The organism is Nitrospirillum amazonense, assembly GCF_007828045.1.
Lineage (GTDB): Bacteria > Pseudomonadota > Alphaproteobacteria > Azospirillales > Azospirillaceae > Nitrospirillum > Nitrospirillum amazonense_C.
The window spans coordinates 1-115,343 of record NZ_VITN01000001.1 but is presented as its reverse complement, the minus strand read 5'-3'; the positions used below and the strand labels follow the sequence as shown (position 1 = coordinate 115,343).

Sequence of the window (115,343 nt, the reverse complement as noted above, 5' to 3'; positions counted from 1 at the left end):
TGACGGCGGCCCAGGTGGCGGCGGTGGGGCCCACGGGCGTCGCCATCATCGCCGTCAGCCTGGTGGCCACCTTCGTTTTCACCAAGACGGTGGGCCGCTGGCTGGGCGTGCCGGCGCCGCTGGCCGAACTGATCGCCGCCGGCACCTCGATCTGTGGCGCCTCGGCCGTGGTCGCGGCCAACACCGTCACCCAGGCCGATGATGAGGATGCGGCCTACGCCGTCGCCTGCGTCACCGTCTTCGGCAGCATCGCCATGCTCAGCTATCCGGCCCTGGGTGCCGCCTTGCATCTGGCGCCCCGCGCCGTGGGCCTGTGGGCCGGCGCATCCATCCATGAGATCGCCCAGGTGGTGGCCGCCGCTTTCCAGTCGGGCCAGCAGGCCGGGGAATTCGGCACGGTGGCCAAGCTCACCCGCGTGGCCATGCTGGCCCCCCTGGTCCTGTCGCTGGGCGCCCTGCGCCGCCGGCGGGAAGGCACGGGCGGCAAGCCCATGCCCATGCCGTGGTTCATCCTGGGCTTCGTGGCGCTGGTCGCCCTGAACAGCCTGCACGCCGTTCCCGCCGTGGTGAAGGACTGGGCCCCCGGCGTGACCACCAGCCTGCTGACCCTGGCCCTGGCCGCCATGGGCCTGCACACCCACGTCGGCCGCATGGCCGCCAAGGGCATCGCCCCCCTGGCCCTGGGCGCCCTGGCCAGCCTGTTCATCGCCGGCCTGAGCCTGGTGCTAATCGTGACGGTGTGGGCGTGACGCCTTACTCGTAACGCAGGGCCCGTATCGGCTTGGCTTTGGCCACCCGCATCGATTGGCCCGCCACCGTCAGCCCGGCGATCGCCAGGGCCAGGGCGGTGGGGGCCAGCAGGGTGAAGGGCCCAACATCGACGTGGGTGGCAAAGCTGTCCAGCCACTGGCGCAGGCCCCAGTAGGTCGGGATCCAGACCAGCACGCCGGCCAGCAGCACGGGCTTGGCGAACTGCCACAACAGCAGGCGGACGATGTCGGCGACGGAAGCGCCATAAACCTTGCGCACCCCGATCTCCTTGGTGCGCCGCTCGGCCGTGAAGGCGGACAGGCCATAGATGCCGGCGCAGGCCATCAGCACGTTGACGGCGCTGAACAGGATGAAGATTTGCGCCTCAAGCCGGATGATCAGGGTCAGCATGGCAACGTGGTCGTCGAAGAAGAAGCGCTGCACCGGCACGCCGGGGTTGAGCGCCCGCCAGGCGGCATCGACGGCGGCCAGGGTGGTGGCACCGCTGTCCTTCAGCTTCACATAGATCAAGCCGTCATTGGTGGTGTCGTTTTCCCGCCCCCGCACCCGGAACAGCAGGGGTGGGATTTTCCCTTCCAGGTCGCCCAGGGAAAAATCGGGGACCACGCCCACCACCTCCAGCCGGCTCTCATAGCCATACAGGGACAGGTTCAGGGTCTGGCCGACGATCTCTTCCGCCCGGCCCCAGCCCAGCGTGTGGGCCGCCGTCTCGTTCACGATCACGGTGTTGCCGGGCTGGGGCGTGCCCGCCTCCTGGGCGCGGGCGGGATCGAACAGCCGGCCGGCCAAGGGTTCGATATGGAACAGGGACAGGAAGGCCGCGTCGGCATTCACGCCGCCCAAGGCCACCGTGCTGCCGTCCGGCAGGGTGGCCTTGTAGGACGCACCACCCTGGGGCGACAAGGATTCCCTGTCGGCGCAAGCCATGCTCCGCACGCCGTCCGCCGCCGCCAGGCGGTCGCGCAGCGCGGCCGGACAAGTGCCCTGCAAGACCACGATATTGGACGGGTCGTAGGGCAGGCGGGCGTGGGTCAGCATGACCTCCTGCCGATGCACCACCAGCGTGACGCTCAGCAGGGCGATCAGCAGCATGAACTGCCCCACCACCAGGGCCTGGCGGATGCGGCTCGACCGATCGCCGCCCCCGCCGGCCCCCCTCAGGATGGCGCCTGGCCGGTATGACGACAGGACGAAGGCGGGATACGCCCCGGCCAGCATGCCCACCGCCAGCACCAGGCCCAGGATGATGGCGATGACGTCGGGCGCCGCCAGTTCCAACGCCATCTCGGTATGCAAAATGCGGTTGGCCGGGCCCAGGGCCAGTTCGGTGAACGACATGGCCACCACCATGGCGACGGCCACCAACAGCGTCGTCTCCAGCAGGAATTGGGTAATCAAGTGGCGGCGGCGGGCGCCGCTCAGCTTGGCGATGCCGATCTCCATGGCCCGCTGGCCCGCCCGTGCCGTGGCCAGCGCCACGAAATTGATGCAGGGGACGATCAAGGTCATGGTGGTGATGACCAGCATCATGGCCATCAGGGCCCGTGACCGGGGGCTCAATTCCGGATCCAGCGGGATGTCGTTCAACGCCACGCCGCGCAGCTTCATCTGCCCCACGTCGTCAGCCTGCCGGTGCCGGGCCAGCAGTTCGTTCAGGGCCCGGTCGGCCGCCGCGGCGCTGGCGCCGGCCTTCAGGCGGAAATGGGTGAAGACGGGGTTGAAGCCGGCCGGATTCATGCGGGTGTCACCGGCGGCGGCGGTCAGGCTGGATTTGGCGTTTAGGCCCGAGGCGAAGGCGCTGCCATCATGCAGCGCCCCGCGCGCCGGCGAATCCTCGACCACGGCCATGACGAGGAAGGACTGTCCGCCCATGTCCACCGTCTGGTCCAGCGGCGCGTCCTGGCTGAACAGCTTGCGCGCCAGGGACCGCGTCAGCACCACGCCATCGGTGGTGGCCAGCGCCGTGGCGGGATCCCCGGCCACCACGGGCAGCGGCAGAACCTGGAACAGGGTGGGGTCGGCCCAGATGACGACCTCGCGAAAGGCGATGTCACCCCGCCGGATGATTTGTGGGTTGCCGATGAAACGGGTGACCACCTCGACATCGGGCATGCCCGCCGCCATCAGCCCGGCCAGGGGGGCGGGTGTCATCCACATCTGGGCGGGGGCCTGCCCAGGCGTGATCACCGTGCCCGTCACCATGTATGTCCGGCCATGGAGGGGGATGTCGCGGCTGTAGGTCATGATGTCGCGGGTCAGCAGCGCCATCATCAGTGCCGCCGTCAGGCCGATGGCCATGCCGACGAAGGTGATCAGCACGTCGGCCCGGGTGCGCCGGATACCACGCAGGGCCAGGCGCAGGATGGTAGCCAGCATGGGCAGTCCCCTTATTCGTACCGCAGCGCCAGCACCGGCCGGGCGCGGGCGACCAGGATGGTCTGGCCGGCCACGGTGGCGGCGGCGATGGCCAGGGCCAGGGCGGTGGGGCCCAGGAAGGTCCAGGGGCCGATGTCCACGTGATAGGCGAAGCCGGCCAGCCAGCGGCGCAGGAACAGGTAGGCCGGCAGCCAGGCCAGCGCGCTGGCCAGCAGCACCGGCTTGGCGAACTGCCATAGCAGCAGGCGCAGGATGTCGGCCAGCGAGGCGCCGTAGACCTTGCGCACCCCGATCTCCTTGGTCCGCCGCTCCGCCGTCACGGCCGACAGGCCGTAGATGCCGGCGCAGGCCATGCCCAGGTTGATCAGGCTGAACAGGGTGATCATCTGCGTCTCATGCCGGATCAGGCTGGTCAGCGAGTTCAGGTGATCGTCGAAGAAATAGCGGTCGCTGGGCGCCAACTCCCCCATGCGGCGCCACAGGGCGTCGATGGCGGCCAGCGTGCGGGTGCGGTCGCCCGGCGCCAGCTTCACGTACATCAGCTCATACCCGCCGGGATCGCTGACGAAGAAGGTCGGGGCGATCTTGTCCTGCAGCGACCCCATGGGGAAGTCGGGCACCACCGCCGCCACCTGTACGTCGCCGTCCACGCCCGGCAGGTGCAGCGTCTGGCCAATGGCGTCTTCCGGCATGTCGTTGCCCAGGGCCCGCGCGGCCGTCTCGTTGATCACCACCTTGTGGCGCACGGTGCTGGGCCGCTTCGGGTCCGGCAGTTGCCCGGCCAGGGCGGGCAGGTGGAATACGGGCAGGAAGCCCGGGTCGGCCGCCACGCGGTTCAGGCGGACGGCGTGGCCATCGTTCAGCGTGGCCGTCACCAGGGGGCGGCTGCGCTCCAGGCTTTCCATGCCGGTGCAGCCCACGCCCTTCACCCCGTCGATGTGCTGCAGGCCGACGCGGATGGATTCCGGGCAGCTGGCGTCCAGGATCAGGATGTCGGCGGTGTCATAGGACACGCGGTCGCGGGTCAGCAGCTGTTGCTGGCGATAGGTGACCGAGGCCCCCACCAGCAGCATGACCAGCAGCATGAACTGCCCCATCATCAGGACCTGGCGCACCCGGGCCGTCCGGTCCACCACCGGGGCCGCCGTCCCCGGGCCGCTGCCCTTCAGGATGGCCACCGGCCGGTGCGCCGCCAGCACCAGGGCGGGGTAGAACCCGGCCAGCAGCGTGACGCCCACGCCCAGGCCGGCCACGATGGCCCCCACCTCGGGCGAGGCGGCGTCCAGCGACAGCCGCGCGTCGAGGAAGCGGTTGACCGGGGGGATGGCCAGTTCGGTCAGCGACAGGGCGATGACCATGGCGATGCCCACCAGGATCAGCGTTTCCAGCATGAATTGCGTCACCAGGTCGCGCCGCCGCGCGCCGCCCATCTTGCGCACCCCCACCTCCACGGCGCGGCGGGTGGCCCGGGCCGTGGCCATGTTGATGAAGTTGATGCAGGGGATCAGCAGGGTCAGCAGGGCGATGCCGCCGATCATGTACATGCGGTTCAGCCGGTCGGGGTTCAGGCCGGCGTGCAGCTGCAGGCCGGTCATCGGCACCAGCTGCGGCGACTGCCCGCCCGCATGCCCCGCCCCCCAATGCCGGGCGGCCAGCTCGTCCAGCGTCCGTTGCGCCGCCGCCGGGTCGGCGCCGTCCCGAAGGCGGACATAGGTGTAGACGTCGCCCGGCGCCCGCGCCGCCGTCTGGTCGCCATCCGCCCGTGGCCCGTCGACACGGGGCTGGGGGGTGCTGAAGGGCGAATAGGGCGAGGCGGAGGACGCCAGGATCATCACCTCCCGCATATGGCTGCGGAAGGGCAGGTCCCTCAGCACGGCGCGCACGCGCAGCGTGGTGCGCTCATCCAGGTCGATGCGCTTGCCCAGGGGGGATTCCGGCCCGAACAGCTTGCGCGCCATGGTCTGCGTCAGGGCCACGGCACCCGGGTCGGCCAGGCTTTCCTTCAGGTCGCCCTCCACCGCCGGCAGGTGCATGATGGCGGCGAAGGAGGGGTCGACCCAGGTGACGAACTCGCGGAAGGCGGCACCTCCCCGCCGGATCTTGCGGGCGTCGTCCAGCAGGCGGGCGGCGGCCTCCACCTCCGGCGCCTCCGCCACCAGCGTGGCGGCCAGGTCGGGCGGGGTGCGCCAGCGCACCAGGGGGCCCGGCTCCTGGTCCTCGTCCACCGGCGCCAGCACGCTGTCCACCAGGTACAGCTGGGCATGGTCGGGCAGGAAGGTGTCGTAGGCCATCTGGTCGCGGATCAGCAAGGCCATCAACAGGCTGGCCGTCAGCCCGACCACCAGCCCCGCCAGGCTGATGACGATGTCGGCCTTCACCTGCCGCAAGGACCGGATGGCCTGGCTTGCCGCGATGTACAGCATGGTCGCTTCCCTATTCCCCACCCGTTTTCGGGATCGCCGCGCCCGCAAGCAAAGGGCGGACCACCGCTTAAGCCCTTGGGATCGCTTAGCGCCAAGGCCTCGGGGCGCTGTCCGGAACCGCGCCTTGTCCGTTTCCGGACAGCCTGGTTGCCCGCTTCCGGACAATGATGCCGTGCTGCCCGCGCCTGCGCTACAGTGGCGGCGACGCCGCCGCTTCCGGCGGCACCCTGACGGCGGGCCCATCCCTTGACCCTGGAACAGTTGCGCATCTTCGTGGCGGTGGCGGAACGCCAGCACGTGACCCAGGCGGCGCGCGCCCTGAACCTGGCGCAGTCGGCGGCCAGCGCCGCTGTCGCGGCGCTGGAGGATCGCTATCAGACGGCCCTGTTCAACCGCGTGGGCCGCGGCATCACCCTGACGGAGGCCGGCCGCCTGTTCCTGGCGGAGGCCAAGGCCGTGCTGGCCCGGGCCGACATGGCCGAACGGGCGCTGGCCGAACTGTCGGGCCTGCAGCGGGGGCAGTTGCGGGTGCAGGCCAGCCAGACCATCGCCAGCTATTGGCTGCCGCGCCACCTGGTGGCCTTCCGCGACCGGCACCCGGGCGTGGACCTGGACCTCACCATCGGCAATACGGCGCAGGTGGCGGCCGCCGTGCTGGACGGCACGGCCGACCTGGGCTTCGTCGAGGGGGCGGTGGACAGCCCCGACCTGTCCGCCCACCAGGTGGCGCTGGACCAGCTGGTGGTGGTGGTGGCCCCGCATCATCCCTGGGCCTTCCGCGAGACGGTGGCGCCGGCCGACCTGCATGAGACGCCCTGGATCATGCGGGAACAGGGCTCCGGCACCCGTTCCGCCTTCCTGGCGGCGCTGGCGGATCTGGGCGTGGATACCGCCCGGTTGCGCATCGCGCTGGAACTGCCCTCGAATGAGGCGGTGCGGGCGGCGGTGGAGGCGGGCGGCGGCGCGGCGGCGCTGTCGGCCTCCGTCGCCAGCGGCAGCATCGAAGTGGGGTTGCTGCATCCCGTGCCGCTGACCCTGGCCCCGCGCGCCTTCACTTTGGTGCGTCATCCTGATCGCGGGCTAAGCCGCGCGGCTAGCGCTTTTCTAGACGAAATGGGCCGCCGGGACTTGGCTTAAGCGATAGAAGCCGCCGGTTGAAACCCTGTTCCCTCAAATGAACTTCTTTTGACTGTCCTGGCCGGGTCTTGACCTGGCGCAGGGCCTGTTCGATTGAAGGCTGACAAGGATAAGCGCGCCTTTTGGTTGCCACGGCGGCCGGCGCTCGGTTGAGGAGGAAACCCGTGATCATATCGCCGCAACGGCCCGCATCGGGCGCCTGCCGGGGCCATGATGGCATCTGCACAATTTATGGGCGATGAACGGCGGGCCATTGCCTGCGCATTGGGCGCCCATGCTTTTGCGTCCTTGGCGGAACGCATATTTCCTGGGCAGTTCCTAGGCTAGGCCGAGTTGGCGTGGCTCTTGCTCAACCAATCAGTCGGGCCTATCGATGGGGAAGGGGTTTATGGCGAAAGCAGACGGTCCATTCAATGAAATGGGCATGTCGGATGAGGTGCGCGGCCCGTATGCGGACATCGAACGATGGCTGCGCGAAATGCCGTCCGACAAACTGGAACTGAAGCGCCGCGAGGCGGAGACGCTGTTCCGGCGTGTGGGCATCACCTTCGCGGTGTACACGGAAGGCGGAGATCCGGAACGGTTGATCCCCTTCGACATCATTCCCCGCGTGCTGGCGCGGGCCGAATGGGACAGGCTGTCGCTGGGCCTGCACCAGCGGGTGAAGGCGCTGAACGCCTTCCTGGCCGATGTCTACGGTGAACGCCACATCCTGCGCGCGGGCAAGGTGCCGGAACGCATGGTGCTGGGGAACGAAAGCTTCCGGCCCGAGATGCAGGGCTTCCTGCCCCCGGCTGGCGCCTACACCCATGTGGCGGGCATCGACATCGTCCGACTGGATGCGGACAATTTCTATGTGCTGGAAGACAATTGCCGCACGCCGTCCGGCGTCTCCTACATGCTGGAGAACCGCGAGGCCATGCTGCGCCTGCTGCCCGACCTCTGCGGCATGCACAAGCTGGCGCCCGTCTCCCACTACCCGGAAGACCTGCTGGACACGCTGAAGTCGGTGGCGCCGCCCGCCTGCCGCGACGCGCCCACCGTGGCGGTGCTGACGCCCGGGTCCTACAACAGCGCCTATTACGAACACTCGTTCCTGGCCGATGAGATGGGCGTGGAACTGGTGGAGGGTGGCGACCTGTTCGTGGACGAGGGTTTCGTCTACATGCGCACCACCCAGGGGCCGAAACGGGTGGACGTGCTGTACCGCCGTATCGACGATGATTATCTGGACCCGCTGACCTTCCGTCCCGACAGCGCCCTGGGCGTGCCCGGCCTGTTCGCGGCCTACCGCGCCGGCCGGGTCACCCTGGCCAACGCCGTCGGCACCGGCATCGCGGACGACAAGGCGATCTATCCTTTCGTCCCCGAAATGATCCGCTTCTACCTTGGGGAAGAGCCCATCCTGTTGAACGTCCCCACCTATCTCTGCGAACGGGACGACGACCGCAAGTACGTGCTGGAGCACCTGCACGAACTGGTGGTGAAGGAGACGCGCGGGTCCGGCGGCTACGGCATGCTGATCGGGCCGCAGTCCACCGCCGCCGACCGGGCGGTGTTCGCCGACCGCATCAAGGCGCGGCCGGCCGACTATATCGCCCAGCCGACGCTGGCGCTGTCCACCTGCCCGACCTTTGTCGAGCAGGGCATCGCGCCCCGCCATGTCGACCTGCGGCCTTTCGTGCTGAACGGGCGGGAGATCCGGGTGGTGCCCGGCGGCCTCACCCGCGTGGCCCTGCGCGAGGGCTCCCTGGTGGTGAACTCCAGCCAGGGCGGCGGCACCAAAGACACCTGGGTACTGGAGCGCTGACCAATGCTGAGCCGTACCGCAGACGGACTGTTCTGGCTGGCCCGCTATATGGAGCGGGCAGCCAGCGTCGCGCGCCTGGTGCAGGTGGGCAACCGCATGTCCAACATGTCGCTGTCCCTGGACAATCCGGGCAACGAATGGCGTTCCACCCTGATCGCCACAGGCACGGAGCCGGGCTACCTCGCCAAGCATGGGGAGATCGTGCCCTCCCTGGTGCTGGATTACCTGGTGCTGGACCCGGAAAACCCGTCCAGCATCGTGTCCTGCATCGAAACCGCCCGCCGCAACGGCCGGGCGGTGCGCACCGCCCTGACCGTGGACACGTGGGAGGCGCTGAACGAGACCTGGCAGCAGACCCGGGCCTTGAAGGCCGACCGCCTGGCGGCGGACAGCTTGCCCGGCCTGATGGACTGGGTGGTCCAGCGGTCCCTGCTGTTCTGCGGCAGCTATGCCAACACCATGCTGCGCAACGACGGCTATCTGTTCACCCATCTGGGCACGCTGCTGGAACGGGCGGACAACACCGCCCGCATCCTGGACGTCAAGTATCACGTCCTGCTGCCCGACCATGAGGGCGTGGGCGGGGTGCTGGATTATTATCAGTGGCAGAGCATCCTGCGGGCCGTCTCCGCCCTGCGCAGCTATCACTGGGTCTATCATGACCGGCTGAAGCCCTGGCTGATCGCCGAGCTGCTGATCCTGCGGCCGGAAATGCCCCGGTCCCTGGTGGCCTGCCTAGCCCATGTGGTGGACCTGCTTGAGGCCCTGGCCGTGCGCTATGGCGGCCAGCGGGGCGAGTGCCACCGCCTGGCGGGCGAAATCCACGCCCGGCTGCGCTATGGCCGGGTGGAGGACATCTTCCAGTTCGGCTTGCACGAATACGTGACGCAGTTCATCGACGACATGCTGCGCCTGGGCCAGGAGATCAGCGGCTTCTACCTCAACGTCCGCTGAGCCGCCGCGAGGGGATCCGGACCCGGGCTTTCCCTGGGTCCGGATCCATTCATTGCGTTTCCGGGCCGTCGCCAATACTTAACGTGCGCACCCCCTGGTGGCAGTCGCCGGTTTCGGGGTATGACGGGGCATGGGGATAGGGGCCCTGTCCGTCGGGGCGCCCATCCCTCACTTGAGGAAGAAAGCCGCCCGTCGAGGATGGCGTCCCGCATGTCGAGGCCTGAAGATGACCTATTGCGTCGCCCTGTTTCTGAAAGCCGGGCTGGTGATGCTCTCCGATACCCGCACCAACGCCGGGGTCGACAACATCTCCACCTTCTGCAAGATGCACCGGTTCGAAACCCCGGGTGAGCGCTGCATGGTCCTGCTGACGGCGGGGAACCTGTCCATCAGCCAGTCGGTGGTGAACCGCCTGCACGAAGGCGTTTCCATCGGCGATGCCGATCCGGAAACGCTGGCCACCGTCCCGTCCATGTTCCGCGCCGCGCAGCTGGTGGGCGCCGCCATCCGCGATGTCTACAACAGCGACGGCCTGGCCATGAAGGCGCAGGGTGTGGGCTTCGACGCGTCGTTCCTGCTGGGGGGACAGATCCGGGGCCGGGGCATGCGCCTGTTCCAGATTTATTCGCCCGGCAACTTCATCGAAGCGACGCCCGAAACGCCCTACCTGCAGATCGGGGAGCACAAGTACGGCAAGCCCATCCTGGATCGTGTCGTCTCTTACGATACGCCGGTGCAGGACGGGGTGAAGCTGGTGCTGGTCTCCATGGACAGCACCCTGCGCAGCAACCTGTCTGTCGGCATGCCCATCGACCTTGCGGTCTACCACCGCGACGATATGCAATTGCGCATTCACCGCCGCATCACCGAGACCGACAGCTATTTCCAGCATGTGCGCGACCATTGGTCCAACGCTCTGCGCCAAAGCTACGGCACGCTGCCCACGGCGGACGAATGGTGGGCGGGTGAGCGCCAGGGCTAGCCCACCGTAGCGTTATCCCTCGGTCTTCTTCAGCAGCGGTTTCAGTACGGCGGCCACGGCGGCCAGCCCGGCTGGCAGGGTCGCCGCCAACGCGGCGATCTGGGGCCGGCAGTCATCAGCCTTGCCGGCGCGCGCGTGCGTCTGGATGCGGGTCGCCAGGGCCTGCATCTGGCGCAGGCCGATGTCGCCCGCCGTGGCGATAAGGGTATGGGCAGCTCTGGCCATGGCGTCGGTGTCGCTGGTGTTCGCCAGGGCCTCCAGCGCCGCCACCCGCGCTTCGCATTCGTTCACCGATGACATGACCAGGTCGGCCAGGGTGTCGGTGTCCAACAGCTCCGCCAACTGGCGCAGGGGGGCCGGGTCCAGCACCGGCGGGCCGGACGAGGGTGCCGACGGAACCGATGCCGGGGGGGCCGATACGGGGGGCGATACTGGGGCCGACACTGGGGTTGAAGCGGCGGGGGTGGCGGGAACGGCTGCTTCCACACTGTCCTCGATCGGCCCGCCCGCCGCGACCCAGCGCGCCACGGTGGTGGCCAGGGTGGGCAGGGCGAAGGGTTTGGCGATGTAGTCGTCCATGCCGGCGGCCAGATATTCCTCGCGCATGCCGGCCATGGCGTTGGCCGTCATGGCGATGACGGGGGTGCGCGGCCGGCCCGTCCTTTCCTGGATGTCACGGATGCGCTGGGTGGCCTGCACGCCGTCCATCTCCGGCATCTGGATGTCCATCAGCACGGCGTGGAAGGTCTCGCGCTCATAAAGGTCCAGCGCCGTACGCGCGTCGCCGGCCAGGGTGACACGATAGCCCAGCTTCTCCAGCATGGTCCGGGCGACCGTCTGGTTGATGAAGTTGTCGTCCACCACCAGCAGCCGGGCGCCGTTGCCGGCGGGCAGGCCGGGCCGTATGGGCTTGGGCGGTCGGCTGGGGCGCGGTGGCGATCCCTGTATCGGGGGCAGGGCCTGCGTCTTGGGCATATCCTTGGCGCGCACCGCCGGTAGACGCACGGTGAAGGCGAAGGTGCTGCCCTGGTTCAGCGTGCTATCCAGGGTGATGGCGCCGCCCATGAGCGCCACCAGCCGCTGGGAAATGGCCAAGCCCAGGCCCGACCCGCCGAAGCGGCGGGAGATCGAGGTGTCGGCCTGCCCGAACTTGCGGAACAGCTGCGCCTGGGCCGGCGCGCTGATGCCGATGCCGGTGTCGCGCACGGCGAAGTGCAGCGGCACCAGGCCGTCCTTGGCGATGCCCACCTCCACCTCCAGCGTGACCGATCCGCTTTCCGTGAACTTCACGGCGTTGCCCACCAGGTTCAGCAGGACCTGGCGAAGGCGGAACGGGTCGCCCCGGTAATGGCCGGGGGTGGCCCCCACCACCATCGTTTCCAGCCGGATGCCCTTGTCGCGGGCGCGTGGCTCCAGGATGGCCAGCACGCCGGCGGTGACGTCGGCCAGGGTGAAGGGCACCTCCTCCAGCTCCACCCGCCCCGCTTCCAGCTTCGAGATGTCCAGGATGTCGTTGATGATGGACAGCAGGGCGTCGGCGCTGTCGCGGATGATGGCGGCGTAGGTCGCCTGGTCGGCGGTCAGCGAGCTTTCCAGCAACAGCTGCACCATGCCCATGACCCCGTTCATGGGCGTGCGGATCTCATGGCTCATGTTGGCCAGGAAGTCCGACTTGGCGGCGTTGGCCGCCTCGGCGGAACGGCGGGCGGCGTCCAGCTCCTCTGCCAGGGTGCGCAGTTCACGCGCCTGCGCCGCCAGGCGGTCGCGCGCGTCGATCAGGTCGCTGACCTGACGCCGCTGCAGGGTCATGTCCATATAGCTGACGACGAAGCCGCCGCCCGGCATGGGGATGGCCCGCGCCTCCAGCGTGCTGCCGTCGGCCCGTGTCAGCTCATAAGTCATGGGTTCCGGTGAGCGCACCCCCGCCAGCGGGTCGGCGGCGCCATCCTTCAGCAGGGGCTCGACCTCGCCCAGGGGCAGGCCGGGCGTGCAATCCCCCGCCTTCAGCCCCATCAGGTCCAGGAAATGGCGGTTCCGGATGGACAGGCGCAGCTGGGCGTCGAACGCGACGATGCCCTGGTCGATGGATTCCAGGATGGTGGTCAGCAGCCTGTCTCGTTCCTGCAGATGCTGGCGCGCCTCCACCAAGGGCGTGATATCGCGTCCCACCCCACGAAAACCGCGAAAGCGGCCATCGGTCGCGTAATAGGGCCGGCCGGAGATTTCCACGTGCCGGATCTGGCCGTTCGGTCCGGGGACGGAATAGGTGAAGTCGCGGAAGGGGGTGCGTGTGTTGAGGAAACCCTCATAGATCACCCAGTGGGCGGCGTCGGCATCGGTCGACAGCTCGCGCCGGGTGCGGCCCAGCAGCTGGGTCATGTCGATGCCCACGAACTGCACCCCGTCGGAGATGTAGGTCAGGCGGTGGGTTTCGTCCGTTTCCCAGTACCAGTCGGTCGATACCTCCGTCAGGTCGCGGAAACGCTCCTCGCGCGCCACCAGTTCCTGCTCCTGCCGGGCGACGGCGTCGGCCATGGCGTTGAAGGCCTGGGCCACGGCCTCCAGCTCCGGCCCGCTGCCGGGGCTGTCGATGTGGATGGCGCGGTCGCCGGCGGCGATGCGCTGCGCCGCGTCGCCCAGGGCGCGCAGCCAGCGCAGGACCGACAGCTCCAACCCCGCCACACCCAGGGCGAAGGCCAGCAGGGTCACGGCCAGAACCACCACTAGGTTGCGACGGAAATCGATGTTGGCGGCGGCCAGCACATCGGCCTTGGACAGGCCGACGGCCACGCGGGCACCGGTATCCCCTACGCTGGCGATGCCGAACAGCCGGCCCACGCCATGCAAGTCGACCGTGTCGGCGTTGCCGTCCGGCGTGGCCAGCATGGCGCCGATCAAGGGCGCCCGAGGTTCGCCATCCCCCACCTCGGCACCGGACTCCGGGTATCGCGCCAGGATGTGGCCATGGCGGTCCACCGCCAGGAACACGGCATGCCGCGTCTCCACCAGCTGCCGCCCCATGTCCTCCAGCCATTGCAGGCTGATGGCGGTGCTGGCCACCCGGGCGACGCCGCCATTGGGGGTGGCCTGCATCTGCGCCACCACCATCACCGGCTGGCCCGAGGTGCGGCCGATCAGGAAATCGCTGATGGTCGGCTGGCCGGTCTTGATCAGGGTCTGGAAATAGTCGCGGTCGCCAAAGCTCTGGAAGGGCGGCGCGGAGGAAGAGCAGAAGGCCTGGCCGTCCGGCCTCATCAGATTGACGTTGGTGATCCAGGGATGGGCCGCCTTTATCAGCCGCGCGTCCTGCACACACTCTTCCAGCGGCAGGCGCGCGCTTTCGCTGATCAGCGTGTCCGCGATATGCCGGGCCTGGGCGATCAGCATCGCCTGCTGCCCGGCCACCGCGTGCGCCAGGCCCAGCGCCTGGGCCTGGGCGCCGGCGACGGCCTCCGACCGCCGGGCGCCGTAGTCGGCGATGGACAGGGCCGTGAGGGGCGCCACCACCACCAGCAGCAGGATTTGCAGCCGGGCCCGCAGGCCTTTGCCGTGCAGCTTCAGGTAGTGGGATGGCAAGCCGTTGTGCCTTTCCGGCTAAACGTCAGGGTCGCGCCATCATAGCGAAAGCCACCGGGAAATACAGGCACAGCCGCAAGACAGGATCGTTGCAGATCCGATTTTTCAATAAATTAGACGGCGCGCGCGGTCAGCCTTCAGGCCGCCTGCACCTTGCGCGCCCGGGGCACGGTGACGGAAATGTAGAACTGCGTGCCGGCCTTGTCGAAGGCCATCTCCGCGCCGATCTGGCGGCACAGCGCCTGGACCACGGTCATGCCGATGCCGGCCAGGCGGGCGGCCCCCATGTCGGTGGGCAACTGACCGCTGGGGTCGTCGATGATGCAGGACAGGCGGTTGTCCACCACCGCCAGGGTCAGCTGCACGGGGCTGTACAACTCGTCCGACCGGCGCAGGGTGGGGGTCAGCATCTCGTTCAGGATCAGCGCCAGCGCGACGCCCGTCTCCACCGGCAGCAGCACGGGCGTGCTGGTTACCTGCACCCGGTCCAGCGCACCGTATTCCGCCGCCACCTCGCGGCAGAAGGCCGGCAGCAGGGCGCCGAACTCCACCTCGTCCACCGTTTCGGCCTGCAGCATGCGCTTGTGGACTTCGTTGATGGCCAGCACACGGGTGCGGGCCTCCGCCAGGGCGCGTTCGGCCTGCGGGTCCTTGGTGTCATGGGTCTGCAACTGCAGCAGGGTGCCGATCATGGCCAGGCCGTTGCCCACGCGGTGGTTGATCTCGCGCAGCAGGCGGCCCTTTTCGTCCAGCATGTCCTGCAACTGCTGGCGCATGCGGCTTTCGCGGTCCGCCTCCGTCATGGCGCCGCTGGACAGGCGCCACACCAGGCCGCCCGCCACCAAGCAGATGACGACGCTGCCGGCCACGAACAGCAGGCGCAGGGTGTTGACCCGGCCTTGCCGCTGCACCAGCAGCGCCTGCTCGGTGCCATCGATGATGGCCACCTGCTCCCGCACCTCGGCCATCAGGGACTCGCCCCGTTCCAGGGTTATGGTGTCCGGGGGCGATCCGGCGGGGGCCTGCATCAGCACCTGCAGCGCATCCAGCCGCGCATTGGCCAAGGCCGTCAGGGTGGATGCGCGCCGCACCTGGTCCGGGTTGTCGCTCAACAGGGTGGTCAGCGCCAGCAACTGGTTGGTGGTGTCGTCGCGATAGCCCTGGAAGCGGTCGCGCGCCTCTGGCGCGTGGACCAGCAGGTACAGGCGCTGGGCTGATTCCGCCGACAGGATGTGGCTCAGCACCAGGGTCGCCGTGGTGCGGACCTGATAGCTGTGGTTCACCCACCTTTCGCTGCTCACCACCTCCGCGAAGATGGATTGCATGATCAACAGCAGGGCGACGATGCCACCCAGGGCCGCCAGCCCCGCCAGTCGCACCCGCTGTCGCAGCAGCATGTCCACGGCTTACGCCCTCATCAAACCCGGCACCCTCACGAAACCGCGACGCGCCAACCGCCCATAAAAAAAACCCACCGCGTTTCGCAACACGGATGGGGCAAACCAGAAGCGGAACATGACGCAGTTTTCCCCGGCTGGCGATCTTGCCTTTGGCGTATGCCCCTTTAGGGACGCGGCAAGGGGGCTGGCAACGGGCCTGGCAGGGGGATCGCCGTGGTGGATTTGATCCGTTCCATGGCGAAGCTGGAACTGACGTCGGTCAGCTTGGTCACCTTGATCAGGCGCTTGTACACCCGGTCGTAATGGGGAATGTCGGCCACCAGCACCTTCAGCAGATAATCGACGTCGCCGCTCATGCGGTAGAACTCCACGATTTCGGGAATGTCCGCCACGCCCCGGGCGAACGTCTCCAGCCAATCCTCGTCATGCTGGTTGGTCCGGATGGCGACGAACACGGTGATGCCGCAGCCCAGCAGGTCGGCGTCCAGCAGGGCGACGCGGCGGCGGATGATGCCGGCCTCCTCCAACTGCTTGACCCGGCGCCAGCAGGCGTTCGTCGACAGGGCGACGGTGTCGGCCAGCTGGGCGATTGATTGCGTGGCGTCCTCCTGCAGCAGCTGCAGCAGTCTGATGTCCGTCTTGTCAAGGTGTTCCATGGAATTGCCGCTTCGTGGGATAAAATCATCCTATCGCGGCACAATGGTGGGACAGTTTGGGATTTTTCTCAAGGCTGTCCGGGTTATGCTGATGTCATCGGCACCGAATGACAGGGGAGACGCGGATCATGTTGGGCAAGCTGTTTATAGACCACCCGCGGGCGGTCCAGGAAAGCTATGGCGAGCATGCCGTGGTGGCGGCGTCCTTCGGCGGCCGCATGGTGCTGGCGGGCCTGGCCTGTCTGGTGCACGCCGTCGTGCCGGGGCTCTTCGTGCGCACCGGCAGCCGCACCATCACCGCCCTGTATGACGAGATGGTGGTGAACCGCAACCGCAAGGCCGCCCGGGCGGAAGGCACCGTTGGCGCCGGCTACCGCTCGATATCCGGGTAACGCGTCCGGCTTTCCATCAGCGCCGGCGCCAACGCCAGGATGGCGTCCACCACGGTGGGGTCGAAATGGCGGCCCCGCTCCTTGACCATATGCTCCAGGATGCGTTCCAGGGGCCAGGGCGCCTTGTAGGGCCGGTGGCTGCCCAGGGCGTCGAACACGTCGGCGGCGGCGACGATGCGGGCCAGCGGGTCGATCTCATCCCCACGCAGGCCGCGGGGATAGCCCGTCCCATCCCATTTCTCATGATGCTGCAGGGAGATGATGGCACCGGCGCGCAGGATGTCCTGGCGCGCGTCCTTCAGCATGCGCCAGCCGATGTCGGCATGCGTCTGCATCACCTTCCATTCCTCCGCATCCAGCTGGCCGCGCTTGTTCAGGATGTGGTCGGGGATGCCGATCTTGCCGATGTCGTGCAGGGGGGCCGCATAGCGCACCCGCGACACCATGGTCTCATCATAACCCAGGTAGGCGGCGATCATGCCCGCCGCCTCCGACACCCGCTTCAAATGGTTGCCGGTTTCCTGGCTGCGGGTCTCCACCGCCTCGCCCAGGCGGAAGACGATCTCGCGCTGGGTCTCCTCGATCTCCTCCTTCAGGCGCAGGTTGTCGAAGGCCACGGCCAGGTTGCGGACGAACAGGGCCAGCAGGTCGCGGCCCAGGGGTGTGGCGGCGGCGACACCATCCAGATACAGCAGGCGGCGCCCACCGCCACCGGTGGGCAGCCATTCGCTCCAGCGGTCGTGTTCCCGCAGGTTGCCGTCCAGCGCCAGGGCAGCCTGCACATCTGGGGGCGGGGGGCCGTCCTCCGCCCACCCCGCGAACCGGCCGCAGGCGGCGAGGGCGCGGGCCGGGCCGTCGGACCGGTCCTGCTCCAGCACCACGCCGTTCAGCCCCACCCCGCCCGTCAGGCCCGCCAGCTGCTCCAGGCAGGTGCGGGCCAGGCGGTCGGCGGCGGTCAGGTGGAAGATGCGGGGCAAGGCGTCGACCAGCCTGCGCAGGCCCTGGCGGCTTTGCTCCACCGCCGCGATGTCGCGGTACCCGCGCAGACAGGAATACATCAGGGTGAACAGCTGCCGCTCCGTCAGTTCCCCCTTCTCACGATAGTTGTCGATGTCGTAGCGGGCGATGATCTCGGCCTCGGGCGCCGAGCCCGGCTGACCGGTGTTCAGCACAATGCGCACCTGGCGGTTGCCCAGCCGTTCCCGCACTGCCTTGGCGGCGTCCAGGCCGGCGCTGTCGCTTTCCATCACCACGTCCAGCAACAGCACGGCGATGTCCGGATGTTCCTCCATGCGCTGCAAGGTCTCCGCCCCGGAATGGGCATGCAGGAAGGCCAGCGGCCGGCCGTCCATGCGAAACCCCTCCAGCGCCAGCTCGGTGACGGCGTGGATGGCCGCGTCGTCGTCGGCGATCAGCACCTTCCAGGGCGCCACGGGGGGCGCCACGGGGCACTCCGGCGGAACCGGGTCGGCGGGCGGCCGGGCGAACAGGTCGTCGAAGGTCATCATGGCGATGTCCGGGTGAGGGCTTCAGGCGCGGTCTCCGCCGACATGGCGGGAGGCAGGATCAGGGGCATTTCGATGCGGAAGGTGGTGCCGGCGCCGGGCGCGCTGTCCACGGTGATGCGGCCGTTGAGGCCGCTGGTGACCAGGGTATGGGCGATGGACAGACCCAGGCCGCTGCCGCCCTGGCCCCGCTTGGTGGTGTAGAAGGGCTCGAAACAGCGATGGCGCACCTCCGCGGTCATGCCGATGCCGTCGTCGCGCACCTCCAGGATGGCGCGGGGGCCTGACCGGGCCAGGGTGACGCGCACGGTGCCGCCCTCCTGGTCGGGGAAGGCGTGCATTACGGCGTTCAGCACCAGGTTGCTGACCACCTGCCACAGCTGGGCGGGCACGGCCCGCACGATGATCTCGCCGTCCCCCTCAATGGCCAGGGTGTGCCGGCCGCGCCGCAGTTCCGGCCGCAGGTTGACCAGCGCGTCCTCCAAGTACTGCTTCAGCCGCACCTCATGCTCGGCGTCGCCGTGCTGGTCGATGGCCACCTGCTTGAAGCTGCGCACCAGCCGGGTGGCGCGATCCAGATTCTCCTGGATCAGCGACGTCAGGGTGGCCGCCCGCTTCAGGTAGTCGTCCAACATCTCCTTGGTCATGGTGCGCTCGGCGAAGGCGCCGGCCAGCAGGCGGGTGCGCTCCGCCAGGGTGCTGGCGGCGGTGACACCCACGCCGATGGGGGTGTTCACCTCATGCGCCACACCGGCCACCAGGCCACCCGACGCGGCCATCTTCTCGCTTTCCACCAGCTGGTCCTGCGTCTCCTGCAGCTGGGCCAGGGTCGTCACCGCGCGTTCCTTGGCGGCGGTGAGCGCCAGCTCGTCGCGCTTGCGGGCGGTGATGTCGGTGGCCAGGCCCACGATCATGTCGCCGCCGGGGACCAGCCGGAAGCGGGCCTCATACCAGCGCCGGCCACCGGGCAGGGGCGCGTCGAAGCTGTACTGCCCGCCACCCTCCGCCAGGCGGGCCAGCAGGGTGGGCATGGTCAACAACCGCATGCCGGCGGGGTAGAGGGTGGCCAAGTGGGCGTTGACCTCGGCCAGGGTGGCGCCGGGCCGGGTCAGATGCTCAGGCAGGTCCAGCACGGCGGCCAGGCGGGCGTTGGCCGCCCTCACCCGGCCCTCGCGGTCCAGCAGGCACAAGCCTTCCGTCATGTTGTCGAAGGTCAGCCGCAACTCGCTCACCGCCTTGTGGAGGCGCTGCTCCAGCAGGATGGCCGGGGCCAGCAGCCGGCGCGACGCGGCGCCGTAGGCCAGCCAGATGCCGGCCAGCAGCAGGACCGCGCTGCCGAGGGGCCACAGGCTGCCGCGGAGCAGCGCCGACAGGAAATCCCCCCAGGGCATGCGTACCACCAGCGACCAGCCGAGGTTGGTCAGGGGCAGGGCGGCCGTCAGCCAGGCGCCGTCGCGCACCGGCTGGCCCGCGCCCGCCAGGGCCTTTCGCATCTCGGCCAGGGGCAGGCTGGGACGGTCGCCGGTCTTGGGGTCCGGCAGCACGGCCTCCGCCGGGGCGCCGCCACGCGACACGATGGTGCCTTTGGTGTCGACGATCAGCAGTTCGTTGCCGGGAAGATTCGGCAGGGGTCCGATCGCCCGCCACAATCCCTCCAGGGACAAGCTGACGGTGACGGCCAAGAAGTCGGGCCGGTCGCTGGATCGGGTGAGATAGGCGGCGGTGACGCCCCGGCCCGCCACCATGCTGCGATAGGGCGGGCTCATCATGCCTTGGCCGGTCTTCAGCGCACGTTGCGCCAGGCCACGGATGCTGGCGATCAAGCGGTCGCCGGTCATGTCGTCGCGCAGGCCCCGGGGCATATCGGGGTAGGTCAGCGCCCAGTCCGGCCCAATCACGGTGACCGAACTGATGGGCGTGCCGCTGGCCAGCAGGCTGATGCTCTGCAGCAGGGACAGAAGGCAGGCGGTGGGGCCGGCGGGCGGGCGCTGGTCAGGCGCCGCCAGGATCAGGTGGGCGTTCAGCGCCGCGGGATCGGGCCGCAGGCGCTCGTCACAGCGCACGGCGTCGTTGGCGGGCAGGCCTTGGATGCTGCCGGGTTCCGCCCGCGTCCCCGACAGGCGCGTGGCCACGCCGTCACCGATGGTGCGCGCCTGTTCCAGCGCCGGGGTTAGGGTCAGGGCCCGGGCCAGCAGCTGGCGTTGCAGGTCGGCAACCAGCGCGTCGGCGTCGTGGTGCAGCTGCGCGCCCGCCACCGCCAGCACGGCCAGGGTCAGCAGCACGGCGGCACCCAGCAGGCCCCGGCGGCCGAATTGGCCCAGACGCGGAATGCCGCCGCCATCCAGGGCACCCCCCAGAGCGCGGTCCGGGTCTAGCATTCCGTCCCGTGGCACCGCCGTCAGCGCGGGGGTTGGGGTGGGATTTGGGGTCGAGGAGGAATAGAAGGTCATAAGGGTCCGCGTGCCACCTGCCCCGGTCCGAAAGGGGGGGAAGGGGGACGCGTTCCGGACGCGCCCGCTGGGACCGGTCACCGCCCAGTCATATGGACGGAGGCGCGGCCGTGCTCACTGTATGCTTCGGCATAGCTTGGCCAAGCCGACGCCTGCCTAAAGGCCGCTTCCCTCATCGGTCTGGGCGGGCCCGTCGCCATTGAAACGGTCGATGCCGGTCATGACCCGGGTGATCATCTCGCGCTCGGCCGCGCTCAGGTGCGGGTGCCAGATGTCGAACAGCAGGATGACGCGGGTCTGGTCACTGTCGTTCCATGCCTCATGCTCGATGGTGTCGTCGAACGCCCAGGCCTCGCCCACCTTCCACTCCCGCACCTCGTTGCCGACCCGGAAGCCGCAGCCGGGTGGGACCACCAGGGGCAGATGCACCACCAGCCGGGTGTTGGATACGCCGGTGTGGGCGGGAATGCGGGTGCGCGGCTTCAGCACCGAATACATGGCGGCGGGCGACTTGCCCGGCACCTGGGGCTGGGGCATGGCGTCCAGCAGGGCGGCGGTCCTAGGGCAGCGGGCGCGATTCTCCGCGTGCGGCCGGCCGTAATGCATGAAGTGAAAGGCGCTCCACCGCGGGGAATGGTTCAGCTCCGCCCACTGGTCCAGGGGCAGGCCCTCGGGATAGGCGATGTAGGGCACGAACCGCTGGGGATCGTCCCCGTCCCGCAGGACGGCGGCCAGTTCCGCGCGCACGGCGTCGGTCCCGGCCTCCAGTTCCGCCAGCCAGGGGAATTCCTCGCGGTCGAAAAATTCGATGGCCGGTAGGCCCGGGTAGAAGAACTGCGCCGGCTGCTGGTGATAGGGTTTGGTGCGCCCTAGCGCCATGTCGACGAAACGGGCCATGCGCCGCGCCTCCCCGCTGGCGCAGCGGCGCAGATCGCCGTCGATCTCCCCTTTCAGGAAGCCGTCGAGGTCGGCGAGGTACTCCGCATGGCGTTCCCGCGCGCGGGCCACGGCCCGGGCCGTGGCGACGTCCAGCACCGCGTCCGGCGGCGCCAACTGCAGGGCGGTGCCGTAGGCCGCCCCCGCCTGGCGCGGCTGGCCCATACTGTCCAGCAGCGAGGCGCGCATCAGCAGGGCCATGAAGTTCCGGGCGTCCAGCGCCAGCGCCCGGTCCAGTGCCGACAAGGCGACCTGGGGCTGGCCCAGCGCGCGCTGGGCGCCGGCCAGGTTCAGCCACAGCGGCACTTGGCTGGGAAGGAAGGACAGCGCCTCCTCCAGCAGCGCCACAGCCCGCGCCGGTTGGCCCGCCGCCATGGCCCGGACCGCCGCCGCGTTCAGGCCGCGCGCCTGATCCTCCGCCTCCGGTCGGCTGCCGCCGGCCTCCGCCTCGTCACCCATAACGCCCCCGCGTTTTCCGGGTGGTGCCGATCCTATCGGGGACATGGCCAGGCCTTGCGGCCCCGATCCCCCGCCAGCACCCTCCCGGTTTCATTACCGGCCCGGCCGCACCCGGCCTGCCTTTATGCCTACTACTATAGGCGGGGCGGAAGAGGCCCCACAAGGGGCGCGTCAGGATTTGTTACGCAGATTAAAATTTAGGCGAACTGCAAAAAATTAAGCCCCAGCAGAGGGTTCCGCTGGGGCTTTGCTCATCTGTGGCGGGGTGGACCTTACTTCTCGCCCACCACGCCGCAGGCGATGCGGCCGCCGCCGCCGCCCAGCGGCTCCGGCGTGTCGGAGAAGTTGTCGCCGCCGGCATGGATCACGAAGGCGTGGCCGGCCAGGTCGGACAGCGTCAGGTGCGGCACCGTCAGCGGTTCGGGGGCGCTGCTGCCATCGGCCGCGATCGTCAGCGGCGGCAGGTCGCCCTTGTGGCCGTCGGCCGTGGGCCCCAGGTGCTTGCCGGTGCCGGCGGGGTCGAAGTGGCCGCCGGCGCCGAGGCCGGCGCCGGGCTTGCCATCCTTTTCCCCCGGCTGGCACGAGGCGTTCGCGTGCAGGTGGAAGCCGTGCACACCCGGCGGCAGGCCGGTCAGCTTGGGCGTCAGCACCAGGCCGCCGCTGCCCTCGGTTGCGGTGATGGTGCCGATGGCGGCCCCCACGCCGGTGGCGGTGATCAGGTGGACGGTGGTGACGACCGGGGCGCCGGCGGCCAGGGCCGGGGCGGTGGTGGCGACCGCCATCGCGGCCGACAGCAGGGCGGCGCGCAGAATGGACTTCGTCATGCTTTCCCTCCAGATGGGCCCGGCGTTCCCCGGCGAAGCGGGCGCGGGCTTATGGGCAGGTTTGGTTAACACGCTGAATGATAGGGGAGAAGGCCGGGGCCTGCCAGCAGGCAGGCTGCTTAGGCCGTAAGATTGCGACTATGTCGCGGGGCCGACGTTTCACGCTATCGTCGGGCGTGCAGACATCGCATTCAAGGGTGCCGCCCTCATGATCCCGCCCCCGCCCGACGGCGCCCGCATCCTGCTGGTGGAAGACGACGACCGGTTGGCGCCCCTTGTGGTGCGCCATTTGGCCGACAGCGGATTCCAGGTCGCCTGGGCCGCGGACGCGGCGGCGGCTGACGCGCATTTGCGGGCGCATGCCGTGGACCTGGCGGTGCTGGACATCATGCTGCCAGGGGAGGATGGCTTGTCCCTCTGCCGTCGCATCCGCCGCGACCACGACATCGGCATCATCATGGTCACCGCCCGGGGGCAGGAGGCCGACCGAATCCGCGGCCTGGACCTGGGCGCCGACGACTACCTGCCCAAGCCCTACAGCCTGTGGGAGCTGGAGGCGCGGGCCAAGGCGGTGCTGCGGCGCTGCGTCCGCGCCGGCCCGGCGGCGGCCCCGCCCGCCATCCACCACGCCGGTCCCTTCCGCATCGACGCCGGCAGCCGCACCGCCAGCCTGCACGGCCAGGCCCTGGATCTGACGCGCACGGAATTCGACCTGCTGGCCCGACTGGCGGCGGAGCCGGGGCGGGTGTTCAGCCGCGACATGCTGCTGGAATGCGTGCGGGGTGGGGAGACGGACGCCTTCGACCGCGCGGTCGACACCCACATCAGCAACCTGCGCCGCAAGATCGGTGACGACCCCAAGACCCCCACCTTCATCCGCACGGTGTGGGGCGTGGGCTACCGGTTCCACCTGTCATGAGGGGGCCGGGCCTGTTCCGCCTGATGTTCTGGCGGGCGCTGCTGCTGGTCGCCGTCTGCCTGGGCATCCTGGTGACGCTGTCCTTCCATTTCCAGGCGCGCTTCCTCTATGGCGACTGGCAGCGCGATCTGCAGGAAGAGGCGCGCTGGCAGGCCAGCCACTGGCCCGAGGGCCAGGATCCGGCGACCGTCGTCCAGGCCTGGGGGGCGGCGCACCGCCGGCTGCGCCTGACCTGGCTGGCGGCCGATGGCCATGTTGTGGGTGACAGCCGACCTGACCGCCCGCCCTTGGATACCGGGTTGGTCGGCGCGGGGCACCAGGATCTGGAGGTGCTGGTGGGCGCCGCGCCGCTGCCCGGCGGCGGCACCCTGGTGCTGAGCCGCGCCGGCCAGCCGGCGATCCCCTTCCATGTGGAGTTCGTGCCCGTCGTGCTGGTGTTCGTCGGGTTGGCCGCCTTGCTGGTCTGGCCGCCGGTGCGCGACCTGACGGGGGCCTTCCGCCGTCTCTCCACCCTGGCCGCGCGCGTGGCCGGCGGGCACTTCGGGGAGACGCTGGCCCCGCCGCGCCAGCGCGAACTGGCGGGCCTGGTCCAATCCTTCAACGACATGTCGCTCGCCTTGCGCGATGCCGAAACGCGGCAGCGCCGGCTGCTGGCCGACGTGTCGCACGAACTGCGCTCCCCCCTGGGCCGGCTGCGGGCGCTGGAGGAGACCATCGCCCGCCGGCCGGAACAGGCGGCCCCGCACCTGGCGCAGATGGATGCGGAGATCGCGCTGATGGATCGCCTGATCGGCGACATCCTGGAGGCGGCACGGGTGGAGGAAGGGCCTGTTCCCTTGGTACGGGAAGCGGTGGCGCTGGCCGACTGGGGGCGCCAAGCCTTCGCCCGGCTCTCATCCCGTATCGAGGGCGCCGGCATCGGGGTGTCGGTGAGCGTGGACGCGGACCGCGCCGTTCACATCGACGCCGAACGCCTGTTCCAGGCCCTGGGCAACCTCGTGGACAACGCGGTGGCGGCCACCCAGGGCCGGCCGGACGCGCGCATCACCCTCAGCCTGCGCGCTGATGACGTGGACTGGCGCGTGACGGTGGCCGACAACGGCCGGGGCATCCCGGCGGCCGACCTGCCCCACGTCTTCGACCGCTTCTTTCGTGTTGATCGCCACCGGAGCTGGCGCACCGGCGGTGCTGGCTTGGGCCTCGGCATCGCCCGCAGCCTGGTGGTGGCGCAGGGCGGCCGGCTGACGCTGGACAGCACGGTGGATGTGGGCACCACCGCCACGCTGGTTTTCCCCACACTTTCCTGACAATCGCGGCAAAGGCGCCCGACACGGCCCCGCCATGCTGTCCCCTCTTCAACCAGAAAGGGGGGCGCTAGTGTCGCCTGTCATTCAATTGCTGGCCGCCGGGCGGACGTTCCGCCAGGGACCTGACGCGTACGCCGCGCTGCGGCCCGCCACCGTCACCATCGACCGGGGGCAGTATGTGGCGGTGACGGGGGCGTCCGGCTCCGGCAAGTCCACGCTGCTGAACCTCATCACCGGGGTGGATCGGGCCAGCCAGGGCTCCGTCCGCGTCAACGGCACGGCGCTGGAGACGTTGGGTGAGGGGGCGCTGGCCCGCTTCCGCGGGGCCAGCATCGGCATCGTCTTCCAGTTCTTCGAACTGATCCCCACCCTGACCGCGCTGGACAATGTCATGCTGGCCATGGATTTGGTGGGCACGGTGCCGGCCAAGGCGCGTCGGGCGCGGGCCCTGTCCCTGCTGGGCGACATGGGCCTGGCCGACCAGGCCTTCCGTCCGCCCGGCCGCCTTTCGGGTGGCGAGCAGCAGCGCGTGGCCATCGCCCGCGCCCTGGCCAATGACCCGCCCATCCTGGTCGCGGACGAACCCACCGGCAACCTGGACCGAGCCAATGGGGAACGCGTGGCCGCCCTGTTCGACCGCTGCGTGGCCGATGGGCGCACCGTCATCGTCGCCACCCACGAACGCGTCGGTCTGGATCGCTATCGCCGGGTGCTTCGGGTCGAGGACGGCCAGGTGACGGAGAGTAATCCGGCGGGGGGTGCGCCATGATCTCCGTTCGGCTGAAGAAGGTGGCGCGCGACTTCGGCGTGCGCTGGGGCCGCACCCTGATGGCTTTCGTCGGCCTCACCATCGGCCTGTTCGTCGCCGGCGCGGTGGTGGCCGCCTATTCCCTACTGCGCACGGACCTGGACGCCGGCTATCGCCGCACCAACCCGCCCAACCTGGTGCTGCGCACCGATGCCGTGCCGCCGGAGGCGCTGCGCCGGCTGGCGGCCCTGCCCGGCGTCGCGGCGGTGGAGGAACGCCCATTGGTGATGGCCCGGGTGCAAACCCGGCCGGGCCGCTGGTGGCCCCTGGAACTGTCGGTGGTGGACGACTTCCGCGACCTGCGCGTGGCCACCTTCGCCCCCGATACCGGCCTGCCCCAGGAGGCCTGGCCGCCCCCCACCGGCAGCCTGCTGCTGGAACGCGATGGACGTTATTTCATGGAGGGCGGGCCGGGTGCCGCGCTGCCGCTGCGTTTCGCCAATGGCGCAACCGCCAGCGCGACCTTCAGCGGCTATGTCTTCGATCCCGGCCAGCATCCCTCGCGCATGGAAATGGTGCTTTACGGCTATGTCACCCGTGCCACCCTGGCCGCCTGGGGCCAGACGCTGGATGGCACCCGCCTGCTGCTGACCACGCGCGCGTCCAACGGCCCGGAAAGCGCCGGCGCGCTGGCCCCGGCGGTGGAGTCCACGCTGGCGGCGGCGGGCGTGGCCGTGCGGCGCCTGGATATCCAGGACGTTCCGGTCTACGGCCACCAGAACCAGCTGGACGCGCTGCTGGTGCTGATGGCCGGCTTGGCCCTGACCACCCTGGTCATGGGCATGGTGCTGGTGGTCAACCTGATCGATGGGATGATGACGCGGGAACGGCGGGTGGTGGGGGTGATGCGGGCCCTGGGGGCCCGGCCTGGGCAGGTGCTGCGCGACTATCTGCTGGCCACGGGCGCCTTGGGCCTGGCGGCGGCCCTGGCCAGCCTCTGGCCCGCCATGGCCATGGGCACGGTCATGGCACGCTTCCTGGCCGCCGGCAATAATTTCGACCTGTTGACGCCCCGGCCACCCCTATGGGTGGCGGCTGTCATCCTGGCTTTCGGTGCGGGCACGCCCCTGGCGGTTGCCACCTGGCGGGTCGGGCGGACGGTGCGCTTGCCCGTGCGCTTGGCCCTGATGCGGGCCGATGGGCAGGGCGGCGGCGCGGGCGTGGGCATGCTTGGCCGTGCCGTGATCCTGCCCCTGCTGCCCCGCCTGGCGTTGGGGGCCGTGCTGCGACGGCCCCGCCCGGCCGTGCTCAGCGCCCTGGTGTTGGCCATCGGCCTGGCCTTTTTCCTGACGGCCCTGAACGTCCGCGCCTCCATGCAAGGCACGGCGGCGGCGGTGGCGCGGACCAAGCCCTATGATGTGCAATTGGCGTTGCGCCAGCCTTATCCGGTGGACCGCCTGCGACCCCTGCTGGCCGGCCGGGCGGAGGTCCGCCTGGCGGAGTACTGGCGGGCGGCGGCCGCTATACCGCTGGGCGCCGACGGGATGCGCCTGGGCAACGCCATTCCGGTGGTGGCGCCGCCGGCGGACACCCGTCTGCTGCGCCCCGACCTGCTGGCCGGGCGGTGGCTGGCCGGGAACTCTCTGGCTGGCACACCCAATGGTGTGGTCGTGACGCAGAAGCTGCTCGCCGACGTCCCGGCCCTCCGGTTGGGCGGCGCTTATCGATTGAGTGCCGGGGACCGGGTCGCACCGGTCACCATCGTCGGCGTGGTGCGGGAATTCGGACCGGGCCGCGTCTACGCCCCCGCGGCGGTGATGGACGCCCTGCGCCCCTCTCCCGCGGACGCCGACCTGGTCTACCTGGCCCTGGCCCCGGGCGCGGACCAGCGCCGGGTCGCCCAGGAGTTGCAGGACGGCCTGACCGCCGCCGGCATCCAGGTGGGGGAGGCGGAGACGGCCGGTATGCTGAGGGCGATCATCGACGGTCATCTGGACTTCATCACCCTCATCCTCATGGCGATCTCCGTCCTGGCCTTGGCTACCGGCGTGCTGGGCCTGGCGGCCTGCGTCGGCGTCAGCGTGGCGGAGCGGACGCGCGAGGTCGGGGTGATGAAGGCCATGGGCGGTGGTGGCGCCACCCTGGTGCGCCTGTTCATCTATGAGGCGGTGGTGATCGCCGTCCTGGGCTGGGGCGTCGCCTCGGCATTGGCGCCGCTCATCAGCCGCCCGGTGGTGGCCCGCTTCGGCCAGAGCATCATCCGCTACCCCTTCGACTACCAGGCCTGCCTCTGGGGGGGCGCCGCCGGCCTGGGGGTGGCCCTCCTGGTCGCGGTACTGGCGGCGTTGGCCCCCGCGCTGTCGGCGGCGCGCGCCGCCGTGGCCACCGCCCTGCGGGTTGAATGAGGGCAGGCCATTTGATCACGATCTTGTAGGCGACCGGTCGGATCCGCAAGGGTCCGGCCTTTTTCATTGTGCGCGTGCACACATGATTATTTGGGTGAGAGAAGCAGAATTGGTTAACTATCGCGCCGCCGTCTGAATACGTATGTGACTGTTACTGGATCGTTGCACATACGTATGCGGACTATGTTACAAAAATCCGCCCCACACTATGATCGTCACAAATTCGGGAGGATACGGGGGCCAGGGTGCCCAAGCACCCAAATCCAGGTTGATGACCTTCAGGTGGAAACGATACGGCCAGGCGCCCTGAAACGCTTGGTACAGTCGTACCTGAGGTATCTCTGATCCACACCGTGACAGTCATGACGTCGTGCAAGGTGCCCCGCCGACCCGGGGCGGCCACAGCCTTCGTTCACGCCGGGGCGACCCGGGGGCTATCCGTCCGCAGGGGCGGACACTTTGAAGAACAGCAGCAACTGGGCCGGGTAACGGCCCGCGTAAGGCAAGACTTAAGGGGAGGGTGCCATGAGGAACACGAAGATCAGTTTGGCCGCCAGGCTGGCCCTGGGTGTCAGCGCCGCCGTGCTGATGATGCAGGGGTCCGCCCTGGCGCAGAGCGCGCCGGCCGATGCCGCCGCCGCCAACGACGACATGCAGGAAATCGTCGTCAGCGGCTTCCGCCACTCGCTGGAATCGGCGATCGAGGCGAAGCGCGACGCCAGCCAGATCGTGGAAGCGATCTCGGCCGAGGACATCGGCAAGCTGCCGGACAACTCCATCGCTGAATCGCTGGCCCGCCTGCCCGGCCTGGCCGCCCAGCGCGTTGACGGCCGCGCCCAGGTCATCAGCCTGCGCGGTCTGGGTCCGGACTTCACCCTGACCACCCTGAATGGGCGCGAGCAGGTGTCGACCGGCAACAACCGCAGCGTCGAATATGACCTGTACCCCTCGGAAATCATCAGCAGCGCCGTGGTCTACAAGACCCCGCAGGCCGGCTTCACGGCCCAGGGCCTGGCCGGCACCGTGGACCTGCAGACCGTGCGCCCGCTGGATTACGGCAAGCAGGTGCTGTCCGCCTCCGCCCGGTATGAGCAGACCTCCATCGGCAAGCTGAACTCCGACAGCGAGGACAAGGGTTACCGCGCCAGCGCCACCTACATCGACCAGTTCGCCCACGATACCCTGGGCGTGTCGCTGTCCATCGCCCACCTGAACTCGCCGACGCAGCAGGAAACCTCGCGCGTCTGGGGCTATCCGCAGCTGTCCAACGGCAGCTACGTCATCGGCGGTGACGAGGTGCGCGCGAACTCCGAAGAGTTCAACCGCACCGGCATCATGAGCACGGTGCAGTATAAGCCCACCGACAACTTCACCACGTCGCTGGACTTCTTCTACACCCACTACCAGGACTACCAGTGGCAGCGCGGCATCGAGATGCCGCTGCAATGGGGCAACGGCTCGGCCATCGGCGCGCAGCCGCCCGTGGCGCTGCTGCCTGGCTACACCACCGCCGGCAACATGATCACCAGCGGCGCGTTCAGCGGCGTGAAGGGCGTGGGCCGCAGCGACGAGGGCGCCACCCAGTCCGACCTGTACTCCATCGGCTGGAACGGCCGGTACACCAAGGGCGACTGGACTGGCACCCTGGACGCCGGCTACAGCCAGGCCGACCGCACCACCACCCGCTTCGAATCCTACTTCGGCACCGGTTCCAGCGGGTCGTCGGGCGCCACCGACACCATCGGGTTCACCAATGTCGGTACCAATGTGGCCGGGTACCAGTACACCCACAATTTAAACTACGCCGACCCCAACCTGATCAAGCTGACCGATCCCAACAACTGGAACGGCGGCACCACCCCCTATGCCCAGAACGGCTACCTGAACAAGCCGCGGGTGCACGACGACCTGTATTCGCTGAAGGGCGACCTGAAGAAGGACTTCCACGAGGTCGCCTTCCTCAAGGACATTGATATCGGTGTGAACTACACCGAGCGCAACAAGGAATACTACCAGCCGGAATGGTACGTCACCCTGACGTCCAACCTGACCGCGCCGGTCGATCCCCTGACCGGCGTGCGGGGCGCCAGCGCCGCCATTCCGTCCTGGGCCATGGTGGGCACCGCCGATCTCAGCTGGATCGGCCTGGGCAACACCGTCGCCTACAACCCGGTGGAACTACTGTCCCGCGGCGTCTACAGCCTGGTGCCCTGCGGCCAGTACCGCGCCAACTGCACGGGCGACAGCCACTACACCGTGGATGAAAAAGTCACCACCGCCTTCGTCAAGGCGGACGTGGACGGAAACCTGGGGAGCGTGAAGGTCACCGGCAACGTCGGTCTGCAACTGGTCCATACCGACCAGTCGTCCACCGGCATCGCCGTCAGCACCGCCAATTCCGCCGCTGGCGTCTATGCCCCGCGCACCGAGGGCGTCGCCTACAACGATCTGCTGCCCAGCCTGAACCTGTCCTTCGTTCTGCCCAACCCGGACCACCAGATCCGCCTGGGCGCCGCCCGCGAGATGATGCGGGCCCGCATGGACCAGATGCAGGCCAACCTGGCCTACAGCTTCGACAGCTCCAAGGCCGGCTACACCGGCGGCAACCTGAACAACAGCCCGTGGAGCGGCAACGGCGGCAACCCCTACCTGAAGCCCTGGTACGCCGACGCGGTTGACCTGTCCTACGAATACTATTTCAACAAGGCTGGCTACCTGTCGCTGGCGGCGTTCTACAAGCACCTGGAAAACAACATCTACAATAAGAGCACGGTCACGGACTTTACCGGGGTCACCAGCAATTCCACCACCGGATCCAGCACCACCCTGGGTTACGTCACCGTGCCCGTGAACGGTGCCGGCGGCATGATCGAGGGCGTGGAGGCCGCGTTTGCCGTGCCGCTGGACATGGTGTGGTCGAAGCTGGATGGCTTCGGCATCAACGGCGCCGCCGGCTGGACGCAGACCGACCTGCAGGCGGGTTCCCAGGGTGTGGGCAGCGGCAACAGCACGTTGCCGGTGGCCGGTTATTCCAAATGGACGGAGCAGGGCACGCTGTACTACGAGAACGGCGGCTTCGGTGCCCGCGTCTCGGTCACCCACCGCTCCGGCTACCTGTCGGAACAGACCGGCTTCGGCCAGGGCCGCGAGTTCGACCTGGCGGTGCCGGAGACCCTGGTGGATGCCCAGGTCAGCTACGACTTCGGCGAAGGCGCCCTGAAGGGCCTCTCCATCGTCCTCCAGGCCCAGAACCTGACCGACGAGCCTGTCATCACCTATTACAACGGCGATACCACGCAGAATTGGCGGTACGAAAAGTACGGCGTCCGTTATCTGCTCGGCGCTTCCTACAAGTACTGAGCCGATAGGGTGGGGTCTCCCGCCGGCATCCCGGCCGGCGGGTGCCTCTCGCCTTTCTCCCCGAGCCCTCGTGAGGCGGGCCCTGACCCAAGTGAACCAGGGGCCGCCTCACCCTTTTCCCCGCTCCGGCGGGGACGTACCGTCAACAGCGACCTGGAAGACAGGCCATGACGTTCGCCCCCCTCCGCGACATCGTCATCGTCGGCGGCGGCACCGCCGGATGGATGACGGCCGCCCTTTTCAGCCATATCCTGGGCCCCGGCGACCACCGCATCCACCTGGTGGAATCCGAAGAGATCGGAACCGTGGGCGTGGGCGAGGCGACCATCCCCCCCATCGCCATCTTCAACCGCGCCTTGGGCCTGGACGAAAACGACTTCCTGCGCCAGACCCAGGGCACCATCAAGCTGGCCATCGAGTTCGTGGACTGGTTGCGGCCGGGTCACCGTTACCTGCACAGCTTTGGCGCTTTCAGCCGGTCGCTGGGGTTGGGCCATTTCCAGGATTTCTGGCTGCGCGCCCACCGCCTGGGCATGACCGACGACTGGGAGTCCTACATCCTCAATAGCGTGGCGGCGCGGCGCGGGCGCTTCCTGCGGCCCGACCCGCGCCGGCAAAGCCCGCTTGAGCCGCTGGCCCACGCCTTTCACATCGATGCCGGGCTGTACGCCCGCTATCTGCGGCGCTTCGCGGAACAGCGGGGCGTGCGCCGGACGGAGGGCAAGATCGTCCGCACCGTGCTGCGCGCCCATGACGGCTTCGTCGACGCGGTGGAGATGGCCGACGGCACCCGCGTCGCCGGGGACCTGTTCATCGATTGCTCCGGCTTTCGCGGCCTGTTGATCGAGCAGGCGCTGAACACGGGGTTCGAGGACTGGACGCATTGGCTGCCCTGTGACCGGGCCTGGGCCGTGCCCAGCGCGCACGACGGGTCCGCCGCCGCCTTGACGCCCTACACCCGCTCGACCGCGCGGCCCGCCGGCTGGCAGTGGCGCATTCCGCTGCAGCACCGCACCGGCAACGGCTACGTCTATTCCAGCCGCCATGTCAGCGATGACGAGGCGGCCGCCACGTTCATGGCCAACCTGGATGGCGAGGCGTTGGCCGAGCCGCGCCAGTTGCGTTTCACCGCCGGCCGCCGCCGCCGCTTCTGGAACCGCAACGTCGTGGCCGTGGGCCTGGCCGGTGGATTCATGGAGCCCTTGGAATCCACCAGCATCCACCTGGTGCAGTCGGCCCTGTCCCGGCTCATCACCCTGCTGCCCAACCGGGAATTCGATCCCGCCGTGGCGGAGGAGTTCAACCGCGCGTCGGCCATCGAGTATGAGCGCATCCGCGACTTCATCATCCTGCACTACGCGGCCACGGAACGCGCCGACAGTCCTTTCTGGCGGGAGTGCCGGGACCGGCCCGTGCCCGAGGAACTGGCCCGCCGCATGCGCATCTTCCGGGCGCTGGGCCGCGTCGCCCGCGACCACGACGAACTGTTCAGCGAGGTTAGCTGGCTGCATGTCTTCCTGGGGCAGGGGGTCTGGCCACGCGATCACCATCCCCTGGCCGACCAGTTGTCGGAAGAGGATTTGCGCCGTTTCCTGGCCGACATCAAGTCGGCCGTGGCGCGCGAGGTGGACGCCATGCCCACCCACGCCGACTTCGTCGCCCGCCACTGCTCCGCCCCCCCATGGCCCCGCCACCACCAGGCCGACAGCCTGACGAGGACCGCATGACGCCCTTCAGCCGTCGCCTGGCGCTGCTCGCCACGACCATGATCATCGCCGCCGGGACCCTGCCGCTGACGGGCGCCGCTCCGGCGCGGGCCGCCGACTATCGCGACCGCCTGGCGGAGGATGAGGTGGTCTATTTCCTGCTGCCCGACCGCTTTGACAATGCCGACACCGCCAACGACACGGGTGGCCTGGGCGGCGACCGGTCGGTCACCGGCTATGACCCGACCGACAGCGGTTATTATCACGGCGGCGATCTCAAGGGCCTGATGCGGCGGCTGGACTACATCCAGGGCTTGGGCGCCACGGCCCTGTGGGTCGGCCCGGTGTTCAGGAACAAGGCGGTGCAGGGGGCGCCCGGCCACCAGTCCGCCGGCTATCACGGCTACTGGATCACCGACTTCACCCATGTCGATCCGCATCTGGGCACCGACGACGACTTCAAGGCCCTGGTGGACGCGGCGCACGTGCGCGGCATGAAGGTCTATCTGGACATCGTCATCAACCACACGGCCGACGTCATCCAGTACAAGGAATGCGCCTCGGAAAACGGCAAGGGCAAGCCATGCCCCTACCGCTCCAAGGCCGACTATCCCTATACCCGCAAGGGCGGCCCCGCCGGCCCCGCCATCAATGCCGGCTTCCAGGGCGACCAGGTCCGGACCGAGGGGAACTTCGCCCGGCTGACGGACCCGGCCTATGCCTACACCCCCTTCGTGCCCGAGGCGGAACGGCATGTTAAGGCGCCGGACTGGCTGAATGACCTCCGCTACTACCACAATCGCGGTGAATCGACCTTCAAGGGCGAAAGCTCCCTGTACGGCGACTTCGGCGGCCTGGACGACGTGATGACGGAGCATCCGGCCGTGGTGCGGGGCTTCATCGACATCTATGGCGGCTGGATCGACCGCTACGGCATCGACGGCTACCGCATCGATACCACCCGCCATGTGAACCCGGAATTCTGGCAGGCCTTCGTGCCCGCCATGCTGGAACGCGCCAAGGCCAAGGGCATCCCCCATTTCCACATCTTTGGCGAGGTGGCGGACACCGACGGCCGGGTGGCCATCCTGGCCCGCCACACCCGGGTGGACAAGTTGCCGGCCGTGCTGGATTTCGCCTTCCGCCGCGCCGTGGTCGATACGGTGGCGGGCACCAAGGGCACCGACAGGCTGGCCCTGATGCTGGATGGCGATGCGCTGTACGAGGGCGGAGAGGACGCGGCGCGCCAACTGCCCACCTTCGTCAGCAACCATGACCACGGCCGCTTCGCCTATTTCGCCCGCAAGGCCTTCCCCCAGGCCGGGGAGGATGAGATCCTTCGCCGACTCATCCTGGCCAACGCCCTGATGTTCACCCAGCGCGGCGTGCCCGTCGTTTATTCCGGGGATGAGCAGGGCTTCAGCGGCGGGGAGGATCGCGCCGGCCGCGAGGACATGTTCGGCAGCCGGGTCGCGTCCTACAACGCGGAACGCCTGGTGGGGACGACCGCCACCACCGCCACGCCCAGCTTCAACCCCGACCACCCGCTCTACAAGGCCCTGGCCGAGATGGCGCGCCTGCGCGCGGCGGAGCCGGCGCTGCGCCACGGCCGCAGCGTCGTGCGCTACGCCAGTGAAAAGCCGGGTTTGTTCGCCGTCTCGCGTATCGACCCCGCCACGGGGCGCGAGGTGCTGGTGGCCGTCAACACCGGGACCCAACCGGTGAGCGCCCAGGTTGAGGTCGGCAGCCGGTGGACCACTTTCACCGCCCTGCACGGCCGATGCGGCGCTGCCCCCACCGCCCCTGGCAGCTATGCTGTCCAGCTGGCCCCGCTTGATTACGTTGTCTGCGCATCTGGAGAGGCTTCATGACCATGGAACACCCCACCCATACCGGACCGGGCGGCCCCCGACCCTGGTGGCGCGGGGCGGCGATCTACCAGATCTATCCGCGCAGTTTCGCCGACGCCAACAACGACGGCGTGGGTGACCTGCCCGGCATCACCCGGCACCTGGACCATGTCGCCAGCCTGGGCGTGGACGCCATCTGGCTGTCGCCCTTCTTCACCTCCCCCATGCGGGACTTCGGCTATGACGTGTCCGATTTCCGCGATGTCGATCCGCTGTTCGGCACCCTGGCCGATTTCGACGCCCTGGTGGCACGCGCGCATGCGCTGAACCTCAAGGTGATCATCGACCAGGTTTATTCCCACACGTCGGACCAGCACGCCTGGTTCCAGGAAAGCCGCCAGGACCGCACCAACCCCAAGGCCGACTGGTATGTCTGGGCCGATGCCAAGCCCGACGGCAGCCCGCCCTGCAACTGGCAATCCGTCTTCGGCGGCCCGGCCTGGACCTGGGACGCGCGGCGGCGGCAGTACTACCTGCACAACTTCCTGACCGAACAGCCGGACCTGAACGTGCACAATCCGGTGGTGCAGGACGCCCTGCTGGACGTGGCGCGCTTCTGGCTGGACCGGGGGGTGGATGGCTTCCGCCTGGATGCCATCAACTTCTCCATGCACGACCCGGCCTTCACCGACAATCCGGTGAACCCCGACCCGCACGCGCTGCGCACCCGGCCCTTCGATTTCCAGCTGCATTCCAAGAACATGTCCCACCCGGACATCCCGAAATTCCTGGAACGCATCCGCGGCGTACTGGATAGCTATGGCGGCGACCGCTTCACGGTGGCCGAGGTGGGCGGCCCCGATGCCGATCGCGAGATGAAGGCCTTCACCGCCGGCGACACGCGGCTGAACAGCGCCTATGACTTCAGCTTCCTCTATGCCGACACCCTGACCCCCGCCCTGGTGCGCAAGGCGCTGGAGCTGTGGCCGGATGAGCCGGGCCTGGGCTGGCCCAGCTGGGCCTTTTCCAACCATGACGCGCCGCGCTGCGTCTCGCGCTGGGCGAAGCCGCAGGACCGCGCGGCCTTCGCCCGCATGGCGGCGCTGCTGCTGGTCACCCTGCGCGGCAATATCTTCCTCTACCAGGGGGAGGAGCTGGCGCTGACCCAGGTGCCCATCCCGTTCGAGCAGCTGCAGGACCCCGAGGCCATCGCCAACTGGCCCCTGACCCTGGGCCGCGACGGCGCCCGCACGCCCATGCCCTGGACGTCGGGCGCCCCCAACGCCGGCTTCAGCACGGCCCAGCCCTGGCTGCCCGTGGGCGCCGACCATGACGCGATGGCGGTGGACCGGCAGCAGGCCGACCCCCACTCCCACCTTGCGCTGACACGCCGGGTGCTGGGCCTGCGCAAGACGCACGAGGCGCTGGCCGTGGGCGACATGCGCTTCATCGAGACGGGCGAGCATGTGCTGGCCTTCGAGCGCAGCCACGGCGACGAAACCCTGCTGTGCCTGTTCAACTTCGGCCCCGGGACATGGACGACGCCAGAGGGGGCGAACTGGCCGGTGGTGGACAGCGTGGGGGAGCCGCGGTCCGGCATCCAGGGCTGGACCTTGCCGCCCTTCGGCGGCCTGGTACTGTCGCGGCCGAAATAGGCGCGACGGTGGCGGGCGGCATGAGACTTCCCTGATGAGGCGGCTATGGGTGCTGCTCGCGGCGATGATGCTGGCCCCGCTGCCGGCCCTGGCGGAGACGCCGGTCAAGGTCGTGCCTACCGCCATGAGCCCATCAAGGACACTGGCCTGCGCCGCACCTATCCCAACTGGGTGGCGCGGGGCCTAGCCTTCACCCGCATGCTGTCCGGCCCCTTCGACTTCACGCCCGGCGTGGTCAGCCTGACGGGCAAAGACAACAGCCGCATTCCTTCCATCCTGGCCAAGCAGCTGGCGCTGTAGGTGGTGCTGTACAGCCCGGTGCAGATGCTGGCCGATGGCGGGGTGGGGGTAAAGGGGACGATCCCCTCCCGGATGTCCTTCAGCATCGGCCCGCAGGGTCGGGCCGGATAGTTGGGTTTCGATAGTACTGGTGAGGGGCTCAAGGCGCGGATGGCTGGGGAACGATGTCCAGATGCTTGATGAGCAAGACATTGTTTCCAAAACAGAAATTCGGAATAACGGATCCGGCCAGTATTTTCCGGGGAAGGACGGGACTGTCCTCGAGTTTCAGGTCAGCATACTTGAGTAGCGTCCCCGACACGTTCACGACTTTGCCGTCAAAAGAGGAAAGATCAAGAGCCGCTTGGTTTGCGAAGACGCCGCTTATGCAGTGGGGGAAGGACACCTTCCCGTCCATAGCCGCAGGGGTGTCGAAAATCATCAGCTCACCACGCAGACGTGCCCATCCAACGATTTGAACGGCGCCGTTGCCGTCTATTTTTCCCACGAAATCACTACCTGAACCGTTTGCTTGGGCTATGGAGCAATTTCCGATGGTCGCGCAGGCGACCAGCATCCCCATCGTCTTCTTTATGCCTCCGTTCCCCATCGTTTGGTGCTTCGCAATCTTGGGTGTGGCCATCGCCTGATGGTGTCGTCATTTTTGGCGTTAGGATAAGGCCAACGGCTGGGTTAGGCGAAGATGGAAAATAGGGAAAAGCAGCTGCGGCGCGTCCTGCTTCGAACCAAGATCATTGTTGCGGCCGTCGCTCTGGGTTTGGTTGTTCTGCTCATCGGGGTCTTCAGAATGCCTTGGTGGCTGGCAATCATTTTTGTCGCCATCGGCTTCATCGGCAACGGTTTGCTTGCCAAGTGGGAAGATGAACTGCCCGGCGGTTTCAACAATCCTCATCCGCCAAAGGAAGACCCGCTGCAGAGCTGCCGGCCCAGGTCGTGATAGCCGCCGCCCACATACGTATTTCCCCCTTCCGCCCTGCGCCTCCCATACGTATTCAAGCCCTTGTGCGGTGCACCGCGGGGGACAGTGGGGCCCTGCCTTTCAAGCCTGGTGATGGAATGACGAACAATAAGACGATGGGACGGAAACGGGCCGCCGCGCTGATGGCGATGCTGCTGGCCTCAAGCATGACGGGGGTCGCATTCGCCGCCGTGGCGCCGGGCGCGCCGGGGCAGGCGGCGACGGGCGCCTACGCGGGCAAGACGGGCATCGGTACCGCCTACCACGCGTATGACGCGCAGGCGGGCAAGGCCGTGCCGTCGCGCGTCTGGTTCTCGCTGGCCAAGGGCGTGGTCACCGAGACCATGTACGGCCTGATCCATGAGGTGCAGCTGCGCGAGCTGAAGCTCGCCATCCAGGGCGAGGGCTTCCTGGATGTGGAGGATACGGGCACCGACAGCACCACCAGCTATCTGGATGTCGATGCCGCCGGCCGTCCCCGCTCGCTGGCCTACAAGGTCGTGAACAAGGCCAGGAACGGCAAGTACGAGATCGAGAAGCAGGTCTTCACCGACCCCGACGCCGACACGCTGATGGTGCGCGTGACGGTGCGGGCGCTGAAAGGCGGCACCGTTACCCCCTACCTGCTGGTGGACCCGCAGATGGCCGGCACCGGTGGCGGCGACAAGGCCGACGGGGCCGGGGGCGGCCTGCACGCCTATGAGGGCAACCGCCACCTGGTGGTGAAGGCGGCGCAGGGCTTCACGGCCAGCAGCGTGGGCTTCGTCGGCGCCTCCGATGGCCTGACCCAGCTGCGCAAGGTCGGCAAGCTGGACGACAGCTACACCACCACCGGCGACAAGGCCGGCAACGTGGCGCTGGCCGGCGCCCTGGCGCCCGTGACGGGCGAGGCCACCTTCGACATCGTCGTCGGCTTCGGCGACAGCGCCAAGGCGGCGGATGCCGCCGCCACGGCCACGCTGAAGCGCGGGCATGATGCCGTGCTGGCGGCCTATGACGCCGGCTGGGAAGGCTACCAGGCCAAGCTGGCGCCCCTGCCGGAGTTGGCGAAGGTCGCCATGGATGGCGGCAAGCTGCTGTACGCCAGCGCCCTGGTGCTGAAGGCGCAGGAGGACAAGACCCATCCCGGCGCGCTGATCGCGTCGCTGTCCGCGCCCTGGGGCGACACGCAGAAGGCGGACAAGCCGGCGACGGGCTACAAGGCGGTGTGGCCGCGCGATTTCTACCAGTGCGCCATGGCCCTGCTGGCCCTGGGCGACAATGACACGCCCAAGGCGGCGCTGAACTACCTGAAGACCATCCAGGTGGGCCCCAAGACACCGGGCAACCATGGCGACGGCGGCTGGTTCCTGCAAAAGACGCATGTGGACGGCACGCCGGAATGGGTGGGCGTGCAGCTGGACCAGACGGCCATGCCCCTGATGCTGGCCTGGCGCCTGTGGCGCAACGGCGTCATCAGCGACGCCGAGGCCGCCGCGCTCTACACCAGCATGGTGAAGCCGGCCGCCGACTTCCTGGTCAAGGGCGGCACCGCTGGCATCGGCTGGAACAAGGAGACCATCCGCCCGCCCGTGACCCAGCAGGAGCGCTGGGAAGAGCAGGCCGGCAACTCCCCCTCCACCACGGCGGCGGTCATCGCCGGCCTGGCGGCGGCGGCGGAACTGGCGGGCCAGGCGGGGGATGAGGCGTCGGTGAAGCGCTACTACGCCGCCGCCGATCAATACTCCGCCGGGCTAGAGGCCGCGACCGTCACCACCAACGGCCAGCTGGCGCGAACGGCCTCCCCCGGGGGCTCGAAAGCCGGCTATTACCTGCGCATCGCGCCCACGGGCCAGCCCAATGCCCACACGCCCCTGGCGGTGCGCAACGGGCAGCAGGCACTGACGGAGGACGCCTATGTCGACGGCGGCTTCCTGGAACTGGTGCGCTATGGCGTGCGGGCGCCCAGCGACCCCGTCATCAAGTCCAGCCTGGCGGTGCTGGATGACGAGACGCTGCCGGAGAACCTGCGCGTCAAGTACACCTTCCACTTCGATGGCGACGCCACGGCCTATCCCGGCTGGCGCCGCTATGGCAACGACGGCTATGGCGAGGACCGGGCGACCGGCGCCAACTACGCCGTCAGCGGCAGCATGACGCCCACCCAGCGCGGCCGCGTCTGGCCCCTGCTGACGGGGGAGCGTGGGCATTACGAGCTGGCGCAGGCGGCGGCCAAGGCCGGCGGCGCCAAGCCAGCGGAGGTGGAGGCCATCCGCGCCACCTACGTCCGCGCCATGGAGCGCTTCGCCAACCAGGGCCTGATGATCCCGGAACAGGTGTGGGACGGTGTGGGCAGCGATGGCGGCCGTGGCTACAAGGCCGGCGCCGGCACCGACAGCGCGACCCCGTTGGCCTGGGCGCACGCGGAGTATGTGAAGCTGCTGCGCTCCTTGCACGACGGCGGGGTCTGGGACCTCTACGCCCCCGTGGCGGTGCGCTACGCCACCAAGCCGTGAGAAGAGGATGGTTCCCGGGGCCGCGAGGCCCCGGGACCACCGTCAAGCCTTCGTCAGCACGTAGCTGCTGACCGCCGCCGCCAAGTCCGCGGGCGAATAGTGGGCGAAGCGGGGGTGCAGGCGCCCGTGGTCGATATACCCCTCGGGCGCCGTCATCAGTCGCACGATGCTGCCGTGGAAGCCGCTCAGCACGAACAGGGATTCCAGGTCGCCGGCGCGTAGGCCGTTCACCTCATCCAGGATGCCGTCATAGTACATGTGGAAGGAATGCTCGATGTCCTCCCGGTCGGCCGAGATGGCGCGGTGGTCGGTGAAGTCCACCGTGTGCACGCAGGCGCCGTCGTCCTTCAGGATCTCCCGTTGCCGGGCCAGGGCGCCAAGCATGTCCTCCACATGCTCCAGCACCGAATTGCTGCGCACCAAGTCGTAATACCCGTTGTCCATCATGTCGGTGTTGTTGAACAGCCGGACGGGGCCGAAATCGATCACGCGCGGGCCACCGGCGTTCAGGCCGTCCAGCTTTTCCTCCAGGCCGGAAAAATCCAGGGCGGCCACGCGCTGCCTCATCATCGCCGGCGTGGCGCCGAAGACGGCGAAGGCGTCCGGCGTGTCATACAGCCAGCGGATGGTCTGGAAGACGCTTTCCGCCACCATGTCCGGGGCGATGGGAAAGGGTTCGAACGCGTCGGCCTGCTCAAACCCGATGGCGTACAGCATGACGGAGGCGGACAGGGACGACCATACGCCAGCGCCGAAATCCAGGGTGCGCGACCGCCGGATACGGTCGGGGTCCAGGCGGTGTTCCTGCCTGCACACCTGCAGGGCCTGGATGAAATTGGCAAGAAGGTCGCGCGTCTTGACCGCCGTCAGCTCCCCGCCCACCTGGCGCAACAGCTTTTCGATGCGCACCTTTTCCTGCGAGACGATTTCGCTGAGATAGCGGGCGGCGTATTTGGGCCGCGCCAGTTCGGCCGTCCATTTCGCCCGCAACTCGGGCGTGAGGTAGCCGGCGGCTTCCAGCGCCTGCAGCCCGGCGTCCCGGGTGTCCGGCCCGCTCAGGTCCGCCAGCATGGAAATCAGGGAATGCCTGTAGCTGGGTCGTTGCAGCACGTCCAACTCCAATCGGGGTGTATGCCCGGTCGCCCCAACGACGTCCCCCCTTGCGGTCCCCACCATCGGGATACCGTACGCCCGGGGTATTGGCAACAACCGGGGGTGTGACCCCGCCGTCCCCGGTGGGTCAGGCGCCGCCGCAACTGCCCCGCACCACCAGGCTGGTGGAGATCTGTGTCGTCTCGATGGGGCGGCCGTCGATCAGGCGCAGCAGGTTTTCCACCAGCAGTTCGCCGGCGGCCGCCGTGTCCTGGCGGATGGTCGTCAGGGGTGGCGAGGTGAAGGGGGCGGCGACGATGTCGTCGAAACCCACCACGGCCACGTCCTCCGGCACCCGCAAGGACCGCTCGCGCAGGCCGTTCATGGCGCCGATGGCCAGCAGGTCGCAGGCGCCGAACACGGCGTCGATGGGCCCCTCGCGGTCGATCAGGTCCAGGATGGCCTGGTGCCCGACCTCCTCCGACGCGGCGGCATCGGCGTATAGCGCCTCGATCACCGGCAGGCCCGCTTCGCCCAGCGCTTCGACATACCCGCGGTAGCGGTCGCGGAACTCCGGGCAGTGTTCCGAGATGTCCCCCAGGAAGGCGATGCGCTTGCGGCCGCGCGCGATCAGGTGGCGCACAGCCTCGCGGGCGCCTTGAATGTTGTCCGACCCGATGAAGTGCCCCGGCTGGCCCGGGACCACGGGCCCCCAGGTGACAAAGGCGGTGCTGACCTCATCCAGGCGGCTGATCTTGTCGACATAGCGCAGATAATCGCCATAGCCCAGGAAGATCAGGCCATCGGCCCGCTTGGACGCGGCGTAGTCCGCACTCCAGTCATCGCTGGACTGCTGGAAGGAGATCAGCAGGTCATAGCCGCGCCGGGCCGACGCCTTGGTGATGCTGCTCAGCATGGACAGGAAGAAGGGGTTGATCAGCGACTGGCTGGTCACCGGGTCTTCATACAGCAGCAGGGCCAGGGTGTTGGTCTTCTGCGAGCGCAGATTGCGGGCGTTGACATCGACTTTATAGTTCAGCAGGCGGGCCGCTTGGGCCACGCGCTGGCGGGTGTCCTCGCTGACCATCGCGTCGTTGCGCAGGGCGCGGGACACGGTGGACTGCGACACGCCGGCCAGTTCGGCGATGTCGAACGATGTCGGACGCTTGACCCGCATCCCCTTGCTTCCGGCCTCTTGGTGCTCCCCTGGGCGCGGATGATAGCAATCGGGCCCGCGTCCCCGCAATGCGCGTCGCGACTCCGGCTCTTTCAGATCCGGGCGGCTGGTGCCGGCCGGCAACACGCGCAGCGGATCGCCCATGGGCCGGCCCCTCAGCGGAAGGTGTAGACGATGGCGGCGGTGGCGGCCAGCAGCAGGCCGGCCAGCACGCGGTAGTTGCGCCAGAACGGCTCGTGCGCCAGCCGGGCGGTCTCCTCACGGAAAAAGGCCGGGGTCCAGACCAGGCCGGCCGACTTTTCCGCCGCGTCGGGGGCGGTGGCCAGGCTGACCACCACCAGCACCGCGGCGCACAGCATGAACAGCAGGGGGGCGACGTACAGGAAGTGGATGCTGACCACGTCCAGCACGGTGTTGGCCACGAACAGGGCCGCCCCGCCCAGCACGCCTGCGGCGATGCAGGCGGCGGCCCCGGCGGCGTTGGCCCGGCGCCAGAAGATGCCCACCAGGTACAGCGCCATCACCGGCGGCACGGCATAGGCGATGATGACCTGCAGGTACTGCCACAGCGACCCGAAATGCTCGATCTGCGGCGCCCAGGCCATGGCCGCCCCGGCCATGACCAGCGTGGCCAGGCGCCCCACCCGCACCAGGGCGGCGCCCTGCATCTCTGGCTTCCAGCGGCGCACGAAGTCCATGGTGAACAGGGTGGACGCGGAATTGAAGGTGGAGGCGATGGACGACATCAGCGCCGACATGAAGCCGGCCACCGCCAGGCCCACCAGGCCGGCGGGCAGCAGGCCGAACAGCAGGGTGGGGAACACCAGGTCCGGCGACTTCAGGTTGGGGTACAGCAGGATGGCGGCGGTGCCGGGCAGCACCATCAGAAACAGCACCGGCAGCTTCAGCGCGCCGGCGAACAGGCTGCCCCAGCGGCCATGGTTCTCATCCTTGGCCGACAGCACGCGCTGCACCATGAACTGGTTGGTGCACCAGAAGTAAAAACCCAGCAGGGGCACGCCGGTCAGCAGGCCGGGCCAGGGCACGGCCGCGTCGCTCAAGGGGCGGATCAGCGACAGCTTGGCCGGGTCGACGGCGCCCATGACCGCGTCCCAGCCGCCGGCCTTCAGGAAGGTGCGCACCGCGATGATGGCGGACGCCGTCAGCAGCAGCACGGCTTGGATGGTCTCGGTATAGATCACGGCGCGCAGGCCGCCGGCGATGGTGTAGATGCCGGCGGAGACGGCCAGGACGATGACGATCTGCCACAGGGGCACGCCGGGCAGCAGCAGCTTGAACAGCAGCGCGCCGCCGTAGAGGGCGCTGGCCGTGTCCACCACCAGGTTCAGGAACAGGGTCAATCCTGAGAAATAGCTGCGCGCCAGGCCACTGTACCGCCGCTCCAGGAACTCCGGCAGGGTGTAGACCTTGGACCGCAGCAGGAAGGGCAGGAAGAAGACGCAGAAGAACACCAGGACGGCCGCCGCCATCCATTCGTAATTGTAGACCGAGATGCCGGTGCCGTAGGCGGCGCCCGCCAACCCGATCAGCGTGGTGGACGAGATGTTGGAGGCCAGCAGGGCCAGGCCGATGACGGGCCAGGTGGTGCCGCGCGACGCCAGGAAGAAATCCTCAGTCGAGGAATGGCGGCGGGCCAAGTACAGCCCCAATGAGACGATACCGATGAGATACACCGCCACGATGGCGTAGTCGACCCAGGCCATGCCTGCAACCGGCACCATACGTCCCCCCCTGTCCCTTGATTTCCCTGCGCTTGTAAGGCGTTGCGCAGGCTTCGTCCATGGGCCGGAACCCCAGCCACCTCGTCCTTCATGGCACAGGAGGGGGGGCGAACCACAACAAGAATTCGTATGCGGCCCAGGGGGGGCGGCCTGATGTGAAAAGGGCGGCCCTTAACGAGCCGCCCAAATCAAGGTGGGAATGTTCAGCGGTGCGGACCGTGGTCCCCGTCGCCCCGGTGGTCGCCCCCGTGGTGGTCGCCCCCGGGACCGCCCCCGGGACCGCCCCCGGGACCGCCATGATGGTCACCGCCAGGACCGGGACCCGGACGGCCAGGGCCGGGGCCGTCGTGATGGTCGCCCGGTCCGGGGCCAGGGCGGCCGGGCCCGGGACCCGGACGGTGGTCGTGGTCCCACCGATCCCAACCGGGCCGGCCTGGGCCCGGACCGGGGCGGAAGTCGTGGCCGGGGTGGTAGATGGGCCGGGGCGGGGGCAAGCGCTCCCACCGGTGCCGGTCCGCGAACCACGGCCGGTCACGATAGTAGCGGCCCCAATAGTCGTTGAACGAGAAGGTGATGATGGGCAGGCCGATCACGCCGCCGTACTGGGGCAGGTACACGCGCTGGCCCTGGTAGGGGTACATCAGGCTGCCGCCATAGAGCCAGCCGCGATAACCCTGGAAATCCACGTCGCACCACGACCACCCGGCCAGGCAGCCGTAGACGTTCAGGGACACCCCGGGCGGCAGGCTGGCGATGGCCGGATAACCGCCACCCGGACCGGCACGCAGGATGGTGCCGCTGGAGGTGTAGGCATATTCCGCCTTGGCCGCGACGGGCAAAGCCACCAGGGCGGTGAACATGGCCGCCGCCATACGGGCGCGCCCCCCAGGGGTGCGATGAAGGCGGGGCAGGCGCAGACGGAACATGATGTGAGCCCTTTCTCTGAAGGCCGGTACTTCCGGGGTTACCCCATCCGCGCCGGGCGGGGCGGCGGGACCTTAAGGGACTGATAATACGGTACCGATACTCTCCCCCCAATGTGCCCAAAGGATGGCGGTCTAAAGGCGGAGATTTGCAACCGTTTAGGCAAATTGACGCCCGCGGGCTCGGCTTTCCGGTGGGGTGACGTGCAGGGCAGGGCTATAAAGGCAAGCCTGAATTGTACTTCCTGATGTGGGGATTGAGTGGGAATGACCAGGACTGTGAACGCCGCGGGTATCGCCTTGACCGAACAGTCCGAGGGACTGCGACTGACCGCCTATCTCTGCCCCGCCGGCCGCCTGACCATCGGGTATGGCCATACCGGGCCCGACGTCACGCCGGGCATGACCATCACCCAAGACCAGGCCCAGAACCTGCTGGCCCAGGATTTGGCCACCGCCGGCAACGGGGTGGGCACGGCGGTGACGGTGCCGCTGACCGACAACCAGTACGCCGCGCTGACGGATTTCGCGTTCAACCTGGGTGTCGGCGCCCTGACCCAGTCCACGCTGTTGCGTCTGTTGAACCAGGGCGATTACGCCGGCGCCGCCGAACAGTTCCTGGTCTGGGACAAGGCGACGGTGAATGGCCAGCTGGTCACGCTGCCGGGGCTCGCCGCCCGCCGGCAGAAGGAACAGGCCCTGTTCCTGACGGCTTGATCCATAGGCGTTGGAGCTATCCCCAGCCGGCGCGTGACAGGCGCCGGGACTCCCGGTATGACGATGCGGGCGGCTGTATTGACGCCGTCCGCGCCACCCTCTTGGGATTCATTAGGTTCGGCAGTCAGGGGCCCTCGATGAACCGCCGGTTCGTTATTGTTTTTAGTGCATTTTTCGGTTTGACCGCAGCCATCGCCCGTGCCGAGCCGGTGGCCCCGCCCGCGGCGATTCCCCAGACGCCCGCCACCCCGGCTGGCGTCACGATTTCCGTCTATGGCGATTCCTTGGCCGATGGGGTGTGGAGCGGCCTGTACGAACGGCTGAAATCCCAGCCGCAGACACGGCTGATGCGCCATTCCCAGCTGGGCGCCGGCCTGACCCGGCCTGATTATGCCAGCTGGCAGGCCGAGACCGCCCGCCAGATCGATGAGGCGGGGGAGGGCGGCTACGCCGTCATCATGTTCGGCGCCAACGACATGCAGGGCGTGCGCGACGAGAACCGCAAGGGCTACCTGTTCAAGTCGCCGGGCTGGACCAACGTCTACACGCAGCGCATCGACTGGCTGCTGCAGACGCTGAAGGAACACCACGTCACCACCGTGTGGGTGGGCCTGCCCGTCATGCGGAAGCCGGAAACGAACGACGACGCCAAGTTCATGACCGGCCTCTATGAAACCGAAGCCGGCAAGTACGGCGCCGTGTTCCTGCCGCTGTACCAGGACTATCTGGACGCCGACGGCAACTTCATGGCGCGGGTCGATGACAGCCGCCAGAAAAGCCAGCAGCTGCGGTCCGACGATGGCATCCACTTCACCGGTTATGGCTATCAGCTGGTGGCGGGCAAGGTGCTGACCCGGCTGCAGCTGGCCGGGGCGCCGGCGGCCAAACCGGCGGTCAAGGCTGCGTCCGCCACCCCGCCGGCCCCCGCCCCGGTCGCTTCAGCGCCGGCCCCGGCCCCGGTTCCAGCGAACGTTCCGGCGGTCACGCCGGCGGCCGTCACCTCCACCCCTTCCGACGCCCCCATCGCCAAGCCCATGCCGGCCGACCTGCCGGCCAGCCAGCCCATGAGCCAGCAACCCGGTGCCGCCACGGGTGCCGCGGCCGGTTCGTCCATCGGCTCTCGCGGCCGGGTGCTCATGGCCACCCCGGCGCGGCAGCTCTGACCTCCATGCGCCGCCGTCTTGCGTCCCTCAGCCTGATGCTGGCCGCCCTGGCGGCGTGCAGCGGCGCGCCCGCCGGCCCTTCGGCCTCCCCCGTGCCCAAAGGGGCCACCCAGGTCGCCGCTACCGGGACCCTGCCGTCGGCGCCGCCGGCCCGTGCGCCCTCGCCCTATGACGGCAATCCGGGCTTTGAACGCCTGTTTCAGCGGCTGGCGGCCATCGAGGCCGGGCATGGCGGCACGGTCGACATCCTGCAACTGGGCGACAGCCACACCGCCGGCGGCGTCTTCACCACCCGCCTGCGCGACGCCCTGCAGGAACGCTTCGGCTCCGCCGGGCCGGGCTACATGCCGGCGGGCAAGCCCTACATCGGGTCGCGCCGCGCCGACGTGGCGGTGACCCAGGAAGGCAAGTGGCAGTACTTCAACAGCCTCAGCGACACCCCGTCGCCGGGCTGGGGCATGACCGGCTTCGTCGCCCGCAGCCGCGCCCGCGGGGCGGCCATTGCCGTCACACCCAAGGATGGCTTGGGCTTCGACATCGCCGGCGTCACCGTGGTGCGGCAGCCGGGCGGCGGCGACCTGCTGGTGCTGATCGACGACCGGGTGGTGAAGCAGATCCCCACGCAAGGGCCCGCCGGCCAGGCCGATTGGGTCACCCTGCCCACGGCGGGACAGGCGCAGCAGCTGAAGCTGGTGGCGGCGGACGCCCGGCCGGTGGACATCGCCGGCTGGTCGCTGGACCGGGCCAAGCCGGGCGTCGTGTTCGACAGCGCGGGCGTGGTCGGCGCGCGGCTGACCACCATGGACCGCTGGAACCCTGAGACGGTGGCGCTGGAACTGGCCAGGCGCAAGCCGGACCTGGTCATCCTGGCCTATGGCACCAATGAGGGCTTCGACCGTGACCTGGACCTGTCCGCCTACCAGGAACGCTTCAAGGCGGCGCTGCGCCGGCTGAATGCCGGGCCGGTGGCCGTGGTCGTCCTGGGTCCCCTGGACGGCCAGGCGGAATCCGCCGCCTGCAAGAAGGTGGCGGACAAGGATGCCGTCTTCCCCTGCCAGGATACTCCGCCGCCCCTAGGGAAATGCGCCTGGTACACGCCCACCATGCTGGGGCGGGTGCGGGCCCTGCAGGCCCAGGGCGCCAAATCCGGCGACTATGTGTTCTGGGATTGGTCACAAATGATGCCGGGGGCCTGCGGCATGGACCGTTGGGTGCGCCAGGCCGTGCCCCTGGCCCGGGCCGACCATGTGCACCTGACGCCGGAAGGCTACACCCTGACGGCCAACGCCTTCTTCGCCTGGCTGATGGACCAGTACCAGGGCTATATCCAGCCCGGGGCCGTGCCGCCTCGCCCGGTGGTGGCCGGGCGCCCCGATGCGGCCGCCGCTGCCTTGGCCGGCCGGTGAGGGAACCCCCATGCTGTTCCCCACGCTGAACTTCGGCCTGTTTTTCCTGATCGTCTTCGCCGCCGCCTGGGCGCTGGTGCGCTTCCCGCAGGGGCGCATCGCCTTCCTGTCGGCCGCCAGCTACGTCTTCTACGGCTGGTGGGATTGGCGCTACCTGTTCCTGCTGGGCGGCAGCACGCTATTCAACTACCTGGCCGGACACGCCATCGTGCGCCAGGGCAGCCCGGCCCGGCGCAAGCTGGCGGTCTCCCTGGCCGTGGCCGTGAACCTGGGCGTGCTGGCCTTCTTCAAGTACGCCGACTTCACCAGCCACGCGGTGAACGACACCGCCACCCTGCTGGGCCTGCCGGTGCGGCTGGGCTTCCTGGACATGGTGGTGCCCGTCGGCATCTCCTTCTTCACCTTCCACGGCATCTCCTACCTGGTGGATCTGTACCGCGGCACCTTGCGGCGGCCGGCCAGCCTGATGCACCTGGTGCTCTACATCTCCTTCTTTCCCCAGTTGGTGGCGGGCCCCATCGTCCGCGCCAGCCACTTCCTGCCCCAGATCGGGGAACGGCCGGATCCGGACGACATCCGCGCCACCCGCGCCTACCTGCTGATCATGGGCGGGCTGTTCAAGAAGGTGGTGGTGGCCAACTACCTGGCGACCGACCTGGTCGACGCCGTGTTCATGGACCCGGACCGCTACGGCGCCCTGGATCTGCTGCTGGCCACATACGGCTACGCCATGCAGATCTATTGCGACTTCAGCGCCTACACCGACATCGCCATCGGCCTGGCGGCGCTGCTGGGCTTCCGCTTCCCACAGAACTTCGACCAGCCCTACCGGTCGGGCTCCCTGCGGGAATTCTGGCGGCGTTGGCACATCTCACTGTCGTCGTGGCTGCGCGACTATCTCTACATCCCCCTGGGCGGCAACCGGGGCGGCACATGGCGGCATTGCCGCAACCTGATGATCACCATGCTGCTGGGCGGCCTGTGGCACGGCGCCAACTGGACCTTCGTCATCTGGGGCGCGCTGCACGGCGGCATGCTGGTGACGGAGCATCTGGTGAACCGCCTGCGCGCCATCACCCTGGGGCAATGGGAGGCGCCGCCCCTGCGCGGCTGGCGGCGGGTTCTGGCCATCGTCGCCACCTTCCACTTCGTCTGCTTTACCTGGATCTTCTTCCGCTCGCCCACGCTGGAGGTGGCGGGCCACTTCCTGGCGGGCTTCGGCCGGTGGCACGTGCTGCCCACCGCCGCCACGCCCCTGACCCTGCTGCTGATCGCCGGCACCCTGGCCAGCCAGTTCCTGCCCGCCGACCGCCTGGCGCGCATCGAGGATGGGGTGCGCCGCCTGCCGGCCGCCTTCCTGGGGCCTGCGATGGGCGCCGCCGTGGGCCTGGCCGTGGTGCTGATCCAGGCGTGCGCGCCCGAGGGCGTCGCGCCCTTCATCTACTTCCAGTTCTGAGGGGGGCCGCGACATGAACGCCATCCCGACCCGCCGCCTGTCAGCCCCCGCCGAGGCGACACCCGCGCCCCCGCCCGTGCGCCCCCGCTACAACCCGGTCGAGGTGATCGAGGGGGCGGCCCCCTCCCGCCTGCGGTCCGTGGCCCTGTCCCTGGCGGCGGCCACCCTGGTGGCGCTGGTGCTGGGCGCCCATCCGCTGGCCGATTGGGTCAACGGCCTGCCCATCAACCCGGTGACCGACCGGCTGTCCGGCTGGGTGCAGGCCTGGCAGGACTGGATGGACGCCATCGGCGCCGGGCGCCTTTACACCGGCCTGCAGGCCCTGTTCCGCTGGTTCCAGGGCTTGAGATTCTAGCCCACGCTGGTCGCGACCCCTTGCGCAGCCCACTGCGGCGGCCTTACACTTGCACCATGAAAGTCGCGGATGCGCAATCCGCCGCCGAAGGCTCGCCATGCAGCGTAAAAGTTTCGAGGACCTGACCTGCCCCATCGCCCGCAGCCTGGAACGGGTGGGGGAGTGGTGGAGCATCCTGATCCTGCGCGACGCCTTTCACGGCATGACGCGCTTCGACCAGTTCCAGAAAAGCCTGGATATCGCCCCCAACATGCTGACCCGCCGCCTGACCGCCCTGGTCGAGGCCGGGCTGATGGAAAAGCGGCAATACAGTGAACGCCCGCCCCGGTACGAGTATGTGCTGACCGAGCGGGGCCGCGATTTCCGCGAGGTCATGCTGGCCCTGCTGGCCTGGGGCAATCGCCACTTCGCGCCCGAGGGACCGACCGTGCAACTGGTCGACACCCAGACGGGCCAGCCCGCCGACATGGTGCTGGTGGACCGGGTAAGCGGCAAGCCCGCCACCAGCCGAGATTTCCGCCTGGCGGCCGGCCCCGGCGCGGACGATGCCATCCGCCAGCGCTATGCGCCCAAGGCCAAGCCCGCCGCCTGACCGCCCGGCAGCAGGTCTAGGCCGAAAGGCCCAGGGTGCGATGGCGCGTCAAATTCGGGCGGTGGCCTCGCCCCCATGCCCTATTCATTAAGAATTATGGTTGCTACCACCAACCGATGATACGGTTGCGCCGGTCCCTTTGGCGGCGCACCATCAATACTCATGGGTGTGCGTGCCAATTTCCATCATCGATTTAGGGAATTACCGTCGATGAAGATTGCGCAAATCGCCCCGCTGTATGAGACGGTGCCGCCAACATACTATGGTGGTACTGAAAGGGTTATATCTTATCTCACGGATGAGTTGGTGGACCTGGGTCATGACGTGACCCTGTTCGCCAGCGGGGCCTCCCAGACCAAGGCCAGGCTGGTGCCCATGCGGCCCAAGGCGCTGTGGCTGGATGGCGCGCCATTGAAGTCGCCGGTGGCGGCCCACCTGGCCATGCTGGAGCAGGTGCGGGCCCGCGCGGATGAGTTCGACGTACTGCATTTCCACCTCAGCCATTTCATGCACTTTCCCTTCTTCAAGGAATGTGCGCAGCGCACGGTGACCACGCCGCACGGCCGCCTGGACTATGTTGACCTGGCGCCGTCCTACGGGCTTTGGCCGCGCTACCCCATGATCTCCATCTCGGACCGGCAGCGGCGGCCCCTGGCGGATGCCAACTGGCTGGCCACCGTCTATCACGGCCTGCCGCTGGACCTGTACCGCCCGCCGGCGGGCCGGCCGGGCGGCACCGGCAACTACCTGGCCTTCCTGGGCCGCTTCTCCCGCGACAAGCGGCCGGACCGTGCCATCGAGATCGCGGAGAAATCCGGCCGGCCGCTGAAGATGGCGGCCAAGGTGGGGGACGACGACGGCCCGTATTTCAAGGAACACGTCGAACCGCGCATCGACGGCCGCGCCATTCAGCACGTCGGTGAGATCGACGACGCCGGAAAGCCCGATTTCCTGGGCGACGCCGCCGCCCTGCTGATGCCCATCGATTGGCCGGAACCCTTCGGCCTGGTGGTGATCGAGGCCTTCGCCTGCGGCACGCCCGTCATCGCCTGGAACAACGGCGCCATGCCCGAGATCATCGACCAGGGCGTGACCGGCTTCGTCGTCGATACCATCGCCGACGCCGTGGACGCCGTTGAAAAGGTGCGCACCCTGGACCGCGCCCGCATCCGCGAGGTGTTCGAGCGACGCTTTTCCGTCGCGGCCATGGCGCGCAACTACGTGGCCGCCTATGAGGCCTTGCTGAAGGGCGGCGGGGCCGCCGGCCTGCCCGGCGACCGCGCCGTCGCCGCCCCGTCGCCCTGATCCCACCGGCCCCGCGAGACCAGACCCCCATGGCAGCCCTCGACGAACGACAGTTGGACCCGGCCATCGGCCTGGCCGGCCCCGACGGCAGCGGCCCGCGCGAGACCTTCAAGCTGTTCGCGCTGAAGCACGGCGATTGCTTCGTCGTGGCCGACGCCCATGGCGACATCCAGGGCCAGGGCGATGGCCTGTTCGTGGACGACACCCGCATCCTGTCCCGCTATCAGTTGCGCATCGGCGATAAGGAACCGTCGCTGCTGGGCGCCTCGCTCAGCGAGGACAACATCCTGTTCACGGCCAACAGCACCAACGTGCCCATGCCCGCCCCCGGCGGCGGCATGACCCTGTGGGGCGTCATCCATATCGAGCGCACGCGCATCCTGTGGCAGAATCGGCTGTATGAGCGGGTCACCCTGTCCAATTTCGGCAGCAGCGACATCGTCGTGCCGCTGACCTTCAATTTCGCCGCCGACTTCCGCGACATGTTCGAGGTGCGGGGCTCCACCCGCCAGCTGCGCGGCCGCACGCATGAGGCCCAGCTGTCCGGCGACGGTGTGACGCTGAGCTATGAGGGCCTGGACCAGGTGACCCGCCAGTCCACCCTGTCCTTCAGCCAGGCGCCCGACCGGTTGCAGGGTGATCGCGCCGTGTTCAACATCAACCTGCCCAAGCGCCGCGACCATGTCCTGTACATCGAGGTGGGGACCGAGCGGACGGACACGCCCAGCCGTGTGCGCTTTCGTGCCGCCGCGGTGCGGGCGCGGCTGGAGATGCGCACCAAGCGTCGTCGCGGCGCCAGCGTCTACAGCTCCGGCCGGGTGTTCAACGACTGGCTGGCGCGTGCCCAGGCGGACACCGCCCTGCTGACGACGGAATTGTCCACCGGCCCCTACCCCTATGCCGGCATCCCCTGGTTCTCCACCGCCTTCGGCCGCGACGGCATCATCTCCGCCTTGCAGATGATGTGGCTGAACCCCCGCCTGGCGCGGGGGGTGCTGGCCTTCCTCGCCACCCACCAGGCCACCGAGACGGCACCCTTCAGCGACGCGCAGCCGGGCAAGATCCTGCATGAGACGCGCAAGGGGGAGATGGCGGTGCTGCGCGAGCTGCCCTTCGGCCGCTATTACGGCAGCGTCGACACCACGCCGCTCTACATCTACCTGGCCTCGGTCTATGCCGACCGCACCGGCGACATGGCCTTCATCGACCAGCTGTGGCCCTCGCTCTGCGCCGCCGCCTCATGGATGGAAGGGGCGGGCGACCAGAACGGCGACGGCTTCGTCGACTACCAGCGCGCCGAGGAATCCGGCCTGGCCAACCAGGGCTGGAAGGACAGCTTCGACAGCATCCAGCATGCCGACGGCAGCCTGCCGGAGGGGCCCATTGCCCTGGTCGAGGTCCAGGGCTACGTCTACGCCGCCTATTGCGGCCTGGCCCGCCTGGCCAAGCGGCGGGGGGAGGACGCGCAGGCCGCCTATTGGCAGCATCGGGCCGAGGCCCTGCGCCAGGCGGTGGAAACCCATTTCTGGATGGAGGACATGGGCTTTTACGCCCTGGCGCTGGACGGCAAGGGCAGGCCCTGCCGCGTGCGCGCCTCCAATGTCGGGCATCTGCTGTTCGTGGGCCTGCCCTCGCCGGAGCGGGCGCACCGCGTGGCGGATCAGCTGCTGGCCGGCGCCTTCCACACCGGCTGGGGCATCCGCACGCTGGCGGACACCGAGGTCTGCTTCAACCCCATGTCCTACCACAACGGGTCCGTGTGGCCGCACGACACCGCCATCTGCGCCGCCGGCCTGGCGCGCTACGGCGTGCGCGGGGGGGTGGTGAAGCTGATGAGCGACACCTTCGAGGCGGCGGTGCGCTTCGGCATGCGCCTGCCCGAGCTGTTCTGCGGCTTCCCCCGTGAACAGGGGGAGACGCCCATCGCCTATCCGGTGGCCTGCGTGCCCCAGGCCTGGGCCGCCGGTTCCGTCTTCATGCTGTTGCAGGCCTGCCTGGGCATCGAGGTTGACGGCTGGCGGGGGGAAATCCACGTCAACCGGCCCAAGCTGCCTATCGGTATCGATCAACTGACCGTGCGCCGCGTGACGGTGGGGGAACACACCGTCGATCTTTTCTTCCAGCGCATGGGGGGGCAGGTCATCGCCTCCATTTCAGACCACGAGGAAGGCCTGGTGCCGCTCATCGTCCGCTCGTAAGGGCCGACAGGTCTAGGGCGATGGGACCAAGGAACCGGCGGACACTCCGCCACGGTCTTACGCTGCCTATGCGGATTTTCGGTCCCGCTTCCACCCCGGTTGCCTTTTTTGGAACACAATCTCGTCTCTAGAATTCCTATATGAATACTGAGGAACAGACCAATAGAAAACGCCGTTACGGCTATATCTGTTCGATCTGCGCGATATATGACCTGATTATTACAATCATAACACCAGGTCATAGTTTTCTTAACCGATAGGGTATGGGTGTATCACCATGATGGACATCGATTTGGGCGCGCTGCTGACGCAGGACTCCGCCGCCGTCTACCTGGTGGGGGCCAGCCTACTCTTATCCGTTGCGGCCCTTGTCCTTTCCGGCGCACTGCTGCTGCGCTGGGGTCGCAACCGCCATCCGCTGGTGGCTGAGGCCGCCATTCCCACCTACGAAGAGACGCGGCGCCAGGTTTTGGCGGAGGGGGACCGGGCGCCTTCACCCGTGGTCGGCGCGCGCGACGCCCACGCCGCGGCCCAGCGCGCCCTGCGGTCCACCAAGGGGGAGGGCGTCGCCACCGACCGGCTGGGCACCTGGACGCCGGACACGCTGCGCCACCTGCTGAAGACGGAGCTGACGGGGGCGCAGGTCATCGTCGTCTCCAACCGCGAGCCCTTCATCCATGATTTGGAGGAGGGCGGGGCGGTGAAGCTGCGGGCGCCGGCCGGTGGCTTGGTGGCGGCGCTGGACCCGGTCATGCGCACCTGCGCCGGCACCTGGATCGCGCACGGCAGCGGCTCGGCCGATCATCTGACCGTGGATGCGGACGACCGCATCGCCGTGCCGCCCGACAACCCCAGCTATACCCTGCGCCGCGTCTGGCTGAGCGAGCGTGAGGAGAAGCACTATTACTACGGCTTCTCCAACGATGGCCTCTGGCCCCTGTGTCACGTGGCCTTCACCCGGCCCAGCTTCAACGCCGAGGATTGGGAGGTGTATGAGGCGGTGAACCGGCGCTTCGCCGACGTGGTGGTGGAGGAGGCGCGGGATGAGCGTCCGGTGGTCCTGATCCAGGACTATCACTTCGCCCTGCTGCCCCGCATGATCCGCGAGCGGCTGCCCGACGCCGTCATCATCACCTTCTGGCACATCCCCTGGCCCAACGCCGAGATCTTCGGCATCTGCCCGTGGCGGGAACGTATCCTGGACGGCATGTTGGGCAGCTCGGTCATGGGCTTCCACACCCAGTATTACTGCAACAACTTCATCGAGACGGTGGACCGCTTCCTGGAAAGCCGGATCGAGCGGGACTCGTCGGCCGTCACCTTCGGCGGCCACACCACCCACGTGCACGCCCATCCCATCTCCATCGAATGGCCGCCCGCCTCGCTGTCGCGCCAGCCGCCGGTGCCGGCCAGCCGCCGGGCCATCTTCGACCGCTTCAACCTAGCGCCGGACATGAAGCTGTGCGTGGGGGTGGAGCGCTTCGACTACACCAAGGGCATCATCGACCGCTTCCGCGCGGTGGAGGAGCTGTTCAAGCGCCATCCGGAATGGATCGGCCGCATGGTGGTGCTGCAGGTGGCGGCCCCCAGCCGCACCGCCCTGCCGGCTTATCAGCAATGCCAGCGCGAATGCCTGGATTTTGTGGATGAGCTGAACGCCCGCTACGGCCACGACGGCTATCAGCCCATCCACCTGCTGAACGAATCCTACGGCAAGGACGAGGTCTACGGCCTGTTGCGGGCCGCCGACCTGTGCATGGTCACCAGCCTGCACGACGGCATGAACCTGGTGGCCAAGGAGTTCGTGGCCGCCCGGGAGGATGAACAGGGCGTACTGCTGCTCAGCAGCTTCGCCGGTGCCGCCAAGGAACTGCCGGAAAGCATCATCATCAACCCGTATGACACTTGCGGCACGGCCGACGCTCTGCTGCGCGGCCTGACCATGTCGCCGGAGGAGCAGCGCGAGCGGATGCGCCGCATGCGCGAAACGGTGCGCGAAAACAACATCTACCGCTGGGCGGGCAACATGCTGCTGGACGGTGCCCGCCTGCGGAAACGCCACCACACCGCCAATGTCACGGCCCGCCTGGCCAGGCAGCAGGCGGCGCGCGGCGCGCTCAGCCGCACGGCCTTGGGCCGTACGCCCCTGGGCCGCAACGTGGTGCGCCTGGTCAGCATGGGGAAAGGAAAGAACGTTGAGCCGAGCCATTTCTGAAGCGATGCCGTCCCCCGCCTTGGCGCCCGCCGCCGGGGACCGCTGGGCCCTGTTCCTGGACATTGACGGGACGCTGCTGGAGCACCACAAGGATCCCACCGGCGTGGTGGTGGATGACGAGCTGCGCACCCTACTGTCCAACCTGGACCGCCAGCTGGGCGGGGCGGTCGCGGTGATCAGCGGCCGGTCGCTGGCATCCATCGACACGCTGTTCCAGCCCATGGTGTTGCGCGCCGGCGGGCTGTTCGGGATCGAGCTGCGGCTGTCGCTGGACGAGCCGGCGGTGGCGGCGGAGGAGCCGCCCGCCCTGGCCGCCCTGGCGGAACGGGCTGAGGCCGAGCTGGGCCGCGCCCCCAACATCGTCATCGAGCGCAAGGGCCCGGTGTTGGCCATCCATACCGGGCCGCACCCGCAGTCCCTGGACCATATCACCCGGCTGGCCAAGGCGGCGCTGCCCGGCCTGCCCGACGGCTACCGGGTGGTCGAGGGCAATGTGGGCGTGGAATTGCTGCCGGCCGCAGCCCTCAAGGGCGATGCCGTCTATCGCTTCATGACCGTGGAACCGTTCAAGGGTCGCCGTCCCATCTTCATCGGCGACGACGTACCGGATGAGCACGCGTTCGAGAGCGTGCATGCCTTGGGCGGTATCGCCGTCAAGGTCGGCCGGCCGGAGCAGGCGACAGCCGCCCTGCACGCCTTGGCCGATGTGGCCGCCGTGCGCGCCTGGCTGGGCGACCCCCAGTTCCCCCTGCTGGACAAACTGGTCCGACGCGAGGTAACGGAGGCCGTGGGGGAGGTTGCCAGCTGACTTCGGCCAACGCCCTCCGGCCAACGCCCTCCGGCCAACGCCGGCCCCGGCGTCGTGAGCCTCACCCTGTGCGTGCAGGACTTGGTCAATCTAATCGAACGCGCGACTTGACGGGCGTACTGCCCGGCGCCACCGTTTAGGCACCCGCAAAGGTTTAGGGCCGGACTCCGGAAACCTTACGCGGTGTCCTTGCCGCGGAGGGCGCTTATGAGTTTGACGGACTGGTTGCTGGATCCATCCGGCCTCACGCCGCATGGCTTCTGCCTCAGTTGGCTGCCGGGCCTCATCTGGTTGCACGCCGGTTCCGACGCCGTCATCGGCTTGTCCTACTTCTCCATACCCCTGGCGTTGGCTTGGTTCGTACGTAAGCGTAACGATTTGGCCTACCGCTGGGTGGGACATTTGTTCGTGGCCTTCATCCTGGCCTGCGGCCTGACCCACATGCTGTCCATCCTGACCCTGTGGATGCCCGCCTATGGGATGGAGGGGGTGGTGAAGCTGGTCACGGCGCTGCTGTCGGTGGCCACCGCCGTCATGCTGTGGCCCCTGGTGCCACGCGTGCTGGCCCTGCCCACGCCGGTGCAGCTGGGCCGGTTGAACGCCGCCCTGACCCGTACCATCGAGGAGCAGGAGCGCACCGCCGCGCTGCTGCGGGAGAGCGAGGCCAAAGTGTTGGCCGTCAATTCCGAGTTGGAGCGCAGGGTGGCCGAGCGCACGGCCGAACTGCGCGCGGCCAACGCCCAGCTCACGGAGGCCCTGGCCGAACGGGCGGTGGCGCTGGAGGCCTTGGCCAGCAGCGAGGCGGAATACCGCGCCAGTTTCGAGGCGGCTGCCGTGGGCAAGGTGCAGGTCAATCCGGAGACCGGGTTGATGCTGCGGGTGAACAACGCCTTCGCCAGCATGCTAGGCTACCACCGGGCCGACCTGGCGGGTCGCATGGAATGGCCCGACCTGTTGTGGGGCGAGGATCGGACGGCGGAGGGGCTGGAGTTGGCGCGCCTGCTGGCGGGCGAGGCCAGCGTCTACGTCCGCGAACTGCGCTTCCGGCGCCAGGATGGCACACCTGTCTGGGGCCGCGTGTCCGCGACCTTGGTGCGTGGGGCCGGAATGCGCAAGGCTGGCGCCCGGCTGCCGCCCCTGCTGCTGGCGGTGGTCGAGGACATCGACACCATGCACAAGACGGCCCTGGCGTTGAAGGAAAGCGAGACGCGTCTGCGCCTGGCGGCGGAGGGCGCCAAGCTGGGCATCTGGGAATTGAATTTGGCGCGGGGCCTGGGCTGGGTGGATCGGCGCACCGCGGAGGTGACGGGCGGCACCCTGCCGGCCGAAACCTGGTTCCCTCTGTCCGGCCCGGAATACGCCGCCTGGGCCGACTGGATCCACCCCGACGACCAGGCGGAGCGCGCGGCCGGCCTGAGTCTGTTGCAGACCGGTGCTGCGGAGCTGGTGCAGATGCAGTACCGCGTGCGCCGGGCCGATGGCGATCCGGATGCGGCGGAGGGGGGCGGGGGCTGGATTTGGCTTTCCCACCGCAGCGCGATCGTGGCGCGCGATCCCGTCACCTGGGCCCCCACCCGCGCCACCGGGGTGCTGATCGACGTGACCGAACGGGCGGCGGCGGAGGCGGCGCTGCGCGAGGCCAAGGCGGACCTGGAACTGGTGGTGGCCGAGCGTACCGCCGCCCTGAAGCAGCGCGACCTGTTGTTGCGCGAGGTCTATCACCGGGTGAAGAACAACCTGCAAATCATTGACGGCCTTGTGATGATGCAGGCCTTGCAGCTGAAGGATCCGGATGGGCGCCAGGCGCTGATGGGGCTGCGCAGCCGGGTTTATGCCCTGGGCCTGGTGCATCAGCAGCTGATGGCCTCCCCTGATCTGGAAAGCTTCGACATCGCGCCCTTCCTGGATGAGCTGGCCCGCAACATCCTGCTGTCGGGGGCGGACGAAGCAGTGGAACTGGACATCGCCATCTGCCCGCTGACGGTCAATTTGGATTTCGCCATCCCCTTGGGCTTGCTGGTGACCGAGTTGATCACCAACTCGCTGAAACATGCCTTCCCGAATGGGCGTGGCACCATCACAATGGCGATGCGCCGCCGGGAGGAGGGCGACGTGCTGCTGGTGGTGGCGGATGACGGCGACGGCATTCCGGCCCCTTCATCGGTGGAGGAGGAGGATGGGGGCGGCTACAGGCGCGGCCTGGGCAGCACCATCGTGAAGGGTTTGGTGGCGCAGTTGGACGGAACGATCGCGATGCGGTTCGACAAGGGCACACGGGCGGAAATCATCCTGCCGACGCCGGTGCTGGATATGGCGGGTTCCCCCGTTGGGATGGCGGCGCCATGAGCGACGGTCTGCAAGACTGCGTCCTGGTGGTGGATGACGAATTCCTGATCGCCCAAACCCTCAGCATCCAGATCGAGGACATGGGGCTGATCGTGTGCGGCACCGCCGCGACCGCCGCCGACGCCATCGCCCTGGCCAAGGCCCAACGGCCCCGTCTGGTGCTGATGGACATGCGGCTGAAGGGCGTGGGTGACGGTGTGGACGCGGCCCTCGCCATCCATGAGTTGGTCGGCTCCAAGGTCATCTTCATCACCGCCTCGCGCGAACCGGCGATGCTGGAACGCATGAACCAGGACCATCCCGCCGCCATCCTGTACAAGCCGGTATTCGGCCGGCAGTTGCAGACGGTGGTGCGCGAGGTGCTGGCGGCGGATTAGGCCGGCCGGCAACGGTTGCGCCGGCGACCCATCCGCCGGACAGCTGCCAAGCTATCTTTCAAATCAATTTTAACAATAGCTGAGCGGCTCCTAGGATCGCCCGTGACGTGCCCCTTTTGAGAGGGCGCGCTAGGGAAGAAACGGGAGAAGTTGGCGATGCCTCAGTCCTCACCGCGCGCGGACCGCGCCCCCATCCTTGTCCTGGGCGGCGGCATCGGCGGCATGTCCTTCGCCATCCTGGCCAGACGCGCCGGGTGGCCCGTGCATGTGGTGGAAGCCGATCCCAACTGGCGTGTCTATGGCGCCGGCATCACCGTGACGGGGCCCACATACCGCGCCTTCCGGACCCTGGGCATCCTGGACGACCTCAGGGCCCAGGGCTTTCATGTGACGGAGGGCGGGCGCCTGTGCGCCCCCAACGGCATGGCTGTGGCCGACCTCCAGGACAGGCCCATCCAGCCCGACCTGCCGGTGTCCGGCGGCATCATGCGGCCCGACCTACACGCCCTGCTGTCACGGCTGACGCGTGAGGCGGGGGTACGGATCAGCCTGGGCCTGACCGCCACCGAATGGACCGACACCGGCGGTGGTGTGGACGTGCGTTTCAGCGACGGCAGCGCCGGCACCTATGATTTCGTGGTCGCGGCCGACGGCGCCTTCTCCAAGGCGCGGTCCTTCCTGTTCCCGGACGCGCGCAAGCCCGCCTACACCGGCCAGTATTGCTGGCGCGTGGTGGCCAAGCGCCCGCCTGAGATCGACCGCTCGCACTTTTTCGTCGGCGCGCCGGTGACCTGCGGCCTGGTGCCGGTCAGCCAGGATCTGATGTACCTGTGGCTGCTGGAAAACGTGCCCGAGATGCGCCGGGTGGACGAGGCGACGGCCTACCGGCGGCTGGCCCAGCTGCTGGCCCCCTTCGGCGGTCCGGTGGCGACCCTGCGTGAGAATTTGAACGCGGACTCCTGGGTCAATGTCCGCCCGCTGGAGGCCGTGCTGCTGCCCCGCCATCAGTGGTTCAAGGGCCGCAGCATCCTAATCGGCGACGCCGCTCACGCCACCACCCCGCATCTGGCGTCCGGCGCCGGCATCGCGGTGGAGGACGCCCTGGTCCTGGTGGAGGAACTGGGGCGCCATGACGACTTGGCCGCCGCCTTCCAGGCCTTCACCGACCGGCGCTTCGAACGCTGCCGCCTGGTGGTGGAAAGCAGTGTCGCCATCGGCAAGGCGCAGCAAGACCACGTCTCGCCCGAGATCATGGGCGCCATGATGGCCAAGGCGCAGACGGCGCTGCTGGCCGATATCTAATTCCCTGCAGAAAGTTCGACACCATGACCAGTGATTCAGGGCTGCCCGCCGTCCGCCGCGTGGTGACGGGGCATGACGCCGACGCGCGCGCCATCTTCACGTCGGACGATGAATTCCCCACCCGGCGCATCCCCTCGGGCGATGCCGCCTTCACCCTGATCTGGACCACCCCCACCGTCCCGGCCGACAACAACGACGAGACGGACGGCCGCCTGCGCGACGCCGGCCTGACCCTGGACCACGGCTCCGTCATCCGGGTGGTGGACATGCTGCCCGGTGGCGCCTCGCCCATGCACCGCACCAACAGCATCGACTACGGCATCGTCTTGTCGGGCGAGGTGGAGCTGGAGCTGGACGACGGCGCCAAAACCATCGTCGGTGCCGGCGGCATCATCATCCAGCGCGGCACCATGCACCTGTGGCGCAACCCCAGCGCCACCACCCCGTGCCGCATCGTCTTCGTCCTGATCGAGGCGCCGCCCTACCTGCACGACGGCCAGCCCCTGACCGAAGACAAGCCGGAGCACAAGTGATCCCCTGAAAACGCCGGGCGCCGGTCATTTCCCCATGCGCGGGTGGAACAGCTGGAAGCGTTCCGTCACCAGCACGATGGCCAGGGCGCCGACGCCGCAGCACAGGAACCCCCCGACCAGAGGCAGGGTGGTGCCGTCGAAGTGCTGGCTGATGACGAAGCCCACCAGGGCGCCCACCACCGTGCTGATGAACCCCTGGACCGAGGCGGCGGTGCCGGCGATGGCGCCCACCGGCTCCATGGCCATGGCGCCGAAGTTGCTGGTCGCCAGACCGAAGCAGAACATGGTCAGGGCCTGCAGCACGGTGAAGACCAGCAGGCTTTCCCCATGCCGGGCGATGAGGGTGTGGATGCCGGTGAACAGGATGAAGCCCAGCAGCGCGCTATGCGACAGGCGCCGGGTCCCCAAGCGGACGACGATGCGGGCGTTCAGCAGCGCGGACACGGCCAGCGACATGCCGGTCAGGGCGAAGATCAGCGGGAACAGCTGCGGCGCCTTGAACACCTCTTCGAAAATGGGCGGCATGCTGTTGAGGTAGGCGAAGACGGCGCTGATCATCAGGGTCTGCGCCAGGGTGTAGCCGATGGCCTGGCGGTCCGTCACCGTTTGCCGGACGGCGGACAGGATGGTGGGCACGTCGATGGGCCGGCGGTATTCCGGGTGCAGCGTTTCCGGCAGGCGCCGCCACAGCCAGAGGACCACCGCCAGGGCATAGGCGGCGAGGCAGGCGAAGATGGCGCGCCACGGTGCCACCAGCATGATCAGCTGCCCCAGGCTGGGCGCCAGGATGGGCACAGCCAGCAGGATCATGAAGGCCAGCGACATGACGCGCGCCATCTGCCGCCCGGCATAGCAGTCGCGCACCACGGACACGACGACGATGCGGGTGGAGGCGACGGCGATGCCCTGAACCACGCGCACGGCCAGCAGCAGCTCGAACGTCGGCGCCAGGGCCGCCGCCAGGTTGCCCAGGGCGTAGAACACGATGCCCCACAGCAGGATGGGCCGGCGACCATAGCGGTCGGAGATGGGGCCATACAGGATTTGCGCCCCGCCGAACCCCAGCAGGAAGGCGGTGACGATCCACTGCCAGCGCGGCTCCTCCGTCACCCCCAGCGAGCGGCCGATCTGGCCCAGCGCCGGTAGCATGCTGTCGGTGCCCAGCGCGTTCATCGCCATCATGGCCGAGACCATCAGGACGAATTCGGTGAAGCCGATGCCGGCATGGGGATCATCCTTGCGGACGTCCGGCGGTGGCGCGTCGGTGGCCAACTGCATGGATGCGCGTTCCGTGGGCGGTGCCGGTCCCGGGACCTCCGCGGGCGGGGCGGGGGCCTGGGCCGATCTTCGTTTTGGGACATGCCCTGGTTATTAAGGGCCCTGGTGATAAGGGCGAACGCCCCCAGGGGGTTCCTTTATACCCAAAGCGCCCGGCCTGCAGCCTACTGTTTTCGGCGTAGGCGGGTTGACCGGGGAGGCGCCGGCCTTTTTCTCCTGGCGCGATTGACGCCACCGCGCCGCCCGGTTAAAGCCCAGGGCATGACCGACGATACCCCCGCCTCCACGCCCGCCGCCACCCCGTCCGATACGCAGGTCGACGCCCTGTTCGTCACCCGCGTCTACCGGGCCGAGCTGGCGGAGATGCTGCCCCTGAATGAAGAGGTGGCGGCCTGCTGCCTGACGGCGGCGGAGGATGACGGCGCGGGGCAACGCTGGTCGGACAAGCACGGCTACACCGGCTATACCAGCTACGCCTCGTTGGACGATCTCATCTGGCGCTTCCCCATCCTCAAGAAGCTGAAGGCCCAGCTGGACCGTCATGCCAAGGCCTACGCCAAGGTGCAGGATTGGGATCTGGGCGGCCGCAAGCTGGAATTGGACAGCCTGTGGATCAACGTGCTGGATCCGGGCGGCTTCCATGGGTCGCACATCCATCCCAACAGCGTCATCAGCGGCACGTATTATGTGCGGGTGCCGGCCGGGGCGTCGGTCCTGAAATTCGAGGATCCGCGCCTGCCCTTCATGATGGCGGCCCCGCCGCGCAAGGCCAAGGCCGACCGCGCCTCGCAACCCACCATCGCCGTGACCCCGCGGGAAGGCACCCTGCTGATGTGGGAAAGTTGGCTGCGGCATGAGGTGGCGCTGAACCGCGCGGATGAGGAACGCATCTCCCTCAGCTTCAATTACGCCTGGCGCTGATTTTCCTGCCCGGCCCGTGGCGTCTTTCAGGCCGCGATGGGCAGGCTGGTGGTCAGCTTGACGCAGCTGAGGGCGAAGCGGGAATTGACGGCCGCCACCCCCGGCAGGTGCAGCAGCACCTTTTTCAGGAAATGCTCATAGCTTTCCACGCTGCTGACGATGATGCGCATGAGGTAGTCGCCCTCGCCGCCGGCCATGCAAAAGCACTCCACGATTTCCGTCCGGGCGCGCACCACCTGCTCCAGCGCCTCCAGCGTTTCCTCGTCATGCTGTTTCAGCCGCACCTCGGCGAAGACGGTGATGGGCAGGTCCAGGGCCTTGGCATTCAGCAGCAGGGCCCGGCCCAGAATGATGCCCTCCTCCTCCAGCCGCTTCAGCCGGCGCCAGCAGGGGGTGTGCGACAGGCCGACCTTGGCCGCCAGGTCGGCGGTGGAGATGTCGGGATTTTCCTGCAAGGCCAGGAGGATACGCCGGTCTAGGCGGTCCAACGCAATCGCCATCCTAAAATCTCCCCGTTTCGCGCGTTGTCCATTTCTATTACAAGCTGACTTAAGGCGTATCAGATATTTTTTTTCCAGGTCCCACCCCACATCCTTGGGGGCAACAGGAAGGCACGGGAGGGACCAGGAAACATGTCACCCCAAGACCCAATCGGCGCGTCCAGCCGGCCGCCGTTACAGCTGCACATACCGGAGCCGCCGGCCCGGCCGGGCCAGGCGCCCCGCTTCGACCATCTGCCCTTTTCCCCCGCCGGCGCCATCCGCCGGCCCGACCCGGGCGTGGCGGAGCCGGAGATGCGCGACCTGCCCTACGGCCTCATCCGCGTGCTGGATGACGAGGGCCGGGCGGTCGGCCCCTGGGACCCCGGCCTGGATGCCGAGACGCTGCGCCGCGGCCTCAAGGTCATGGCCCAGACCCGCGCCTTCGACGACCGCATGTTCCGTGCCCAGCGGCAGGGCAAGACCAGCTTCTACATGAAGTCGACGGGGGAGGAGGCCATCGGCGCCGCCCAGTCCATGATGCTGGACCGCGACGACATGTGCTTCCCCACATACCGGGTGCTGAGCTGGCTGTGGGCGCGGGACTATCCCATGCTCGATCTGGTCAACCAGATCTTCTCCAACGAGGGCGACCCGCTGAAGGGCCGCCAGCTGCCCATCCTGTTTTCCGCCCGCGACTACGGCTTCTACTCGCTGTCGGGCAACCTGGGCACGCGCTTCAGCCAGGCGGTGGGCTGGGCCATGGCCTCGGCCTATCGCGGCGACACCAAGATCGCGCTGGCCTATGTCGGCGACGGCACCACGGCGGAGGGCGACTTCCATGAGGCGCTGACCTTCGCCGCCGTCTACCGCGCCCCGGTCATCCTGTGCGTCACCAACAACCAGTGGGCCATTTCCAGCTACGCCGGCATCGCCGGGGCGGAATCCACCACCTTTGCCGCCAAGGCCATCGCCTACGGCCTGCCAGGTCTGCGGGTGGACGGCAACGACTTCCTGGCGGTATGGGCCGCCACCGTCTGGGCGGCGGAACGGGCGCGCACCAACAAGGGCGCCACCCTGATCGAGTTTGTGACCTACCGCGCCGCCGGCCATTCCACCAGCGACGACCCCACCCGCTACCGCCCGGCGGAGGAGGCGGCGTGCTGGCCCCTGGGCGACCCTATCGAGCGGCTGAAGACCCACCTGATCGCGCGCGGCGAATGGTCGGCCGAGCGCCACACCCAGATGGAGGCCGAACTGGCCGACGGCGTGCGCGCCGCGGTGAAGGAAGGCGAACGCATCGGCACCCTGGGCCAGTCCAAGCCGCCCGTGCGCCAGATGTTCGAAGACGTGTTCAAGGAGCCCGATTGGCGCGTCCTGGAACAGCGCCGTGAACTGGGGGTCTGATCCCATGCCCAAGATGGACATGATCCAGGCGCTGAACTCCGCCCTGGATGTGATGATGAGCCGGGACCCCGACGTCCTGGTGTTCGGCGAGGACGTGGGCTATTTCGGCGGCGTCTTCCGCGTGACCGACGGCTTGCAGAGGAAGCATGGACTGAAGCGCTGCTTCGACACGCCTATTTCCGAGGGCGGCATCATCGCCACCGCCATCGGCATGGGCGCCTACGGCCTGCGCCCGGTAGCGGAAATCCAGTTCGCCGACTACATCCTGCCGGCCTTCGACCAGCTGGTGTCGGAAGCCGCCCGCCTGCGCTACCGCTCGGGCGGGGAGTTCTGGGCGCCCATCACCGTGCGCTCCCCCTACGGCGGCGGCATCTTCGGCGGCCAGACCCACAGCCAAAGTCCGGAGGCCATCTTCGCCCACGTCACGGGCCTGAAGACGGTCATCCCCTCCAACCCCTATGACGCCAAGGGCCTGCTGATCGCGTCCATCGAGGATGACGACCCCGTCATCTTCCTGGAGCCCAAGCGCATCTACAACGGCCCCTTCGATGGCCACCACGACCGCGCGCTGAAGACCTGGGCGGAGTCTCCCGGCTCTGACGTGCCGGAGGGGCACTACACCGTGCCGCTGGGCAAGGCGGCGGTGGTGAGGGAAGGGCGCGAGGCCACGGTGCTGGCCTATGGCACCATGGTGCACGTGGCCAAGTCGGGCATCGAGGAATCCGGCGTGGATGCCGAGCTGATCGATCTGCGCAGCATCGTGCCGCTGGACATCGACACCATCGTCGCCTCGGTCAGGAAGACCGGCCGCTGCATCATCCTGCATGAGGCCTCGCGCTTCGGCGGCTTCGGCGGCGAGCTGTCGTCCCTGGTGCAGGAGCGCTGCTTCTATCACCTGAAAAGCCCCATCGGCCGCGTGGCGGGCTGGGATACGCCCTACCCGCATGCCTTCGAATGGGACTATTTCCCGGGCCCCGCGCGCCTCGCCGCGGCCCTGAAGCGCGTCATGGAGGATTAAGCCCATGGGCACCTACCTGTTCCGCCTGCCCGACGTGGGCGAAGGCGTGGTCGAGGCCGAGATCGTCAAATGGCGGGTGCAGCCGGGCGATGCTGTGCGCGAGGACCAGGACCTGGTCGATGTCATGACCGACAAGGCCACGGTGGAAATGAGCGCCCCCGTGGACGGCGTGGTCACCGCCATCCATGGCGAGGTCGGCCAGATGATGGCCGTGGGCAGCGTGCTGGTGGAACTGGAGGTGGAGGGGGCCGGCAACGCCGACGCCGCCCGCCCGGCGCCCAAGGCGGAAGCGCCTAAGCCCGAGCCGAAGCCGGAACCGGCAAAGATTGAGGCTAAGCCCGTGCCCAAACCGGTGGAGCAAGCCAAGCTCCAGCCGGCCAAAGCGAAGGCGGCGGCCTTCACCACCCGCCTGGCCGAGGATGCGCCGCTGGCGGCACCGGCCACCCGCCGGCGGGCGCATGAGCTGGGCATCCCGCTGCAGTACGTGCCCGGCACCGGCCCCGGCGGCCGCATCACGCCGGAGGACCTGGACGCCTATATCGCCGGCGGCGGCGCCATCCCCACGGGCGACGCGCGCTACACCGCGCGGGACGGGGTGGAGGAGACCAAGATCATCGGCCTGCGCCGCAAGATCGCGGAGAAGATGCAGGACTCCAAGCGACGCATCCCCCATTTCACCTATGTGGAGGAATGCGACCTGACGGAGCTGGAGGCCCTGCGCCAGGATCTGAATGAGAACAAGCAGCCGGCCCAGCCCAAGCTGACCCTGCTGCCCTTCTTCATGCGCGCCGTGGTGCGCATCCTGCCCGAGTTCCCGCACATCAACAGCCGCTACGATGATGATGCCGGGGTGCTGCACACCTATGACGGCGTGCACATCGGCATCGCCACACAGACGCCCAACGGCCTGATCGTGCCGGTGGTGCGCCATGCCGAGACGCGGGACCTGTGGGACTGCGCCGCCGAGCTGGCGCGCGTGTCCAAGGCCGCCCGCGACGGCACCGCGACCCGCGATGAACTAAACGGGTCGACCATCACGCTGACCAGCTTAGGCGCCCTGGGCGGCATCGCCGCCACGCCGGTGATCAACCATCCCGAGGTCGCCATCATCGGCCCCAACAAGCTGGTGGAGCGGCCGGTGGTCAACGGCTCCTTCATCACTGTGCGCCGGATGATGAACCTGTCGTCCTCCTTCGATCACCGCATCGTCGACGGCTATGACGCCGCCCGTTTCATCCAGCGGCTGAAGCGCCTGCTGGAACACCCCGCCCTTATCTTCATGGACTGACGTCATGGCCGAAACCATCAAGACACCCGTCCTCACTGTTGGCGTGCTTGTCGTTGGCGGCGGGCCCGGCGGTTACGTCGCCGCCATCCGCGCCGGCCAGCTGGGGCTGGACACCGTGCTGGTGGACGCCGATCGCCTGGGCGGGACCTGCCTCATCCGTGGCTGTATCCCGTCCAAGGCGCTGATCCACGCCGCCGGGCTGTACGAGGAAATGACGCTGGCGGCGGCCTCGTCCGGCCGCTTCGGCATCCACCTGGACGCCAAGCCGGCGCTGAACTTCACCGAGACCATGGCCTGGAAGGAGGGCGTGATCGACCGGTTGAACGGCGGCGTCACCGCCCTGCTGAAGCGGGCGAAGGTACGCACCCTGGCCGGCAGGGCGGTGTTCAGCGACGCCAAGCGCTGCACCGTGGAGACGACGGACGGCCCCGTCACCGTGGTGGCGGAAAACGTCATCCTGGCCACCGGTTCCCTGCCGGTGGAACTGCCCAACCTGCCGTTCAGCGATAAAGTCATCTCCTCTACTGGCGCCCTGTCGCTGACGGCGGTACCCAAGCGGCTGGTGGTGGTGGGTGCGGGCTATATCGGCCTGGAATTGGGCATCGCCTACGCCAAGCTGGGTGCCCAGGTCACGGTGGTGGAGGCACAGGACCGCATCCTGCCGCTGTACGATGCCCAGCTGACCCAGCCGGTGCGCCGTTGGCTGGAAAAGCACGGTGTCACGTTGCATCTGGGCGCCAAGGCCCTGGGCCAGGAAGGTGAGGGCCTGGCCATTGAGACCAAGGAGGGCGCGCGCCAGATGCTGCCGGCCGACCATATCCTGGTCACGGTCGGGCGCCGGCCCAATACCGAGGGCTGGGGACGCGAGGCGATGGGCCTGGCCATGAACGGCCGCTTCATCGCCGTGGACGACCGCTGCGCCACGCCGACGACGGGCGTCTACGCCATCGGCGATGTGGTGGGTGAGCCCATGTTGGCGCACAAGGCCTCCGCCCAGGGCGAGATGGTTGCGGAGATCATCGCCGGGAAGCGCCGTCGTTTCGACCCCGCATCAATCGTGGCGGTCTGCTTCACCGAGCCGGAGATCGTGACGGCGGGCTTGGGCCCCGACGAGGTGCCGGCGGGGGTGGAAACGGTGGTGGGGCAATTCCCCTGGGCCGCCAACGGCCGCGCCCTGTCCATGGACGCGGGCGACGACGGCGGCTTCGTCCGCGTGGTGGCGCGCAAGGCCGACCACCGCATCCTGGGCCTGCAGGCCGTGGGCCGCCACATCTCCGAACTCGCCGGCGAGTTCGCCACGCTGTTGGAGATGGGCGCCGTGCTGGAGGATGTGGCCGGCATCATCCACGCCCATCCGACGTTAAGCGAGGGCGTGCACGAAAGCGCCCTGAAGGCCCTGGGCCACGCCATCCACATTTGATCCCGGAACCACCATGACCTTCACCATCGAGCGCACCGCCCATCCGACCGACGCCGCCACCTTGGCCCGCATCCTGGAAAACCCCGGCTTCGGCAAGGTATTCACCGATCACATGGTGACGATCCGCTGGACGGAGGGCCAGGGCTGGCACGACGCCAAGGTCACGGCGCGGGTGCCGTTCGCGCTGGATCCGGCGGCGGCCGTGCTGCACTACGCCCAGGAAATCTTCGAGGGCATGAAGGCCTATCGCGCGGCGGACGGCGGGGTGACGCTGTTCCGGCCCGACGCCAATGCCAAGCGCTTCCGGGACTCAGCGGAGCGCATGGCCATGCCGCTGATTTCGGAAGAACTGTTCCTGGAGGCGGTGGAGCAGCTGGTGCGCATCGACCAGGCCTGGATCCCCGGCGGGGAGGGCGGCAGCCTGTACATCCGGCCCTTCATGTTCGCCAACGAGGCTTTCCTGGGCGTGCGGCCGGCGTCGGAGTACGTCTTCTGCGTGATCGCCTGCCCGGTGGGCGCCTACTTCAAGGGCGGGGCCAAGGCCATCACCATCTGGGCGCCCGAGAACTACACGCGCGCCGCCCCCGGCGGCACCGGTGCGGCCAAGTGCGGCGGCAACTACGCCGCCAGCCTGATCGCCCAGCTGGAGGCCAGCAAGCACGGCTGCGACCAAGTGGTTTTCTTGGACGCGGCGGAGCATCGCTGGATTGAGGAGCTGGGCGGCATGAACGTCTTCTTCGTCCGCGACGACGGCAGTCTGCTGACCCCGCCGCTCAGCGGCACCATCCTGCCCGGCATCACCCGCGACAGCATCATCCAGCTGGCGCGCAGCCTGGGCCACACGGTGGTGGAGGAGCCGTATACCCTGGCGCAGTGGAAGGAGGATGCCGCCACCGGCCGGGTGCGCGAGGCCTTCGCCTGCGGCACCGCCGCCGTGCTGGCGCCCATCGGCACCGTGCGCACGGCCGAGGGCGATTTCGTCATCGGCAATGGCGAGGGCGGATCGACCACCGCCAGCCTGCGCGAGCGCCTGGTCGGCATGCAGCGCGGCAGCCAGGCCCCGCTGGTGGATGGCTGGATCCGCCGCGTGATTTAAACCGTTTGATCAAGCGGGCATTCGACTGCGGGTGCCTGCCTTCGGTTCGGCGGCTTTACTCCGGGGTTCCTTGCGCCAGGGACGGGCGGGGGTAGTACAGCGGCACGCACCAGTGGTTCTTGGCCACCCAGTCAGTATTGGGCAGATCGGCCTCCACCCCCATGATGCGATGGCAGGGTAGCTCGTAGACCTTGCCGGTCGAGGTGGGGATGCTCTGGAAGACGATGTACTTGTAGAAGCCGCTGCTCATGCCCTCCGGCAGGCGCACCCGGTCAGGATGCAGCGGGTCCAGCACATCGCGGGCGTAGGCCTGCTTCCACGCCACGATTTCCGGCATGCGCCGGATTTGAACGGTGCCGAAGGCGGCGCGGAACTCGTCCATGCGGTGGTTCAGGCTTTGCACCTTGTAGCCCGAGCCCCGGCCGTAGTCCCGGTAGGACCGGGCGTGGCGCAACACGTCCTCATGTTTGCTGACCACCACGCCGCCCTCGCCGGTGGTGATGGTCTTGGTGGCGTAGAGGGAGAAGATGCCGGCGTCGCCGAAGCTGCCCGGCTTCTGCCCGTTCCAGTCGGCACCCACGGCGTGGGCGCAATCCTCCACCAGGATGATGCCCTTGTCCCGGCAATAGGCCGCGATCTTGTGGATGTCGAAGGCGATGTGGCCGCCGATATGGACGATGAAGGCCAGGGCCGGACGATGCCGTTCCGCCTTGGCCACGAAATCGTCGAAGGAACCGCAGAGGTCGTGGCGGTTGCAGTCATAGAACACCACCTCCGCCCCCGACAGCTGGGCGGCGCGGGGCGTGGCCAGGAAGGTGTTGGACGGGCACAGCACGGTGGCGCCCCGCACCTTGAAATGGTCCAGCACGGCCATGGCGCCGCCGGCCCAATTGTCGAAGGCGATCGCCGGCAGCTCGTTCCACCCCCGCCAGGCGTCCTCGAATTCTTCCAGATAAGCGGCGTGGCTCCATTTGTTGGAGCGCAGGATGGCGCGCCAGCGGCGCATGATCTCCTCCTCATCCCGGTCGTCGTAACCCAGGCTGAAGGGCAGGGGCGGGGAGGGGTTTTGGTCCGGCTGTCCGCTCAAAGCAACGTATCCTTCACGTCCAGTTGGAACAGGTGGGCGCCCAGCGTCCGGCCATAGATCTCATATTGATTGGCGGCGTGCTGGCGGGCGGCCTGGATGTCGGCGCAGATGCGCCCCAGCGGGTTGGCGACCGACAGGGCGGAGGCGCCGGCGGCCTTGAACAGGCGCCGTGCCAGCCGGTCGCACCGCTCCACCACCGAGGTGGCCTGGACGCGATACAGCATGCGGTCGGTGATGGGGGCGTCCCGGTCCTGGCGGGCATGGTCCAGCATACGGTCGAAATTGCCTTCCAGGGTGCGGGTCATCTCGTCAAGCTCGGCTGCCGTCTCGCCGCAGGCCAGCTGGGCCACGGGGTCCACCAGGGGGCCGCCGCCATTGGGGCCGGCGCGCCGGCGGCTATGCTCGATGAAGGCATCCAGCATGCCGCGCAGGCCGCCCAGCGCCGGGGTGGAAATGGCGCGGAACAGCATCTGGGGCAGGGGGATGTGGTAGAGCGGCGCCAGGTTCACGGCCCGGCCCGGTCCCCCGATCAGGAAACGTTCCTGCACCCCATGGCGACGGTGGGCGGGGACGAAGCCATCCTCCACCGACACGTCATGGCTGCCGGTGCCGCGCAGGCCGATGGTGTCCCAGCTGTCGTGGATGCGCACATCGGCGCGCGGCACCAGGAAGATGACATGCTCCGGCGTGTCCCCTTCCTCCGACGCCGCCATGGCGCCCAGCATGAACCAGTCGGCGTGGTCGGCGCCGCTGGAAAAGCCCCAGCGGCCGCTGAGGCGGAAACCGCCCGGCACGCGCGTGGCCTTGCCCGCCGGCATGTAGCTGCAGGCCAGCAGCGCCGTCGGATCATCCCGCCAGACATCGTCCTGGGCCTGCGCCGGCAGCAGCGCCAGATGGAAGGCCACCATGCCCATGACGCCCTGCAGCCAGCCGATGGACATGTCCCCGGCGGACAGGGCCGCCTGCACGGCGAAGAAGGTCGCGGGATGGCATTCCGCCCCGCCATAACGCCGGGGCTGCAGCAGGCGGAACAGGCCGGCCCGCTTCAGGGCGTCGATCAGGGCCGCGGGGGCGCGGCGCTCACGTTCCCCCTCCGCCTTCAGGGTGTCGATCAGCGGCAGCAGCGCCTGGGCGCGGTGCAGAATGCCGACGGGCGACAGGTCGTCAGCCACCGGCGGCGCATCCAGAACTGCTTCCAACCCTGCTTCCGGCATGGGGCCTGCCCCCTTGTTTTTGTCCTGGACGGAAGGGCCGGCAACCCCGCCCGAGGGGAGGCCGCCGGACCAGTGGTTGCATACCATATGAATACCAGCTTGTCCAGGTTGGCCGGCCATGCCACCCTGGCGTCAGCGATCCGGCGGGGAGGTGAGCATGCCCAACCTTGTCCTCAAGGCCGCCGTGGCCGATTACGGCCAACTGGCCGCGCGTGCCGCCTATCTCGTCTCCCAGGGGCGGCCGGTACGGCTGGAACTGCACACCTTTGGGGAGCGGGACGTGACCTCCGCCGCCGGTCTCACCCTCGCTCGGCAGAATATCGCCCGGTTGCGACAGGAATTTCCGGTGGATGGGCTGATCGTCCACATCCCGCCCCAGTCGGTGCCCCTGGTCACCCGCGTCGGCTTCGATGCCGACCAATGCCGGCATACCCTGGCCTTCGCCGCTGAGATCGGGGCCGAGGCGGTCGTACTGCACCGCTATTTCGACCTGGTCTTCGGCCAGGCCCCGCCCCGCGCCCGCGACCGGGATGAGGCCGCCCAAGGCTTTGAGGCGGCGGTGGGCGACCTGGCGCGCCTGGCGGGCGGCATGCGGCTGCTGGTGGAGAATGTCGGCCACTATTCCCTGCTGCCCCGTGACGGCCGCACCTACATGACCGGGCCGCTGGATCACTTCTTCCCGTGGGAGATCGAGCGCTTCCGTGAGGCGCTGGCCCGCGACGGGCTGACGGGGGTGGAGCCGTTCATCGACGTGGCGCATGCCACCCTGTCCGCCAACCTGTTCAACCGCCGCCGCGCCCAGCCGCGCCTGGCCGACGGCGACGCCCGTTTCGGCTGGATCACGGCCGATGACCTGGACCGGGCGGCCTGGCTGGATCCCTTCGATTTCGTGGATGAGCGGATGAGCTATCTGCACGTCTCCGACGCCATCCGCCTGGATGAACGCGCCTGCGCGGATCCGGGCCTGGATGCGGCCACCCTGGTGCAGGCCATTTCTTCCGAAGGGCTGGAACTGGGTACCGGCAACCTGCCCTTCGCCCACCTGCCGGCCCGCTTCGGCACCGATGGCGATCTGGTGCTGGAGGTGGAGCCGGCGGTGGGGGAGGATCACGTGGCCAATGGCGCGCAACTGCGCTCGCTGGAGGCGCTGTCGGGCCACTTCGTTGGCTGTTCCTGCCACCGCCCGGTGGCCGGCCTGGGATTCTAGAGGCGGCCCCCTACAGCCGGACCGGGGCGGGCCAATGGGCGGGTGGCTGGAACGGCGCCGCGTCGGCCGCCTGGTCGGCATAGCCGCGCGTGGTGGTGCAGCTGCATCCCGGCCGGGGGCGTTGCGGCCGGTCCACGGCGCCCAGGCAGTCCGATACCAGGTCCAGTTGCAGCCGTTCGAAGGTGGGGGAGAAGCGGCCGGTCAGCCAGCCGATGACGAAGCCCGCCGCCAGCGTTCCGGCCGTGGTGGTGATGTAGCCTACGGTATCGATCTGCGGCACGGCGGTCAGGATGGGGTCCGGCCGCTCGCCACGCGCCGCCGCCAGGGCCGCCTGGTCCGCCGGGGCCAGCCGCTCCACCACCGGCAGCATTTCCTGCATCACCCGGGTGGCGGAGATCATGCCGCGGCAACGGGGGCAGGGGTCGGCCGCCAGGAAGCGGACGATCTGCACCAGCTGACCGGTGACGATGCCGTCGCGCCCCTCGATCAGGCCGCCGCAATCCACCGCCGGGATCAGGTAGCGGGTGGCGATGTCGGCCACCGCCATGCGGCTGGAATGCTGGTCGGTGCAGCCCATCAGCACGTCGGCCTGCAGCACGGCGTCCAGCACCTCGGGCTGCGGCAGGCGGCCGTTGATGGCCTCCACCACCGTGCCGGGGGCGTATTCCGCCACCGACCGCCTGGCGATGGTGACCTTGGGCACGCGGTTGGCCACGTCGGCCGGGGTGCTGCCGTGCAGCCGTTCCAGATTGGATTCCGAGGCGTGGTCGCTGTCGATGATGATCAGGCGGCCCACACCCGCCCGCGCCAGAATGGGAATGGCGGCGGAGCCGGTGCCGCCGGCGCCGATAAGGGCGACGGTGGAGCGTTGCAGACGCTGGTACGCCTCCCGCCCGAAGGCGCTGGTCAGGCGGGCCACCCGCTCCGGCGGGATGGGCGGCTCCGGCGGTGGTTCGCCTTGCGGCCAGGCGATCACGGTGGGGTCGCGCTCCGCCGCCACGCGGCCGATCTCATACCAGGCGCCGTCGTGGAAGATGCGGCCGGAAATGGCGGTGTCGTTGCCGGTCTTGGCGACGATCAGGCTGATGAAGGGGCGGCCGGGGACCAGGTCGGCGAAATAGCCGGCCATGTACCGGTCCATCTCGTCGTCCATGGCGCTGGGCTTGGGCGCCACGCCGGCGGGGTGGGCGTGGATGAAGCCGACGGCCAGGGGTTGGCCTTCCGCCGCCAGGGCGGCGCGGCGCAGGGCGTTGGCCGTGATCTTGATCTGCGCCCCGCCGCCCTCGATATCGCCGGGCTGTGGCGGATCGATGGTGGCCAGGGTTATGGCCAGATGCGTGCCTGTCACCCGCCAGCCGAAACGGGCGAAACAGCCGTCCTCCCGATCCGGCTGGCCGGCGAACACGGTGGCGAACAGCGCCTCCTTCTCCGGCGAGGCCAGGCGCAGCAAGCCCGTGGGCGTGGCGCGGTAGAGCTTCCCGTTCGGGGAGAGTTGCTCAGCCATGCCCACCCATCACGAACTGGCGGGTGACCAGGAAGGTGTCGCCCGGGTGGACATCCAGGGTGTCGGCCAGGGACAGGGCCACCCACTCGCCGGAGGGGCCACCGCGCTCGACCACGGCGTTGTCCGCCGGCACGCCCAGCAGGGCGGCGATGTCGGCGGCCGTCACCATCTGGTTGCCGATGGCGAAGCGGCGGCGGTTGACGAAGATTTCGCAGGTGGCGCCGGCGGAGTGGACATCCACGGCATGGGCCGGGCCGGCTTGATCGGGGGCCTGATCTGAGGTCAAGCTTGGATGGATCGGTGCAGCAGGCATCGCGGTTGGACTTCTGCTCGGTCGATTGGGATCGGTGCCAAGGCTAACAGTATAAAACCAGTTTGTCACCACTTGGCGAACTGGCATGATGAACGTAACAGGTGCGGCGCCAGACTTGGTACAGGGCTAGAATGCGGAAAACCTCATGGATCGCTTGATCATCCACGGCGGGCGGCGGCTGGCCGGCACGGTGGACATCGCCGGCGCCAAGAACGCGGCGCTGCCCCTGGTCGCCGCCAGCCTGCTGAGCGACCGGCCGGTGACGCTGGCCAACCTGCCGGCCATCACCGATGTGGAAACCATGCTGGCGCTGGCGCGCGGCTATGGCGTGCGGGCAGGCGCACCAGGTGACGCTGGACGCCGCCACCGCCGTGAACGCCGAGGCGCACTACGACACCGTGCGCCGCGCCCGGGCGACGGCCCTGGTGCTGGGCCCCCTGCTGGGCCGCTTCGGGCACGCCCGTGTCTCATTGCCCGGCGGCTGCGCCATCGGCGCCCGGCCCATCGACCTGCACCTCAAGGCGCTGACCGCCCTGGGTGCGGAGGTGGCGGTGGATGGCGGCTATGTCACCGCCCGGGCACCGCAGGGTGGCCTCACCGGCGCCCGCGTCGTCCTGACCCTGCCCTCGGTGGGCGCCACGGAGACGGCGCTGATGGCCGCCGTGACGGCGCGGGGGGAGACGGAAATCCTGAACGCCGCGCGCGAGCCGGAGGTGGCGGACCTGGCCGCCTGCCTGGTGGCCATGGGCGCGCATATCGAGGGTGCTGGCACGCAGCGCCTTCTGGTGCAGGGGCCGGCCAGCTTCCGCCCGGCGACGCACACGCTCATTCCCGACCGTATCGAAGCCGGCACCTATGCCGTGGCCGCCGCCATCACCGGCGGCCGGCTGGAACTGATCGGTGCCCGTCTGGAACACCTGGCGGTGCAATGCCAGATCCTGGAGCGGGCGGGGGTCAGTGTCTATCCCACCGACCGGGGCCTGATGGTGGAACGGGCGGGGCATCTGCGCGCCACCGACGTTTCGACTGAGCCCTATCCCGGCTTCCCCACCGACCTGCAGGCCCAATTCATGGCCCTGATGTCGGTGGCCGAAGGGGCAGCCATGATTCGCGAGACCATCTTCGAGAACCGCTTCATGCACGTGCCGGAACTGGCCCGCTTGGGCGCCGACCTCACCCTGCGTGGCACATCCGTGCTGGTGCGCGGGGTGCCGCGGCTGCGCGGTGCGCCCGTCATGGCGACGGACCTGCGCGCCTCCGTCTGTCTCATCCTGGCCGGGCTGGTGGCGGAGGGGGAGACGGTGGTGAACCGCGTCTATCACCTGGACCGGGGCTATGAGGATTTGGCGCGCAAGCTGGTGCGCTGCGGCGCCGATATCGAGCGGGTGCCCGGCTGATGGACGGCGCGCTGTACCTGGGCGTGGACGGCGGCGGCACCGGCTGCCGCGCGCGGCTGGAGGATGCGGCCGGCACCGTCCTGGGGCAGGGCATCGCCGGCCCCGCCGCCACCCGTTTCGGCATCGAGGCGTCGTGGCAGGCCATCGAGACGGCGGCCCGCCACGCCATCGCGGAGGCCGGGCTGGACGCGGCGCAGGTGGGCTGCATCCGCGCCGGGGTGGGCGTGGCCGGCATCGGCCGCAAGGGCGCCCGCGCGGCGCTGGAGGCCATCCGCCACCCCTATGCCAGCATCGCCTTCACCAGCGACGCCATGATCGCCTGCCTGGGCGCGCACGGCGGCCGGGATGGCGGCATCGTCATCGTCGGCACCGGCACCTGCGCCATCGGCCGTATCGGCGGGCGGGAGATGAAGTTCGGCGGCTATGGCTTCCCCATCTCCGACGAGGGCAGCGGCGCCTATCTGGGCCTGAGGGCCCTGCAGCACAGCCTGCGCGCCCATGACGGGCGCGAGGGCGGCAGCGTCCTCACGCGGGAGCTGATGGCCCGCTTCCAGGACGACCCGGCGGAGGTGGTGCTGTGGATGGACCGGTCGACGGCCACGGACTACGCCACCTTCGCCCCCCTCGTGCTGCGCCAGGCCGACCAGGGCGACGCCGTGGCCCGCCAGGTGGTGCAGGATGGGGCGGAGCATGTGAACGGCCTGGTGCGGGCGCTGCTGGCCGAAGGGGCGCCGCGCGTCAGCCTGATCGGCGGACTGGCCAGCGCCATGGAGGCCTGGCTGGCCCCCGACGTGCGCCGCCGCCTGTCCCCCACCCTGGGCGATGCCGTGACAGGCGCCCTGGCGCTGGCTGGCAGGCGTTAAACCGGACGTACCAGGATGAAGCTGGCGTCGTCCGATCGCTTCAGCCGCAGATGGCCGTGGTGAGGATCGTCCGTCGCTTCGATGTGTCGTAGCTCCCGCAGGGCCGCCTCCGCCTCTGCCTGGTCTTCCAGGGCCAGGAAGTCCTCAGGCGCCCGGCGGCCGAACAGGTCGATCAGGCGCAGGAAGCCGTCGCTGCATAGGGCCACAGGTCCCCCGTCCGCCGGGATCGTCGCGCGGTCGACATGGGCCAGCGCCGCGGTGTCGGTGCTCAGCACCCAATAGCCGCCATCGACGTTCATGCACCGGCGGTTGGCGCGCAACTGGTCCACCACCCGATTCCACAGGCCCGCCGGCGTCAGGTCGGGCGTCTCCTCCAAAGCCTGTCGCGCGGCCCTCAAGGTGCGTTCCTCGAAGACGGGGATGCTGGAGGCGCCGAAGATGCAGGCCTGGCCGTCCTCGGCGCGGTGGATGATCTGGCAGTCACCCAGGGTGGTCATCTCCAGCCGCTCCCCCAATCGCCGCAGCAGGGCGAAGGCGGCGGACGGCCGCTCGTGCCGCGCCCGGGGAACATCGCGCGTCGCCTGGGTGAAGGCCTGGGCGCAATCCTCCACCACCCGGCGCAGCACGGCATCGGTGGGCAGGTGGCCGCTGTCGGGAAGGATGCGGCGCAGGGCCTGGTCCACGGCGCGGGCGAACCAGGCGGCATCGCTCAAGCCATCGATGGTGGCGCCGCTGACGCCCGTGGCCCCGTCGATGACCCAAGCCCAATCGCCGTGATGGCCGGCCGCGTCCTCGTTGGGCGCGGTGCCGCCGGCATCCGAAATCAACGCGCAGACCTGCATCAACCGTTCGTCCTCCTTGCCCGTGGCGGCTTGGTCTCGCGTCCCAGCCCGCCCGTTTTTCGCGATCCGGGCCAGTCTCTTCGCCGCCTTAAATCTTTTCCACCCATACCGTGTGAATTTAGTGATGTCTTTATGGTATTAATCTGGTACACATCTGGGCACGACATCCTTCCCGCCGGGGGCTCAACGGGCCGCCCCTGTATGACAATAAAACGGTCGGAGGTGTACGTTGTTTAAACCACTGCATGACCAGTCTGGCCAAATACATCCAATATGGCTGTGGTTGGATCCGACGACCCGGTGCAATTTGTCCTGTCGTCTTTGCTATACGAAGCAGAGTCATGGGAAATTGGATCTGGAACCTGATGATCTTGAGAAAGTACTGATAAAATTGGCCACATCATCGGCGATGGAGGTCAAGGGAATACACCTAAATTGGCGCGGTGAGCCCTTGATGAATCCCTACTTCGCTGAATTGTTGGCCATCACGCGGCGGCTTTTGCCCCACTCCCCCCTCCAATGGCATACAAATGGTACGCTGCTGACGCCCAAACGGGTTAAGGAAGTTCTGGCGGTGCCTTACTCCCACACCATTTACGTGTCCATCGATGGCGGCAACCAGGCCAGCCATGATTTGAACCGGGGTGAGGGCTCATTTCAGAAGACCATGCGCGGCCTGCGGACCTTGCTGGATTTGCGCGGCCGGGACCATGGCCATGTCCGCGTGGGGGTGTACCAGATCGACCTCAATGAACCGCTTGAGGACTATGATCCGGAGTTCCTGGAGCTGGTGGCGCGGGTGGACAACCACGTCAAGGTCACGCCCCTGCTGCCGGGTGGCGCCCACCACAAGATCCGGGAGCTGGACGACCTGGAAAGTGACGAAGCGCTGCACCGGCGCATGTCGCAGGACATCAACCCGTCCCTACCCGTGCCCACCGGCGCCTGCTTCTGGGCCGGCCACACCCTGTGCATGGCCCCGGATGGCGAGACGTCGATCTGCGTGATCAGCCATGGCGCCCAGGGTGTCGTCGGCAACCTGATGACGGAGACGGCGGAAACCGTGGTGGGCCGCGCCGTCGACTTCCGCCGCCGCATGGCGGAGGATGGGCGGCAATCCATCCTGCTCTGCGCCGGCTGCCGCAAGCCCGAGGGCGAGATCCACGCCAAGCATACCGCCGCGTTGCGGCGCGCGGACGGGCGCGAGCCTGCCCGCCAATACGCCTGACGCCGGGATGATGCGCCGGCGTGATACAGTGAAGAACCTTTGGGAACTCAGGGAGACTGATGAATGCAACCGATGTGGGCCATCGGCCTGATGACGGGCACAGTGCTGGACGGGATGATCGATATCGCGTGCATCCGCACGGATGGCGTCCATGTGTTCGACTTTGGTCCTTGGAAATTGGCCCCCTATCCGACGGACCTGCGCGGCCTCTTGGGGGAGGCGGTGGCCCAGGCGCTCACCTGGCGCTTCGAGGGCGCGGAGCCCCCGATTTTCGCTGAGGCGGAACGGGCCCTGTCCCGCGCCCAGGCCGAGGCGGTGGCCCAGTTCCTGGCTGAGAACGGCATGCGGCCGGACGAGGTGGCGGCCGTTGGCTTCCATGGCCAGACGGTGCTGCACCGCGCGCCGGTTCCCGGCCGCTTCGGTGACACCCGCCAGTTGGGCGACGGCCAGCTGATGGCCGACATCCTGGGTATCGACGTTGTCTATGACTTCCGCACCGCCGACATGCGCGCGGGCGGCCACGGCGCGCCCCTGTCCGCCAGCTATCACGCCGCGCTGCTGAAGCGCGTCCACGCCGGGCCTGAGGTCGCGGCCCTGAACCTGGGCGGCGTGGGCAACGTCACCTGGTGGGATGGTAAGGACCATTTCGAGGCCTTCGACACCGGCCCGGCCAATGGCCCCATCAATGACTGGATCATGCGCCACGGGGCTGGGGAGATGGATGTGGACGGCGCCATCGCCCGGCGCGGCCGGGTGGATGAGGCGCGGCTGGCGCGCCTGCTGGACCATCCCTACCTGTCGGCAGCATACCCGAAGTCGCTGGACCGCTACGACTTCACCGCCGACATGGCCGACGGCCTGTCGCTGGAGGATGGTGCCGCCACCCTGACCGCCTTCACGGCGGGCACGGTCGGGCGCTCGCTGGACCTGCTGCCCACACGCCCGACCAAGCTGATCGTCTGTGGCGGTGGCCGCAAGAACCCGGCTATCATGGCCGCCCTGGGCGAGCGCGCCAAGGTCGAGGCCGTGCCGGCCGAGGCGGTGGACTGGCGTGGCGACGCGGTGGAGGCGGAGTGTTTCGCCTATCTCGCCGCCCGCGTGCTGGCCGGCCTGCCCATCAGCTTCCCCAAGACCACGGGGGTGAAGGCGCCCATGACCGGCGGCATCGTGGCGCGGCACAAGCGCTGAGGGCGGGGGCGGACCCATGACCGACCTGGCCGAACCCACCGTCTCCACCGTCGCGGACATCGACGCCGCCGCCGCGGCGCTGGAGGCGGAGTTCGCCGGGCTGGACGATTGGTCCGCCCGCCTGAAGCACCTGATGGACCTGGGCCGCGCCCTGGACGGCATCCCGCCGGACCAGCGGCGGGACCAGGATCAGGTGACCGGCTGCCAGTCGCAGCTGTGGCTGGTGATCGAGCGGACGCCGACGGCCCTGCGCATCCGGGCGGAGTCCGACGCCCTGATCATGCGGGGCCTGCTGGCCCTGGTGCTGCGGCTGTACGACGGGCGGCCGCCTGCCGCGATCCTGGCCCACAGCCCGGCGGTGCTGGACCGGCTGGCCGTGGGCCGCAACCTGGCGCCCAGCCGGGCCAACGGCGTGCATCTGATCGTGAAGCGCATCCGTGAGGCCGCCGCGGCCTGAGTGACGAAGAAAACCGGAACAGGAGGCCTGGGTGATGTCGACCGTTCCTGATGAGGCCAGTTTCTACCGGCGCCAGGTGGTTCTGCCGGAGATCGGCGCCCCCGGCCAAGCCCGGCTGAAGGCCGCGCGCGTGCTGGTCATCGGCGCCGGCGGCCTGGGCTCCCCCCTGCTGATGTACCTGGCTGGGGCAGGGGTGGGCACGCTGGGCTTCGCCGATTTCGACTGTGTCGAGCCATCCAACCTACACCGCCAGATTTTGCACGGCATCGACCGGCTGGACATGCCCAAGGTGCGGAGCGCCGCCCTCACGCTGGCCCGCATCAACCCGCATGTGCGGCTGGTGGAACACGCGGTGCCGGTGAACGCGGAGAACGCGGACGCCCTGGTGGCCGATTACGACATCGTGGCCGATGGCTGCGACAACTTCGCCACCCGCGACGCGGTGCATGCCGCCTGCCGCCGGGCCGGGATCGTCCTGGTCAGCGCCGCCGTGCAACTGGCCGACGGCATCCTGACCACCTTCAAATCCCATTTGGGGGGCTCGCACCCCTGCTTCCGCTGCCTCTATCCCGAGGTGCCGGCGCTGGCGCCCAGCTGTTCGGAGATCGGCGTGCTGGGCCCGGCAGTGGGCGTCATGGGCGCCCTGCAGGCCATCGAGGTGATCAAGGAGATTCTGGGCGTGGCGCCCAGCCTGTCCGGCACGCTGGCGATGTACGACGCCTGGAGCTGCGAGATGACCAAGGTGGAGCTGCCCCGGCGGGAGAACTGTCCCTGCTGCGGGGCGGCCCAGGAAGGAAAAGCCGGTCAGCCGCCGGTGACGGGTGGGAACAGGACCACCTCGTCCGTCGCCGTCAGCGGGTGCGATTTCTCGACATAGCGGCGGTTGACGGTGTAGCGCAGGCTGCCCTGCGCGGTCGCGATTTCGGCCAAGGCCGGATGCCGCGATGACAGGTAATCGATCAAGTCGTTCACCGTGTCACAGTTCTGCGGTAAGTCTATCTGTTCCGATGCGGTGCCGGTCTTGGCCCGAAGCCAGGAAAAATAAGCGATGCGCATGGCTGCCTCCTGTTTCGGATACCATCGCTCATCGGGATGATGATTTCAATAACCTATCGTGTCTGGTCGTTCTATAGAAAAAGGCGAGGGGACTATGCTGGGATCACTTGACGGTATTCGCGTCCTTGACATGACGCGATACATCGCCGGTCCGTTCTGCGGCCAGCTGATGGGCGATCTGGGCGCCGACGTGGTGAAGGTGGAACGCATCGACGGGGGCGAGGACGGCCGCCGTGTGGGGGAGGCGGTGGCCGGCGACACCCTGTTCTTCCTGTCCGCCAACCGCAACAAGCGCGGCTTCGCCGTCGATTTCCGCGACCCCGACGGCCAGGCGCTGATCCGCCGCCTGGCGGCCAAGGCCGACATCCTGATCGAGAATTTCCGCCCAGGCACGCTGGAGGGCATGGGCCTGGGCTGGGACGTGCTGAGCGAGGCCAACCCCGGCCTGATCCTGGTGCGGGTCACCGGCTTCGGGCAGAAGGGGCCGCTGGCCCAGCATCCCTGCTTCGACGGCGCCGCCCAGGCCATCAGCGGCATCATGAGCATGACCGGCGCCCATGACGGCCCGCCCACCATGTCCGGTGTCTTCGTCTGTGATTACACCACCGCCCTCTACGCCACCATCGGCGCCCTGGCCGCCCTGCAGGCGCGGGGGAAGACGGGACGGGGCCAGGTGGTGGAGGCGACGTTGATGGACAGCGGGATGGCGCTGATGACCACGGCCATCCCGGAATACCTGCTGAACGGGGCGGAGCCGCCGCGCCTGGGCAACCGCGACCGCTACCTGTCGCCCTCGCACTGCTTCCGCGCCCGCGATGGTGTCTGGATTTACGTCGTGGCCGGCAACGACGCCCACTTCCCCCGCTTCGCCAATGCCATGGGCATGCCGGGCTTGGTTCAGGACCCGCGCTTTTCCACCTTCGTGGCGCGGAACGCCAACGTCGGCCTGCTGGAAAGCATCATCAACGAATGGGCGCTGACCCTGGACGGCGAGACTATTCTGGCCCGCCTGCATGAGGCCGAGGTGCCGTGCGAACGGGTGGCGACCATCGCCGACGTCGTCACCAATCCCCAGGTGGTGGCGCGCGAACAGATCATCGACGTGCCCCATCCCATCCTGGGCTCCGTCCCCTTCCAGGCACCGGCCGTGCGCCTGTGGGACACGCCCACCAGTGTGCGCCACGGCGCCCCGGCCATCGGTGAGCACAGCGGCGACATTCTGCGCGAATGGCTGGGCGCCGACGACGCGGAGGTCGAGCGGCTGCGCGACCAGGGCACCATCTGAACGGCCGGGGCCAGGGAAGGGAGGCGGTGATGGACGGAACCGCGACGACCGCATATGACGTCGACCGCCTGCGCGCCGACTTCCCCATCCTGGCGCTGGAGATCGACGGCGGGCCGCTGGTCTACCTGGATAACGCCGCCTCGGCGCAGAAGCCGCGCGCGGTGGTGGACCGCATGACCCAGGCCATCTACGCCGAATACGCCAATGTTCATCGCGGGTCCCACACCCTGGCCAACCGGGCGACGGACGGGTTCGAGCGGGCGCGGGAAAGCGTCCGCGCCTTCCTGAACGCGGAAAGCGCGGAGGAGATCGTCTTCACCAAGTCGGCGACGGAGGCCATCAACCTGGTGGCCCACGCCTTTGGCGAGGCCCTCATCCAGCCGGGCGACGAAATCGTGCTCTCGGTCATGGAGCATCACGCCAACATCATCCCCTGGCATTTCCTGCGTGAGCGTCATGGCGCCGTGCTGAAATGGGTGGATGTGGATGAGGAGGGCGGCCTGGCGCTGGACGCGGTGGAGCGTGCGCTGACGCCCCGGACGCGGCTGGTCGCCATCACCCACATGTCCAACGTCCTGGGCACGGTGACGCCGCTGCGCGACATCGTGCGCCTGGCCCACGGCCGGGGAATTCCCGTGCTGGCCGATGGTACGCAAGGGGCCGTCCACCTGGGCGCGGATGTGCGCGACCTGGATGTCGATTTCTATGTCCTGACGGGTCACAAGCTCTATGGCCCCACCGGCGTCGGCGCCCTCTACGGCAAGGCGGCGTGGCTGCGGCGGTTGCCGCCCGTGCTGGGCGGGGGCGAGATGGTGCGCCAGGTGACGCGCGACACCGTCACCTATGCCGACCCACCCCACCGGTTCGAGGCCGGTACCCCGCCCATCGTCGAGGCCATCGGCTTGGGCGCCGCCCTGGACTACCTGCGCGGCGTGGGTCCCGCCGCCATCGCCGCGCATGAGGCGGGGCTGCTGGCCTACGCGCAGCGGCGCCTGGCCGCCATCCCCTCGCTGCGTCTGATCGGCACGGCGGCGGGGAAGGGGCCCATCCTGGCCTTCACCCTGGGCGGCGCCCATCCCCTGGATGTCGCCACCATCCTGGATGGCTTCGGCGTTGCCGTGCGCGCCGGCACCCATTGCGCCCAGCCGCTGCTGGCCCGCTTCGGCGTCACCGCGACCTGCCGCGCCTCCTTCGCGCTGTACAACACGCCCGCCGAGATCGACCGCCTTGCCGACGCCCTGCTGGCCGCGCGGGACATGCTGGGTTGACTGGTCTTAGGGCGCCGGCGTCGATGTAGACCAATAGAGTCCACCCCTTTGTTGGCAACTCTCCCCGCCGACGCAGATCTATCCGGAATCTCATCGATTTATTGCTGGCACGGTCGCGAATCTGCAACGAAGCGCTTGACGCAAATTGGCTTCGATTGGTATTAATATGCCAGAGATATGCCGCAAAGTGGTATGTCCACGATCAAAAAACAGGGGGGCTTGGAGCATGCGGAACAAACATTGGCGTGCCGCGCTGGCGGCACCGTTGCTTTTCCTGCCGGCGCTGGCCGGCAACGCCTACGCGCAAACCACCGCCACGACTGGTGCCGAGCCGGCGGATTCCGGTCTGGAAGAAATCGTGGTGACGGGCACGCGCATTCCCCGGCCCAGCCTGACGGCGGCCAGCCCGGTGGCCTCGACCTCGTCCGAGGACATTCGCCTGCAGCAGGCGCTGACCGTGCAGGATTTCTCGACCAAGCTGCCACAGCTGGCGGGTGGCGTGCGCGCCTCCTCCCAGGGCAGCGACGCCTTCGGCGCCCAGGTTTTCGACCTGCGCAACTTCGGCCAAAGCCGGTCGCTGGTGCTGATCGACGGCACTCGGGCGACCCCGTTCAGCTTTCGCAATTCCGTCGATGTCGGCAGCATTCCGGTGGCGCTGATCAAGCGGGTGGACGTGCTGACGGGCGGGGCGGCGGCGGTCTACGGCGCCGACGCCGTGGCCGGCGTGGTGAACTTCATCCTGGACCGCGATTTCGAGGGTATCGAGGGCACGGTCACCGACCGCAGCGCCCAGCATGGCGGCTCCGAATACGGTGCCGACCTGACCTTCGGCGGCAACATCAACAACGGCCGCGGCCATGTCGTCGTCGCCCTGAACTACACCAAGCGGGATGAGGTGGATTCCGGCTCGCGCAAATGGGCGCTGACCCCCGCCAGCACCATCCCCAGCGTGGGCGGTGTCTTCACCGACGTGGCCAGCGGGCGCAAGTTCGGCTTCGACAGTGGCGGGCAGTTCACCACCAGCCCCTCGGCGACCTCCAACATCAGCAGCGAATACCCGCTGATCGAGCCGCTGAACCGCTACAACGCCACCGCCCTCTATCACTATGACCTGTTCGACAACGTCGAACTCTACGGCCGTGCCATGTACACCCGCGCGAAGACGGAGGAGTCGGGCACGCCCGGCCCCAATCCGCCATCCATCGACCAGGTCGTTTCCATCAGCCAGAACAACCCGTTCCTGACGCCGCAGATCGCCAACCAGCTGACCTTCGTCAACGGCACGGCGCAGATGCGCATCACCCGGTCGCTGGCCGAGCTGGGCTTGATCACCTATCACACCGATCGCGAGACGGAGCAGATCCAGACCGGCCTGCGCGGCGATATCACCAAGAACATCAAATGGGACGCCTATGTGCAGTACGGCCGTTCCACCGAGGATTCGCCCATCACCGGCGACGGCCTGGTCACCAGCGCCGCCGGCGTGAACAACGTCGCCTCGCTGGCCAACACCATCGATTTCTTCGGTCCCAACCAGTCCAGCGTGAAGCAGCTGGGCCTGACCTTCGACGCCTTCCACCGCACCCGCGAGCAGTTGATCGGCTCGGGCGTGTTGAGCGGCACCTCGGCCGACCTGTTCTCCCTGCCGGCGGGACCGGTGGGCTTCTCACTGGGCTATGAGTACCGCAACGAGACCGGCAACTACACGCAGGATTCCGCCCTGCTGACGGGCAACACCTTCCGCCAGGGTGTGCAGGCCGCCTACAGCGGCAGCTTTGATGTGAAGGAAATCTACGGCGAATTGCTGGTGCCGGTCCTGAAGGACCTGCCGCTGATCAAGGGCTTCGACATCGGCGGCGCCTACCGCTACTCTGAATACTCGCTGTGGGGGGCCGACGGCACGCCCAAGGGCGAATTCACCTGGACGGTGGATGACAACATCCGCTTCCGCGGCACCATGCAGCGCGTCATCCGCACGCCGAACTTCAGCGAATACGCGGCCGCCACCTCGTCCCTGCCGTTCAACAACCTGGTGACGGTGGCCCGCCTGGCGCCGCGCTACGCCGGCGACCCCTGCGTGCTGGGCACCGGCAACGCCGCCCAGTGCGCCCGCTTCGGCGCGCCGGCGGTGGGCTCCACCAATTCCTTCGCGCCGTCCTACCTTGAGGGCCAGTACTTCTACGGCGGCAACGCCAATATCCAGCCGGAAACCGGCCAGACCAAGACGATCGGGGCGGTCATCACCCCCACCTTCATCCCCCACCTGAACATCACGGTCGACTATTACCAGCTGAACCTGACCGGGGCGATCGGCGTCATCCAGCCGGTCAACGCCCTGACCAGCTGCTACATCACCAACCCCACCGCCAACAACCCGCTGTGCAAGCTGGTGTCGCGCAACCCGACCAACGGCCACCTGGCGAACGCCTACGTCAACAACCAGAACCTGGGCCTGCTGGACCAGAAGGGTTTCGACATCGGCATGACCTACTTCGTGCAGCCGGACTGGCTGCCCGGCGCGGGCCTGCAGTTCGCCTACCAGGCCAACATCGTCTCAACCTACCTGTTCCAACCCAACGCCGCCGTGGCCACCCTGGAATGCGCCGGCACCTACGGCGCCACCTGCTCCAGCGACGGCACCACGCTGGTGCAGCCGGACTACCGCCACAACGCCAGCGTCAGCTGGCTGTTCGATGACGCCATGGTGCGCCTGGCCTGGACGCGCATCGGCTCGGTGCGCAACAGCGCCCCGGGGCAGAACGGCACCATCGCGGCGCAGAACTATTTCGACCTGACCGGTTCGTACAAGCTGACCCGGGACATCTCGGTGTCCGGCGGCATCCAGAACATCCTGGACAAGGACCCGCCCTTCGTTGCCGGCGGCGTGTTCAACACCTTCCCCGACACCTACAATGTCGAGGGCCGCGTGTTCTCTATCGCGCTGACGTTCCGTCAGTAAGGGGAAGTTGGCGGGCATCGCCATCTGGCGGTGCCCGCCGGCGGCGGCAAATCGGAAGGTTCAAGGTGTTGGGGGTGGTATGAGTGGCGCTTTCTCTGGCTGGGACTGGGCGGTCGTGGGCCTGTACTTCCTGGCCGTCGCCGGCGTGGGCTACGCCGTCAACCGGCAGGACAGCGGCGACGCTCGGGATTATTTCCTGGCGTCGGGACAGGTTCCGGCCTGGCTGGCCGCCATCTCGGTCCTGGCCACCACCCAGTCCGCCGCGACCTTCCTGGGCGGCCCCGACTTCGGCTATCGCGGCGATTTCACCTATCTCAGCACCTTCCTCGGCGCCTTCCTGGCGGTGGTGATCGTCGCCCACGTCTTCATCCCCCGCTTCTACGCCAATAACGTCACCACGGTGTATGAGCTGCTGGGGCGGCGCTTTGGGCCGTCGGCCATGAAGGCGGCGGGCGGCATGTTCCTGGTGGGCCGCATCATCGCCGGCGGCGCCCGCCTGTATCTGGCGGCCATCGCCGTGGCCATGATCATCTTCGGCACCGTCACGGCAGCCAACGTCTCCGTCGCGTCCGCCTTTCTCATCCTGGCGTCCTTCCTTTTCGCCTTCCACAAAGGGCTGAAGGCCATCGTCTGGATCGATCTGCTGCAGTTCATCGTCTATGTCGGCGCCGCCATCGGCATCGCGCTGCTGCTGCTGCACCGCCTGGACATGCCGCTGGGCGACATGATCCAAACCCTGTCGGCGGCCCCGGACGGGCATGACAAGCTGCGCCTGTTCGACCTGACGGCCAGCCTCTCCGCCCCGTTCAGCCTGTGGGCGTCGCTGACCGGCATCGTGCTGCTGTTCATCGGCAACTATGCGCTGGACCAGGACACGACGCAGCGCCTGCTGGCCTGCCGCGACGCGCGCACCAGCGCCAAGGGCTTGTACCTGTCCATTGGCGCCGCCATCCCCATCGTCTGGCTGTTCATCGCCATCGGCAGCCTGCTCTACCTGTTCTATCGCGGGCCCGCGGCGGCCGGCGCCGGCCCCGCCCGCGCCTTCCAGGGCGAGGACATCACCGTCCTCATGCACTTCATCCTGACGGAGGCGCCGGCCGGCATCCGCGGCATGATGGCCATCGGCGTCATCGCCACGGCGGTGGGCACCACCATGTCGGCGCTGAACGCCATGTCGTCGGTGCTGATCCAGGATTTCTACCGCCCCTGGCACGCCGCCCGGCACCAGGCCGGTGAACACCATTACGTCATGGCCGGCCGCTTCGGCATGGCGGCGGTCAGCGCCGCCACCCTGGTCATGGCCATCGGCTCCTACTACTGGCAGCACTACACCCGGGCGCCCCTGCTGGACTTCGTGCTGTCGGTCATGAACTTCGCCTATGCCGGGCTGCTGGGCGTCTACTTCACCGCCCTGTTCACCAGCCGGGGCTCCAGCGTCTCGGTCATGGTGGCGCTGGCCGGCGGCTTCCTCGTCGTGCTGGCCCTGCAGCCGGCCGTAGCCCGGGCCCTGTTCCTGCCGGCGGGCCTGCAGAACCTAGCCTTTCCGTGGCAGCTGTGCGTGGGAACGCTGGCCGCCTTCGCCCTATGCGCGTGCGGACGCGCCGTCCGCCAGACGGATGGCGCCACGCAGCGTGCGCGCCTTCAGGAGATTTGAATGTCCACCGAAACCTACGGCCGACGCTTCGTCGAGATTGCCGAATGGCCGACCAAGGTCGCGCTGGAGGCGATGCTGGAGGGCCAGCTCGCCGCCGTGTCTTCCGTCTACGGTCAGCTGGACCGTATCGCCGCCGCCAGTGAAGAGGCTGCCGAGCGCCTGCGTGACGGTGGGCGCATCGTCTACATGGGCGCCGGCACCTCCGGCCGCATCGCCGTCCAGGACGGCGTGGAACTGACCCCTACCTACAATTGGCCGGCCGACCGTCTGGTGTTCGTGCTGGCCGGCGGCACCCTGGCCGTGACGGAAAGCGTGGAGGGGGCGGAGGATGACGAGGCCGACGCCCGCGCCCAGATCGCGGCGGCAGCCCTGGGGCCCAATGACGTCGCCATCGGCGTGGCCGCCAGCGGCCGCACGCCCTTCACCGTCGCGGGCATAGAGGCGGCGCGGGCGGCCGGCGCCCTGACCATCGGCATCGCCAACAACCCCGGCAGCCTGTTGCTGAGCGCCAGCGACCATCCCATCCTGGCGGAGACGGGAGGCGAGCCCGTCGCCGGCTCCACCCGCATGAAGGCGGGCACGGCGCAGAAGGTGGTCCTTAACCTTTTATCCACGACAATGATGCTAAGATTAGGGCTGGTCTACCGCGGCCTGATGGTGGACATGCGGGTTTCCAACGAAAAGCTGGCGCGCCGTGCCTGCGGTATCGTACAGGAATTGACGGGTGCTTCCGAAGTAGAGGCGGAGGACGCGCTGAAGGTTTCGGACTATAACATCCGCAAGGCCGTCCTTGTCGCTTCGGGCCGCCCCCCGGCAGAGGCCGACGCACTCTTGTCGCTGTATCCCAAAGACCTGAAGTCGGCCTTGGCCCATGGTCCCCTTTGACGTTTAACCCTCCCCATTTTTGCGATATGTGATCCCGATGCGCGATAAACTGGCCCCCCAGCCCGAAGACAGCACCCCGATCTATTTGCAGCTCGCGCGGAAACTGCGGGAACAGATCGCGTCGGGCGGAATCGACCCCGGCAATGCGCTGCCGTCGGAACGCAATCTCAGCGATCTCACCGGCATGTCGCGGGTGACAATCCGCAAGGCCATCGACAAGCTGATCGAGGAAGGGCTGCTGTTCCGCAAGCACGGGTCGGGTACCTTCGTGGCGCCGCGGATAGAGGCCCCGGCCTTCCTCAGCGGCTTCAGCGACGATGCCCGTCGGCGCGGCGACAAGCCCGGCGTCATCTGGATGATGAAGGCCTACGCCAGCCCCACGGAGGATGAGGCGGCCATGCTGGAGATCCCCGTGGTGACCAAGGTGGCACGGCTGAGCCGCATCCGCCTGTCGGATGGGGAACCGCTGGCCATAGAGCATGCGGTCGTGCCGGCGCGTTTCCTGCCGGCGCTGGAGGAACTGGGCGATTCCCTGTACGAGGCCCTGGGCACCCACGGCTATCGCCCGGTGAAGGGCCAGCAGCGCATCCGTGCCTCGCTCGCCACGCCGACGGAGGCCGGCATCTTCTCCGTCAAGGAGAATGCCGAGGTGTTGCGCATCGAGCGCGTGACCCGCCTGGGTGACGGCACGCCGGTGGAATTCACCCGTTCGGCCTATCGCGGCGACCGCTATGAGTTCATGAGCGATCTGCGCTGCGAATGACGCCGGTACGCCCGTCTGGCGGCTAAACCCGGGGCGCGGCTGACAGCCGCCAATACCGGATCACAAGCCATAACAGGCGCTGCATCCGCCTCTCGCTTACTGATTCCGCCGTGGGCTATCCTCTGCGGAAAAGGGAAGCGATCGATGAATTTCCCCTCGGCGACACGCCGACATTTCCTGGCTGCCACGGCGGCGGCCGGTGCCCTGGGCACCCTTCCTGGCGCGGTGCGGGCCGCCACGGGCGACGCGGTCATCCGCCCGTTCAAGGTCCAGATCCCGGATGAGGCGCTGGCCGAGATGAAGCGGCGCGTCAACGCCACCATCTGCCCATGTTCATCACCGAGATCGACGGGCTGGACATCCACTTCATCCATGTGAGGTCCCGGCACCTCGAGGCCCTGCCCATGATCATGACCCATGGCTGGCCGGGCTCCATCCTGGAATTCCTGAAGGTCGCCACCAGCCGCCATTGGCCGCTGCGCCGGCAGTGGCGAGCTGTTCACCATGCCCGAGCTGTTGCGCGTCAAGGCCGACGTCCTGCGGGCCTTGCCCGACCGCGACCCGGCTGAGGTGGAGGCGCTGTTGCAGGACGCGCCGGCGTGGAGCCGCCGGCAGGCGGCCAAGGCCTGGGAATTGCGGGCGGCGATCGATCTCGCCCGCCTGTGGATGGACCAGGGGCAGCCGGCCCGGGCGCTGGCCCTGCTGCTGCCCCTGCGCGACGGATTCCAGGAAGGGCTGGATACCGCCGACCTGCGTGCGGCCGATCAGCTGCTGCTCATGCTGGCGGATCTGCCGGGAACGGCCGACGGCGGCGGCGCGCTGTCGGCCTGGCCCTGGTCGTGAGGGGAATGGCCGGTAGTCGCTCGTCGATATCGGGCGCTGTGACCCACAAGGGACGCGCCATATCTCTCCCCCGTATCAGGATCGAGGACGGGATCAACGGCTTCGCCGCCCACTGGGCTGGACCTTATGCTGGTCGTCGTCGGCCGGCTGCATCTGGGGCAGCCACCGCGCCGAAAAGATGATATGAACCCTTCTGCCCAAGTAAAGATTGGCTGGCGGAAGCCTTGAATTACCTGGGGACGGGCGAGAGTCGGGCTTTGGTCAAGTAACATAAGAATTTTCGGGAGAGGGATTTTAATGTTTTGTGATCAAGCCGCCGGCGGTGCCGCGTGAGTGACGTGTCGGAAGGGCTGGTTCGCGGCCTGAAAAGCCGTCATGTGCAGATGATCGCACTGGGCGGCGCCATCGGCTCCGGGCTGTTCCTGGGATCGGCGCAGGCCATCCACAAGGCGGGGCCCAGCCTGCTGCTGGCCTACGCGCTGGGTGGCATGGCGGTGTTCTTCATGGCGCGGGCGCTGGGTGAGCTGCTGCTCTACCGCCCCGTGGCGGGGTCCTTCGCGACATACGCCCAGGAATTCGTGGGGCCCTGGGCCGGCTTCGTCTCCGGCTGGTCCTACTGGTTCCTGTGGGTGATGGTTGGCATCGCCGAGCTGACGGCGGTCGGCGTCTATATCCGTTACTGGTTCCCCAACCTGCCGCAATGGGTGCCGGTGCTGGCCATGCTGGGCGTATTGCTGGCCGCCAACCTGCGCAGCGTGAAGGTGTTCGGCGAGTTCGAGTTCTGGTTCGCTCTGATCAAGGTCCTGGCCGTCGTCGCCCTGTTGATCTTCGGCGTGGCGGTGCTGGGCTTCGACGCCGGTGGTCTTGGCACCCACGCCAGCGTCTCCAACCTCTGGACCCACGGCAGCATCTTCGCCAACGGCACCATGGCCACCCTGCTGGTCTTTCCGGCCGCCCTGTTCGCCTTCGGCGGCATCGAGCTGATCGGCGTGACGGCGGGCGAGGCGGAAGATCCGGGCAAGACCCTGCCGCGCGCCATCAACGGCGCCCTGCTGCGCATCCTGGTGTTCTACATCGGCGCCATCGTGGTGATCATGTCGCTGGTGCCGTGGGACCAGATCTCCCCCGATTTCAGCCCCTTCGTCACGGTGTTCGACCATTTCGGCATTCCCGCCGCCGCTGGGGTGATCAATTTCGTCGTGCTGACGGCCGCCGCCTCGGCCTGCAACAGCGGCATCTTCTCCTGCGGCCGCATGCTGCACACCCTGGCCAACGCCAAGGAGGCGCCCGCCTATTTCGCCACGCTCAGTGATCAGCGTGTGCCCACGCGCGGCATCATCGCCTCGGTGGTGTTCATGCTGGCCGGTGTGCTGGTGAACTACGTGGCGCCCGAGCAGGCCTTCATCTACGTGATGAGCACGGTGGTGGTGATCCAGCTGTGGACCTGGTCCATCATCATCATCTCCCACCTGTTCTACCGCCGCGCCGTGGCGGCGGGCCGGGTGACGCCCTCGCCCTACCGCATGCCGGGCGCGCCGTGGACCGGGTATCTGACGCTGGCCTTCTTCGCCCTGACCCTGGTGCTGCTGGCGTTTGACGACAATACCCGCCTGGCCGTCTATGTCGCACCCGCCTGGGTGGTGGCGATGGTCATCGGCTGGCAGGTGGCCAAGAGGGGATGACCGCCGGGCGGGAAGCCGATCCCGTCAGGGCCGGGCTTTTCCCCGCCGCCGCACGTTCTTGCCGACGATGGCGGCGATGATCAGCGAGAAGGCCACCAGCCGCAGGCCGAACGCCCACAGGTATTCGCCCTGCGCCACATCGGCGAAGGTGGTGATCGCCTGGTTGATGGCCAGCAGCCCGAAGGCGGTGGCGAAAGCCAGGAACAGCGTGTCCCGCACCCGGGCCCAGAACCGCAGAAAGAATAGGCTGACCAGGAAATAGCCCAGCGTCACGCCGCCGGAAAGGTAGCTCAGTATCTTGACGGACTCGTCCACTCCCGCGGCCATCACTCCGTCTCCCAGATAAGCCCGACCAGCAGGATGCCGACGGAGACCAGGGCGGTCACGGTGCGCAGCGGACGCAGGTCGATCTCGGGCAGTACGACAAAATCCAGGAACAGCAGGAAGTTGTTGATCGCCAGGCCGGTGAAGCAGAGCGCGCTCCACAGCAGCAGGCGCGACCGGTCCTGCAGGTATTTGCGGGTCAGAAGAACCATGCACAGGAAGCTGGTGGCCCCACACAAAAGGTAAACGGCCGCTGCGAGCGTCGGCATGGCCTCAATCCTTGCTCAGTTTGAAGGCGTCGGCGAAAGACTTGATACGCGAATTCGGGGTCGAGAGGATGGCTTTGATGATGGATAGCGGCTGTTCGGCATAGGCGGTTTCAAGATCGCGCACGAAGGCTTCCAGGAGGGGCACGGCCGGCTGGAACCGGTGGGCGTCGCCTTCGGCGACAACCAGGCCCGCTTGGGCCAGGGGCGCCAGCGCACCCTCGATCGCGGCGGCGCTGCTGCGCAGGTGCAGGACCAGTTCAGGCACCGTCCACGCCCGGTTACGTCCCCGGTACAGGAACAAGAGGGTTTCCAACGCCCAGACGGAGGGGATGGAGAGACGCAAGAGCTGAAGGTGCCGTTCGGAGAGCATGGTCGTTACCGTCTAGTCCCCGGTGGCCCATGGCCGCCCGCGGCGACGCCGCGGGCCCGGGATCAGCCTCCAGTGATGGGGGTGGAAATGTCAGGCGAGACTGGCGACCTGCCCGGTGGCGAAGACGCGCATGGGGGGCGACGCGGCCGGGCCGATGAGCGTCAGCAGGACGCGTTCCAGATCGGACAGCCGCACGGGCTTCTGCAGCACCGGCACGCCGTGATAGCGGTCATCCATCGTCACCTTGTCGTATCCGGTGAGGAAGATGAAGGGCACGCCCGCGTCGGCCAGCAGATCGGCCACCGGGTAGATCGGCGTGCCCTGCAGGTTGACGTCCAGGATGGCGCAATCGATGCCGCCGGCCTTGGCCAGGACCAGGGCCTGGGGCAGGGTGCCCACGGGGCCGACCACCGCCATGCCCAGATCCAGCAGCGCCTGTTCCATCATCATGGCCACCATGGCCTCGTCATCCACCACCATGACCCGCAGCCCGCTGGGAAGGTGGTGGGCCGGGGCGGCGGGCTCTGGCGCCGGTGGGGCGGCGGGGGCGGCGTCATCGGCCACCAATTTCCCCACCTCGTTCATGGGAATGCTGAAGGTGCAGACCAGGCCGGTGGGCAGCCAGTTCATCTCGACCCGGCCGGACAGTTGCCGTTCCACACTTTCGGTGATGGCGCGGATGCCGAAGCCGCGCGACCGCGGCGACGTTGCCGAGGGGCCGCCGGTTTCCCGCCACGTCAGGGTCAGGACATCCGCGCGGCTGTGCCACGTCAGCCGGACGCTGCCGGTTGGTACTGACAGCGATCCGTATTTGGCGGCGTTGGTGGCCAGTTCATGGATGCTCAGCGCCAGCGACTGGGCGGTGGCGGGCAGCAGCATCACGTCCGGGCCGTCGAACACCACGCGCGGCGTGTCGCCGGACTGATAGGGGGCCATCTCCTCGCGCACCAGCCGCACCAGTTCGGCGCCCTGCCAGCGGGAATTCGACAGCAGCGTGTGCACCCAGGCGATGGCGCCGATGCGACCCTCGACCGCCTCCACGAATTCAGGCACGGACGGCGCCCGTGTGAGGCGCAGCACTGACTGGACGACGGCCAGGGCGTTCTTGGCCCGATGGTCGACCTCGCGCGCCAGCATCATCTGCCGGGCCTCGGCATCCTTGCGCTCGGTGATGTCGAAGGTGACGCCGCTCAGCCGGCGGGGGCGGCCATCCGCGTCGCCGGTGGGGGCGGCGGCTGCGAAGCACCAGCGGATGGCGCCGTCGGGCCGGATGATGCGGAACTCCTCGCCATAGCGCTGGCCGGTGGTGGCGGCCTGGCGGATGGCCCGGATCTGCGCCTCCCGGTCCTCGGGATGGAACAGGGCCCAGGCGCTGGCGGCGGTGACGGCGAAGCGGGCGGGGTCGGTGCCGAAGATGCGATGCTGGGCGTCGTCCCACATCAGTTCGTCGGTATCGGCGTTCCAGTCCCAGGACCCCATGCCGCCGGCGGCCAGGGCCAGGCTGCGCCGCCGCTCGCTCTGCTGCAGGCGGGCGGCCGTGTGCTCCAGGTCGGCGGTGCGCTCCGCCACGCGGCGCTCCAGCTCCGCGTTCAACTGCTCCAGCTGACGGGTCTTGCGGTGCAGCTCGACGAAGACGCGGACCTTGGCGCGCAGCACCTCGGGCACCACCGGCACGGGCACGTAGTCGACCGCCCCCGCCTCATAGCCGCGCAGCCGGTCGACGTCCGACATCATGACCGCCGAGATGAAGATCATGGCGGTCTTCTCGAAGCGGGGATGGCTGCGGATCATCTCAGCCAGTTGGAAGCCGTCCAGATCCGGCATGCAGACATCGACCAGGATGACGGCAATATCGTGCCGCAGCAGATGCTCCAGCGCCTCGCGGGCGGAGCCGGCCTTGATCAGGTTCTCCCCCAGTTCGCTCAGGATGACCTCGTAGCTGAGCAGCTTGGCCGGCTGGTCATCCACCAGGAGTATGTTGGCCTTGGGCGTGACGTCCATGGTGAAGCGTCCCCTCAGCGATGCAGCCACATGCGCAACGCCGACAGCAATTGCTCGGTGTTGACCGGTTTGGCCAGGTAATCAGAGGCGCCGGCTTCCAGGCATTTCTCACGATCACCCTTCATCGCCTTGGCCGTCAAGGCGACGATGGGCAGCCGGCGGAAGGCCGGGTTGGCGCGGATGACGCCCATGGTCTGGTAGCCGTCCATCTCCGGCATCATGATGTCCATCAGCACGATGGCGATGTCGGGGGTCTGCTCGATCAGGGTGATGGCCTCGCGCCCCGTGGTGGCCGCCAGCACCCGCATGCCCCGGCGTTCCAGCACGCTGGACAGGGCGAAGATGTTGCGGGCGTCGTCGTCCACCAGCAGCACGGTGCTGCCCACCAGATCCTCGTCCGAGCCGTGCAGCCGTTCCAGCATGCGACGCTTGTCCGCCGGCAGGTCGGCCACGACGCGGTGCAGGAACAGCGACGTCTCGTCCAACAGCCGCTCCGGCGATTCCACGCCCTTGACGACGATGCTGCGCGCCATGGCGTGCAGCTTGGCATCCTCTTCCGCCGACAGCTCGCGCCCGGTGAAGACGATCACCGGCACGTCGCATAGGTTGCTGTCGGCGCTGATGACCTCCAGCACCTCGAACCCGGTCATGTCGGGCAGGCGCAGGTCCAACACCACGCAGTCACACGGTTTCTCGCGCAGGGTCTTCAGCGCCTCCGCCCCGGTTCCGGCGGCCAAGACCTCGATGTCGTCGTGGCCCAGCAGCTCGGTGATGCTCATCAGCTCGGCGGCGTTATCCTCCACCACCAGCAGGCGCTTGCGCCGCGGCTGGGCGTATTCCTTGATCCGCTCCAGCGCGCTGTCCAGCACCTCCGGCGAGGTCGGTTTGGACATGAAGGAGAAGGCGCCCCGGGCCAGCCCGTGCTGCCGGTCCTCGTCCAGGGTGATGATCTGCACGGGGATGTGGCGGGTGGCCGGGTTGTGCTTCAACTGGCTCAGCACCGTCCAGCCCAGCATGTCGGGCAGGAACACGTCCAGCGACACCGCCGTCGGCTGGTATTGGCGCGCCAGGTCCAGGGCGTCGATGCCGCGCATGGCGACCAGCACCTTGAAGCCCTTGTCGCGGGCCAGGTCGACCATCACCCGGCTGTAGTGCGGGTCATCCTCGACGATCAGCAGGACGGCATCGCCGGGTTGGATGTCCAGCCGGTCGTCCACCACCTGCTCCAGCGCCCGCTCCGGCAGGCCGGCGGCATGGCGCCAGTTGGCGTCGGCCGGTACCAGGGCCGGGCGATGGTCGTTGGCGACCACGGCGCGGGCGGTGTGGACGGGGGCCAGATAGGTGGCCGGGATGTACAGGGTGAAGGTGCTGCCGCTGCCGGGCGTGCTGCGCAGGTGGATTTCACCGCCCAGCAGGTTGGCCAGTTCGCGGCTGATGGCCAGGCCCAGGCCGGTGCCGCCATACTTGCGGCTGGTGCTGGCGTCGGCCTGCTGGAAGGCCTCGAAGATGATCTTCTGCTTCTCGGTGGGAATGCCGATGCCGGTGTCGCTGACCTCGAAGGCCACCACCTTGGGCGACTGCTTCAGGATGGGATGGTCCGACGACCAACCGCTGGCCGGCGCCGAGACGGTGAGGCGCACGCCGCCCGTCTCGGTGAACTTGAAGGCGTTGGACAGCAGGTTTTTCAGCACCTGCTGCAGGCGCTTGCTGTCGGTGGTGAGCGTCCGGCCCAGCGTCGGGTCCAGCTGCACGTCGAAGGCCAGGCGGCGGTTTTCCGCCTCGTGCCGGAAGGGCCGCGCCACGGTGTCCAGCAGGTTGTTGAAGAAGATCTCCTCCGCCTCCACCGAGACGGTGCCGGACTCGATCTTCGACAGGTCCAGGATGTCGCTGATCAGGTTCAGGAGGTCGGTGCCGGCGCCATGGATGGTGCGCGAGAATTCCACCTGCTTGGGCGTCAGGTTGCCGTCGGGGTTCTCGCTCAGCTGCTGGCCCAGGATGAGGATGGAGTTCAGCGGCGTGCGCAGCTCGTGGCTCATGTTGGCCAGGAACTCCGACTTGTACTTCGAGGTCAGGGACAGTTCCGTCGCCTTTTCCTCCAGCGCGCGGCGGGCCTGTTCGATTTCCTGGTTCTTGCGCTCCACCTCGACGTTGCGCTCGGCCAGCTGCTGCGCCTTCTGTTCCAGCTGTTCGTTGGTCTGCTGCAATTCACCCTGCTGGGCCTGCAGTTCGGCGGCCAGCTGCTGCGACTGCTTCAACAGGCCTTCCGTCTGCATCGTCGCCTCGATGCTGTTCAGCACGATGCCGATGCTGGCGGTCAACTGCTCCAGGAAGGTCATCTGCAGGCCGGTGAAGGCCGTCATGGACGCCAGCTCGATCACCGCCTTCACCTGGCCCTCGAACTGCACGGGCAGGACCACGACGCTTTGCGGGATGGCCTTGAACAGGCCGGAGGAGATGGGCACGACGTTGGCCGGCATCTCCGTGATCAGGATGCGGCGCTTGTCGGCGGCGCATTGGCCGATCAGCCCCTCGCCGATCTGCAGGCGCTGCGGGTGGCCGTGGGTGGCGTCGTCGGCATAGCCGGAGACCAGCTTCAGGCTGCGCGGGCCTTCCTCATCCATCTGGTAGATCACGCCCTGGTGGGCGCCGACCAGGGGCGTCAGCTCGGTCAGCAGCATGCGGCCCACGGTCGACAGGTCGCGCTGGCCCTGCAGCATGTTGGTGAAGCGGGCCAGGTTGGTCTTCAGCCAGTCCTGTTCGGTGTTGCGGTCGGTGGTCAGCCGCAAATTGTCGATCATCGTGTTGATGTTGTCTTTCAGCTCCGCCACCTCGCCGCGGGCGTCCACCTGGATTGAGCGGGTCAGGTCGCCCTTGGTCACGGCGGTGGCCACCTCGGCGATGGCGCGCACCTGGGTCGTCAGGTTGGCGGCCAGCAGGTTGACGTTGCCGGTCAGGTCCTTCCAGGTGCCCGCCGCGCCCGGCACGTTGGCCTGGCCGCCCAGGCGCCCTTCCACGCCCACCTCACGCGCCACGGTCGTCACCTGGTCGGCGAAGGTGGCCAGGGTGTTGGTCATGTTGTTGATGGTCTCGGCCAGGGCCGCCACCTCGCCCTTGGATTTCACCGCCAGGTTCTGCTTCAGGTCGCCGTTGGCGACGGCGGTCACCACCTTCACGATGCCGCGCACCTGTTCCGTCAGGTTGGCGGCCATGACGTTCACGGTGTCGGTCAGGTCCTTCCACGTGCCGGCCACGCCGGGCACCTGGGCCTGGCCGCCCAGCTTGCCTTCGGTGCCCACCTCGCGGGCCACGCGGGTCACCTCGCCGGCGAAGGCGTTCAGCTGGTCCACCATGGTGTTGATGGTGTTCTTCAGCTCCAGGATTTCGCCCTTCACGTCCACGGTGATCTTGCGCGACAGGTCGCCGCGCGCCACGGCCGTCGTCACTTCGGCGATGTTGCGCACCTGGGTGGTCAGGTTGGCCGCCAGCAGGTTCACGTTGTCGGTCAGGTCCTTCCAGGTGCCGCCCACGCCGGGCACCACCGCCTGGCCGCCCAGGCGCCCCTCGGTGCCGACCTCGCGCGCCACGCGCGTCACCTCCGCCGCGAAGGAGCGCAACTGCTCCACCATGGTGTTCAGCGTTTCCTTCAGCAGCAGGATCTCGCCGCGCACGTCCACGGTGATCTTCTTGGACAGGTCGCCGTTGGCGATGGCGGTGGCCACCTCGGCGATGTTGCGCACCTGGGCCGTCAGGTTGCCCGCCATGAAGTTCACGCTGTCAGTCAAATCCTTCCAGGTGCCGGCGACGCCGGACACCTGGGCCTGGCCGCCCAGCTTGCCCTCGGTGCCGACCTCGCGGGCCACGCGCGTCACCTCGGCGGCGAAGGCGTTCAGCTGGTCCACCATGGTGTTGATGGTGTTCTTCAGCTCCAGGATTTCGCCCTTCACGTCCACGGTGATCTTGCGCGACAGGTCGCCGCGCGCCACGGCCGTGGTCACCTCGGCGATGTTGCGCACCTGGTCGGTGAGGTTGGAGGCCATGAAGTTGACGCTGTCGGTCAGGTCCTTCCAGGTGCCGGCCACGCCGGGCACCTGCGCCTGGCCGCCCAGGCGCCCTTCGGTGCCGACCTCGCGGGCCACGCGCGTCACCTCGCCGGCAAAGCGGTTCAGCTGGTCCACCATGGTGTTCAGCGTTTCCTTCAGCTGAAGGATTTCGCCGCGCACGTCCACGGTGATCTTGCGCGACAGGTCGCCGTTGGCGATGGCGGTAGCGACCTCGGCGATGTTGCGCACCTGGCCTGTCAGGTTGCCGGCCATGGAGTTCACGCTGTCGGTCAAATCCTTCCAGGTGCCGGCGACGCCGGGCACCTGGGCCTGGCCACCCAGCTTGCCATCGGTGCCGACCTCGCGGGCCACGCGCGTCACCTCGGCGGCGAAGGCGTTCAGCTGGTCCACCATGGTGTTGATGGTTTCCTTCAGCTGCAGGATTTCGCCGCTGACGTTGACGGTGATCTTCTTGGACAGGTCGCCCTGGGCCACGGCGGTGGCGACCTCGGCGATGTTGCGCACCTGGCCGGTGAGGTTGCCGGCCATGGAGTTGACGTTGTCGGTCAAATCCTTCCAGGTGCCGGCGACACCGGGCACCTGGGCCTGGCCGCCCAGCTTGCCCTCGGTGCCGACCTCGCGCGCCACACGGGTCACTTCGGCGGCGAAGGCGTTCAGCTGGTCCACCATGGTGTTCAGCGTTTCCTTCAGCTGAAGGATCTCACCCTTCACGTCCACGGTGATCTTGCGCGACAGGTCGCCGTTGGCCACGGCGGTGGCGACCTCGGCGATGTTGCGCACCTGGTCGGTCAGGTTGCCGGCCATGGAGTTCACGCTGTCCGTCAGGTCCTTCCAGGTGCCGGCCACGCCGCGCACCATGGCCTGTCCGCCCAGCTTGCCCTCGGTGCCGACCTCGCGGGCCACGCGGGTCACCTCGCCGGCGAAGGCGTTCAGCTGGTCCACCATGGTGTTGATGGTTTCCTTCAGCTGCAGGATTTCGCCGCTGACGTTCACGGTGATCTTCTTGGACAGGTCGCCGTTGGCGATGGCGGTGGACACTTCCGCGATGTTGCGCACCTGGGCCGTCAGGTTGCCGGCCATGAAGTTCACGTTGTCGGTCAGGTCCTTCCAGGTGCCGCCCACGCCCGGCACCACCGCCTGTCCGCCCAGCTTGCCCTCGGTGCCGACCTCGCGCGCCACGCGGGTCACCTCGCCGGCGAAGGCGTTCAGCTGGTCCACCATGGTGTTGATGGTGTTCTTCAGCTCCAGGATTTCGCCGCGCACGTCCACCGTGATCTTGCGCGACAGGTCGCCGCGCGCCACGGCGGTGGTCACCTGGGCGATGTTGCGCACCTGGTCGGTCAGGTTGCCGCACATGGCGTTGACCGAGTCCGTCAGGTCCTTCCAGGTGCCGGCCACGCCAGGCACGATGGCCTGTCCGCCCAGCTTGCCGTCGGTGCCCACCTCGCGCGCCACGCGCGTCACTTCCGACGCGAAGGACCGCAGCTGGTCCACCATGGTGTTGATGGCTTCCTTCAGCTGCAGGATCTCGCCGCGCACGTCCACGGTGATCTTCTTGGACAGGTCGCCGTTGGCCACGGCGATGGTCACCTCCGCGATGTTGCGCACCTGGGCCGTCAGGTTGGACGCCATGGAGTTCACGGACTCCGTCAGGTCCTTCCAGACGCCCGTCACCTCGCGCACCTGGGCCTGTCCGCCCAGCTTGCCATCGGTGCCGACCTCACGCGCCACGCGCGTCACTTCCGAGGTGAAGACGTTCAGCTGCTTGATCATGGTGTTGACGATGGTGGCGGAGCGCAGGAACTCGCCCTGCAGCGGCCGGCCATCCACGTCCAGCGGCACCGTCTGCAGCAGGTCGCCGCGCGCCACGGCGGTGATGGCGCGGGTCACTTCCGTCGTCGGCCACAACAGGTCGTCGATCAGGGAGTTGACCGACCCTTCCATGTCGCCCCAGGACCCACTGGACAGGTTGAACTTCACGCGCTGGCGCGTCTTGCCCTCGCGCCCCACCACCTGGCCCACCCGTTCCAGCTGCTGCGCCATCCGTTCATTGGCGGCGACGATCTCGTTGAAGGTGTCGGCGATCTTGCCCAGGACGCCGCCATGGTTGCCGGACATGCGGACGGAGAAGTCGCCGACCTTCACCGCCTGCAAGGCCTCCAGCAACTGGTACAGCTCCGCCCCGCCGGGGGGAGGGCTGTCCAACGCCACGGTCGAAACGGGGACGGCGTCGGCGGTGTCGTGCTGGAGCTGCAAGGAAGCCTCCCGGCGTGGGCCCGGCTGGGGCCACGGATTGATGACGCTCGGCCCCGGGGGTGGCCGGGGCCTTGTTCTTCCCTGAGGGGGCGCCGCATCCGTTCCTGCCGTGCAATCGCCGACCGGAGCACCCCTATTGGGCTGATTTTACAAGTACGGATATTTCACGGGCGTAGTTTAGCATCTCGTTCTATTCATATGGTCTAGCAGTTCCCAAGAGTTCGATACAGCTTCTGTCCGTCTATGCCGATCTATAACTTAGGTAAGTGGGATAATGCGGTGATCGTATATCTGTTTTGACTATGCCTTTTGGGTGAGCGCCGCCATGGTGCCGCCCCTGCGCGGCCCGGCCGGTCCTTCACCCCGGGTGGCGGCCGGGCACGACGTTCCGCTGATGGGCGCGGCGCCAGGCACTCGGCGGCTGGCCGCACAAGCGGGAAAAGACCTGGGTGAAATGGCTCTGGTCGGAGAAGCCGCAGCGCAGGGCGATGTCGGCCAGGGGCAATTCGCCTGCCGTCAGCAGTGCCTTGGCCAATTCCACCCGGCGGCCGGTCAGCCAGCGGTGTGGCGGTTCCCCCACCGACTGGCGGAAGGCGCGGGCGAAGTGCGCCGCCGACAGGCCGCAGGCGTCCGCCAGCTGTTTCAGCGTCACTGGCGCCCGCAGATCCGCTTCCATCATCTCTTTCGCCCGGCGTTCCTGCCACAGGGCCAGGCCGCCCCGGCGCCAGCCGTCGGGCAGCTCCCGCCCCATGATGCGCACCAGATAGGTGCAGAAGGCGTTCAGGATGTAGTCGACGAACAGGGCCGGGGCCCGGCCGGGCGTGGCCAGCGGCGCCATCAGCGCCAGGCCGAAATGGGTGATCACATCGTCGATCATCGTCAGGCCGGATTCATATTCCAGCCCGTGAAAGCCGCGTAGCCCCGCATCCCGGGCCCAGTGGGCCATGGCGCCGCGCGGCAGCTCGAAACTGATGATGTCCACGGGATGGACGATGCGCCAGACGCAGGGGTCGCGCATGTCGCGGAACGAGCATTCCATGGGCGCCCGGGGGGCCAGCTGCAGCATGCGCCGGCCCTGTTGCATGGTGCAGGCGGGGGTGGGCTGCAGGTAAAGCCGCGCCAGGTGGGCCTCGATGCCGCCGTAACCCATTTCCACATCGGGCAGGGCGTCGCAGGTGGTGCGCCGGACGCTCAGCCGTTCGCCGTCATCCGTCAGCTGCGAGTGCAGGATGGTCGCCGAAATGAAATTCGTTTCGGCCACGCTGCGGGCGTCGGAGGCGGAGGACGCGGGCAGGGCGGGCGGCTGCATCTCCAATTTCCCCTCGGCAGGACGGGCACCGGTCCAATGACGGTTCGGGACGGAGGCAGCGTAGCAGCCAAGGGCCTAAAAATATTGTCAAATTTCACCCGGTAGAGCGTGGCGGGCGAGGGCCCTCCCTCGCCCGGCTGCCACAGGGCAGCCGGGGCGCGGTCTCACCTCACCGCCCTGTCGGGCCAGGAACAGGGCGTGCCGCCGGCCCCGGTGACGATCGCGACACGCCCCGTCAGCGGCATGTCAGCAACCCTCCGCATGTGGGGGCAGCACGGGCGAGACGACGCCGGTGTTCCAGTTCCAGGGCTGGTTGCCCGCCGCCCGGCGGCGGCACACGGTGGCCTCGTGCAACGCGTACATGCCCGGCATCACCTTGTGCCCCGGTTGCGCCGTGTCGGTGAAGGCCATGTAGCCTTCATCCTTGCCGAAGACGGGCCAGGCTGGCAGGCCCTCCGCCACCGGCTTCCCGTCGCGGGCGAAGCTGGCCCAGTAATCGCTCATGGCGGCGGTCAGGCGGCGCTCGACCGGGGTGTCCGGCGCCTTCGGCCAATAGGACGGGGTGTGCGCCATGGTGCCGAAGACATAGGGGATTTCCGAGGCGTGGAAGCTATGCAACCCCTTGTCGTCCATGGCCGGATAGCCGTGGTCGAACAGGTAGAGATAGCCCTGTTGTCCCAGCTTGGTCTGGTCCCGCACCAGCCGCTCGGCCGTCCAGCCGTACAGCGCGTCGCGGGTGGCCGCCAGCTCGCTTTCCTCCAGCTTGCCGGTGGCGGGGTAGAGCCGCAGGAATTCATCGGCCAGGTCGCCGTAGCGTTCGCGGATCATCGCCTCATAGGCCTTGGCGTCGGCCGGCGGCGGGGCGATCAGCCAAGGCAGGGACCGGATCTCCCCGCTGTTGAAGCCGGCCAGGATGGGGACGGGCGCCTGCTCCCCCTTGTCGAACACGTCGACCAGCTGGCCGGTCAGCACCTTGCCGTCCACCGTGCCCAGGGGGAAGTAGTTGACCTTGGCCGCCGCCTGCACCAGCGTTTCCGCGTCCATGGCGCGCAGCGCCGCCACGTCGGTCGCCCCCACCTGTCCGGCGATGTAGGACCCGATGGCCTCCGCCGCGAACTCGCCATGGTTGGGTTGCTTCAGCTCGGGCATGGAGATCATGTAGCCGCTTTCCACCACCGCCTTGGCGAACAGCCCCTTCGCCTTGGGCGACGCCATCAGGTACATGACCGACAGCGCGCCGGCGGACTCGCCGGACACCGTGACATTGGCCGGGTCACCGCCGAAGGCGGCGATGTTGTCGTGGATCCAGCGCAGGGCGGCGATCTGGTCCAGCAGGCCGTAATTGCCGGAAATGCCGTCGGGATTTTCCGCGCTCAGGCCGGGATGGGCCATATAGCCCAGGACGCTCAGCCGGTAATTGATGGATACGACAATGACGCCGCGCCGTGCCAGGGCGGCGCCGTCATACATCTCGTTGAAGCCATAGCCGTTGAGCAGCGTGCCGCCGTGGATCCAGACCAGGACGGGGGCGTTCCTCGCCCGCGTCGGCGCCGTGATGTTCAGGGTCAGGCAATCCTCGCCCATCGCCGGTGGCGGGTTGGTGTAGAGGGTGGTGCCGGCCGCCTTGGGTTGCACGCAGGCCAGCCCCGGCGCCCCGGCGTCACGCACGCCCGTCCACGACGGCAGCGCTTCCGGCGCCTTCCACCGCAGCGGGCCTACCGGGGGTTTGGCGTAGGGAATGCCCTTGAAGACGTTCAGGTCGCCATCGCTACGGCCCGCCACGGTTCCGGCCGGCGCCCGCACCGTGGGATTGTCCCCGGCCATGGCGCCGGAGGATAACAAGGCGGCCGCGGCGCAAGCGCCCAGGCGCAGGAAAAGACGCATCAGTGACCTCCGGTCCGGTTGGCTTCACCCCTCAGCACCCGCGCCAGCGCCAGGAATAGCGCGATGGCCAGGAAATAGAAGGGGACAAGGGTGTAGAAGGCGAGTTGCAGGGAATTGCCGGGATGGGCCGCCCGGAAGTGGTCGCTGGCGGCCCCCAGGTAGGTGGGGCCGAACCCCAGGCCGATCAGGTTCATGACCAGCAGCAGCAAGGCGCCCGACAGCACGCGCTGGTTGGGCCGCACCTCCTCCTGCACCAAGGTGACGGCGGGGGAGAGGAAGAAGTAATTGAGGATGGTCGGGCCGATCAGCAGCAGCAACGCCAGCTGCCACCCCGGCGCCCAGACGAAGCCCACGAAGAAGGGTACCGCGCCCGCCAGGCCCAGCGCCGGGACCAGGGCGTAGGCTTGCTTGGACCGGCCGCTGAGCCGGTCCACCAGCCGGCCCGAGGCATACATGCCGATGGAAATGCCGATGCCGATCAGCAGGGCGTAATATATCGCCACCTGTTGCAGGCTCATGCCCTTTTCCCGCATCAGGAACAGGACCGTGAAATTCATGACGGCGTAGGTGACGAACTGCGTCGCCCCGCAGGCCAGCGCCATCAGCAGCAGTGACGGCCGCCGGAAGAACATCGCCACCGTTTCGATGAAACCGGCCTTGGCTTCGGCCGGCTGGGCAGGCGCAGCGCCGACCGGTGGTGTATCCAGCCCGCCGCGCTTGGGCTCCCGGATGGTCGTCCAGACGATCAGCGCCGCGGCGACACCGAACATGCCCAGTACCAGGAAGGCGCGGCGCCAGCTGTAGGCGGCGGCGATGGAGGCACCGAAGGCGATGCCCAGCGCCTGGCCCAGCGGCGGTCCCAGGTTGAACAGGCCCAGGGCGGCCCCCCGCCGCCCCGGTGGGAAATAATCGGTGATGATGGCGTAGGAGGGGGGCACGCCACCCGCCTCCCCCACGCCCACGGTCATGCGCGCCAGCACCAGCTGCGGATACGTGGCCGACAAGCCGCAGGCCACCGTGGCCGCGCTCCATAGGGCGCAGGCGATGGACAGCACCCGCACGCGGTTGGTGCGGTCGGCCAGCCAGGCCACGGGGATGGAGATGAAGCAGTAGAACAGGGCGAAGTAGAGCCCGCTGATCAGGCCCAGTTGGCCGTCGCTGACGCCCAGGTCATCCTGGATGGGCTTTGCCAGTATGGACAGCAACTGCCGGTCCAGGAAGTTCAGCACGTAGACGAAGCAAAGCGCCGCCAGCACGTACCAGGCGCGGGCATCAGGCGGCGGCGCCGTGCCCAAGGGCGAAGTCGATACCGGCTTCGGCGCCGGGGAAACGATGGTCATGTCTTATACCTGTGGCTGGTACCTGTGGCTGGTGCCGATGCCCGATGCCGCCCCGCGACATCGCCGCGGGGGTTGGCCCACGGCGACGTCGGGAGAGTGACCCGACTGCCTAAAAGCCTTTTCTGATATTGAGGGCGACGAAGCGGCCGATGGGATTGTAGTTGCTGCCGATGCCGTCCGTCGCGGGGAAGTAGGGCGGCCGCTTGTCCAAGAGGTCGTTGATCTGCAGGGCCAGTTCGGTCTTCGAGGTCATGCCGCTGTCCGGCAGGGTCCAGGTGACGCGCAGGTCGACCGTCGTGTATGGGTCGGCGCTGTACACGCCGGTGCCGGTGGGGGTGGCGAAGCTGTTGGTCACGCCGTCCTGGTAATTGACGAAGGTGACCACGCTGAGCGCGCCGACGGTGGCGCCCAGCGAGGCCCGGAAGGTCCATTGCGGCAGGCCCAGCCGCAGGCTGTCCGACACCGGGGCGGTGGGTGACAGCTGCGTGTCGAACTTCAGGATGTAGTTGCCGGCCAGGCCCGCGAACACGGTGCCGAAGCCGACGTCCCGGTGATAGCCGAAATCGAAGTCCAGGCCGTTGGTGGCGCGGATGCCGAAGTTGCCCAACCGCTCATCCAGCAGGTTGCCAATGGGCGGCGGGGGGTTGGGCAGGTTGACCGGCGTGGCCACGCCCAGCAGCTTGGCCAGCTGCGCCGGTGTGGGGTTACGGTAGACGACGGAGGTGAACGTCGGGTCGGTGAAGACCAGCGACGACGGCGGCGTGCCGATCGCGCCGTCGAACTTGATGTCGTAGAAAGTGGCGCTGGCGCGGAAGTCCGGCAGGAAGTGCGGCTGCCAGTCGATGCCGACGGAATAGGTGCGGGCCGTCTCTGGCTGCAGGTCGCGGTTGCCGCCCAGCAGATAGACCGTATTGACCTGTGCCGCCCCCCGCGACGGGTCGCGGGCCAGGACGGCGGCGCTGGCGGCGTCGAGATAATAGGCACCCACCGTGGCCCCGACCTGGCGCATGCCCGGCGCCCGGAAGGATTTGCCGTAGGAACCCCGGATGGTCAGGTCTTCCACCGGGTCCCAGTTGATCCCGACCTTGGGATTGCTGGTCGATCCGAAGTCGCTGTAGTGGTCGTAGCGGCCGGATACCGACAACGACAGGCGGTGCAGCAGGGGCGCCTCATTGCCGGCGCCCACGATGGGTGCGAAGACTTCACCGAAGGCGGAATAGATATCCCGGTCCAGATCCTCGGGCACCGGTGCCGTGCCGACGAAGCCGCGCTGGGTGAAGGTCTCGTTGCGGAACTCCGCACCGGCCGCGAACTTCAGCGGCCCGCCCGGCAGGTCGAACAGGGGCCCGTCGAGCTTCAGGGCGCCCAGGTTGGTGTGCTGGGTGACGGTGACGGCGGTGGGGTAGGTGGTGATGGCGGCGGCCACGCCTGGGGCGGTGCGCTGGCCGAAGGGATCCAGGGCCGTGGCCGTCGTCGTTCCCGCCGCTGCGACGGCGAGGGCCACGGGGTTGACGCCGGGAATGTAGGCGTCGTTGGTCGACCAGTCGAAGGTGCCGTAGACACTCAGGTTCAAATCGGCGGGCAACTGCACATCGACGCCCACCGACGAATTGCCCACCCGGGTGTTGTCGGTGTTGTCGAGGTGGTCGGAGCCGAAGAGATTATCGGCGCGGAACAGGACGGTCTCCGACGTGGCGCCGCTGCCGGGCGGCGCCACGAAATAAGGGTTCGCCCTGGTGATGGTCAGCGTCTCGACGGGCGGGGCCGCCTGGATGATGTCCTTACGGTCCGAATACAACAGATCGGCCCACACAGTGACACGCTCGCCCAGTTCCTGCCGGCCGCTCAGGAAGCCGCTGTGCAGGCGTGACCGGGGGAGCAAGTCGACCGTGGCGTTGTTGTCGCAGTAATTGATCGTGCCCGGCGCGAAGTTGGGCGCCGCGTAGGTCAGCGCGCCGGTCTGCGGGATCACCACGTTGGCGGAGGGGCAGTTGTACGACCGGGTGTCGACACCGCCGGAAGGCCGGAAGTCCTGGACGCGATAGTCCCGTTCGCCGCCGGTGATGTTGGTATTCCGCATGAACTCGTAAGCCGCCAGGAAGGACCCGGTGGCCCAGGTCCGGCCAATCACACCGCTGGCTGACACCGAGTGATAGCCATCGGACATGCCGTAGCGGACATCGGCCTCCGCACCGGAGAAGCGCTGGCGGGTGATGAAGTTGACCACGCCGGCGATGGCGTCTGAGCCGTAGACCGATGAGGCGCCATCGGGCACGACCTCCACCCGTTCCAGCGCCAGGCTGGGGATGTTGGGGTAGTCGGGGCCTGTGTCGTTGGCCGCGGCGCTGGCCAGGCGGTGGCCGTTCATCAGCGTCAGCGTGGCGCTGGAGGGCAGGCCGCGCAGGCCTGGCGCGAAGGTGCCGAACCCGGCGCTGCTGGCGCGCGGGGCGGTGTTGAAGCTGTTCAACTGCGGCACGGTGGCCAACAGGTCCGCCGTCGTCGTGGCGCCGATGGTCTTGATGTCGTCGTTCGAGACGCTGATCAGGTTCGAGCCCACGGGCGGGACGCCGCGAATTCTGGAACCGGTGACGATGATCTCTTCCAGCTCGCCGCCCGATGTCGCGGCGGCGGCCTCCGCTGGCGCGGCCGATGTCTGGGCCCATGATGGGCCCGACGCGAAAAGCATGACGGTCAAGAGCGATGTGCCGGACAGCGCGACGCGCCTCGCGGCTTTCCAGGTCCCAGGCATGCGTTCCCTCCCCGTTTATTTATAGGTTTCTCAAAGCGATATCCGATGGCCGCTAGGTCGTCAAGTTCATTCATTTAGTGATAAATGAAAAAGTTTGACGGGCAATGTCATTGCTTGACCCGACGGGGCGGGCGCCCCATCGTCCCTGTCGAATGAGGGGTGGATGGCGTCTTTTCCCGACGCGTCCAATCAGGAAGGCCGGAGAATATGGCAGCAGAGCCGAAGCCTACGGGCCGCCGCACGCGGGCGGAGCAGCGGGCCGCGACCGTGAAGTTGATCCTCGATACCAGCGAGGACCTGTTCGCCCAACTCGGGTACTTCGGGGTGACGATCAAGGATGTCGCCGACAGAATGGGCATCCATCCGGCGCTGATTCACTATTACTTCGACGGCAAGAAGGCATTGTTCGATGCCGTCTTTGAACGCCGCGTGCAATATGCGGTCACCACCCGCACCGCGGCGCTGGACGCTTATGAGGTGGCGGCTGGGGACTACCCCACCGTCGAGGGGATACTGCGTGCCTATTATGAAGGGGCGTTCGACATCTACATCAGCGGGGGCGACGGCTGGCGCCACTTCGGACGGATCTTCGCGCAGGTGAACAATGCACCGGGCTATGGCGCGGAGTTGATGGACACCTATTTTGACCCCCTGGCGCTACGGCTCATCAGCCTTCTGCAGAAGGCCCTGCCCGACGCCACGCCGGAAGATCTCTTCTGGAGTTTCCAGTTCACCTCCGGCGCCTACACGCTGATCCTGTCACGCACCGGCCGCATCGACCGCCTGTCGGACAATTTGTGCACGTCCGAGGATTTCGAGGCCGCCCGTCATCGCTTCGTGACCTTCATGGCGGGTGGCTTCGAGGCCCTGTACAAGCGCGCGAAGTAGGCTGGTCAAGACGGGGAGGGCGTTCCCCCCAGCCGGGCGTCGCGAAGGGCGGCCCGGCGCACCTTTCCCGCCTCATCCCGCAAGGGTTCGCTGGTGAACTCGATGCTCTTGGGCAGCTTGAAGCGCGCCAGCCGTTCGGCCACGAATTCCAGAAGGTCCGCGTGGCTCAGCCCCGCGCCCTCGACCGGCTGGACGATGGCGTGGACGCGGGCGCCCCAGTCCTCGTCGGGCAGCCCGACCACCGCGCTGGTCCGCACCGCCGGATGCGCGTCCAATGCCGCCTCGACCTCCGCCGGATAGATGTTGGCGCCGCCGGAGATGATCAGGTCGTTGCGGCGGTCGGACAGGTAAAGATAGCCGTCCTGGTCCACGGACCCCAGGTCGCCGGTCGATTCCCAGTCACCGATGCGCCGGGACGGGCTGCCCAGATAATGGTAGGTCGACCCTGGGCCGCCCTGTGGCCGGAAATAGATTTCACCCACCTCGCCCGGACGGCGGCGGTGCCCGTCGGCATCCAGGATGGCAAGCTCATATCCCTCGCGCACCTGGCCGACCGAACCACGATGCGCCAGCCAGTCCGTGCCGGAGATCATGGTCGACCCGATGCCCTCGGTCGTGCCGTAAAATTCCCAGACCCGCTCGCTGCCCAGCCAGCCGATCCACGCCTCCTTCAGCCAGGCGGCGCAGGGGGCGGCCATGTGCAGCATCATGCGCAGGCTGGGCAGGGTGAAACGCGACAGGGTTTCCGGGGCCAGGCGCCAAATGCGGTGCATCATGGTGGGCACCATGGTCACCCAGGTCACGCCGTGGGCCTCAATGAGCTCCAGCGCGCGCAACGCATCGAACCGGCCCATCTCGACAATGGTGCCGCCGACGAACAAGCCGGTGAAAATGCAGTGGAAGGGGGCGTTGTGATAGAGCGGTCCGGGGTTCAGGATGATGTCGCCGGGACGCTGGCACAGGAAGCCCTCTTCCGGGTTCCAGCGCGCCGGCATGGCATCGACGATCACCTTGGGCCGTCCGGTGGACCCACCGCTGGTCATCGCCTTCCAGCGGGGTGAAACCACCTCCGGCAATGGATCAGCCGAATATTGGTCCAGGGCCGCTCCCTGGCCGGGGGGCAGTACCGGGATTCCAGCCTGGGGCAAATGGCCGACGACCAGCCGGGGGCGGACGATGTCAAGGATCGCATCCATTTCCAGCCGCGGAAGCTTGGCCGACACGATGTTGGGGACGGCGCCCAGTTTCCAGATCGCGAAGGTGGTCTCATAGAAGTCGAGGCCATTGGGCAGCGCCACCGTGACGAAGTCGCCTGGGCCGACGCCTCGCGCCGCCAGCAGGCGGGCGCGCGCATTCGAGCGCGCGTCCAGTTCGTCATAGGGAACGGCGACACCTTCCAAGACCAGCGCGGCCCTGCCGGGCGACCGGCGCGCGTGGTGGGCCAGAATGGAACTCAGCGCGATACCATCGTTTGACATAGCGACAACGCCTCTTGGGAAGCCCTTTCCCCGACCCCTTCTCGTCTTTGGTGCGCTCGAATGGGGCTGGGAATGAGAACCACCTACCGCGCGGGCGCTGGCGGGTCAAGTTCATTCACTTACTGCTAAATGAAAATTGTATATTGGAGAGGTGCCTGCACCGCCAATTCGCGGGGACCTCACGGCTCAACCAGGCAGTTGACCACAAGCGTGACGCGCGCTGCACGCGCGCCCTGTCTGATCCGGCCGGAACGCTCCAGATCCGCCAACCCATGGAGCGCCGCCCAGAATGTCTCGGTCGCGACCTCGACATCTGTCCGCGACGGCCCGACAGCCTCGGCCAGCGCCGCGAAGGCGTCCTTCAACTCGGGGCGTGTATCGGCTTCCGCGAAGCGCAGGCCGGTCGCCATGGTGAACATCGCCTCGTACAGGGCTGGGTGCGCACGTGCGAAGGCCAGATAGGCCGTGGCGACGCTCTCAAGCGCGCCTTGATGACCGGCCGATCCATATGCGGCCTGGCGGAGCGCCGCCGCCAGTTCGCCAAACCCTTGGACGGCGACCGCCGCCACGATGGCGTCCCTGTTCTCGAAGTGCGCGTAGAGGACGGGCTGGCTGTACTCGATCTCCTCCGCCAGGCGCCGGATCGTCACGGCGTTCCATCCTTCGTTTTCCGCGATCAGGCGTGCCGCCGCCGTGATGCGCTGCTCGCGCTCGGCCCGCTCCCGGCCTTTTCTCTCCGCGATACCCACGCGCCACCTCCCTTGCCATGGCCACCAGGATTTATAACGAAGCTTGAAAAGTTATCAATGCTAGATTATATAACGGCAATCAATATGGAGGTGGACATGCACGGGTTCTCAATCGCGGTGGCGCTGCTGGCGGCTTTCGGAATCATCGTCATCGGCGTCCTGTATCTTTTAAGCCCAAGGTCGGCGACCTTGAGTTTCGGCCTGCCGCTGCCTGAGGCGGGCGTGAACATCGCCTGGTGGCTGCGGCTCAAGGGTGTGCGCGACATCGCTTCCGGATTGGTTGTCCTCGCCCTGATGGTTTGGGGTGGGCCGCAAATGGTCGGCATCGCCTTGCTGGTCGAAGCGATGATTCCGCTGGGCGACATGTCGCTCATCCTCGCGGCGAAAGGCTCAACCGGGCGGGCATTCGGCATCCATGGCGTCACGGCGGCGCTGATGGTTCTGGCCGCGGTCCCGCTGCTTGTGGGGGTGGCCTGAGATGCCGCCCATGCTCTCCCGATCTGGGGTCTCGCCGCCGCCTTCCTTGGCGGAGGGGTGTTCAACGCCATCGGCGCGCCCGGCGTGCGCATGGGTTTCGTCTGCTGGGGATTCCCGGGGTGGTGGTGTCGTGTGACCGGTGCCTTGGGGCCAGGGCCAACAACCGCCGAACCGGATCAGCATCGCCGCATCGGCGGGCCAATTGGCGCAGACCCGCTGCTGAATAATCCGAACGAACCGCGACGGCCGAACCCATCGCAAGCCTCCTCTGCGCTTGCTCCGGTGAATCAGAAAATCAGCCGAAGCGACAAATACTGACTTACTCGTCAGTCAGTATTGCCCTGCCGCAGTGGATATGAGAAGGTTCCCTAGTTCGCGACAACGCGTCACCAAGACGCGGCCGCAACAGGGAGGCACACATGAACCGCTTAGGGTCTGTTGATAAATTATCGCTTCAATCTGGTCGGTGTGTTTGGCGAAATGGTGTAGTTCCATTCGCCATGGAAGTCATGTCGACGGATGTTG

General features: G+C 68.1%; 88 protein-coding genes and 1 pseudogene (1 of these 89 running past the window's edge). 56 read left to right on the top strand and 33 right to left on the bottom strand.

Going from position 1 to position 115,343, the window contains the following annotated elements; genetic code table 11:
• Positions 1-749 carry the 3' portion of a YeiH family protein gene (locus tag FBZ89_RS00440; protein ID WP_145748076.1) on the top strand. 286 nt of this gene lie to the left of the window's left edge, so the window shows 749 of its 1,035 coding nt (coding positions 287-1,035); its start codon lies beyond the left edge, outside the window; its stop codon occupies positions 747-749.
• Between the two features lie 4 nt (positions 750-753).
• On the opposite strand, the gene FBZ89_RS00435 is transcribed toward FBZ89_RS00440, so the two are convergent.
• Both FBZ89_RS00435 and FBZ89_RS00430 read right to left on the bottom strand, forming a co-directional pair.
• The gene (locus FBZ89_RS00435; protein ID WP_145748075.1) at positions 754-3,147 is read right to left on the bottom strand and encodes an ABC transporter permease; all 2,394 of its coding nucleotides are present in this window, start codon (positions 3,145-3,147) and stop codon (positions 754-756) included.
• Between the two features lie 11 nt (positions 3,148-3,158).
• Positions 3,159-5,570: an ABC transporter permease gene (locus FBZ89_RS00430; RefSeq protein WP_186457111.1), complete on the bottom strand. Its 2,412-nt coding sequence runs from the start codon at positions 5,568-5,570 to the stop codon at positions 3,159-3,161.
• A gap of 246 nt (positions 5,571-5,816) precedes the next feature.
• Between FBZ89_RS00430 and FBZ89_RS00425 the strand changes: the two genes are divergently transcribed.
• The 4 genes from FBZ89_RS00425 to FBZ89_RS00410 all read left to right on the top strand — a co-directional run bounded on the left by FBZ89_RS00425 (position 5,817) and on the right by FBZ89_RS00410 (position 10,453).
• A complete protein-coding gene (locus FBZ89_RS00425) occupies positions 5,817-6,707 on the top strand; it encodes a LysR family transcriptional regulator (RefSeq protein ID WP_145748073.1) in 891 nt (296 codons plus the stop codon).
• A 388-nt stretch (positions 6,708-7,095) separates the two neighbouring features.
• Entirely contained in the window at positions 7,096-8,517 is a 1,422-nt protein-coding gene (locus tag FBZ89_RS00420; RefSeq protein ID WP_040846310.1) for a circularly permuted type 2 ATP-grasp protein, read from the top strand.
• A 3-nt stretch (positions 8,518-8,520) separates the two neighbouring features.
• Positions 8,521-9,471, top strand: coding sequence for an alpha-E domain-containing protein (locus FBZ89_RS00415; protein ID WP_145748072.1), 951 nt, complete (start codon positions 8,521-8,523; stop codon positions 9,469-9,471).
• A gap of 226 nt (positions 9,472-9,697) precedes the next feature.
• Positions 9,698-10,453 (top strand): proteasome-type protease, encoded by a 756-nt coding sequence (locus FBZ89_RS00410; RefSeq protein ID WP_145748071.1) that lies wholly within the window; start codon positions 9,698-9,700, stop codon positions 10,451-10,453.
• A 12-nt stretch (positions 10,454-10,465) separates the two neighbouring features.
• Here the strand turns inward: FBZ89_RS00410 and FBZ89_RS00405 are convergent, their stop codons facing one another.
• From FBZ89_RS00405 to FBZ89_RS00395, 3 genes are all read right to left on the bottom strand, one after another.
• The gene (locus FBZ89_RS00405) at positions 10,466-14,029 is read right to left on the bottom strand and encodes a response regulator (RefSeq protein WP_145748070.1); all 3,564 of its coding nucleotides are present in this window, start codon (positions 14,027-14,029) and stop codon (positions 10,466-10,468) included.
• A 137-nt stretch (positions 14,030-14,166) separates the two neighbouring features.
• A complete protein-coding gene (locus FBZ89_RS00400; RefSeq protein WP_246171997.1) occupies positions 14,167-15,426 on the bottom strand; it encodes a sensor histidine kinase in 1,260 nt (419 codons plus the stop codon).
• Positions 15,427-15,593: 167 nt separating this feature from the next.
• Complete coding sequence (locus tag FBZ89_RS00395) at positions 15,594-16,085, bottom strand: Lrp/AsnC family transcriptional regulator (protein ID WP_145748068.1); 492 nt, start codon at positions 16,083-16,085, stop codon at positions 15,594-15,596.
• Positions 16,086-16,213: 128 nt separating this feature from the next.
• On the opposite strand from FBZ89_RS00395, the gene FBZ89_RS00390 reads away from it, so the two are divergent.
• The gene (locus FBZ89_RS00390) at positions 16,214-16,477 is read left to right on the top strand and encodes a DUF6356 family protein (RefSeq protein WP_246171962.1); all 264 of its coding nucleotides are present in this window, start codon (positions 16,214-16,216) and stop codon (positions 16,475-16,477) included.
• Here the strand turns inward: FBZ89_RS00390 and FBZ89_RS00385 are convergent.
• From FBZ89_RS00385 to sodC, 4 genes are all read right to left on the bottom strand, one after another.
• Positions 16,456-17,985 (bottom strand): response regulator, encoded by a 1,530-nt coding sequence (locus tag FBZ89_RS00385; RefSeq protein ID WP_145748067.1) that lies wholly within the window; start codon positions 17,983-17,985, stop codon positions 16,456-16,458. The genes FBZ89_RS00390 and FBZ89_RS00385 overlap by 22 nt on opposite strands.
• Positions 17,982-20,360, bottom strand: a complete 2,379-nt coding sequence (locus FBZ89_RS00380; RefSeq protein WP_186457110.1) for a sensor histidine kinase — start codon at positions 20,358-20,360, stop codon at positions 17,982-17,984. Before FBZ89_RS00380 ends, FBZ89_RS00385 begins: the two co-directional genes overlap by 4 nt.
• A 228-nt stretch (positions 20,361-20,588) precedes the next feature.
• Positions 20,589-21,827 (bottom strand): aspartyl/asparaginyl beta-hydroxylase domain-containing protein, encoded by a 1,239-nt coding sequence (locus FBZ89_RS00375; protein ID WP_186457109.1) that lies wholly within the window; start codon positions 21,825-21,827, stop codon positions 20,589-20,591.
• A 272-nt stretch (positions 21,828-22,099) separates the two neighbouring features.
• On the bottom strand, positions 22,100-22,651 hold the full coding sequence (sodC, locus tag FBZ89_RS00370; protein ID WP_145748064.1) for a superoxide dismutase family protein: 552 nt from the start codon (positions 22,649-22,651) through the stop codon (positions 22,100-22,102).
• 208 nt (positions 22,652-22,859) lie between these two features.
• On the opposite strand from sodC, the gene FBZ89_RS00365 reads away from it, so the two are divergent.
• The 9 genes from FBZ89_RS00365 to FBZ89_RS00325 all read left to right on the top strand — a co-directional run bounded on the left by FBZ89_RS00365 (position 22,860) and on the right by FBZ89_RS00325 (position 36,901).
• Positions 22,860-23,570, top strand: coding sequence for a winged helix-turn-helix domain-containing protein (locus FBZ89_RS00365; RefSeq protein WP_145748063.1), 711 nt, complete (start codon positions 22,860-22,862; stop codon positions 23,568-23,570).
• Positions 23,567-24,877 (top strand): sensor histidine kinase, encoded by a 1,311-nt coding sequence (locus tag FBZ89_RS00360; RefSeq protein WP_145748062.1) that lies wholly within the window; start codon positions 23,567-23,569, stop codon positions 24,875-24,877. Before FBZ89_RS00365 ends, FBZ89_RS00360 begins: the two co-directional genes overlap by 4 nt.
• Before the next feature lie 70 nt (positions 24,878-24,947).
• Positions 24,948-25,646, top strand: a complete 699-nt coding sequence (locus FBZ89_RS00355; protein ID WP_211115052.1) for an ABC transporter ATP-binding protein — start codon at positions 24,948-24,950, stop codon at positions 25,644-25,646.
• The gene (locus FBZ89_RS00350) at positions 25,643-28,030 is read left to right on the top strand and encodes an FtsX-like permease family protein (RefSeq protein WP_145748060.1); all 2,388 of its coding nucleotides are present in this window, start codon (positions 25,643-25,645) and stop codon (positions 28,028-28,030) included. The genes FBZ89_RS00355 and FBZ89_RS00350 overlap by 4 nt, the downstream gene beginning before the upstream one ends.
• A gap of 525 nt (positions 28,031-28,555) precedes the next feature.
• A complete protein-coding gene (locus FBZ89_RS00345; protein WP_145748059.1) occupies positions 28,556-31,390 on the top strand; it encodes a TonB-dependent receptor in 2,835 nt (944 codons plus the stop codon).
• A 167-nt stretch (positions 31,391-31,557) separates the two neighbouring features.
• On the top strand, positions 31,558-33,117 hold the full coding sequence (locus FBZ89_RS00340; protein WP_145748058.1) for a tryptophan halogenase family protein: 1,560 nt from the start codon (positions 31,558-31,560) through the stop codon (positions 33,115-33,117).
• Positions 33,114-34,967, top strand: coding sequence for an alpha-amylase family glycosyl hydrolase (locus tag FBZ89_RS00335; protein WP_211115051.1), 1,854 nt, complete (start codon positions 33,114-33,116; stop codon positions 34,965-34,967). The genes FBZ89_RS00340 and FBZ89_RS00335 overlap by 4 nt, the downstream gene beginning before the upstream one ends.
• Positions 34,964-36,601: an alpha-glucosidase family protein gene (locus FBZ89_RS00330; protein ID WP_145748057.1), complete on the top strand. Its 1,638-nt coding sequence runs from the start codon at positions 34,964-34,966 to the stop codon at positions 36,599-36,601. The genes FBZ89_RS00335 and FBZ89_RS00330 overlap by 4 nt, the downstream gene beginning before the upstream one ends.
• 45 nt (positions 36,602-36,646) lie before the next feature.
• Positions 36,647-36,901, top strand: a complete 255-nt coding sequence (locus FBZ89_RS00325) for a hypothetical protein (protein WP_145748056.1) — start codon at positions 36,647-36,649, stop codon at positions 36,899-36,901.
• A gap of 139 nt (positions 36,902-37,040) precedes the next feature.
• On the opposite strand, the gene FBZ89_RS00320 is transcribed toward FBZ89_RS00325, so the two are convergent.
• Positions 37,041-37,523 (bottom strand): hypothetical protein, encoded by a 483-nt coding sequence (locus tag FBZ89_RS00320; protein WP_186457108.1) that lies wholly within the window; start codon positions 37,521-37,523, stop codon positions 37,041-37,043.
• A gap of 60 nt (positions 37,524-37,583) precedes the next feature.
• On the opposite strand from FBZ89_RS00320, the gene FBZ89_RS00315 reads away from it, so the two are divergent.
• Both FBZ89_RS00315 and FBZ89_RS00310 read left to right on the top strand, forming a co-directional pair.
• Positions 37,584-37,838, top strand: coding sequence for a hypothetical protein (locus FBZ89_RS00315; protein ID WP_145748054.1), 255 nt, complete (start codon positions 37,584-37,586; stop codon positions 37,836-37,838).
• A gap of 119 nt (positions 37,839-37,957) precedes the next feature.
• Complete coding sequence (locus FBZ89_RS00310; protein ID WP_145748053.1) at positions 37,958-40,354, top strand: glucan 1,4-alpha-glucosidase; 2,397 nt, start codon at positions 37,958-37,960, stop codon at positions 40,352-40,354.
• A 42-nt stretch (positions 40,355-40,396) separates the two neighbouring features.
• Here FBZ89_RS00310 and FBZ89_RS00305 read toward each other — a convergent pair whose 3' ends face one another.
• The 4 genes from FBZ89_RS00305 to FBZ89_RS00290 form a co-directional block, all read right to left on the bottom strand.
• Complete coding sequence (locus tag FBZ89_RS00305; protein WP_145748052.1) at positions 40,397-41,464, bottom strand: methyltransferase domain-containing protein; 1,068 nt, start codon at positions 41,462-41,464, stop codon at positions 40,397-40,399.
• A gap of 130 nt (positions 41,465-41,594) precedes the next feature.
• A complete protein-coding gene (locus tag FBZ89_RS00300; protein WP_145748051.1) occupies positions 41,595-42,623 on the bottom strand; it encodes a LacI family DNA-binding transcriptional regulator in 1,029 nt (342 codons plus the stop codon).
• Positions 42,624-42,778: 155 nt separating this feature from the next.
• Positions 42,779-44,365, bottom strand: a complete 1,587-nt coding sequence (locus FBZ89_RS00295; RefSeq protein ID WP_145748050.1) for a sodium:solute symporter — start codon at positions 44,363-44,365, stop codon at positions 42,779-42,781.
• Positions 44,366-44,568: 203 nt separating this feature from the next.
• Entirely contained in the window at positions 44,569-45,291 is a 723-nt protein-coding gene (locus FBZ89_RS00290; protein ID WP_211115050.1) for an SH3 domain-containing protein, read from the bottom strand.
• Between the two features lie 264 nt (positions 45,292-45,555).
• Between FBZ89_RS00290 and FBZ89_RS00285 the strand changes: the two genes are divergently transcribed.
• The 14 genes from FBZ89_RS00285 to FBZ89_RS00220 all read left to right on the top strand — a co-directional run bounded on the left by FBZ89_RS00285 (position 45,556) and on the right by FBZ89_RS00220 (position 62,061).
• Positions 45,556-46,005 carry a lysozyme gene (locus FBZ89_RS00285; RefSeq protein ID WP_145748049.1) on the top strand — a complete coding sequence of 150 codons (450 nt, stop codon included), beginning with the start codon at positions 45,556-45,558 and terminating at the stop codon, positions 46,003-46,005.
• A gap of 179 nt (positions 46,006-46,184) precedes the next feature.
• The gene (locus FBZ89_RS00280; protein WP_186457107.1) at positions 46,185-47,168 is read left to right on the top strand and encodes an SGNH/GDSL hydrolase family protein; all 984 of its coding nucleotides are present in this window, start codon (positions 46,185-46,187) and stop codon (positions 47,166-47,168) included.
• A gap of 5 nt (positions 47,169-47,173) precedes the next feature.
• Complete coding sequence (locus tag FBZ89_RS00275; RefSeq protein WP_145748047.1) at positions 47,174-48,574, top strand: GDSL-type esterase/lipase family protein; 1,401 nt, start codon at positions 47,174-47,176, stop codon at positions 48,572-48,574.
• A gap of 10 nt (positions 48,575-48,584) precedes the next feature.
• On the top strand, positions 48,585-50,030 hold the full coding sequence (locus FBZ89_RS00270; RefSeq protein WP_145748046.1) for an MBOAT family O-acyltransferase: 1,446 nt from the start codon (positions 48,585-48,587) through the stop codon (positions 50,028-50,030).
• A gap of 13 nt (positions 50,031-50,043) precedes the next feature.
• A complete protein-coding gene (locus FBZ89_RS00265; RefSeq protein ID WP_145748045.1) occupies positions 50,044-50,385 on the top strand; it encodes a hypothetical protein in 342 nt (113 codons plus the stop codon).
• A 97-nt stretch (positions 50,386-50,482) separates the two neighbouring features.
• A complete protein-coding gene (locus FBZ89_RS00260; RefSeq protein ID WP_145748044.1) occupies positions 50,483-50,977 on the top strand; it encodes a winged helix-turn-helix transcriptional regulator in 495 nt (164 codons plus the stop codon).
• Positions 50,978-51,187: 210 nt separating this feature from the next.
• Positions 51,188-52,282: a glycosyltransferase family 4 protein gene (locus FBZ89_RS00255; protein ID WP_145748043.1), complete on the top strand. Its 1,095-nt coding sequence runs from the start codon at positions 51,188-51,190 to the stop codon at positions 52,280-52,282.
• A gap of 29 nt (positions 52,283-52,311) precedes the next feature.
• Positions 52,312-54,480: an amylo-alpha-1,6-glucosidase gene (locus FBZ89_RS00250; RefSeq protein ID WP_145748042.1), complete on the top strand. Its 2,169-nt coding sequence runs from the start codon at positions 52,312-52,314 to the stop codon at positions 54,478-54,480.
• Between the two features lie 277 nt (positions 54,481-54,757).
• On the top strand, positions 54,758-56,695 hold the full coding sequence (locus tag FBZ89_RS00245) for an alpha,alpha-trehalose-phosphate synthase (UDP-forming) (RefSeq protein WP_211115049.1): 1,938 nt from the start codon (positions 54,758-54,760) through the stop codon (positions 56,693-56,695).
• Positions 56,676-57,503 carry a trehalose-phosphatase gene (gene otsB, locus FBZ89_RS00240; protein WP_211115048.1) on the top strand — a complete coding sequence of 276 codons (828 nt, stop codon included), beginning with the start codon at positions 56,676-56,678 and terminating at the stop codon, positions 57,501-57,503. Before FBZ89_RS00245 ends, otsB begins: the two co-directional genes overlap by 20 nt.
• A 207-nt stretch (positions 57,504-57,710) precedes the next feature.
• Positions 57,711-59,849: a histidine kinase dimerization/phosphoacceptor domain -containing protein gene (locus FBZ89_RS00235; RefSeq protein ID WP_145748041.1), complete on the top strand. Its 2,139-nt coding sequence runs from the start codon at positions 57,711-57,713 to the stop codon at positions 59,847-59,849.
• Positions 59,846-60,226 (top strand): response regulator, encoded by a 381-nt coding sequence (locus FBZ89_RS00230; RefSeq protein WP_145748040.1) that lies wholly within the window; start codon positions 59,846-59,848, stop codon positions 60,224-60,226. Before FBZ89_RS00235 ends, FBZ89_RS00230 begins: the two co-directional genes overlap by 4 nt.
• Positions 60,227-60,382: 156 nt before the next feature.
• The gene (locus FBZ89_RS00225; protein ID WP_145748039.1) at positions 60,383-61,528 is read left to right on the top strand and encodes an FAD-dependent monooxygenase; all 1,146 of its coding nucleotides are present in this window, start codon (positions 60,383-60,385) and stop codon (positions 61,526-61,528) included.
• 23 nt (positions 61,529-61,551) lie between these two features.
• Complete coding sequence (locus tag FBZ89_RS00220) at positions 61,552-62,061, top strand: cupin domain-containing protein (protein ID WP_145748038.1); 510 nt, start codon at positions 61,552-61,554, stop codon at positions 62,059-62,061.
• 24 nt (positions 62,062-62,085) lie between these two features.
• On the opposite strand, the gene FBZ89_RS00215 is transcribed toward FBZ89_RS00220, so the two are convergent.
• Positions 62,086-63,339, bottom strand: a complete 1,254-nt coding sequence (locus FBZ89_RS00215) for a multidrug effflux MFS transporter (protein WP_145748037.1) — start codon at positions 63,337-63,339, stop codon at positions 62,086-62,088.
• A 261-nt stretch (positions 63,340-63,600) separates the two neighbouring features.
• Between FBZ89_RS00215 and FBZ89_RS00210 the strand changes: the two genes are divergently transcribed.
• Positions 63,601-64,260: a TIGR02466 family protein gene (locus FBZ89_RS00210; RefSeq protein ID WP_145748036.1), complete on the top strand. Its 660-nt coding sequence runs from the start codon at positions 63,601-63,603 to the stop codon at positions 64,258-64,260.
• A 26-nt stretch (positions 64,261-64,286) separates the two neighbouring features.
• Here FBZ89_RS00210 and FBZ89_RS00205 read toward each other — a convergent pair whose 3' ends face one another.
• The gene (locus FBZ89_RS00205; RefSeq protein WP_145748035.1) at positions 64,287-64,760 is read right to left on the bottom strand and encodes an Lrp/AsnC family transcriptional regulator; all 474 of its coding nucleotides are present in this window, start codon (positions 64,758-64,760) and stop codon (positions 64,287-64,289) included.
• Positions 64,761-64,892: 132 nt separating this feature from the next.
• Here FBZ89_RS00205 and FBZ89_RS00200 point away from each other — a divergent pair, with 132 nt between their 5' ends.
• From FBZ89_RS00200 to FBZ89_RS00180, 5 genes are read left to right on the top strand one after another with little or no spacing between them, the layout of a single operon-like run.
• Entirely contained in the window at positions 64,893-66,146 is a 1,254-nt protein-coding gene (locus FBZ89_RS00200; protein ID WP_145748034.1) for a thiamine pyrophosphate-dependent enzyme, read from the top strand.
• A 4-nt stretch (positions 66,147-66,150) separates the two neighbouring features.
• Positions 66,151-67,164, top strand: a complete 1,014-nt coding sequence (locus FBZ89_RS00195; RefSeq protein WP_145748033.1) for an alpha-ketoacid dehydrogenase subunit beta — start codon at positions 66,151-66,153, stop codon at positions 67,162-67,164.
• A 4-nt stretch (positions 67,165-67,168) separates the two neighbouring features.
• The gene (locus FBZ89_RS00190) at positions 67,169-68,452 is read left to right on the top strand and encodes a dihydrolipoamide acetyltransferase family protein (RefSeq protein WP_145748032.1); all 1,284 of its coding nucleotides are present in this window, start codon (positions 67,169-67,171) and stop codon (positions 68,450-68,452) included.
• A 4-nt stretch (positions 68,453-68,456) separates the two neighbouring features.
• Positions 68,457-69,872 (top strand): dihydrolipoyl dehydrogenase, encoded by a 1,416-nt coding sequence (gene lpdA / locus FBZ89_RS00185; protein ID WP_145748030.1) that lies wholly within the window; start codon positions 68,457-68,459, stop codon positions 69,870-69,872.
• A 13-nt stretch (positions 69,873-69,885) separates the two neighbouring features.
• Entirely contained in the window at positions 69,886-70,968 is a 1,083-nt protein-coding gene (locus FBZ89_RS00180) for a branched-chain amino acid aminotransferase (RefSeq protein WP_145748029.1), read from the top strand.
• Positions 70,969-71,023: 55 nt separating this feature from the next.
• Here FBZ89_RS00180 and FBZ89_RS00175 read toward each other — a convergent pair whose 3' ends face one another.
• Entirely contained in the window at positions 71,024-72,055 is a 1,032-nt protein-coding gene (locus tag FBZ89_RS00175) for a DegT/DnrJ/EryC1/StrS family aminotransferase (protein ID WP_211115047.1), read from the bottom strand.
• Positions 72,052-73,254: an acyl-CoA dehydrogenase family protein gene (locus FBZ89_RS00170; RefSeq protein ID WP_186457106.1), complete on the bottom strand. Its 1,203-nt coding sequence runs from the start codon at positions 73,252-73,254 to the stop codon at positions 72,052-72,054. Before FBZ89_RS00170 ends, FBZ89_RS00175 begins: the two co-directional genes overlap by 4 nt.
• A 172-nt stretch (positions 73,255-73,426) precedes the next feature.
• On the opposite strand from FBZ89_RS00170, the gene FBZ89_RS00165 reads away from it, so the two are divergent.
• Positions 73,427-74,476 (top strand): hypothetical protein, encoded by a 1,050-nt coding sequence (locus tag FBZ89_RS00165; protein ID WP_145748027.1) that lies wholly within the window; start codon positions 73,427-73,429, stop codon positions 74,474-74,476.
• Positions 74,477-74,486: 10 nt separating this feature from the next.
• Here FBZ89_RS00165 and FBZ89_RS00160 read toward each other — a convergent pair whose 3' ends face one another.
• Positions 74,487-75,980 carry a HesA/MoeB/ThiF family protein gene (locus FBZ89_RS00160; RefSeq protein WP_145748026.1) on the bottom strand — a complete coding sequence of 498 codons (1,494 nt, stop codon included), beginning with the start codon at positions 75,978-75,980 and terminating at the stop codon, positions 74,487-74,489.
• Complete coding sequence (locus tag FBZ89_RS00155) at positions 75,973-76,266, bottom strand: multiubiquitin domain-containing protein (protein ID WP_186457105.1); 294 nt, start codon at positions 76,264-76,266, stop codon at positions 75,973-75,975. Before FBZ89_RS00155 ends, FBZ89_RS00160 begins: the two co-directional genes overlap by 8 nt.
• Positions 76,267-76,438: 172 nt before the next feature.
• Here FBZ89_RS00155 and murA point away from each other — a divergent pair.
• A pseudogene (gene murA, locus FBZ89_RS00150) lies at positions 76,439-77,690 on the top strand (UDP-N-acetylglucosamine 1-carboxyvinyltransferase).
• The gene (locus FBZ89_RS00145) at positions 77,690-78,553 is read left to right on the top strand and encodes a glucosamine kinase nucleotide-binding domain-containing protein (protein ID WP_145748024.1); all 864 of its coding nucleotides are present in this window, start codon (positions 77,690-77,692) and stop codon (positions 78,551-78,553) included. Before murA ends, FBZ89_RS00145 begins: the two are co-directional and overlap by 1 nt.
• Here FBZ89_RS00145 and FBZ89_RS00140 read toward each other — a convergent pair.
• Positions 78,550-79,395, bottom strand: coding sequence for a protein phosphatase 2C domain-containing protein (locus FBZ89_RS00140; protein WP_145748023.1), 846 nt, complete (start codon positions 79,393-79,395; stop codon positions 78,550-78,552). The genes FBZ89_RS00145 and FBZ89_RS00140 overlap by 4 nt on opposite strands.
• A 229-nt stretch (positions 79,396-79,624) precedes the next feature.
• Between FBZ89_RS00140 and FBZ89_RS00135 the strand changes: the two genes are divergently transcribed.
• From FBZ89_RS00135 to FBZ89_RS00120, 4 genes are all read left to right on the top strand, one after another.
• Positions 79,625-80,623, top strand: a complete 999-nt coding sequence (locus FBZ89_RS00135) for a radical SAM protein (protein WP_145748022.1) — start codon at positions 79,625-79,627, stop codon at positions 80,621-80,623.
• A 72-nt stretch (positions 80,624-80,695) separates the two neighbouring features.
• Entirely contained in the window at positions 80,696-81,811 is a 1,116-nt protein-coding gene (locus FBZ89_RS00130) for an anhydro-N-acetylmuramic acid kinase (protein ID WP_004272037.1), read from the top strand.
• Positions 81,812-81,827: 16 nt separating this feature from the next.
• Positions 81,828-82,268, top strand: coding sequence for a SufE family protein (locus tag FBZ89_RS00125; protein WP_145748021.1), 441 nt, complete (start codon positions 81,828-81,830; stop codon positions 82,266-82,268).
• A 34-nt stretch (positions 82,269-82,302) separates the two neighbouring features.
• On the top strand, positions 82,303-83,145 hold the full coding sequence (locus FBZ89_RS00120; protein ID WP_145748020.1) for a HesA/MoeB/ThiF family protein: 843 nt from the start codon (positions 82,303-82,305) through the stop codon (positions 83,143-83,145).
• Here FBZ89_RS00120 and moaD read toward each other — a convergent pair.
• A complete protein-coding gene (moaD, locus tag FBZ89_RS00115) occupies positions 83,073-83,324 on the bottom strand; it encodes a molybdopterin converting factor subunit 1 (RefSeq protein WP_145748019.1) in 252 nt (83 codons plus the stop codon). The genes FBZ89_RS00120 and moaD overlap by 73 nt on opposite strands.
• A gap of 94 nt (positions 83,325-83,418) precedes the next feature.
• Here moaD and FBZ89_RS00110 point away from each other — a divergent pair, with 94 nt between their 5' ends.
• From FBZ89_RS00110 to FBZ89_RS00070, 10 genes are all read left to right on the top strand, one after another.
• Entirely contained in the window at positions 83,419-84,609 is a 1,191-nt protein-coding gene (locus FBZ89_RS00110; RefSeq protein ID WP_145748018.1) for a CaiB/BaiF CoA transferase family protein, read from the top strand.
• A 29-nt stretch (positions 84,610-84,638) separates the two neighbouring features.
• On the top strand, positions 84,639-85,877 hold the full coding sequence (locus FBZ89_RS00105; RefSeq protein ID WP_145748017.1) for a cysteine desulfurase: 1,239 nt from the start codon (positions 84,639-84,641) through the stop codon (positions 85,875-85,877).
• Positions 85,878-86,103: 226 nt separating this feature from the next.
• Entirely contained in the window at positions 86,104-88,836 is a 2,733-nt protein-coding gene (locus FBZ89_RS00100) for a TonB-dependent receptor plug domain-containing protein (RefSeq protein WP_145748016.1), read from the top strand.
• Between the two features lie 79 nt (positions 88,837-88,915).
• Positions 88,916-90,490: a sodium:solute symporter family transporter gene (locus FBZ89_RS00095; protein WP_145748015.1), complete on the top strand. Its 1,575-nt coding sequence runs from the start codon at positions 88,916-88,918 to the stop codon at positions 90,488-90,490.
• A complete protein-coding gene (locus tag FBZ89_RS00090) occupies positions 90,491-91,375 on the top strand; it encodes an N-acetylmuramic acid 6-phosphate etherase (RefSeq protein WP_145748014.1) in 885 nt (294 codons plus the stop codon).
• Between the two features lie 37 nt (positions 91,376-91,412).
• A complete protein-coding gene (locus FBZ89_RS31820) occupies positions 91,413-92,138 on the top strand; it encodes a GntR family transcriptional regulator (RefSeq protein ID WP_145748013.1) in 726 nt (241 codons plus the stop codon).
• Positions 92,139-92,282: 144 nt separating this feature from the next.
• Positions 92,283-92,516, top strand: a complete 234-nt coding sequence (locus FBZ89_RS00080) for a hypothetical protein (RefSeq protein WP_211115045.1) — start codon at positions 92,283-92,285, stop codon at positions 92,514-92,516.
• Positions 92,468-92,707, top strand: coding sequence for an epoxide hydrolase N-terminal domain-containing protein (locus tag FBZ89_RS31125; RefSeq protein ID WP_211115044.1), 240 nt, complete (start codon positions 92,468-92,470; stop codon positions 92,705-92,707). The genes FBZ89_RS00080 and FBZ89_RS31125 overlap by 49 nt, the downstream gene beginning before the upstream one ends.
• A complete protein-coding gene (locus FBZ89_RS00075) occupies positions 92,643-92,981 on the top strand; it encodes a hypothetical protein (protein WP_145748012.1) in 339 nt (112 codons plus the stop codon). The genes FBZ89_RS31125 and FBZ89_RS00075 overlap by 65 nt, the downstream gene beginning before the upstream one ends.
• A 329-nt stretch (positions 92,982-93,310) precedes the next feature.
• Complete coding sequence (locus FBZ89_RS00070) at positions 93,311-94,663, top strand: amino acid permease (protein ID WP_211115043.1); 1,353 nt, start codon at positions 93,311-93,313, stop codon at positions 94,661-94,663.
• A 24-nt stretch (positions 94,664-94,687) separates the two neighbouring features.
• Here FBZ89_RS00070 and FBZ89_RS00065 read toward each other — a convergent pair whose 3' ends face one another.
• The 9 genes from FBZ89_RS00065 to FBZ89_RS00025 form a co-directional block, all read right to left on the bottom strand.
• Positions 94,688-94,990 (bottom strand): DUF5985 family protein, encoded by a 303-nt coding sequence (locus FBZ89_RS00065; protein WP_145748011.1) that lies wholly within the window; start codon positions 94,988-94,990, stop codon positions 94,688-94,690.
• Positions 94,990-95,256, bottom strand: coding sequence for a DUF5985 family protein (locus tag FBZ89_RS00060; RefSeq protein WP_145748010.1), 267 nt, complete (start codon positions 95,254-95,256; stop codon positions 94,990-94,992). The genes FBZ89_RS00065 and FBZ89_RS00060 overlap by 1 nt, the downstream gene beginning before the upstream one ends.
• Positions 95,257-95,260: 4 nt before the next feature.
• Positions 95,261-95,626: a hypothetical protein gene (locus FBZ89_RS00055; protein WP_145748009.1), complete on the bottom strand. Its 366-nt coding sequence runs from the start codon at positions 95,624-95,626 to the stop codon at positions 95,261-95,263.
• A gap of 90 nt (positions 95,627-95,716) precedes the next feature.
• Positions 95,717-97,627, bottom strand: a complete 1,911-nt coding sequence (locus FBZ89_RS00050) for a response regulator (RefSeq protein WP_145748008.1) — start codon at positions 97,625-97,627, stop codon at positions 95,717-95,719.
• A gap of 14 nt (positions 97,628-97,641) precedes the next feature.
• The gene (locus FBZ89_RS00045) at positions 97,642-103,944 is read right to left on the bottom strand and encodes a HAMP domain-containing protein (RefSeq protein WP_211115042.1); all 6,303 of its coding nucleotides are present in this window, start codon (positions 103,942-103,944) and stop codon (positions 97,642-97,644) included.
• A 358-nt stretch (positions 103,945-104,302) separates the two neighbouring features.
• Positions 104,303-105,253 carry an AraC family transcriptional regulator gene (locus FBZ89_RS00040; protein ID WP_211115041.1) on the bottom strand — a complete coding sequence of 317 codons (951 nt, stop codon included), beginning with the start codon at positions 105,251-105,253 and terminating at the stop codon, positions 104,303-104,305.
• A gap of 246 nt (positions 105,254-105,499) precedes the next feature.
• Entirely contained in the window at positions 105,500-107,137 is a 1,638-nt protein-coding gene (locus FBZ89_RS00035; protein ID WP_145748007.1) for a carboxylesterase/lipase family protein, read from the bottom strand.
• A complete protein-coding gene (locus tag FBZ89_RS00030) occupies positions 107,137-108,477 on the bottom strand; it encodes a spinster family MFS transporter (protein ID WP_145748006.1) in 1,341 nt (446 codons plus the stop codon). Before FBZ89_RS00030 ends, FBZ89_RS00035 begins: the two co-directional genes overlap by 1 nt.
• A gap of 109 nt (positions 108,478-108,586) precedes the next feature.
• Complete coding sequence (locus tag FBZ89_RS00025; protein ID WP_145748005.1) at positions 108,587-111,226, bottom strand: TonB-dependent receptor plug domain-containing protein; 2,640 nt, start codon at positions 111,224-111,226, stop codon at positions 108,587-108,589.
• Positions 111,227-111,433: 207 nt separating this feature from the next.
• Between FBZ89_RS00025 and FBZ89_RS00020 the strand changes: the two genes are divergently transcribed.
• Entirely contained in the window at positions 111,434-112,114 is a 681-nt protein-coding gene (locus tag FBZ89_RS00020) for a TetR/AcrR family transcriptional regulator (RefSeq protein WP_145748004.1), read from the top strand.
• A 5-nt stretch (positions 112,115-112,119) separates the two neighbouring features.
• Here the strand turns inward: FBZ89_RS00020 and FBZ89_RS00015 are convergent, their stop codons facing one another.
• Together FBZ89_RS00015 and FBZ89_RS00010 are read right to left on the bottom strand one after the other, a co-directional pair.
• A complete protein-coding gene (locus FBZ89_RS00015; protein WP_145748003.1) occupies positions 112,120-113,592 on the bottom strand; it encodes an AMP-binding protein in 1,473 nt (490 codons plus the stop codon).
• A 179-nt stretch (positions 113,593-113,771) separates the two neighbouring features.
• Complete coding sequence (locus FBZ89_RS00010; protein ID WP_145748002.1) at positions 113,772-114,341, bottom strand: TetR/AcrR family transcriptional regulator; 570 nt, start codon at positions 114,339-114,341, stop codon at positions 113,772-113,774.
• Positions 114,342-114,425: 84 nt separating this feature from the next.
• Here FBZ89_RS00010 and FBZ89_RS00005 point away from each other — a divergent pair, with 84 nt between their 5' ends.
• On the top strand, positions 114,426-114,818 hold the full coding sequence (locus FBZ89_RS00005) for a DUF4267 domain-containing protein (protein ID WP_211115040.1): 393 nt from the start codon (positions 114,426-114,428) through the stop codon (positions 114,816-114,818).
• Positions 114,819-115,343 lie beyond the last annotated feature (525 nt).

Excerpts from the sequence above, each read along its gene's own strand:
- FBZ89_RS00435 (WP_145748075.1), bottom strand. The coding sequence starts at position 3,147 with ATGCTGGCTACCATCCTGCGCCTGGCCCTGCGTGGTATCCGGCGCACC.
- FBZ89_RS00430 (WP_186457111.1), bottom strand. The coding sequence starts at position 5,570 with ATGCTGTACATCGCGGCAAGCCAGGCCATCCGGTCCTTGCGGCAGGTG.
- FBZ89_RS00420 (WP_040846310.1), top strand. The coding sequence starts at position 7,096 with ATGGCGAAAGCAGACGGTCCATTCAATGAAATGGGCATGTCGGATGAG.
- FBZ89_RS00415 (WP_145748072.1), top strand. The coding sequence starts at position 8,521 with ATGCTGAGCCGTACCGCAGACGGACTGTTCTGGCTGGCCCGCTATATG.
- FBZ89_RS00410 (WP_145748071.1), top strand. The coding sequence starts at position 9,698 with ATGACCTATTGCGTCGCCCTGTTTCTGAAAGCCGGGCTGGTGATGCTC.
- FBZ89_RS00400 (WP_246171997.1), bottom strand. The coding sequence starts at position 15,426 with ATGCTGCTGCGACAGCGGGTGCGACTGGCGGGGCTGGCGGCCCTGGGT.
- FBZ89_RS00395 (WP_145748068.1), bottom strand. The coding sequence starts at position 16,085 with ATGGAACACCTTGACAAGACGGACATCAGACTGCTGCAGCTGCTGCAG.
- FBZ89_RS00390 (WP_246171962.1), top strand. The coding sequence starts at position 16,214 with ATGTTGGGCAAGCTGTTTATAGACCACCCGCGGGCGGTCCAGGAAAGC.
- FBZ89_RS00385 (WP_145748067.1), bottom strand. The coding sequence starts at position 17,985 with ATGATGACCTTCGACGACCTGTTCGCCCGGCCGCCCGCCGACCCGGTT.
- FBZ89_RS00380 (WP_186457110.1), bottom strand. The coding sequence starts at position 20,360 with ATGCTAGACCCGGACCGCGCTCTGGGGGGTGCCCTGGATGGCGGCGGC.
- FBZ89_RS00375 (WP_186457109.1), bottom strand. The coding sequence starts at position 21,827 with ATGGGTGACGAGGCGGAGGCCGGCGGCAGCCGACCGGAGGCGGAGGAT.
- sodC (WP_145748064.1), bottom strand. The coding sequence starts at position 22,651 with ATGACGAAGTCCATTCTGCGCGCCGCCCTGCTGTCGGCCGCGATGGCG.
- FBZ89_RS00365 (WP_145748063.1), top strand. The coding sequence starts at position 22,860 with ATGATCCCGCCCCCGCCCGACGGCGCCCGCATCCTGCTGGTGGAAGAC.
- FBZ89_RS00360 (WP_145748062.1), top strand. The coding sequence starts at position 23,567 with ATGAGGGGGCCGGGCCTGTTCCGCCTGATGTTCTGGCGGGCGCTGCTG.
- FBZ89_RS00350 (WP_145748060.1), top strand. The coding sequence starts at position 25,643 with ATGATCTCCGTTCGGCTGAAGAAGGTGGCGCGCGACTTCGGCGTGCGC.
- FBZ89_RS00345 (WP_145748059.1), top strand. The coding sequence starts at position 28,556 with ATGAGGAACACGAAGATCAGTTTGGCCGCCAGGCTGGCCCTGGGTGTC.
- FBZ89_RS00340 (WP_145748058.1), top strand. The coding sequence starts at position 31,558 with ATGACGTTCGCCCCCCTCCGCGACATCGTCATCGTCGGCGGCGGCACC.
- FBZ89_RS00335 (WP_211115051.1), top strand. The coding sequence starts at position 33,114 with ATGACGCCCTTCAGCCGTCGCCTGGCGCTGCTCGCCACGACCATGATC.
- FBZ89_RS00330 (WP_145748057.1), top strand. The coding sequence starts at position 34,964 with ATGACCATGGAACACCCCACCCATACCGGACCGGGCGGCCCCCGACCC.
- FBZ89_RS00325 (WP_145748056.1), top strand. The coding sequence starts at position 36,647 with ATGGGTGCTGCTCGCGGCGATGATGCTGGCCCCGCTGCCGGCCCTGGC.
- FBZ89_RS00320 (WP_186457108.1), bottom strand. The coding sequence starts at position 37,523 with ATGGCCACACCCAAGATTGCGAAGCACCAAACGATGGGGAACGGAGGC.
- FBZ89_RS00315 (WP_145748054.1), top strand. The coding sequence starts at position 37,584 with ATGGAAAATAGGGAAAAGCAGCTGCGGCGCGTCCTGCTTCGAACCAAG.
- FBZ89_RS00310 (WP_145748053.1), top strand. The coding sequence starts at position 37,958 with ATGACGAACAATAAGACGATGGGACGGAAACGGGCCGCCGCGCTGATG.
- FBZ89_RS00300 (WP_145748051.1), bottom strand. The coding sequence starts at position 42,623 with ATGCGGGTCAAGCGTCCGACATCGTTCGACATCGCCGAACTGGCCGGC.
- FBZ89_RS00295 (WP_145748050.1), bottom strand. The coding sequence starts at position 44,365 with ATGGTGCCGGTTGCAGGCATGGCCTGGGTCGACTACGCCATCGTGGCG.
- FBZ89_RS00290 (WP_211115050.1), bottom strand. The coding sequence starts at position 45,291 with ATGTTCCGTCTGCGCCTGCCCCGCCTTCATCGCACCCCTGGGGGGCGC.
- FBZ89_RS00285 (WP_145748049.1), top strand. The coding sequence starts at position 45,556 with ATGACCAGGACTGTGAACGCCGCGGGTATCGCCTTGACCGAACAGTCC.
- FBZ89_RS00275 (WP_145748047.1), top strand. The coding sequence starts at position 47,174 with ATGCGCCGCCGTCTTGCGTCCCTCAGCCTGATGCTGGCCGCCCTGGCG.
- FBZ89_RS00270 (WP_145748046.1), top strand. The coding sequence starts at position 48,585 with ATGCTGTTCCCCACGCTGAACTTCGGCCTGTTTTTCCTGATCGTCTTC.
- FBZ89_RS00265 (WP_145748045.1), top strand. The coding sequence starts at position 50,044 with ATGAACGCCATCCCGACCCGCCGCCTGTCAGCCCCCGCCGAGGCGACA.
- FBZ89_RS00260 (WP_145748044.1), top strand. The coding sequence starts at position 50,483 with ATGCAGCGTAAAAGTTTCGAGGACCTGACCTGCCCCATCGCCCGCAGC.
- FBZ89_RS00255 (WP_145748043.1), top strand. The coding sequence starts at position 51,188 with ATGAAGATTGCGCAAATCGCCCCGCTGTATGAGACGGTGCCGCCAACA.
- FBZ89_RS00250 (WP_145748042.1), top strand. The coding sequence starts at position 52,312 with ATGGCAGCCCTCGACGAACGACAGTTGGACCCGGCCATCGGCCTGGCC.
- FBZ89_RS00245 (WP_211115049.1), top strand. The coding sequence starts at position 54,758 with ATGATGGACATCGATTTGGGCGCGCTGCTGACGCAGGACTCCGCCGCC.
- FBZ89_RS00235 (WP_145748041.1), top strand. The coding sequence starts at position 57,711 with ATGAGTTTGACGGACTGGTTGCTGGATCCATCCGGCCTCACGCCGCAT.
- FBZ89_RS00230 (WP_145748040.1), top strand. The coding sequence starts at position 59,846 with ATGAGCGACGGTCTGCAAGACTGCGTCCTGGTGGTGGATGACGAATTC.
- FBZ89_RS00225 (WP_145748039.1), top strand. The coding sequence starts at position 60,383 with ATGCCTCAGTCCTCACCGCGCGCGGACCGCGCCCCCATCCTTGTCCTG.
- FBZ89_RS00220 (WP_145748038.1), top strand. The coding sequence starts at position 61,552 with ATGACCAGTGATTCAGGGCTGCCCGCCGTCCGCCGCGTGGTGACGGGG.
- FBZ89_RS00215 (WP_145748037.1), bottom strand. The coding sequence starts at position 63,339 with ATGCAGTTGGCCACCGACGCGCCACCGCCGGACGTCCGCAAGGATGAT.
- FBZ89_RS00210 (WP_145748036.1), top strand. The coding sequence starts at position 63,601 with ATGACCGACGATACCCCCGCCTCCACGCCCGCCGCCACCCCGTCCGAT.
- FBZ89_RS00205 (WP_145748035.1), bottom strand. The coding sequence starts at position 64,760 with ATGGCGATTGCGTTGGACCGCCTAGACCGGCGTATCCTCCTGGCCTTG.
- FBZ89_RS00200 (WP_145748034.1), top strand. The coding sequence starts at position 64,893 with ATGTCACCCCAAGACCCAATCGGCGCGTCCAGCCGGCCGCCGTTACAG.
- FBZ89_RS00195 (WP_145748033.1), top strand. The coding sequence starts at position 66,151 with ATGCCCAAGATGGACATGATCCAGGCGCTGAACTCCGCCCTGGATGTG.
- FBZ89_RS00190 (WP_145748032.1), top strand. The coding sequence starts at position 67,169 with ATGGGCACCTACCTGTTCCGCCTGCCCGACGTGGGCGAAGGCGTGGTC.
- lpdA (WP_145748030.1), top strand. The coding sequence starts at position 68,457 with ATGGCCGAAACCATCAAGACACCCGTCCTCACTGTTGGCGTGCTTGTC.
- FBZ89_RS00180 (WP_145748029.1), top strand. The coding sequence starts at position 69,886 with ATGACCTTCACCATCGAGCGCACCGCCCATCCGACCGACGCCGCCACC.
- FBZ89_RS00165 (WP_145748027.1), top strand. The coding sequence starts at position 73,427 with ATGCCCAACCTTGTCCTCAAGGCCGCCGTGGCCGATTACGGCCAACTG.
- FBZ89_RS00160 (WP_145748026.1), bottom strand. The coding sequence starts at position 75,980 with ATGGCTGAGCAACTCTCCCCGAACGGGAAGCTCTACCGCGCCACGCCC.
- FBZ89_RS00145 (WP_145748024.1), top strand. The coding sequence starts at position 77,690 with ATGGACGGCGCGCTGTACCTGGGCGTGGACGGCGGCGGCACCGGCTGC.
- FBZ89_RS00140 (WP_145748023.1), bottom strand. The coding sequence starts at position 79,395 with ATGCAGGTCTGCGCGTTGATTTCGGATGCCGGCGGCACCGCGCCCAAC.
- FBZ89_RS00130 (WP_004272037.1), top strand. The coding sequence starts at position 80,696 with ATGTGGGCCATCGGCCTGATGACGGGCACAGTGCTGGACGGGATGATC.
- FBZ89_RS00125 (WP_145748021.1), top strand. The coding sequence starts at position 81,828 with ATGACCGACCTGGCCGAACCCACCGTCTCCACCGTCGCGGACATCGAC.
- FBZ89_RS00120 (WP_145748020.1), top strand. The coding sequence starts at position 82,303 with ATGTCGACCGTTCCTGATGAGGCCAGTTTCTACCGGCGCCAGGTGGTT.
- moaD (WP_145748019.1), bottom strand. The coding sequence starts at position 83,324 with ATGCGCATCGCTTATTTTTCCTGGCTTCGGGCCAAGACCGGCACCGCA.
- FBZ89_RS00110 (WP_145748018.1), top strand. The coding sequence starts at position 83,419 with ATGCTGGGATCACTTGACGGTATTCGCGTCCTTGACATGACGCGATAC.
- FBZ89_RS00105 (WP_145748017.1), top strand. The coding sequence starts at position 84,639 with ATGGACGGAACCGCGACGACCGCATATGACGTCGACCGCCTGCGCGCC.
- FBZ89_RS00100 (WP_145748016.1), top strand. The coding sequence starts at position 86,104 with ATGCGGAACAAACATTGGCGTGCCGCGCTGGCGGCACCGTTGCTTTTC.
- FBZ89_RS00095 (WP_145748015.1), top strand. The coding sequence starts at position 88,916 with ATGAGTGGCGCTTTCTCTGGCTGGGACTGGGCGGTCGTGGGCCTGTAC.
- FBZ89_RS00090 (WP_145748014.1), top strand. The coding sequence starts at position 90,491 with ATGTCCACCGAAACCTACGGCCGACGCTTCGTCGAGATTGCCGAATGG.
- FBZ89_RS31820 (WP_145748013.1), top strand. The coding sequence starts at position 91,413 with ATGCGCGATAAACTGGCCCCCCAGCCCGAAGACAGCACCCCGATCTAT.
- FBZ89_RS00080 (WP_211115045.1), top strand. The coding sequence starts at position 92,283 with ATGAATTTCCCCTCGGCGACACGCCGACATTTCCTGGCTGCCACGGCG.
- FBZ89_RS31125 (WP_211115044.1), top strand. The coding sequence starts at position 92,468 with ATGTTCATCACCGAGATCGACGGGCTGGACATCCACTTCATCCATGTG.
- FBZ89_RS00075 (WP_145748012.1), top strand. The coding sequence starts at position 92,643 with ATGCCCGAGCTGTTGCGCGTCAAGGCCGACGTCCTGCGGGCCTTGCCC.
- FBZ89_RS00065 (WP_145748011.1), bottom strand. The coding sequence starts at position 94,990 with ATGGCCGCGGGAGTGGACGAGTCCGTCAAGATACTGAGCTACCTTTCC.
- FBZ89_RS00060 (WP_145748010.1), bottom strand. The coding sequence starts at position 95,256 with ATGCCGACGCTCGCAGCGGCCGTTTACCTTTTGTGTGGGGCCACCAGC.
- FBZ89_RS00055 (WP_145748009.1), bottom strand. The coding sequence starts at position 95,626 with ATGCTCTCCGAACGGCACCTTCAGCTCTTGCGTCTCTCCATCCCCTCC.
- FBZ89_RS00050 (WP_145748008.1), bottom strand. The coding sequence starts at position 97,627 with ATGGACGTCACGCCCAAGGCCAACATACTCCTGGTGGATGACCAGCCG.
- FBZ89_RS00040 (WP_211115041.1), bottom strand. The coding sequence starts at position 105,253 with ATGCAGCCGCCCGCCCTGCCCGCGTCCTCCGCCTCCGACGCCCGCAGC.
- FBZ89_RS00035 (WP_145748007.1), bottom strand. The coding sequence starts at position 107,137 with ATGCGTCTTTTCCTGCGCCTGGGCGCTTGCGCCGCGGCCGCCTTGTTA.
- FBZ89_RS00030 (WP_145748006.1), bottom strand. The coding sequence starts at position 108,477 with ATGACCATCGTTTCCCCGGCGCCGAAGCCGGTATCGACTTCGCCCTTG.
- FBZ89_RS00025 (WP_145748005.1), bottom strand. The coding sequence starts at position 111,226 with ATGCCTGGGACCTGGAAAGCCGCGAGGCGCGTCGCGCTGTCCGGCACA.
- FBZ89_RS00020 (WP_145748004.1), top strand. The coding sequence starts at position 111,434 with ATGGCAGCAGAGCCGAAGCCTACGGGCCGCCGCACGCGGGCGGAGCAG.
- FBZ89_RS00015 (WP_145748003.1), bottom strand. The coding sequence starts at position 113,592 with ATGTCAAACGATGGTATCGCGCTGAGTTCCATTCTGGCCCACCACGCG.
- FBZ89_RS00005 (WP_211115040.1), top strand. The coding sequence starts at position 114,426 with ATGGAGGTGGACATGCACGGGTTCTCAATCGCGGTGGCGCTGCTGGCG.